Below are 112,680 nucleotides of genomic sequence, written 5' to 3' on the forward strand. Positions count from 1 at the left end.
CGGAAGGTCGTGCCGATGGGATGGATCGGGGGCAGGTAGACGACGTCGAAGCCCATCTCCGCGATCGCGGGCAGGCGTTCGGCGGCCGAACGGAACGTGCCGTGAGGCCGCTCCGGGGTGCCCTCCGAGCGCGGGAAGAACTCGTACCAGGAGCCGTACAGCGCCCGCTTGCGTTCCACGAGCAGGGGCAACGGCAGCGAGCGGGTGAGGCGTTCACGCAGCGGGTGCCCCGAGAGGGCGGTGACCACCTCCGGAGCCAGGGCGGCCGCGAGACGGGCGGCCGGTGGCCGGGACTCGTCGCGCAGGGCGTTCGCCGCGGCCAGCACCGCGTCCCGGCCGGCTGCGTCCGGTACCCCGGCAGCGGCCCGCTCGTGCAGAGCGGCGCCCTCCTCCAGGACCAACCCGAGGTCGATACCGGCCGGGACCTTGATCTCGGCGGAACGGCGCCAGGCGGCGACGGGATCGCTCCACGCCTCCACCAGGTAGGTCCAGTGGCCCACTTCGCCCGGTGTGACGTGGGCGCCCCAGCGGTCGGTGCCGGGGGCCAGTTCGCGCATCGGGGTCCACGGGCCGAGGCGGCCGCTCGGGTCGCGCAGTACGACATTGGCGCCGACGGCGTCCTGGCCCTCGCCGAAGACGGTGGCCGTGACCTGGAAGGTCTCACCGGAGACCGCCTTCGCGGGCCTTCTGCCGCACTCGACGACCGGGCGGACATCCACGATCGGGATGCGGCCGGTGTCCGGGTTTGCGTCCATGCGTTTCGCCTCCGGCGTCCTCGAGCCCCACGTGTGGTTCGCGTCCGCGAGCCCAATCTGCGTTTCAGATCCGTGCCCGAACGTCCCGCAGATAGTGCTCGGCGGCGTCTGCGGCCTCCCGCGCGCAGCGCTTCCCCATCAGGACGCACAGGGTGTACCCGGTGTTCTCGAAATTGCCCCGCACCACGATGTCGGCGGGGGCCGCGAGCAACAGGCGTTCCCAGGCCCGGTATCTCTCCAGATGTCTCGCGACCTCGGCTTTGGCAGGCAGCAGCATCACGCTGGTCACCCTCTCTCGACAGCGCACGGCTCGCCTGGATGGCGAGTGGGGGCCGTGCACGCAGGGGCACCGATCCGTTACGGAGATCAGAGCCCTCACCCATGGTGCCCGTACCGCCACCGAGCGTCTTGTTGGTTCTTCAACAACACGGAGGGGTGCTCTCGTGTTGCACGGATGGAGTAGTGCTCGCACTCTAGGACTGACTCAGAAGCGATCAGTGCTCACGCTTTGTGATCGGGGCTCGGCCCGCGAGGGCGAGGAGAGGCGGGAGCTTCGCCGTGAGGAGCCAACGACGATGAAAGCTGCAGTGCCCTGCTACTACCACCTCGACGTGGAGGTCAGCCCGGAACGGGTCGGACAGGTCAGGCGCATTCTGGCCGCGCACCTCCGGTACTGGAACCTGGAGATTCTCGTCGAGTCCGTATGTCACTGCGCCGAAGCGCTGCTCCACACCATCGAGGAGCACGCGGCGGACAAGAACACGACCATCGAGATGTGGTGGAACGGCCAGCACCTCATCGCTGCCGTCTCGGACAACAACCAGGACATCCGCCCGCACAACGCGCCCCAGGGCTGCCTGGCCCAGATCGCCGCGCTGAGTGACGGCTGGGGCTGCTGCGCCACGGGCGCCGGCGGCAAGATCATCTGGTTCTCGTGGCGCGCCCGGGCCGCCGAACGCGCGCCCCTGGTTCCGGCCGCACCCGTCCCCAGCCTGCAGGAGGCGCGCCAGGCGCCCCGCCAGGCACCGCTGCCGGAGCCGGCGTTCGCCGGCCTCCGTGACGATACGGAGGCTGTCGCAGCCGTCGGGTGATCCCCTGACGGCAACGAGGCCGTGAACGCCCTGCGGTGATCGGGTACGCGCCGCGAGCGGGTACCCCGGGCCAACGGGCGCGGCCGTCGACGGCGGAGGAACCGACTCCGCCCTGTTGACCGAAGTCGCCGAACGCGTCGATCGCATCCTGATCGACGCGTTNCCCGCGACTCTGCCACGTCCGCGCATCCCGCCGCACCACGGCGAGTTCACAGCCGGACCAGAACAGGCGCGTCGGACCCATCGGAGGGAGACTGAAACAGGGAGTCCAGACAGCGGACCCTGGTACCGGTCCCCAGACACGGGGGATGTACATGGCGATCACACCGGCACAAGCGGCACGTCAGGAACTCACGGGATTCAAGGGGCAGCTGATCGGACCGGAGGATTCCGGCTACGACGAGGCCCGTAGCGTGTACAACGCGATGATCGACAGGCGGCCGGCCCTGGTGGCGCGGTGCACCGGCCCCGAGGACGTCGCTCAAGTCATCGGCTTCGCCCGCGACCACACCCTCCCGCTGGCCGTGCGCGGCGGCGGCCATCATGGCGCGGGTCTTGGAACCTGCGACGACGGCGTGGTCCTCGACCTCTCACCCGTCAAGGACGTCACGGTCGACCCGGAGGCCCGTACGGCACGCGTCGGCGGCGGCTGCCTCCTGGGCGAGGTCGACCGCGCCACTCACGAGCACGGGCTGGCCACACCGAGCGGCATCATCTCCACGACGGGCGTCGGCGGCATCACGCTCGGCGGCGGCATCGGACACCTCACCCGCACGTACGGGCTGGCCGTCGACAACCTGCTCGCGGCCGATCTCGTCCTGGCGAACGGCGAGCAGGTGCACGCGGACGCCGACGAGAACAGCGACCTGTACTGGGCGATCCGTGGAGGCGGCGGCAACTTCGGAGTCGTCACCTCGTTCCTGTTCCGGCTGCACGAGCTGAGCACGGTTGTCGCGGGTCCCACCTTCTGGCCCGTGGAACTGGGCGCCGAAGTCCTCACCGCCTACCGGGACTTCCTCCCGCGGGCTCCCCGCGAACTGAACGGCTTCTTCCTGTTCACCTCCGTGCCGCCCGCCCCGCCGTTCCCGGAGGAGCTCCACCTGCGCAAGGTCTGCGGCATCATGTGGTGCTGGGCCGGCGACGACACGGACGCGGCCGCCGAGGAGATGGCGCCGCTGCTCGACGTCCTCCCCGCGCCTCTGCTGCACGGCCCGGCCGCGATGCCGCACCCCGCGATCCAGTCCGCGTTCGACGGGGTCTACCCGCCCGGTGACCAGTGGTACTGGCGTGCGGCCTTCATCGACGAGATCCCCGCCGAAGCGGCCGACCTGCACGCCAAGTTCGGTGCCGAGATGCCGACCTGGAAGTCGACGATGCACATGTATCCCATCGACGGCGCCGTCCATGACCATGCTGCGACGGACACCGCGTGGAGCTACCGCAGCTCCGGCTGGTCGGCCGTCTTCGCGGGGGTGGACCCGGACCCCGCGAACGCAGGCCTCGTCAGACAGTGGAGCGTCGACTACTCCGACGCTCTGAACCCGTTCTCCGCGGGCGGGGCCTACGTCAACATGACGATGGACGAGAGCCAGGAGCGGGTACGGGCCAGCTATCGCGACAACTACGCACGCCTGGCCCGTATCAAGGCCGACCGAGACCCCGGCAACCTGTTCCGCCTCAACCAGAACATCCAACCGGCGGCGCAGGCCTGAAGCGGCTGATCACGGCATGCGGGCCACGCCCCCGTGGACGTCCGTGGGCTCGGGCGACGTACCGGGCTCCGGGCGCCACAGCGGGCAGGACACGATGCCCGGGTCGATCAGTTCGAGGCCCTCGTAGTACGCGCTGATCTGAGTGGGACTGCGCAGCACGTACGGGATCGCACCAGTGTCGTCGTAGCCCTGCTGGGCCTCCTTGAGGGCGGCGTCGGTGTCGGTGCTGTCGTAGTGCACGAAGTAGCTGCCGGAGGGCAGGGCGGCCTGGAGGCGGCGGACGATCGACTTGGCCTCCTCGTAGTCCTGGACGTGGCCGAGGATGCCCATGAGCATCAGGGCGACGGGCTGGTCGAAGTCCAGGATGCGGCTCGCCGCTTCGATGATCTTCTCGGGCTCGTGCAGGTCCGCGTCGATGTAGTTGGTGACGCCCTCGGGGGTGCTGGTGAGCAGCGCCTGGGCGTGGCGGAGCACCAGGGGATCGTTGTCGACGTAGACGATGCGCGACTCCGGAGCCACGCGCTGAGCGACCTGATGGGTGTTGTCGTACGAGGGCAGGCCGGTGCCGATGTCCAGGAACTGGCGGATGCCCAGCTCGCCGGTCACGAAGGTGACGGTACGGATCAGATAGTCACGGGAGGCTCGGGCCATGGTCTCGATGTTCGGGGCGACTTCGCGGTAGGCGTCGCCCGCCACCCGGTCGACCTCGTAGTTGTCCTTCCCGCCCATCCAGTAGTTCCAGATGCGAGCGGAGTGCGGCACCGTGGTGTCGATCTTGGACAGCGCCTCTTGGTCGGGGGTGGATTGGCCGTCTGCCATGGGAAGTCTCCTGCCGTACGTCACGCGGTCGGTCTCTAACCTATCGTCAACGCCTGTATGCAGCCCCGGAGTTGGGGCAGAGGGGAGGCGGGACCTCGGATCGGATGGCCCAGGTCTGCCGCGTCGACCGTCACGACGGGGACATGCTGGGCCAGGGTGCGCACCGCCCGCTCGTACGCGCCGACCGCCTCGGTGTCGTCCGCCTCGCCCGTCATATGGATGAGGGCGCCGTTGCGTTCGGCCACCGCCTCCGCGAAGTCGAGTGCCTGGATCCAGGTCACCCGGGAGCGCCCGCGGCGCAGCGGTCCATAGACCAGTTCGTGGACGAGACTGCCGTCGATGGCCAACCGCCCCGGTGCGGCGAGGAGTTCGTGGTAGGGCTGGGTGGGGTTCACATGGTGAAGGTGCCCGCGTGAGCGGCGGATCATGAATCCGCGGCGGGCCAGTTCGGCGAGCAGAGCGCTCCTGCCGATGCCGTCGGGGCCGTCGACGACCAGCGTCCGGCACTGGGCGAGGGCCTGGTGGAGGATCATCCCCGCACCCACTCCCTCCGAGACGACCGACTCCCTCAGTGTGCGGGGGACAACCCGCACGGGGGGAGTAGGCGTGCGGGTTGTCCGGTTGTGCGGGCGTAGTGGTGCAACCTCGGGGTCCTGCGCTGAGGGTGCTCAGAGGATCAGGAAGTCGGCCTGCCCCGACTTGGCGCCCTGCAGGAACGCCATCATCTCGTCCCGGGAGTAGACCAGCGCCGGCCCCTCGGGGTCCCTGGACTGACGGAAGGCGACGCTGCCGTCGGGCAGCCGCTTGGCCTCGACACAGCTCCCGCCGTTCGTGCCGCTCCAGGGCTTCTGCCAGCCCTCGGTGCCCAGATCGACGGCGGGCATGCCGCTGTAGACGGATCCCATGGATCACAACTCCTTACGCAGTTCACCCAGGATGTCCCTGGTTCGAGCGACCGGCTCCGCCTGCACGGACATCCGGTCCAGTACTTCGAGATAGCTGACGACGTCGTCGGGCCGGTCGACGTAGACCGCGCCGACCAAGCTCTCCGTGTAGACGACGTCGGGGAGTTCGGAGAAGCCGAAGCGGAAGTGGTGGAACGGCCCGAAGGCGCCCGGGTGGGCGCCCACCCTGAAGCGCATGATCTGGATCCGGACCTTCGGCATGTCCAGGACCTCGTGCAGCCGGTCGATCTGAGCCCGCATCACCTCGGCCCCGCCCACCGGGCGGCGCAGCACCGTCTCGTCCAGAACGGCCCAGATCGCGGGCGCGTCCGGCTTGGCGAGCAGGTCCTGACGTTTGATCCGCAGGGCGACGCGGCGGGCGATGTCCTCCTTCGACTCGTTGGGGAAGCCGACGCGCATGAGCGCGGTGGCGTAGTCGGACGTCTGCAACAGGCCGGGAACGTAGTGGGGTTCGTAGAGGCGGATGACGCTGGCTTCGCTCTCCAGGCTCACGTAGGCGCTGAACCACTCCGGCAGTACGTCGCGGTACTTGTACCACCAGCCGGGCTGGTTGGCCTCCCTGGCCAGGGCCAGGAAGTCGTCGATCTCCGCCGCCGGGACCCCGTAGGCGTGCAGCAGTTCCCGCACGTACGGAATCCGGAGCCCGACCTCGGCCTTCTCGATCCGGCGGACCGTCAACGGTGTGACCTCGATGGCCCGTGCCGCTTCCTCGAACGACACCGCTGCCTGTTCCCGCAGCTGTCGCAGCCGCTTTCCGAGAACCATCCGCAGGACGGTGGGTGCGCTGCCGCCAGAGCGGTTCTCGCTCACGTCCTACCTCCCCGGAACGGCCGTCACAGCGTGCAGTGTGCCACGCGGTCGGTGACAGAGACAGGGCGATGCGAAACGTTCTGAAATTATCAGAACGCCGGTTGCATGCTGAGTGTGTCGGCCACCATAGTGATCGAGTGACGTGTCGCACACTCCGTGGCGACGACGCACAACTGTGTTCGGTCGTACGGGAATTGATGTCCCGCCAAGTACGGACGGGCGCAACCGCACGCGACCGTGAGGCGAGACCGGGATGGCCACCGTGACGGACGGACAAGCAAGGAACGCCGGCAAGGCCCCCACCGGGGTCAACAAGGTGCTGGCGGCCGCCCTCAAGGAAGCCGGCTGCTCCTACGCCTCACTCGCATTGCGGGTCAACGAGCTGGGCCGCCGTCAGGGCACGGACTCCCACTACGACAAGGCGTCGGTCACCCGCTGGCTCCAGGGCCAGCAACCGCGGGGAACCACACCGGAGTTGATCGCCGCCGTGCTGTCCGAGCGGCTCGGTCGCGCCGTGTCGTCCGCGGACCTCGGCTTCTATTCCGATCAGCAGCGCCCGGTGGCGAGCAGGGCGCTCATCTATGGCGAAGACGTGGCAGAAACCCTTCACACCCTGTCCGAACTGGGATCCACCGACATCTCCCGCCGCAGCCTCCTCGGCTCGGTCCCCTTTGTCGCGGCTGCCCTGACGATCCCTCAGCGCGAGTGGCTGCTCTGGCTGTTGGAGCACCGGGATGCCGTCGAACCGACCCTGGTCGCGAGCGGCGGGCCGGTCGAGCAGGTGCACGCGATGATCGCCATGTTCGACCAGATGGACAACCACTACGGCGGCGGCGGAGTGCGCACCAGCATCGTGCACTACCTGTCCACCGAGGTCGTCCCCCTGCTGCAGCGGCGCGGTACACCGCCCCGGCTGCGCCGCCAGTTGTACGCCGCCGCCGCGCGCCTCGCTGCGATGGCCGGGTGGAGCTCGTACGACGCGGGGGAGTACGGCCTGGCCCAGCGCTATATGACCCAGGCGCTGAGACTCTGCGCCGAGGGGCGCGACCGGGTGCTGGGTGGTCAGATCCTGGCCGGACTCTCCCATCTGGCCACCAACCTCGGCCGCCCCGACGAGGGGGTGGCCCTGGCCCGCGCCGGAATCGTCACCGCGAAGGAATCGGGCAGCCCGCTCGGTCTGATGCGCCTGCACGCCATGTCGGCGCGCGGGCACGCCGCGCGGGGCCGCGCGGACGAGGCCTCCGAGGCGCTGCGTCTGGCCGAGCGACAGCTGGACGCGAGCAAGGGAGCCGCCCAGGAGTCGGTGTGGGTGCGCTATCTCGACCACCACTATCTGCAGGCCGAGTCCGCCCTGTGCTTCCGTGACCTGGGCCTCGCCGCGCAGGCGGAGCGCACGGCGAGCGAATCGCTCAGCGCCAACGCGGACCGGCGCAGGCGCCAGGCCATCAGCCGCTCCGTCCTCGCCACCGCGCATCTCCAGCAGGACCGCCTGGACGAGGCCGTCGGCACGGCGACCGAGGCGCTGGACACCCTCAGCACCGTGCACAGCGAACGGTCGATCCAGGCCCTGCGCGACTTCCGCAGGCGGCTCGAGCCCCGCCGCCACGAGCCCGTGGTGCAGGAATTCGAGCGCAGGTCGCGCCCCGTACTGGGAGCGGTGGCATGACCGGTAAGGGCTCGCCGGATGCCTTAGTACCCGTCGGGGGAGGGGGCGTTCTGGGCGCGGTCGACCGGCAGGTGGGCGCCCGAGATCCCGCTCGACCAGTCCGACAGCAGGAACGCCACCACGCGTGCGACCTCCTGCGGCGCGACCGGCTCTCCGCCAGGAAGCTCCGCCGCCACGAATCGGGCGAACGCCTGGGGTTCCTCCCTGCGCATGCGATCCCAGCGCCTGCCGGGGATCAGCATCGACCCGGGGGAGACGGCGTTCACGCGGATGCCGTCGGCGCCGAGCTCGCGGGCCAACGACGCGGCCAGATGGATCTGCGCGGACTTCGCGACCCCGTACTGGGCGTGCGGGCCGGGCTTCCAGCCGGAGATCGACGAGATGACCACGACCGAGCCGCCGCCCGCCGCCCGCAGATGCGGGACCGCCGCCCGCACCAGCCGTGCCGCATGGCCGACGTTCACTTCCCAGGTCGCCGCCCAGTCCTCGGCGTCCGCCTGCTCGATGCCGCCTCCATGAGAACCGCCCGCGCAGGCCACCACCCCGTCCAAGCCGCCGAAACGTTTCGCCGAGGCTGTGACGAACTCTTCCAGCTCCTCGGGCGCGGTCACGTCGAGCGGCTGGGTGAACACGGCCGAGTCCATCGACATGGCCAGCGCCTCCAGGTCGAGCGCGGTGCGCGCGCAGGTCGCCACCCGCGCGCCCTCGGCGGCCAGCAGTCGCACGATCTCTTCGCCGAGCCCCCGCGTACCACCAGTGACCAGTACGCGTTTGCCGAGCACCCCCGGCCACCCGGTGCCACCGCTCCGTTGCACCGCTGCCCGGCCCCCGCTCACGTTCCTCACCCGATCGAACATACATCCAATGCCACTACGTGCCTGCAACCGGACAACCCCCATACCCCCTGGTCCACCCGCCGCTTCGGCGTGTTGGCTGCACGGGCAGCCACCGAGACCGTCCCCCACCCGTGCTGCACCCGAAGGAGGACCGATGACGGCATCCAGGGCGCATCGCCGCGGGCCGTCGCCCTCACTGGCGCAGGACGTGCACGCGCCGGTGCACAACGTGCACCCCGCCGACGACCACGCGCCCGTGGGCCGGGCCCGGCCCACTGAGGCAGCCACGATCCCCGAGTCCCCACCGACCCCTGCGAGCCCCCTGAACCCCGTGACGCATGCGATGCCCGTGAGCGAAGCCCACCTCTTGCGGACCACCGTCCCCGCCCACCCCTCGCGTGCGGCGGGCGTACGGGCCATGCTCGCCGAGCACCTCACCCATCTGCGGCTCCCGCCCGAGTGCCTCGACAACGCTGTCCTCGCCACGGATGAGCTGTTCGTCAACGCGGTCCAACACGGAAGTCCCGACCGCGGCAACATGATCACCGTCACCATCGAGTACACCGAGCGGGAGCTGCGCGTGACGGTCGCCGACAGCTCGCCCGACCTGCCGTGCCTGCGTACGCCGGACGGCGCCGAGGAGTCGGGACGCGGACTGGCCATCGTCGCCGCGCTGGCAAACGATTGGGGCACCGCACCGCCCGACCCGGGCGGCCCGGGCAAGAAGGTGTGGTTCGCGCTGGTGCTCCAGGGGATGCCGTGAAGGGGCACCCGGGGCACCTCGCGGTCGACGACACGCGCCAGGAGCGCGCGACCGCGCGGCGCATGGTCCCGGCGCTCGCGGCGGCTCTCGCCGGGGAGCTGGTGCGCCGGGCGGACGAGGAGCGGCACCTCATGCAGCAAGCACGGGTGGACCCCACCTCGCCGTGCCGAGGTGCCCTCCACAAGTGCCGCGAGGCCAATGCCGAAGCCCTCCGGACGATCGTCCGCAGGCACGGCTGGCCGACCGCCGACCTGGTCGGCGCACCTGCCTCGACGGCAGCCCTGATGATCCTGCTGCACGCCGGCGACCTGGACTTCCAGCTCAGGTGCCGCGACCTGATCGCCCAGGCCGCAGCCGACGGGCGCTGCCCCGCCCTGCACCACGCCTACATCGCCGACCACTGCGCCGTCGAGGAGGGCCGGCCGCAGTTCTACGGCACCCGCGTGGATCCCCTGACCCTCCGCCCGTATCCGATCCGCCGGCCCCAGACCCTCGACGAGCGCCGGCGCGACGTCGGACTGGGGCCGCTCGACGAGCAGATGCGGACCCTGTGCGAGGGTGGATGAGTCGCCGCTGGACGTGATGTGCAGCACGCGCGGAAATGTCGCCACGGCCGCCGGGGAAAGGTTCTGGCTGCGCACGGCTTGATCGCCGATCAAGAAAAGGGAAATCCCTGGCCACGGTATGTTCCGCGCATTTGACACTTCGTTCTGAGCACAGATAGGAAACAGCTCTCTGAGGTGAGAGGTGGACTGTGCGCGAGCCGAACGTGGTCGGGGACTGGCAGGAGTACGACGAGCATGCCGGCCTGCGTGTCCGCGTCCACGGTGTGGAAAAGGCGGAGCCGCCGCGGGGGCGCGACGACGCCGCCGACGGACTCACCTACTTCCGATTTCGGGTGACCGTTGAAAATCGCGCCACCGAGCATTTCGGTATCCATCTCGAAGACGGACAGATCGATATTCGCGTCGGCGCCGACGGCGAGAGCGCGTTCCTCGACTGGCGGAACTCACAGTTCATCGAGGGCTTCGACGTCTACCCGCTGCGCCGGGCCACGGCGGTCCTCTACTCCGCGGGTCCCGACGCCTTCCTGCACCACGTGGACATCCAGATCCAGCTGAAGGTCGACGACGAGTGGACCGAGCGCTTTCTCTGGGCCGGCGGCATCGACCTGTACGAGACCTCCGCCGACGACGCGGGCACGCGTCCCGGCACGGACAGGGACAGCCTCGCCTGTCAGGTGAGCAACTTCCTGAGGAGGGAAGCGGACTCGTGAGCGACGGGCCCTAGCCTTCCCCGGCCGGGTTCTGCTCCACCCACTGGATGAGGAGCTGGCGCACGTACGGATTGCCCTCCTGCGCGGCGTGGGCCAGTCGCTCCGCGCTTGCCCGGGCCGCTCGCCAGCCCGCCGGGGTGTCTTCGCCGTACGCCTGGTCGGCGGCGGCCAGCGCGTCGGCCGCCAGGTGGCGTAGCTCCTCGGACAGATCGTCGTCGGCCGCCGTCCGGTACGCCTCCAGACGCAGGGCCGCCAGGTCCCGCGGGGAACCGGACGGCAGTGTGAGGGGCTGGGCGTACCCGCTGACGGCGATGACCACGCAGAAGGTGGCCACGTCCCGGCGGCCCTCCCGCTGCCCCTTCGCGATGGCGGGCGCGAGCCACGAGGGGGCCCTCCAGTGCGCGACCGACGCGGCCGCGACGAGGACAGCGGACAGCAGCACGACGGGGATCCAGCCACCCAGGACCCAGCCGATCGGCCCGAGCACCAGGAAGCAGGCCGCGTTGCCCAGCCATATGCGACGGCGACCGAGTCTCAGGTGTCGAGGATCCATACGGCTCAGTGTCCCAGGGGCACGCGGGGCGCGATGAGGGGGCGGGCGATTCGCGTGGGCACCGTGTCTCCCGCCCCGCGACCGTCTGGCCGGGTCACTACGGCTGGCATCCCACCCCGCCGAAGGCGTCGACGGCGACGCCGCTCGACGGACTCGCGGGGGTCCGGATGCCAGTGCGCGACGTGGACGATGCCCGGCTCAGCCCGCTCGGTCGGCTCGAGCCCGTCGAAGAAGCCGCCGATCTCCTCGATGCCGCGCACGGAGTACGGCACTGCGCCAATGGAGTTCTAGGCTTCCGACGCCGCGATCATGCCCCTACGTACGACTTTTGGCCACACACGCCTCGCGCCGTACGCCGGGGCGGACCCGGTGTGCCCCCCCGTGAGGACACTCGCGCTCGTCGTCACGCTGCCCCTGAGATGCCCCGCCGCTAACGTGACGTACATGCGCCGTACGAGCCGCCGGAAGGCCACAGCCATCGCGGCGGCAGCCGTGCTCGGATTCACCGCCGGCTGCGGGGGTGGCGGCGGCGCCGCTGCCGCATCCGCCGCACCGACGCCCCATGCGTCGAAGACGATCACGGTGTCCAGCACGGCCTTCGCGGACGGTGCGAGCATCCCGCGCCGCTACACCTGCGACGGTGAGAACGTCTCGCCGCCGCTGGACTTCGACGGTGTGCCGGGCGACGCCGCCGAGCTGGTCGTCCTGGTCGAGGACCCGGACGCCCCGCACGGCACCTTCGTGCACTGGGTCGTATGGGGCATCGATCCCCACGAGACGGCGCTCGGCACGGGTGAACTGCCGAGCGGAGCCGAGCAGGGCCGCAACAGTTTCGGGAAACGCGGCTACGGCGGACCCTGCCCACCCAAGGGCAAGTCCCATCGCTACGTCTTCTCGGTGCTCGCCGCCGACGCGAAACCGACCCTGCCCCAGGGTGCCTCGGCCGACGACGTCAAGCGCGCGCTCACCGGACACACCGCCGCATACGGCACGCTGACCGGCCGCTACGGTCGGTGACCCGGCTCGCGCGATCCCCATCGGTGGCGTCGAACGACCGGTGTCGAATGGCCGGAGATGACTCTGGCCGCCACGGGCACGCGTACGTACGATTCCGTCACTCCCGGTCTTCACGGCTCCTTCACAACCGGGAGGAAGTGCGCATGCGCTTTTGTCATGCGCATGATTCAACGAGCCACGCTTGATCCAACGCACTGGTCTGCGACGGCTCCCCGTGCGCACGGGGAACCGCACCCCCCATTCCACGACGGCACACATCCCGTGCTGCCGCCGGAACACCAACGCAACGGATTGGAGCACCATGGCTGGTGGGCTGCTTCTGGGCGGCGCGATCGCCGCCCTGTTCGCCTCAGCGCTCCCGATACAGGACCCGTCCTCCGGGTTCGTCGACCCGCCCCCGGACAAGATCGTCATCAAGGTCGCCACGGTGAACGGCTCCGGCTGTCCCCAGGGGACCGCCGCCGTCGCGGTCTCCCCCGACAACACGGCCTTCACGGTGACCTACAGCGACTACCTCGCCCAGGTCGGGGGCAATTCCGACCCCACCGCGTTCCGCAAGAACTGCCAGCTCAACCTGATCGTGCACGTACCGCAGGGCTTCACGTACGCCATCGCCAGCGCGGACTACCGCGGCTTCGCCGCACTCCAGCAGGGCGCGAGCAGCACCGAGAAGGCCTCGTACTACTTCCAGGGCTCCCCGAACACGGCCGCCATCACCCATCCGTTCAGGGGCCCGTACAACGACAACTGGCAGGCCACGGACGCCACCGACTGGGCGCAACTGGTCTGGGCGCCCTGCGGTGTTCAGCGGAACTTCAACATCAACACGGAGCTGCGCGTCAATGCAGGCACCTCCGCACCCGCCAGCACCAGCTTCATGACCATGGACTCCACGGACGGTGACATCAGCACCATCTACCACCTGGCCTGGAAGGAGTGCCCCGCCTCCTGACCCATCGCATCTGACCCCCTGTCTCCCGCACATGGGTCCTTGACCGGCTCCGCCGCACCGGAGCCGGTCAAGCTTCAAGGCAAGCTACGGAAGCAGCTTGTCCATGGCCGCCGGCCCTTCCTCCTGCAACTTTCGCTCGGCCCAGGCGAGGTTCTTCGGAGTGATGTCGCGGCCTGCGGCGAGCACCAGGTCCTCGGCGGTCACGTGGTCGCCGGAGCCGGTGTGCAGCAGCGCGTCGGGGGTCGCCTTGTCGTCGGACGGCGCGGGCGAATCGGGTTGGCTGGTTGACATGATTTCTCCCTCTTCCACCTGACCTGTTCTCACGCTACGGGCATTCCGCACACCCCGCTCGACGCGTTTCGCGCAGCCGCAGCTCAGGGGGCGCCGCTGGGCGGGAGGGGCCCCGTTCGGGTGTACAGCGATGTCGGCCGCCGCTCACGCAGGTGATGGTGGAGGAACTCGCACCCCTGCGACTGATCGGAGCTTGAAATGCGTATTCGTCTGATGGCCGCCGCCGGGCTGGCGAGCGTGGCCCTTCTGGCCACCGCCGGGACCGCCTCCGCTGCCGACCCCGACCCGGTCGGTGTCGCCGCGAACAGTCCCGGACTCGTGTCCGGCAACGTCATCCAGATCCCGCTCGACCTTGGTCTCAACCTCTGCGGCGACTCCATCAACGTGATTGGCCTGCTGAACCCGGCGGCCGCCAGCACCTGCTCGAACGACTGACCGCCGAGTGCCGCCGGGCAGGGCTTGCCCTGCCCGGCGGACGGCCGGGATCAATGGAATCAAGGAGATCCCGGTGATCAGGTCGACTTCGGGACGACCCGGTGGCTCACTCGTCCTCCCCGGTGAGCTGCGCGTCCGAAGGCGGGACGATCCGGGCCCGGAGGTCCGGGTCGGCCATCTCCGGGTCGAACGGGAACATCGGGCGGCGGATGCGGCGGTGGCCCAGCCGGACGAGGTCCTGGTCGACGCCGCCCGGAGTGAGCGCCAGTTTCCAGCCCACCGACATGTCGAACAGTTCCGGTTCCAGATAGCCGATCTTGACGAGGACGATGTCCGCGCCGCGCGGGTCCAGGGAGAGGTCGGTGAAGTCGTGCTCGTGGTGGTACGGCTTACGGAGCCTGGTGATGATCACGTACACACTGCCCACCCGCAGCACCACCTCGGTCCCCGCGTCCCGGTCGCCGTGCCGGACCGCGTGCACGACCCCCGTCATGGTGAGCGGCCCCGCATGCCGGTCGTCGACCTCGGCACCGGCCGTGACAGTGACGGTCGCGCCGACACCCGCCCGCTCCGCCGCCTCGACGGCCTGCGGGCCGGGCACCGAGGCGTAGATCACCGTCGGGCCGGACGCGTCCTTGAACTCCGGCCGGGCGAGGACCCGTTCGAGCCCCCAGGTGACATCGCCGGCGCCGCCCGCGGTCGGATTGTCACCGGTGTCGCTGATGAAGAACGGCCGCGCGTCGGGGGACGAGGCGAGCGCCTCGTCGAGACACTCGTCCAGTGATCCGGTCGGCGCCACGAAGGCGAACGCGTGCCGTGCCTCCCAGAAGCCGCGGGCCAGCCGTTCGGCGCCCGCGGTGACAGCCGCCTCGGACGGCCCGGTGACGACGACGGCGGCACGGTTGCGCGGCTCGTCGGCCCAGGCATACCCGACCCAGATCGCGGCGTCGGTGACGCCGTCCATCGCCTCCACGTCGTCGACCGCCGCGTAGACGCTCCTGGCGGGTTCGATGCGCGTCGAGGTCTGCTCGCCCGCCAGCAGCACGGGCACCGGTATCCAGGCTTTGACCGGCCGGGGCGCGCCGGTGGTGAGCAGCCCCACGAGATGGCGGGCAGCCCGCTCCTTGGTCTCCAGGTGATCCTCGTGCGGGGCCGTCCGGTAGCAGGTGATCAGGTCACTCATATGGGCGAGTTCGCGTGAGACGTTGCCGTGCAGATCCATGGAGGTGGACACGAGCACGTCCGGACCGACGGTCTCGCGGATCCGGGCGAGCAGGACGGCCTCGGCGTCGTCGATTCCTTCCACCGTCATGGCGCCGTGGATGTCGTACCAGAGGCCGTCGAGACGCGGCATCGACGCGAGTCGCGCGATGAGTTCGTCGCAGAGCTCGGCGAACGCGGCGGCGGTCACGGTGCCGCCGGGCAACGCCTTGCCGACGAGCGCGCCGCGCCATTCGGCGGAGGCGAGCAGTGGTGTCCCGGGCGCCAGGAAGGGATAGCGCGTCAGGACCTCCGCGCCGCGCAGCGGATGGAAGGCGGGGGCCTCGGTCCGGGCCGGCGAGAACGTCGACGACTCGATGCCGAGCCCGGCGATGGCGATGACGGGGCGGGCGACGGGGGTGCGGGGTTGCGGCACGGCTCCTCCTTGCGACACGACTGCTCGGGCTCCTTACGACACGACTCCCGGGGCTCCTTGCCACCCGGATGCTCGTGCTCCTTGCGGCAGGACTGCGCGCTCTCCTTGCGGTGGCGCTGCTCCTCGACCGGTGCTCGGTGTCAGAGGCCCGTGCGCGCGGCGCCGTGCCGCGCTTCGGGGTGCGGGGCGGCGACACCGGTTCCGATGACGGCCTGGAGCGCGTGGGCCAGCGCGCGTTGGAGGGCGAACTGGCCCGCGCCGACGAGTCCCGCGTCCGCGCCGAGGCTCGCCCGCTCGATCACCAGGTGCTGGGTCACCAGCGGATGGCAGCCTTCGTACAGCTGACTGCGCACGGCGGCGACGAACGGTTCGAGCGTGGAGAGGATGCCGCCGAGGTACACGGCATCGGGGTTGAAGAAGTTGACGTTCGCGGCCAGCACCATGCCGAGATACCGGCCGGCCTGGCGCACGGCGCGGGTCGCCTCCGGGTCGGCGTCGTGCGCGAGGCGCACGACGTCCTCGATCGTGGCGACGTCCAGGCCCCGCTCGCGCAGGATGCGCACCAGCGCGGCACCCGAGGCGACGGTCTCCAGGCATCCTGTGTTGCCGCAGGAGCAGGGAATGTCGTGGCCGGCTTCGACGCGTACGTGGGTGATCTCGCCCGCCGCGCCCGTCCCGCCCCGGTACAGCCGCCCGTCCGCGATGACGCCCGCGCCGATGGCCGACCCCATCTTCACCATGATCGACTGGCGTCGCTCGGCGGGCCGGACGCTGTGCTCGCCGACGGCCATGCAGTTGGCGTCGTTCTCGATCGCCGCCGGAACACCGAACCGGTCCTCCAGCCAGGCCTGAACGGGAAATCTGTTCCAGCCGGGCATGCGCGACGGCAGTGTCACCACGCCGGAGGCGACGTCGACCGGGCCCGGGAGGGAGAGGCCGACCCCCTTCAGCAGTTCCCTGCCGTGCTGCTCGGCGAGGCCTTGCAGGGTCTCGGCGAGTCCGGGCAGCGCCGCCTCGGGCCCCTCAGCCGTCGCGAACGGGACGGTCGAGACATCGGTGAGCCCGCCGCCGGGCAGCACCACGCCGACGTGTGCGTGCCGGCCGCCGAGTTCGGCCGCGACGGCGAACCCCTCGCTGCCGCCGAGCCGCAACACCTTGCGCGGACGTCCTCCGGTGGAGGAGCGCGTGCCCTGCTCCGCGACCAGCCCGTGGGTCACCAACTGGCCGACGGTGAGCGAGATCGTCGACGGCGCCGCACCGAGCAGATCGGCCAGTTCGGTGCGGGTGGTCGCCTGCCCGGAGGCGAGGAGTTCGAGGACGCGCTCGGCAAGTGAGGAGACGCCCGTGGCGCCCCTGCGGTGCGACACGCTTTTTTCAGACATGGACGAAGTAACTTCCGACGTGGGGTCCGAGAAGGGGAGCGTACGTCCAAAAGGTCGCCTCTCGACTTTTTCCAGAACAGCAGAAACAGACTTTTTACAGGGAGCCGTCTGTTTCTTCGAACGGTCGGGTCGTTGACTGGCTCCGCCACACGCCGTCGCTCACCCCGAGGAGAGCCATGTCCCCTGCTCGCCCGACACTCGTCGCCGGTGCCGTCGTCTCGGCGGGCACCCTGCTGCTCGCGGGCTGCTCCGGCACGAGCGGTACGTCGTCCGCGTCACGCGACTCCATCAACTACGCGCTTCCCGCGAACTTCACGCCGAACTGGATCCTGCCGATCGGTACCGCGGCGCACCTCAACACCAACAACATCTCCATCGCCGCGAGCCTGTGGGAGCGGCTCGTCGCGTACGACGGTTCCACCGGCGAGGTCGCCTGGAACAAGAAGGCCTCCATCGCCACCGCGGCCGACTTCGCGTCCGACGGCAAGAGCGTCAAGATCACGCTGGGGGACCGCAGTTGGAGCGACGGCAAGCCGATCACCTCGCGCGACGTCGAGTTCTGGTTCAACCTGATCAAGGCCAACAAGGCGCAGTGGGCGGGCTACACCCCAGGCAAGTCCCCGGACAACTGGACCTCGTTCAAGACCGTCGACGACCGTCACTTCACGATCACCTTCGACAAGGCCTACAACTCCCAGTGGATGCTGGCCAACGAGCTGAGCGAGATCACCCCGCTGCCGCAGCACGCCTGGGACAGAACAGGCGCGTCGGCGACGGTCTCGGACGCCGATCGAACGGCCGCGGGCGCGAAGAAAGTCTGGGCGTACCTGAACACCGCCGCGAAGAACATCTCCGGCTACGAGAAGGACACGCTGTGGAAGACCATCAGCGGCCCGTACGCGGTGAAGTCGTTCTCGACGTCCGGCAAGGTCGTCCTCGCGGCCAACAAGAAGTACGACGGCGGTGAGAAGGCGAACATCGCGACGGTGAACCTGCTCCCCTTCACGACGGCGGACGCCGAGAAGAACGCCCTGCGCTCCGGCGGCGTCGACTACGGCTACATCGAGGCCACCGACCTCGACCAGAAGGACCGCTTCACCGCGCAGGGGTACACCGTGAAGCCGTGGTCCGGCTGGGCGATCACATACATGCCGTACAACTTCAACAACCCATCCATGGGCGCCGTGTTCAAGCAGTTGTACGCCCGCCAGGCGGTCCAGAAGTCGATCGACCAGGCCGGTCTGTCGAAGGTCATCTTCAACGGCACCGCCGTCCCCGGCTATGGTCCGATCCCACAGGGCCAGTCGTCGGACTTCCTTTCGCCGGCGCAGAAGGACAACCCGTACCCGTTCTCGACCTCAGCGGCGAAGACGCTGCTGAGCAGCCACGGTTGGACGGAGCAGGGCGGCATGATGGTGTGCACCGACTCCGGCACCGGCACCGACCAGTGCGGTGCGGGCGTCGCCAAGGGCACCAAGTTCCACATGCAGGTGCTGTCGCAGTCCGGCTCGACCGTCACGGACAACATGATGAGCGCGATCCAGTCCTCGCTGGAGAAGACCGGCATCAAGTTCTCGATCAAGACCGCGCCTGTCAACTCGGTGCTGTCCCAGACCCCGCCGTGCACCGCGAACCAGTCGATCTGCAAGTGGCAGCTGTCGTTCTTCGGCACCGCGGGCAGTTGGTACTTCAGCGCCTTCCCGACCGGTGACTCCCTCTTCCAGAGCAAGGGCGGCTCGAACTTCGGGAGTTACTCCAACTCTGAGGTCGACAAGCTCATCACCGCGTCGACGACCTCCAACTCGCCGCAGGCCGTTCGGGACTACAGCGCCGCCGTCGCCAAGGACCTGCCGGTGATCTGGCTGCCCGAGCCCGACTACCAGATCTCCGTCGTCAAGAACGGTCTCGGCGGTTTCGCACAGGACTCACTCGCCAACTTCCACCCCGCGCAGTGGAAGTGGACCAACTGACGCCGCATGGACACCTTCCTCTACCTGACCCGGCGCGTCCTCCAGTCGCTCGTGGTGATCCTCATCGTGACCGTGGTGGTCTTCTGCCTGCTGCACGCGCTGCCCGGAGGTCCCGCACGCGGGATCCTCGGCCCGCAGGCTACCGCCCAGCAGATCGCCCAGTTCAACCACGAGCAGGGCCTCGACCGCTCGCTCCCCGTGCAGTACCTCTACTACCTGCGCACGCTTCTGCACGGCGACCTCGGCACCTCGTACACCCTGAATGAGGCCGTCTCCCGGCTCATCGAGCAGCGCTTGCCGAAGACGCTCGTCCTCACCGTGCTGTCCGCACTCGTCGGACTCGCTCTCGCGGTTCCCCTCGGCATGTGGCAGGCGGTCCGGCGCAACAGGCCCGTCGACTACGTCATCACGACGCTCAGCTTCGTCGCCTACTCGACGCCCGTGTACTTCCTCGGACTCGTGTTGGTGCTCGTGTTCACCCAGCTCCTGCCCTGGTTCCCGTCGCAGGCACCCCAGGGCGACACGCTCGGGCAGGTGCTCGCGCAGCCGAACGCGCTCGTCCTGCCGGTCGTCGCGGGAGCCGCGTCCATGGTCGCCGTGTTCAGTCGGTACATGCGCGCCGCGACGCTGGAGAACCTCTCCGAGGACTATGTACGGACCGTGCGCGCCGGCGGCTCCGGGCCGCGCGCGATCCTGTGGCGGCACGTGTTCCGCAACTCGCTGACCCCCGTCGTCGCGATGCTCGGTTACTACGTGCCGGTGCTCTTCGGTGGGGCGCTCGTGGTCGAACAGCTCTTCAACTACCCCGGAATGGGGCTGCTGTTCTGGAGCGCCGCGCAGTCCTCCGACTATCCGGTGCTGCTCGGCTGCGTCCTCGTCATCTCCGTCGCCACCGTCGTCGGCACGCTGCTCGCCGACGTCGTCCAGCGGATCATCGATCCCCGAGTGAAGGCGGGCCGCGCATGAGCGCCGTATTGCCGGTGACACCACCAGTTGAGGCGGCTGCCGGGTACCGGCACTCCGTGCGCCGGTTCGCGAGGAACAGACTCGCCGTCGCCGGGCTCGTGGTCGTCATCCTGTTCCTGCTCTTCTCCTTCCTGGGCCCGTTGTTGTACTCGACCGATCAGACCCACACGAACCTCACGCAGGTGAATCTCGCCCCCGGCGGCGCGCACCTGCTCGGCACCGACGCCGTCGGACACGACGAGCTCGGACGGCTCATGTACGGCGGCAGGGTGTCGCTTCTCGTGGGCCTGGCGGCCGGCATCCTCGCCACCGTCATCGGCACGCTCTGGGGAGCGATCGCCGGCTATGCGGGCGGCTGGATCGACGCCGTCATGATGCGCGTCGTCGACGCCGGGATCGCGATCCCGGCGCTCTTCATCCTGCTGGTGGTCTCCGCCATCACCACCCCGGACACCGTCGGACTCATCCTCATCCTCGGTCTGGTGTCGTGGCTGGTGCCGTCGCGGCTCGTCCGGGCGGAGACCCTCACCCTCAAGAACCGCGACTACGTGCTGACCCTCCGCGCCGTCGGAGGCACTCACGGGCGGGCGATCACCCGGCACATCCTGCCGAATTCGGTGTCGACCATCGTGGTCGCCGCGACCTTCCAGGTCGCCGACGCGATCCTGCTCGTCGCGTACGTGTCCTATCTCGGCCTGGGCGTGCAACCGCCGTCCACCGACTGGGGCGGGATGCTGTCGGCCGGGCTCACCGCCGCCTACTCCGGACGCTGGTGGCTGATCGTTCCGCCGGGCCTCGCCATCATCCTCGTCGTGTGTGCGTTCAACGCGATCGGGGACGGGCTGCGGGACACGTTCGACGTGAGGGGGCGGGGATGAGCATCCTGGAGATCGAGAACCTGGGCGTGACGTTCTCGACAGAGACGGGTGACGTGCCCGCCGTCCGCGACGTGTCGCTACGTGTCCGACCCGGTGAAACGCTCGCCCTGGTCGGCGAGTCGGGCTCGGGGAAGTCGACGGTCGCGCTCGCCGCGATGGGGCTGCTGCCGGGCAGCGCCCGCGCCACGGGCCGCGTCCGCGTCGGTGGGACCGATGTCATCGGCGCGGCCGAAGCGGACCTCGCGGGCCTTCGCGGGCGTACCGCGTCGATGGTGTTCCAGGAACCCGCGACCGCGCTCGACCCGCTGACCCGGATCGGCGCGCAGATAGCCGAGGTCATACGCAATCACCGGCCCGTCCCGGTCAAGGACGCCGCCCGAGAAGCGGTCGAACTGCTGCGCCGTGTCGGCATCCCCGAGCCGGAGAGGCGGGCCTTTGCGTACCCCTTCCAGCTCTCGGGCGGTCAGCGGCAGCGCGTGGTCATCGCCATGGCGATCGCGAACGCGCCGAGCCTGCTCATCGCGGACGAACCGACCACCGCGCTCGATGTCACGGTGCAGGCCGAGATCCTCGACCTGCTGCGCGGGCTCGCCGCCGATTCCGGTACGGGGGTGCTGCTGGTCACGCACAACATGGGCGTCGTCGCGGACTTCGCGGACCGCGTCGCCGTGATGCTCCAGGGGGAGGTCGTGGAGACGGGCCCGGTGGAGGAGGTGCTGCTGCGGCCCACGGACGACTACACCCGACGTTTGTTGGAGGCGGTGCCGAGGCTGTCCCTCGCCGATCCGCCAAGTGGCGCTCGCGACCGGCCCGTTGAGGAGCCGGTGGTCGATCTCCGAGAGGTGTCGGTGCGTTTCGGCCGCGGTCGCCGGGCAGTACGGGCGCTCGACGGTGTCTCGCTCACGGTCCGTCCCGGCGAGACCGTCGGCCTCGTCGGTGAGTCCGGCTCCGGCAAGTCGACCGCGGCCCGTGTCGCACTCGGCCTGGTCGCGCCCTCCGCGGGCTCGGTCTCGCTCTTCGGCGCCGACCTCGGCAGAGCCGGGGGACGAGCGCGTCGCGCCCTGCTGTCCGGCGTCGGCGTGGTGCTGCAGGATCCGGTGGCCTCGCTCGACGCCCGGATGAGTGTGGGGGAGTGCGTCGCCGAACCGTTGCGCGTGCACCGCAGGGGCATGTCGTCGGCCGAACGCCGGGCCCGGGTCGCGGACGTACTCGAACTCGTGCGTCTGCCACGGGACTTGGCGCACCGGGGGCCACGTGAACTGTCCGGGGGGCAGCGTCAGCGGGTGAGTCTGGCCCGCGCGCTGGTCCTTCGGCCGCGGCTGCTGGTCGCCGACGAGCCGACGAGCGCACTCGACGTCAGTGTGCAGCGGTCGGTGCTGGAGGTGATCCGCGAACTCCAGGACGAACTCGGCTTCGCCTGTCTGTTCGTCTCCCACGACCTGGCCGTCGTGCAGCAATTCGCCCAGCACGTCGTCGTCCTGCGCGCCGGGCGCATCGAAGAGGAGGGCAGCACCGCGACCACGCTTCTGCACCCGCGCACCGACTACACGCGGCGGCTCATCGCCGCCGTGCCCGTACCGGACCCTGTCCTGCAACGCCGTCGTCGCGACGAACGCCGGGCCGCCATGGGGGTCAAGGCGTGACCGCATCCCACCCCGGCCGCCCGACTCCCGAGGTGTACGCCGGTGTCGACATCGGCGGCACGACCACCCAGGTCGTGCTGTGCACGGCCGACCTCGCCGTCGTCGACAGCGTCGAGGTGCCCACGCCGGCCGCGCGCGGCGGGCAGGCGATGATCCGCGCCGCGCTCGACGCGCTGGGTCTGCTCCAAGGCCGTGTGCCCTCTCGCCTGCTCGGGGTCGGAGTCGGCGCGGCGGGCGTGGTCGACACCCGTACCGGGCGCATCCTCGTGGCGAGCGACTCCTTCACCGGCTGGGCCGGATTCCCGGTGACGGCGACGATCGAGAAGGCGCTCGGCGTACCGGCCTTCCTCGACAACGACGTCAACGCCTTCCTCCGCGGCGAGGTGTCCAAGGGCGCCGTCGCGGGCGAACCGCACGTACTCGGGATGACACTCGGCACCGGAGTCGGCGGCGCGCTGTGGATGAACGGCACGCTGGTCGAAGGCCCGCACGGGGCCGCGGGCGAGATAGGGCACATCCCGGGTTTCGGTGAACTTCCCTGCACCTGCGGCGGCCGGGGCCATCTGGAGACACTCGCCTCCGGGCGCTCCATCGCCACGCGCTACGGCGAGCGGACGGGACGGAACCTCACCGCGTGGGGTGTCGCCGAGGCGGCGGTCGTGGGGGATGCCGACGCGATCGCCGTCTACGAGGCGGCGGGAGCGGGGATCGCCCGCGCCCTCTTGATCACGGCGGGCCTGGTGGACCTCGCGACCTTCGTGATCGGCGGCGGCGTCAGCAGGGCGTGGGAGCTCCTCGAACCGCCGATCCTGGCGACGCTCGCCGCCGAGCCGCCCGTCAGCGGGCAGCCGATCCGCGTCGTACGGGCGCGGCTCGGCAGCGGTGGCGTCGCGCTCGGGGCCGCGTCGCGTGCGCGTACGGAACTCGCGGCGGCGACACCGGATCAGGCGGCGACACCGGTCCAGAGGGCGTCCTCGCCGCCTCCTCGGCGGTGACGTGCCTCGTGGGCGGTGAGGCGTCACCTCCTGATGGGTGAGCCGTCACCTCGTGGACGGTGGATCGCCCCTGGGCCGGTGAGGCGTCGTCCCTGGACGGTGCGTCGCCTCCTGGTCGGTGAGGCGTCGCCGCCCCTGGACGGTGCGCCGCCTCCGGGGCCATGAGTCGCTTCCTGGACGGTGAGCCGACGACTGACGTCCATTCATTGGTCTGTACATGACCATCATGTCGGGCCAGACTGTGCGCCGAACACACCCCCCACCGAGGAGTCGACCTCATGCGCATGCTCGCACGGCAACGTTGTCACGCCGCCCTGGCCGGTCTCGTCACACTCGCCACGGCGGTCGTCCTGTCCGTCGCCACCACCGCGCCCGCCACGGCCGCCGACGCCTGGAACGAGGTGGGCTCGGACCGTGCCGATCCGCTGACCGAGAGCCAGGGCCTGACCTCGGTCGAGGTCCCGGCCGGAAGCGCCAACCGTTACACCGGCATAGGTACCATCCCCTCCAGCGTGAGCAGCCGCGGCTGGAACCACGTCGGCGACCCGGACGCCTCCTACAACGGCTACTACATCGAGCCGTATCAGAGCGACTCCGGCGGCTCGAAGATGTTCCGAGTGCAGGCACCGGGCGGCGGCTGGTCGGAGTACGTCCACGCGCTGAGCGCGGGAGAAGCGCTGAACAACTCGTTCGTCACCATCGCCCCGAGCGGTACATGGATGGTGTCCGGCGAGTACGGCACGATGAGCCGGCTGCTGGTGTTCCCGACCCCGGGCGTGAACCCGAGTACGTCCCCCTCGGCGAACCTGCCTCAGGCGTCCACGATCAACCTGGACCACGCGGTCCGTGACATACAGGGCTGCGACTTCGTCACCGCGACGCAGCTGTTGTGCTCGTCCGACGACCCGGCGGGCACGCTGTTCGGCATCACCAAGCCGCTGCTGCAGGTCGACCTGAGCGGCGAGCCCGGCTCGGCTGACGTGTCCGGCCATGTCACGGCGCTCCGCCAGCTCCCGCTGCGCAGCTCCTGCTCGGGCACGTTCGAGGCGGAGGGCATCGATTACGACCGGCGCACCGGCACCCTGCGCGTGATCGTCGTGTCGCCGGGCTTCTGCGTCCTGACCGACAGCAAGACCTACCGGTTCACCAGGAGCTGAGCGTCCGCGCCCTCGGCAGGCCACGAGGATCGACAGGAGCATAGGCGCCCGACGCAGGTGGGGTCTAAGGTCGGAAGGAGAACAAGAACGATTGGGGGCGGCCGACAGTGGTGCAGGACGACGCCGTGATCGGCTGCACGGGGGAACTACTCGTCGGCACGCGCGGAGCCGCTGGTCCCGGCGAGATCCTCGTGCGGGTGAGAGGCGGCTCCGAGACCTTCCTTGCCTGGTCGCAGGAGCCCCTGCCGACAGGGGCGACTGTGCTCGTGATCGAATCACGTGGATGTCGCGAGGTCGACGTCATCGAGTGGGCCGATCCGCTGGACGCGTTGGGCGGCGCTGCCGCCGACGCCGGCTAAGGAGAAGAAGACGTTATGTTCGGTTACCGCGTTCCCGCCCCCGACGAGGCGATGCTGATCTCGGGAGGCAGGCGGGGACTGGGGGGCGCGCCGTTCCGAGTGGTCACGGGGCACGGCAAGTTCGTGCTCCCGATCTTCCGCAAGACCCGCTTCCTCACCCTGTCGATGTGCGAGTCCGAAGTCACCGAGACCTGTGTCACCAGGCAGGGCATCGCGCTGCACGTTCGTGCCGTCATCGCGTTCAAGGTCGGTAACGACACCGAGAGCATCATCAACGCGGGCCAGCGGTTCCTCTCCGACCAGGAGCAGATGTCGGTGCTGACCGGCCGGATCTTCGCCGGCCATCTGCGCGCCATCATCGGCTCGATGACGGTCGAGGAGATCGTCACCGAGCGGCAGAAGCTGGCCGCGGAGGTCCTGGACACCTCCAAGACCGAGATGGCGAAGATCGGTCTGATCGTCGACTCGCTGCAGATCCAGTCGATCGACGACGGCGACACCGGCTACATCGACGCCATGTCCGCACCGCACAAGGCGGCCATCCAGCGGCAGGCCCAGATCGCGCAGGCCCAGGCCACCCAGGCCTCCGTCGAGGCGGAGCAGGTGGCGGCGCGCAACCAGGCCGAGTACGCCCGCCAGACCGCGATCGTGAAGGCGGAGTACTCGGCCGAAGTGGACCGCGCCCAGGCGCAGTCCGCCCAGGCCGGGCCGTTGGCGCAGGCCCACGCCCAGCAGGAGGTGCTCGCTGCCCAGACCGAACTGGCCCAGAAGGCAGCCCAGTTGCGCCAGCAGCAGCTGGTGGCCGAGATCGTGAAGCCCGCCGAGGCGGAGGCCGAGCGGATCAAGGTGCTCGCCATCGCCGAGGCGGAACGGATGAAGATCCAGGCCGAGGCCGCGGCCTCGCACGACCGTGTCGCCCTCGACCGGATGCTGATCGACCAGCTCCCGTTGATCGTGAAGGAAGCGGCGGGCGGTCTCGCCGGAGCGAACGTCAACGTCCTGAACGGCGCGGACGGCCTCGGCGAGATCGCGGCCGGCCTGGTCGCACAGGGCCTGACGATCCTGGACTCGGTCCGGCAGAACCTGAACGGTCAGAACTCCGACGGCCGCCCCGAGAAGGCGGGCGGCCCGCTCGAACTTCAGGGATTCGTGCGGACGCCGGAGAAGGGCACCGACGAGGACAAGCCGGAGGAGGGTCCGTCTTCGACGGCATGAGCCGCGAGATGGCGCCCGCCCCCGCCGAGTTGTGCCCGTGCGGGGGCGGCGCCCTGCGGCACACGGGTACGCTCCACATCGCCGTGCGCCCCGCTTCATGGCTCTATGGCGCCGGAGCGCTGGGCGACTTCAGCGGTGTCCCGCGTACCTGTGTCGCCGTCGATGTGTGAGCCGTGCTGCGTCGAGGTGTGAGCGGTGCCGTCCGACGTGTGAGCCGTGCTCGCTGCGGTGAGTGGGTCGTTGCTGTTGCTGTTGCCGACGCCTGAGCCGTGCCGCGTCGGCGCCTGAGCCGTGCCGCCTCGGCATGAAGTCGGCCGCCGTCCTCGCCCGGACGGCGGCCGCACTCGTCCCCCCTCATGCGGCAGCCGTGAAACAGGGTCGTTGGCGGGAATCCACGGTGGTCCCCCGCTCGTCTCAAGACCCAATCCCCTTAGACTCGGCCGGAGTTGATCGCTGCATCCCGCCTGCCCCAGGAGGAGCGCATGCCCCGGACACCCTCGCGACGCACCGCACTGCACGGCCTCGCGGCCGTCGGCGCCGCGGTGATCGGGTTCGACCCCTTCACCCGCAGTTGGGCGGTCAGCGCGTCCGACCGGCCGCTGACCGACCTTCCGCCGCTCGACGGGACCCTGCACACCGACGAGGCATCACTCACCGCGGCCGCCGACGACTTCGGACACATCGTCCACCGGCGTCCGGCCGCGGTCCTGCGACCGGGCTCCATCAGGGACGTCGTCGCGATGATCCGCTTCTGCAATGCGCATGGACTGCGGGTCGCCCCACGTGGTCAGGGTCACGCCACTCAAGGTCAGGCGCAGGTCGACGGCGGCCTGGTCATCGAGACCGCGCCGTTTGCGGCCATCGGTGCGGTCGGACGACGGAGTACCACGGTCACGGTCGGGGCGGGCGCCAAGTGGAGCGACGTGGCCAAGGCCACCCTGGCCCACGGCCTCACACCCCCCACCTTCACCGACTATCTCGAACTCTCCGTCGGCGGCACCCTGTCCGTCGGCGGGCTCGGTGGTCAGACCCATCAGCAAGGCGCCCAGGTCGACAACGTCACGGAACTGCAAGTCGTCACCGGCGCCGGAGAGTTCGTCCGCTGCTCCCCGACGCGCCACCGTGATCTCTTCCACGCCGTGCTCGCCGGACTCGGCCAGTGCGCGGTCGTCGTCGGCGCCACACTGCGTCTGGTTCCCGCGCCCGAGACCGTGCGCCACTACCTCCTCCCGTACGACGACCTGCGTACGTTCCTCGACGACCAACGACTACTGGTGCGGGAGGGCCGTTTCGCCTATGTCGAGGGCCAAGTCACCCCGGACAGCGAGGGAGCCTTCCGCGGCTACCTCCTCGAAGCCGTCGCCTACGGCCCTCCCGTCGGTCCCGCCCCCGACGACAGCGCACTGCTGCGCGGACTGCGTCACGACCCGTCCGGCGTGCAGACGTCCGACCTCGCGTACTACGACTTCCTCGACCGGCTCGCCCCCGGCGTCGCCGCCCTGAAGGAAGCGGGTCTTTGGGCGTACGCCCACCCCTGGCTCAATCTGCTGCTGCCTGGTCGCGAGGCCGTCGCTCTTGCCGGGTCCCTGCTCGACGACCTCACCTCGGCCGACCTCGGCCCGGGCGTCGTCCTCCTGTACCCACTGCTGAGCGAGCGGCTGCACGCGCCGCTGCTGCGCACCCCCGACGATCCCGTGCCGTACCTCCTGGCCGTTCTGCGTACGACGCCGCCCGACGACACCGCGACCATCGACCGTCTGCTCGCCGCCAACCGCACCGCGTACGACACCGTTCGCGCGGCAGGCGGCACGCACTATCCGGTCGGCTCCGTCCCCTTCGGCCCGTCGGACTGGCGCGACCACTTCGGCTCCGCCTGGCGCCAACTGGCCACGGCCAGACACACCTACGACCCGAACGGAATCCTGGTCCCGGGACAGGGCATCTTCTGACAGGACTCTGTCCTGACGCCCTGACGCCCTGACGTCCTGACGCGTCCTGACGTTCTGCCGCACGCCTGCCGGCCGTGGCTCACCAGCGCCGCGTCTCGCTGCCCACGATCGCCACCGACGGCTTGCCGTCGACCCCCTCCGGGACATCGCCTGTGAGCATCACGCGGTGCATGACCCGGGGGTGGTCGACATGGGCCGTGTCGCTGGGCGCCAGATGGATGGTGGCCCGGTTGTCCCAGAAGGCCACGCTGCCCGGCTCCCACCGGAACCGGACCGTGTACTCGGGCCGGGTCGCCTGCTCCAGCAGCATCTCCAGCAGCGCCCGGCTCTCCGCGCGGGACACCCCGAGGATCTGCTCGATGTAGTAGCCGTTGACGAACAGCACCCGCTCGCCCGTCTCGGGGTGCACCCGTACCAGCGGGTGGTCCGAGGCGATCTGATGGTCCAGCAGATGGCGCACATACGCGTCGTCGCCGGGCCGTGACTGGTACCCGACCCCGAGCCGGTGTTCCGCGCGCAAGCCGTCCACGAAGTGACGTACGGGCTCCGAGAGGCCCGCGTAGGCGACGGCCAGGTTGGACCAGGTCGTGTCACCGCCGTACGGCGGCACGGTCTCGGCGCGCAGGATGGTCGCGGCCGGCGGATCGACGCGGGCCCCGTGGTCGCAGTGCCACCCCCGCAGCAGGGAATGGCGGCGCCGTCGCAGCCACTCGTCGTGGTCCATCCCGTAGCGGCCGCCGAGTTCCAGCCGATCGGCCGTCGTCTCGACCTCGGGGAAGTCCCGGGGCGACGCACTGCCGCGTGACCTCAGACGGACCGGCTCGCCGAACCGCCGTGCGAACGCGACATGCGAGGCGTGATCCAGCCGCTGTGCCCGGAAGAACACCACCTTCCAGCGCAGCACCGCCGCCCGGATCCGGTCGACGACCTCGTCCGTCAACTCCCCGGCCAGGTCGACCCCGGTGATCTCGGCGCCGATATGGCCGGCGACCGGCTTCACTTCGAGACGGGTGGCCTGGTCTGTCATCTGGGCTCCGTTGATCGCGCGGGCGGCTCGTCGGGGACCAGCATGACCGCAAGGTCCGGCTCACGACAGGGCGCCTCACGGGGGAGACGCACGGGAGACGCGGCGTGCACACGGGGTGTGCCCCGTGTCGCGGACATGCCTGGTCGCACTCCCTGCCGGAGACCGGAACCGGAGTCGAAAATGAAGCGCAGTGAACGGGACCCGCCCACCATCCGCGAAGGGGTGGGCCCCGTTCACGCGGGCACTCCGCCGGTCGTGCGTCAGCTCCGGTGGTCGCGCAGCGCGGCCAGGGCCCGGTCGGCGTGCGCGCTCATCCGCAGTTCGCTGCGGACCACCTCCAGGACCGTGCGGTCCTGCGCGATGACGAAGGTGACCCGCTTGGTCGGGGCCATGGAGAAGCCGCGCTTCACCCCGAACCGCTCACGTACTGTCCCTTCGGTGTCGGACAGCAGCGGGAACCCGAGCGTGTGGCGTCCGGCGAACTCCTGCTGCCGGTCGACCGCGTCACCGCTGATCCCCACGGGGCGCGCGCTCGCGGCGGCGAACTCGGCGGCCAGATCACGGAAGTGGCAGGCCTCGGCGGTGCAGCCGGCGGTGAGGGCGGCGGGATAGAAGAACAGCACCACCGGCCCGTCGCCGAGCAGTTCGGACAGGCTCCGGCTCGCCCCGGTCTCGTCCGGCAGCGTGAAGTCCTCGACCGTGTCGCCCACGTTCACCCGAGACGTCATGACCGGACCTCCGCGCCCCGGGCGACACCGCGCGCCCACAGGACGAGCGGCACCTGCAGCGGCAGCCGCGCGAGAGCCGCCGCCTTGAGGGGGGCCGGACGACGGCGCCAGTCCACCGCCATCTGGACGTTGGCGGGGAATACGCCGACGAAGAAGGCGGCGGTCGCCAGCCCGGCGATACGCCGTGTACGGGGCAGCGCGACTCCTGCCGCCAGCGCGAGTTCGGCTGCACCGCTGGCATAGGTCCAGGTCCGCGGCGCTCCTGGCAGAGCACGCGGAATGGTCGCGTCGTACTGCCGTGGCGCGACGAAGTGGGTGACGCCCGCGGCAGCCAACAGGCCGGCGAGCAACAAGGGCGAGCGTTCCGATCGTGGCACGGTTCCTCCTCCAGGGGCCTGTCGCGGGATATTACTGGACGGTAAGTGACCGTGGGGCGAGGTGCACCCGTTGCCGGCCACCGGTGCCGGGAACGCGGAGGATTCAGGTGGCCGGGGGAGCGGCGGTGGTACCGCGCGTGACGAGGTGCGGTTCGACGACGATCTCCTGCCCCGGGCCCTCGGACGGCGCTTCGCCCTCCAGCCGTGCCACGGCCCGGCCGACCGTCAACTGTGCAAGATGTGCGATGTCCTGACGGACCGTCGTGAGGTCGACATGGGCGAGCCGGGCCAGACGGGTGTCGTCGAAGCCGATGACGGAGATCTCGTCGGGGACAGGTACGCGGGCACGCAGAAGCGTGTCGAGGACGCCGGTGGCACAGAGGTCGTTGAAGGCGAGGACGGCGGTGGGCCGACGGTCGGCGTCGAGGAGGGCGCGGGCCGCCGCGGCACCGTCCTCCTCGGTCGATCCGCCCGGCAGGACCTGCGCGTGCTCGCCCAGACCCTGGCGGTTCATGGCCGTACGGTAGCCGCGGCGCCGGTCGGCCGCGCCCGGCGCCCGGCCCCCGTCGATGTGGGCGATGTCCCGGTGGCCGAGGGCCACCAGATGATCGACGGCCTGGCGGGCGCCCTCGTCGTCGGCCGTCCGTACGACATCCACCCCGGAGGGGGGCGGCCGCAACCGCCGGGCCACGGAAACGACCGGCAGCTGTGCGGCGAGCTCCGCCAGCCGTGCGGCGGGGACCTGTGGACCGAGCAGGATCAGTGCCTCGCAGCGGTCGGCGAGCAACGCCTCCACGGCCTGCCGCTCGCTGCGGCTCGGGGCGACGGCGCCGAGGGCGATCTGGTAACCGGCGGGTTCGGCCGCGCTGTACAGGCGCTCCACCAGGTCGGTGTGGAACGGCTGCTGGAGCTCGAACTGCACCCCGAGCAGGCGCGAGCGGCTGCTGCGCAGCAGCCGCGCCCGGGAGTCGGGCCGGTAGCCGATCTCCTTCGCCGCCCGCAGCACCCGCTCCCGGGTGGCGGCCCCCGCGCCCTTGGCCCCGCGCATCACGACGGAGACCAGGGCGACGGAGACATCGGCCCGTGCCGCGACATCGGCGAGGGTCGGTCGCTTGCCGCCCGGGACCGCAGGGGTCGGTGACACGGCTGCCCTCCCTGGACGAAGTGTCGAAGCGTGCTTCCCGTCGAGGATCGTAGACCAGACGCGAACGCGCTGGTCGGCATTACTGCAACGTTCTAGCTCCGCGCCTTCGCGGAACCTTGACAAAGGCGCTCGGCGGCTGGCGTACTGCTGTTCCGGAACTAGAACGTTCTAGTCACCGGAAACCGGAATGGGGGCGACGAACGATGTACACATTGGCGGTCTGCGCCGAGATGGTCTTCCTGGACCTGTCGATCCAGGAGCGGGCGCGGCGGATCCATGACGCCGGCTTCCAGGTCGAGATCTGGGACTGGGCCCGGCACGACCTGAGCGCACTGTCGCGGACCGGGGCGGTCTTCTCCTCGATGACCGGCTACCTTCGCGGCAGCCTCACCGACGTGGACGGAGCGGCCGAACTGCTGCGTACCGCGGAGGAGTCGGTCAAGGCTGCTCAGCTGCTGGGATGCACCCGGCTGAACCTGCACGGCACCGGCCTCGACTCCCAGGGCCTTCCGGTCACCGCGGTCGCCGGTGAGGCCACCGGTCCGATGTGGATCGCCGCCCACCGCACGCTCACCCGCATCGCCGAACTGGGGGAGAGCGCCGGGGTGGTCTTCACCCTGGAGAACCTCAACACCGCGGTCGACCACCCCGGAGTGCCGTTCGCGAAGGCCGCCGACACTCTGGCTCTGGTGGCGGCCGTGGACCGGCCAGGACTGCGCATGAATCTCGACCTCTACCACGCGCAGATCGGCGAGGGGAACCTGATCGAGCTGGTCCGCCGCGCCCACGGCCGGAGCCTGATCGGCGAGATCCAGGTGGCCGATGTGCCCGGCCGCTGCGAGCCCGGAACCGGGGAGATCAACTACCCGGCCGTCGCACGCGCTCTCGTCGACCTCGGCTACGACGGCACCGTCGCCATGGAGGCCTGGGCCTCGGGCGACAGCGACCGCGCCCTGGAGCGCTTCCGCTCCGCCTTCACCCTCTGACGACGCACTCCCTGACGACGCCCTCCCCGCCCCGCACTCACTCACCCACGTACGGAGAACTCGCATGGCCTCGCAGCAACCGCTCGCCGTCGGCCTCATAGGCGCCGGACGGATGGGCTCCTTCCACGCCGAAACCCTCGCCCACCGTCTGCCCGGTGTCCGCCTCGCCGCCGTCGCCGACCCCGCCCCGGGCGCCGTCGAGCGCCTCGCCGCCCCGCTCGGCTGTGCCACGGCGTACACCGCGATCGTCGATCTGCTGGCCGACCCGCGGATCGAGGCGGTGGTGATCGCCACCCCGGCCCGCACCCACGCGGACCTGGTGGAGGCGGCGGCGCGGGCGGGCAAGGCCGTCTACTGCGAGAAGCCCATGGCGGTCACCCTCGCCGAGGCCGACCGTGCCGTCTCGGCCGCCCGAGACGCCGGGGTGGCTCTCCAGGTCGGCTTCAACCGGCGATACGACCCGGGCTTCCGGGCCGCTCACGACAAGGTCGTCGCCGGCGCCGTGGGCACCCCACAACTGCTCCGCTCCCTCACCCGTGACCCGAAGCTGGCGGACCCGGCGCCCATCCCGCCGTGGACGATCTTCCTGGAGACTCTGGTCCACGACTTCGACACGCTGCGCTACCTCAACCCCGGCGCCGACCCCGTCGAGGTCTTCGCCATGGCCGACGCCCTGGTCCGCCCCGATTTCAAGGACCGCGGACTGCTCGACACCGCCGTCGTCACGATCCGCTTCGACAACGGCGCGCTCGCCACCGCCGAGGCCAACTTCCAGGCCGTGTACGGCTATGACGTGCGCGGCGAGGTGTTCGGCTCGGAGGGCATGCTCACCCTGGGTGACATCCGCCGCACCCATCTGACCTCCTACGGCTCGGGCGGCATCACCGCCGAGTGCGTCGGGTACGACCAGGACCTCTTCCGCGACGCCTACGTGGCCGAGCTCGCCGACTTCACCGACCGCGTCCGCACCGGCCGCGCTCCCGCCGTCACGGGTGAGGACGCCCGCGCCGCGCTCTCCATCGCCCTTGCCGCCATCCAGTCGGTCACCGTCGGCGCGCCGGTCCGCATCGACGAACTCAAGGAACACTGACGACACCGCCCCCACGGGTACACCCCTGGGGTATGCCCGCAGGCTCTCCGCTTGCTCGCTCTTGACCGTCCCTTTTCCGAATTACCTCTGACACAGAGCTATTCTCGATGTGTGGAGTCCGAGAGTTTTCCCGAGGCGCTGGCCGACACCCTGGCCGGAGTGCAACGGCTGATCCGGCGGCGGCTGCGCAGAGGCATGACCGCTCCGCGGCTGCGCGGTGCGGAGGTCGAGCTGCTGCGCCTGGTCGTGGCCCGTCCCGGCATTCGTGTGTCGGAGGCCGCCAAGGAGCTCTACCTGGCGGGAAATTCGGTCTCGACTCTGGTCAACCAGCTGGTGCGGGACGGCTATGTGATCCGCGAGACGGACCCGGCCGACCGGCGGGCGGCGCTGCTGCTGCCCACCCCGGCGGCCGACGCTCGGCTGCGCGACTGGCGGCAGCGGCGCGCGGCGCTCGTACGGCGCCAGGTGGCTCGTCTCGACGAGGCCGACCGTGTGGCCCTGGAGGCGGCCCTTCCGGCCCTGCGCAAGCTGGCGGCGAACCTGCACGAGGAGGCCGAGGAGACATGACGCGGAACACGACCGGAGGCCAAGACCCCGCCCAGGACGGAAGCCGGGCCGTGGCGAACGGCGGCGCGACGGACGCGGCCGACGGCTGGGCCGTACCGACGGATGGCGGGAAGGGCGCGGCCGACGGACCTGCCGCGCCGACGGGTGGGGGAAAGGGTGCCGACGGACCGGCACAGGCAGCGGCTACCGGGACGGACGCCGTCACCTGTGCGGGGCTCGCGTACGCCTTCGGTGAGACCACCGCGGTCGACGGCCTCGAACTCTCCGTCCATGACGGTGAGGTCTTCGGACTGCTCGGACCCAACGGCGCGGGAAAGACCACGGCGATCCGCTGCATCACCACCCTCCTGCCCGTTCCCGCCGGCATGGTGCGTGTCTTCGGGCACGACGCCACCCGCGAACGCATGGCCGTACGGCGCCTGTTGGGCTACGTACCGCAGCAGCTCTCCGCCGACTCCGGGCTCACGGGGCGGGAGAACGTGGAGCTGTTCGCCCGTGTCTTCGACGTCTCCCGCCGGGAGCGCGCGGCACGCGTCGACCAGGCGCTCGCGGCGGTCGATCTCTCCGACGCGGCCGACCGGCTCGCCAAGACCTACTCCGGAGGCATGGTCCGCCGCCTGGAACTCGCCCAGGCGTTGGTGAGCGCGCCCCGGCTGCTGATCCTCGACGAGCCGACCATCGGCCTCGATCCGATCGCCCGGACGAGCGTGTGGGAGCACATCAACGCCGTGCGCGCCGCCACGGGCATGACGGTGCTCGTGACGACGCACTACATGGACGAGGCCGACCAGTACTGCGACCGGGTCGCGCTGATGCACCGCGGCCGCGTCCGTGCTCTCGGCACCCCCGACGAGCTCAGGACCGGCCTCGGTGCGCGACGTGGCGCCACGAACAACGGTGAACTGCCCACGCTGGAGGACGTCTTCCGCGATATCGCCGGCAGCGGCCTCGACGACCAGTCAGGAGACTTCAGCGATGTCCGAAACACGCGTCGCACCGCAACCCGTGTCGGCTGACCGCGTCCACCCCACCGGCCTCGACCTGCTCGTCGTACCGCCCCGGGCCCGGAGCGGCTGGAAGGTGCTGCCCGCCCGGGTCGGCGCGATGTGCGCGGTCGAGTTGCAGAAGCTCCGCCACGATCGCACCGAGTTGTACACCCGAGCGGTCCAGCCGGCGCTCTGGCTGCTGATCTTCGGCGAGACCTTCACCCGGATCAAGGCGATACCCACCGGCGGCATCCCGTACATCGACTATCTGGCGCCCGGCATCATCGCCCAGTCGGCCATGTTCATCGCCATCTTCTACGGCATCATGATCATCTGGGAGCGGGACGCCGGGATCCTCACCAAACTCCTCGTCACACCGACTCCGCGCTCGGCGCTCATCACCGGGAAGGCCTTCGCCGCGGGCGTGAAGGCGCTGATCCAGGCGGTCGTGGTGGTCGTCATCGCCGCGCTGCTCGGGGTGGCGATGACGTGGGACCCGCTGCGGCTGCTGGGTGTCGCGGTGGCCGTCGTCCTCGGCTCGGCCTTCTTCTCCTGCCTCTCGATGACGATCGCGGGCATCGTGCTGACCCGGGACCGGCTGATGGGCATCGGCCAGGCCATCACGATGCCGCTGTTCTTCGGCTCCAACGCCCTGTATCCCTTGGCCGTCATGCCCGGCTGGCTCCAGACCATCAGCAAGATCAACCCCCTCAGCTACCAAGTGGACGCGCTGCGTGGCCTGTTGCTGGGCACACCTGCCCATCTGGCCCTCGACTACGGGGTTCTCGTGCTGGCCGCCGCCCTCGGCATCCTGTCCGCCTCGTCCCTGCTGGGCCGTCTGGCCCGCTGAGCCCGGCCCCACGGCCGAGACGCACGTTCAGGGCAGCGGCTGCTCCGCCCAGATCACCTTGCCGGAGGGGTTGTAACGGGTGCCCCAGCGCTCGGCCATTTGTGCGACCAGGAACAGGCCGCGTCCGCCCTCGTCCGTGATCGCCGCCTGACGCAGGTGGGGTGAGGTGCTGCTGCCGTCGAAGACCTCGCAGATCAGGCTGCGGTCGCGCAGCACACGGATCCGGATCGGACCGCTGCCGTAACGGATCGCGTTGGTGACCAGCTCGCTGAGGATGAGCTCCGTGGTGAACGACATCTCGTCCAGTCCCCACTCCGCCAGCTGCCGGGTGACGGAGGCGCGCACCTCGGCGACGGCGGCAGGGTCGGACGGCACCTGCCACTCGGCGATCCGGTCGGCACCGAGCGCCTGGGTGCGGGCGACGATCAGGGCGATGTCGTCGCTCGGCCGGGGCGGGAGCAGGGCGTCGAGCACGGCCCGGCAGGTGTCCTCCGGCGACCGGTCGGCCCCGGCGAGGGCGGTGCGCAGCAGCTCCAGACCGCTGTCGATGTCCCGATCCCGGTCCTCGACGAGTCCGTCCGTGTACAGCACCAGACGGCTGCCCTCGGCCAGTTCGAGCTCGGCCGTCTCGAACGGGAGGCCGCCCAGCCCGAGCGGCGGACCGGCCGGCACCTCCGGGAAGTCGACGCTCCCGTCGGGACGCACCACCGCCGGCGGCGGGTGCCCGGCCCGAGCGACGGTGCAGAGCCGGGAGGTCGGGTCGTAGATGGCGTAGAGGCAGGTGGCGCCGGTGACGGCGGCCCTGCTGTCCTCCGTCTCCTCGTCCTGGTCGATGCGGCCGACCAGTTCGTCCAGGAGTCCGAGGAGCTCGTCGGGCGGCAGGTCCAGGGCGGAGAAGTTGTGGACCGCCGTACGCAGCCGTCCCATCGTCGCCGCGGCATGCAGTCCGTGCCCGACGACATCGCCCACGACGACCGCGACACGGGCGCCGGGCAACGGCAGCACGTCGAACCAGTCCCCGCCCACTCCGGCCTGCGCGGGCAGGTAGCGATACGCGATGTCCAGGGCGCTCTGCCCCGGAAAGCTGCGCGGCAGCAGACTGCGCTGCAGCGTCACCGCCATGGTGTGCTCGCGGGTGTAGCGACGCGCGTTGTCGATCGAGACCGCGGCCCGGGCGACCAGCTCCTCGGCCAGGGCCCGATCCTCGCTGTCAAAGGGTTCGGGCTTCTCCGAGCGCCAGAAGTTGACCACGCCCATCACCAGGGGGCCCACCCGCAGCGGGACTGTGATCAGTGAGTGGATGCCGTAGTCCACGACCCGCCCGGTGCGCTCCAGGTCCTGGGCCAGCCAGCCCGGAGACCCACCGAGGTCGGGCTCGATGACGGCCTGGCCGGTGCGCAGGCTGTGGGCCTGCGGGGTGGAGCGGACGAAGCCGATGTGTTCGCCCACCGGATAGAGCGGAGCGTCCGTGCGGATTCCGCCGGACGCGGTGCGGCGCAGATCGGTGCCCGCCTCCGGCTCCTGCCCGTTCAGCACGGCGTCGGCCAGATCGACGGTGACGAAGTCCGCGAAGCGTGGGACGGCCACCTCCGCCAGTTCCTCGGCGGTGCGTGTCACGTCCAGGGTCGTCCCGATGCCCACCCCGGCTTCGTACAACAGTTTGAGTCGTTCCCGTGCCACGTCGGCCCGGCCGGAGAGCGCGCGCAGTTCGGTCGAGTCACGGAGCGTCGCGACACTTCCGGCCGGGCCGCCCTTGAGGTCCGTGGGCCGTTGGTTGATGGCCAGCAGCCGTTCGCCCACCAGGTGCACCTCGTCGGTGGCGACGCGTCCCGAGGCCAGCAGGTCGGCGGTGTCCGAGTCGAGACCGAGGTCGCGTACGTTCCGCCCCTCGGCGTCGTCGGGCAGGTCGAGCAGTCGGTTCGCCTCGTCGTTGGCGAGCACCAGCTGTCCCTCGCCGCCGACGATGATCACTCCCTCCCGGACGGCGTGCAGCACCGCGTCGTGGTGCTCGTACATCCGGGTCATCTCGTACGGGCCCAAGCCGCGGGTCTGGCGCAGCAGGCGCCTGCTCACGAGCGCCGTCCCGCCGGTGGCCAGGGCCAGCGCGACCCCGGCGGACGTCAGCATGAGCGGCAGCTGCCGGTCCGCGACACCGCCCACGTTCGCGATGGTGATACCGGCCGACACCAGGCCCACCACCTTGCCGTCGGGTGCCTCGACGGGCACCGTGGCCTGCACCAGCGGTCCCAGGGTTCCCGTGATCTCTTCGACGACGGGGTGCCCGGCCAGCGCGGGCGCGATGGTTCCGACGAATTTCTTGCCGATCCGGTCGGGCTTGGGGTGGGTGTAGCGGATCCCGTCGGTGCTCATCACGACGATGAAGTCCACGTTCGCCGCCTTGCGGGCGGCTTCGGCCCGTGACTGAAGCAATGCCGTGGGATCGGGGGCGCTGAGAGCCGCGGGGGTGCCCGGTGCGCGGGCGAAGGTCTCGGCGACGGCGAGTGAACGGTTGCGGGCCTCCTGGGTGCTGTCGTGACGTACCTGGAGCACCAGCGCCACCACCCCGGACACGACCAGGAGCAGCACGATCACCACTTGCAGGAGGAAGACCTGCCCGGCGACGCTGCGCCCGCCCAGCGCCGACCGGAGCCCGGCGGACGGGCCGCGTCGGTGCCTGCCTCCGTGTGGCCCCTCCTGATCGAGAGGGGTCTTGAGGCGGCGGGTCGACTGAGCCCGGGATCGACCCAATAGTCCGACCATGTGCCTATGTCTACACTGCCCGGCGCGTGGAGGCGAGAGGCGTCACGCAATGTGAACGAAGCTCGCCGGGGCCGTGTGGCACGGGCCGACGGCGTTCGTCGTCGCGAGTGCTGCTTCCGAGTGAATCTGGCCGCATCATGGAGGGGAACCTATTTGCCCACATTTGTCACCAGCGTGGGAGGGCGTCATGAAGACCATGGACCGCTACCGGCTGACCTTCACGCAGCCCGGATCGGGTACCGGCGTCGTGACGGACGAGGTGGTCGTCGAAAGGACCGACGCCCTCGGCCCGGGCGGCAACCCGGTGTACTGCGATCCGACGGGCATCCTCCGTGCCGAGATCAGCCCGGCGGGGGAGGTACGCATGCTGGCCAGTGGCGCCTACCAGTCGCCGATCAACCCCTCCGCCGAACCGATTCCCTGACGACGTCTGCCTCTGCGGGCACCGCCCGGTCGGTGTCCCGCAGTTCCCGGACGAAGCGAAGGCCCGGGCGACCGCTCAGCCGGATTTCGCCGACGGGCTGAAATCCCGTACGGGCCAGGACGGTTCGCGAGCCGCTGTTGTCCAGAGTCGTACGGGCCCGCAGCCTGCTCAGGCCGTACTCCGTGACGGCCAGGGCGCAGACTTCGCGCACAGCTGTCGTGGCGAGTCCCCGCCCCGCGGCCCGCTCGGCGATCCGATAACCGAGTTCGGCCGAACCGTCCGTCACGTCCACCAAGTTGACGCGTCCCAGCACCGCACCGCCACTGTCCACCACGAGGTGGAAGAAGTGCAGCCCCGCCGCCTGTTCGGCGAGCAACTCGTCGTGGCGTGCGTCGAAGTGGGCGAAGTACTCGTCGCCTCGGTCGGGAATCGAAGCGGCGAAGTAGTCCCGATTCTCCCGCTCGAACCGAAGAAGAGCAGGGGCGTGGTCGAGGCGCAGGAGCTGGAGTCGAGTCATCCCGCAATGCTATGCACCCTGATGCCGCTGACGCGGTGACGCCTCCGCGTTCCACACTGCCGTTCGGACCGTGTTGCAGTGCGGCCTCCACGGCCATTCCCCTTACGGAGCAGGGGAGTTAAGCAGCGACGCGGGTGCGTGGTGTATGCGTTCACCGGCGAACCGCCAGGCTCTCCTCGACCCACTGCCGCAGCGCCGGAGCGGGTGCCGCGCCCGTCGTGCGGGAGATCACCTCGCCCTTGTCGAGCAGCAGCAGGGTCGGTACGGCCTGCACCTGGAAGTGCTGGGCGAGCCGTGGATTCTGGTCGATGTCCACCTTGACCAACTTGACCTGCCCGGCGAGTTGGTGGGCCACCTGTTCCAGTGCGGGGCTGACCATCCGGCAGGGCCCGCACCAAGTGGCCCACAGGTCGACGAGGACGTACGGCTTCGCCTGCTCGGCGATCTCCGCGAAGTCCCGGTCGCCGGCGTCGGCGATCCACGCGAGCGGGGAGTGGCAGTTCCCACAGCGCGGGGTGCCCTCGGCCGCCGCCGGTACCCGGTTCTTGCGGCCGCACTGGTCACAGTCGATCGTCCTGCTCCGGCTGGTGGCCATCGGACTCACGCGGCCTTCTGAACGTCCGGCCGGGCCGACTCGGCGTATGTGACGACCAGTTCGCCGTTCTGCGCGTCCACGCGGATCGTCGAGTCGTCCTGCACGTCGCCGCGGATCAGAGCCCGTCCGACGAGCGTCTCGACCTCGTGGGAGATGTAGCGGCGCAGCGGCCGCGCCCCGTACACGGGGTCGAAGCCCTGCTGGGCGATGAGTTCGCGGGCAGGTTCGGTGAGATCGACGGTGATCTGCCGTTCGGCCAGCCGCGTGCGCAGGTTGTTGAACTGCAGATCCACGATGCGCTCGATCTGGCTCAGGCCCAGCGGCTTGAACAGCACGATGTCGTCGACGCGGTTGAGGAACTCGGGCCGGAAGTGGCTCTGCAGCTCGCTCATCACCAGGGAGCGCGCGTCGGGCTTGATCTCGCCGTCGGCGGTCACCCCGTCGAGCAGGTGCGCCGAGCCGATGTTGGAGGTCATGATGATCACGGTGTTGCGGAAGTCGACGGTCCGGCCCTGCGAGTCGGTGATCCGGCCGTCGTCGAGGATCTGCAGCAAGGTGTTGAACACATCGGGGTGGGCCTTCTCGATCTCGTCGAACAGGACCACGGAGTACGGCTTGCGGCGCACCGCCTCGGTGAGCTGGCCGCCCTCCTCGTAACCGACGTACCCGGGTGGTGCTCCGACCAGCCTGCTGACCGTGTGCCGTTCCTGGTACTCGCTCATGTCCAGCCGGATCATGTTCTCCTCGGAGTCGAAGAGCGCCGCTGCGAGCGTCTTGGCCAGCTCGGTCTTTCCGACACCGGTGGGGCCGAGGAAGATGAACGAACCGATCGGCCGACGCGGATCGCGGATGCCGGAGCGGGCCCGGATGATGGCGTCGGTGACCAGCTTGACCGCCTCGCCCTGGCCGACCACACGCTCGCTGAGGATCTCGTCGAGACGGAGCAGCTTCTCGCGCTCGCCCTCTTGGAGGCGGGTGACCGGGATCCCGGTCCAGGCCGCGACGATCTCGGCGATCTCGTCCTCGGTCACGGCCTCCCGCAGCAGCCGGTTCTCGCCCTGCTTGGTGTCCAGCCGCTCCTCTTCGGCCGCCAGCCGGCGTTCTACTTCGGTGAGCCTGCCGTAGCGCAGCTCCGCGGCACGGTTGAGGTCGTAGGCGCGTTCCGCCTCCTCCGCCTCCTGCCGTACCTGCTCCAGCTCCTGACGCAGATCCTGCACCCGGCGGATGGCCTGGCGTTCGGCCTCCCACTGGGCGCGCATGGCGTCGGCCTCGGCACGCAGGTCGGCCAGCTCGCGGCGCAGCTCATCGAGTCGCTTGGCGCTGGCGGCGTCCGTCTCCATGGCCAGTGCCGCATCCTCGATCTCCAGGCGGGTCACCCGGCGGGTGATCTCGTCGAGTTCGGCCGGCATGGAGTCGATCTCGGTACGCAGCCGCGCGCATGCCTCGTCGACGAGGTCGATGGCCTTGTCCGGCAGGAACCGGTCGGTGATGTAGCGGTGGCTGAGGGTCGCCGCAGCCACCAGCGCGGTGTCCTGGATCTTCACTCCGTGGAAGATCTCCAGGCGTTCGCGCAGCCCGCGCAGGATGGAAACGGTGTCCTCCACGCTCGGTTCGTCCACCAGGACCTGCTGGAAGCGGCGTTCGAGGGCGGCGTCGGACTCGACGTACTTGCGGTACTCCTCCATCGTGGTGGCGCCGATCATGTGCAGCTCGCCGCGCGCCAGCATCGGCTTGAGCATGTTCCCCGCGTCCATCGCGCCCTCGGCGCCGCCCGCGCCGACAACCGTGTGCAGTTCGTCGACGAAGAGCAGGATGCGCCCCCCGCCCGCCTTGACCTCGCTCAGCACGGCCTGCAGGCGCTCCTCGAATTCCCCTCGGTACTTGGCGCCCGCCACCAGCGAACTCAAGTCGAGCGAGAAGATCGTGCGATCACGCAGCCCGTCGGGCACGTCACCCCGCACGATGCGCTGGGCGAGACCTTCCACGATGGCGGTCTTGCCGACGCCCGGGTCACCGATGAGCACCGGGTTGTTCTTGGTCTTGCGGCTGAGGATCTGGATCACGCGGCGGATCTCCGCGTCCCGGCCGATCACCGGGTCCATCTTGCCGCTGCGTGCCTCCGCGACAAGGTCACGGCCGTACTTCTCCAATGCCTCGTACGACGCTTCGGGCGTCGCCGAGGTGACGCGCTGGTTGCCGCGGATGCGGGTCAGCGCCGACAGGAACGCGTCCTTGGTGACGCCGTGCTCCTTGAGCAGGCGTCCTGCGGACGTCCGGGACCCCTCGTCTGCGAGCGCCAGCACCAGGTGCTCGACGGACACGTACTCGTCCTTGAGCCGCTTGGCCTCCTGCTCGGCGGAGTCCAGCACCTGCGCCAGCCGCTGAGTGATGTACACCTGCCCCGGGGTGGCGCCGGGGCCCGTCACCTTGGGCCTGCGGCCCAACTCGGCGGTCAGCGCCGTGCGCAGGGCCCGGGTGTCGGCGCCCGCCTGGTCGATCAGCCGCGGTATCAGACCGTCCGGCTGGTCGAGGAGCCCGAGCAGCAGATGCTCGCCGTCGACCTCGGTCTGGTTCAGTCGGCCGGCGATGGTCTGTGCTTCCTGCAGCGCTTCCTGGGACTTCTGGGTGAGCCGGTTCATATCCACGATTCATCACTCCTCGACGAGCCGGCGTTGCTGCGCCTCAGCGCGTCCTCCAACTCACTGATCCGGTCGAGCAGATCGAGCACCAGACCCATGGAGGCGTAGTTGAGGGGGAGCGCGGCCCGTAGACGTTGGATGCGGGCGAGGGTGGCGAGAGCGGACGGCTCGAACCACAGCCGCCCGCCGGCGTCCCGGGTGGCGTCGACGAGGCCGAGGGCGACGAACCGTCGAACGAGATCCGGATGGAGTCCGGAGTCCCGGGCGACGGCGTCGAGACCGAGCCGTCGGTCCGGCACGAGAGTGGTGGTCCGGGTGGTACGGACAAGGACGTTGATGGCCGGCCGGGAGGCCGGGGTGGTGGGCGGCCGACGGCTCTCGCCGCCAGGACGGGGGGCGGTGGTCATCGGGGCCTCCTCGGGTCGAAGGCGGACACGGCGGTCAGCTCCTCGAAGAGCTCACGCTCGCGGGCGGTCGGCTCGGGCGGCACCATGATGCGGACCTCCGCGTACAGGTCGCCGTCCTTGCCACGTGGGTTGGGCATGCCCTCGCCGCGCAGCCGCAGCCGACGGCCGCTGGACGAGCCCGCGGGGACCGAGACCTTGGCCGTGCCGCCGGGGGTGGGCACCGGCACGGTCGCGCCGAGCGCTGCCTCCCAGGGCGTCACCGGGAGGACGACGTGGATGTCGCGGCCCTCCAGCCGGAACCGCCCGTCGGGCTTGATCCGCACCCGCAGATACAGATCGCCCGACGGGGCGTCTCCACTGCCCCTGCCGCCCTCTCCGGCCAGCCGGATGCGCTGCCCGTCGACCACACCACGCGGGATGGTGACGTCGTAGGTGCGCTGCCCGTTCGGGCCGCCCAAGGTGATGCCGCGCTTGCCGCCCCGGTACGCCTCCTCGACACCGAGCTGGATCTCGGCCTCCTGGTCGGCGCCCGGCACCGGGCCCCAGCCGCCCCCGCCGCCGCGTCCGAAGATCCCGCCGAACAGGTCCTCGAAGTCGACGCCGGAGCCGTCGAAGTCGACGCCGTCGGCCGTACGGAAGCGCACCCTGCTGCCTCGTCCGCCAGCCCCTCCGACTCCCGCGCCCCAGCCGCCACGGGCACCCGCCGCCGCGGCCACCCGCTCGTCGTAGTCCTCCGGGATCTGCCGGAAGTTCTCACCGAAACGGTCGTAGCGCTGCCTTGTCCTGGGGTCCGACAGCACGCTGTACGCGTCGTTGATCTCCTTGAAGCTCTCCTCGGCCCCCGGATCCTTGTTGATGTCGGGGTGGTGCTTGCGCGCCAGCTTGCGGAAGGCCTGCTGGATCTCCTCGGAGTTCGCGTCGCGCGACACTCCGAGCACGTCGTAGTAGTCGCGTGCCATGAGGTGTCACTCCTGCCGCTTGCTGACCACGACGAACGCGGGGCGCAGCTGCTTCCCGTCCGCGCCGTAGCCCGGACTCACCACCTGGGCCACCGTGTTCGGCTCGGCATCGGGGTTGTCGACCACGCCGACGACCTCGTGCCGGGTCGGGTCGAAGGGCACTCCGGTCTCCTCGTAGCGGGCGTATCCGAGGCCGCGCAGCACCTCGACGGCTTGGTCGCGCACGGCTTCGACACCCTTCAGCACGGCGCTGGGGTCGGAGTCGGCGTGGGCCAGGGCCCGTTCCAGGTTGTCGAGGACGGGCAGCCAGGCGGCCGCCGTGCGGGCCCGCTCTTCACCGCGCACACGTTCCAGCTCCTTCGCATGGCGCTTGCGGAGGTTGTCCAGGTCGGCGAGCGTCCTGTGCCAGCGGTCCCGCAGTTCCTCGAGGGCCGCGGCCTGCTCGTCCGCCTCCGGTTGTGCGGTGGCCGGTGAGGTCTCGACCGGCTCCTGCTGCTCCGGGGGCGTCATCGGCTCCTGCCCAGTGGCCATGACGACACCTCAGCTCTTGTCGAATTCCGCGTCGATCACGTCGTCGTCGGAACCCGCGGTGGTGCTCGCGGTCTCCTGCGCCCCGGTAGCAGGCTGTTCGGCGGCCCCCGCACCCGCCTGATGCGCGGCGAGCGCGGCCAGCATCTGCTGCAGCTCGGAGGCGAGCGGCTTGGCCTTGTCCGGCGGCGCCTCCTGCTTGACCGCCTCCCGCGCGTCGGCCACGAGCATGTCCGCGCGGGCCCGCTCGTGCGAGGGGACGGCGTCGCCCAGCTCGCCCAGCCGGCGTTCGACCTGGTAGGCCACGGCGTCGAGCTCGTTGCGGGCGTCCACGGCCTCGCGCAGTGCCTGGTCCTCGCCACGGTGGCGTTCGGCCTCCTGGATCATCCGGTCGACCTCGCCCTGGTCGAGGTTGGAGCCCTCGCTGATGGTGATGGACTGCTCCTTGCCGGTGTCCTTGTCCCGTGCGGTGACGTTCAGGATGCCGTTGGCGTCGATGTCGAAGGTGACCTCGACCTGTGGCTCACCGCGCGGTGCCGGGCGGATGTCCTTCAGCTGGAACCTGCCCAGGACCCGGTTGTCGGCGGCCAGTTCACGCTCGCCCTGTAGGGCGACGACGTCCACGGCCTCCTGGTTGTCCTCCGCGGTGGAGAAGGTCTCCGAGCGGCGGACCGGGATCGTGGTGTTGCGTTCGATGATCTTCGTCATGACGCCACCGCGGGTCTCCACGCCCAGCGACAGCGGTGTCACGTCGAGCAGCAGGACGTCCTTGACCTCGCCCTTGAGCACACCCGCCTGGATCGCGGCGCCCAGCGCCACGACCTCGTCCGGGTTGACGCTCATGTTCGGGTCCTTGCCGCCGGTCAGCCGGCGGACCAGGTTCTGCACGGCCGGTATGCGGGTGGAGCCGCCCACGAGGATGACCTCGTCGATGTCGCTCTCACTGACCTTGGCGTCGGTCATCGCCTGCTTGACCGGCTCCATGGTCCGTTCCACCAGATCTGCGGTGATCTTGTCGAACGTGGACCGCATGATCGTCTCGGTCAAATGCTTGGGTCCGGCGGCGTCCGCGGTGATGAACGGCAGGCTGACCTGCGTCTGCGTGACCGAACTCAGCTCGGTCTTGGCCTTCTCCGCGGCCTCGAAGAGCCGCTGCAGCGCCTGCGGGTCCTTGCGCAGATCGATGCCGTTCTCCTTCTGGAAGTCGTCGGCCAGCAGATCGACGAGCCGCCGGTCGAAGTCGTCCCCGCCGAGGTGGCTGTCGCCCGCCGTGGAGCGCACTTCCACCACCCCGTCGCCCACGTCGAGGATGCTCACATCGAAGGTGCCGCCGCCGAGGTCGAAGACCAGCACCGTCTCGTGCCGCTTCTTGTCCATGCCGTACGCGAGAGCCGCCGCCGTCGGCTCGTTGATGATCCGGAGCACCTCGAGCCCCGCGATACGGCCGGCGTCCTTGGTCGCCTGGCGCTGTGCGTCGTTGAAGTACGCCGGCACGGTGATGACGGCCTCGGTGACCCGCTCGCCGAGCTGCTTGCCCGCGTCGTCGGCAAGCTTGCGCAGCACCTGAGCGCTGATCTCCTCGGGCGCGTACAGCTTGTCGCGCACCTTGAAGCGGGCGACGCCGCCCTCGCCCTCGACGACGTCGTACGCCACCGCCTTGGCCTCGTCCGATATCTCGTCGTAGTGCCGGCCGATGAACCGCTTGGCCGAGTAGATGGTGCCCTTGGGGTTGAGGATCGCCTGGCGCCTGGCCAACTGGCCCACCAGACGTTCTCCGCCTTCGGTGAAGGCGACGATGGAGGGCGTCGTACGCGAGCCTTCGGCGTTCGGGACGACGGTCGCTTCACCGCCCTCCCACACGGCGATCACGGAGTTGGTGGTGCCCAGATCGATTCCGACTGCCTTGGCCATGAGGAACTCCTTCGCCTGCCACCCAGGCATCCACCCGCACCCGGTGGTGGCGGCTGTGTTCAGGTGAGGGGGCCGTGTCGTCGGCGCGCTCCCGCAGAGCCTTCGGCGCTCTCGCCGTCGGCGCGCTGAGAGGCCCGATGCGAACTCGGATTCGTGGTTCGTCGCTCCTGTCTCCATCAGCCTGGTACAGGACCAAGGGGGACGCTTGCTCCCGACGGGGCCAAATTCCACCCGCGACTCAGCCTCGGAGCACAGCGGAGCGGGGGGCGCGACTCGGCTGGGCCGGGCCGGCGCACATCGCACAGGGGACCGGTTCGCGGAGACACCGACGGCGCGTCGCCCGACCGGAGAACGCCGGCGGCGCTCGGCCGCGGGGCCTGGCCCCGGGCACACGGGACATTCGGCCAGGAAGTGATCACCGCTCCGGCAATCGACTCGGCAAGCGGCCGAATGGTGCAAAAGTTAATATTGCCCCATGCCTGGCAAGGCGGACGACGTCACAGGTGCCGCGTACCAGAGCTACGAACCGGGTGGGCTCTACAACCAGGCGCCGACCACGGCCCCGGCCACCTGGGGGCGTCGGCAGCTGGCGAGTCTGTACAACCTCTTCGCGCTTGCCATGACCATGTTCGACGGACGTTCGGGGGAGGACATCCTCCAGCTGGCCATGGACGAGGTGCCGCTCCTCGGGGGCTGCCGGCCGGAAGCCTGTTATCTGCTCCGCGACGGACACTTCGCCCTTGCGGCCACCCCGAACACGGAGTCCATCGACAGTGGCCCGCGGCGGGACATGCCCGAACCGGCCGACCAGCTGGCTGCCCTCGCCGGCGAGGACGGCGCCGTCAAGTTCGCGGAGGGCGGCTGGGGATGGGCGGCAGGCCTGCGGTGTGCCGACCAACTCCTCGGCTACCTCGTCGTCAGCGCCCCGAAGCCACCGCCCGACGACGAACACTTCCTCCTGTACGCCCTTGCCCGGCCGACCGGTGCCGCGCTCTCCAATGCCGACGCGCGCCGCCGCGACCGCGAGTACGCCCGGCAGCTGTTCCGGGCCATCGAGGACCGGGACGCGGTCAATGAACGGCTCACCGCGCTCGTGGCGGAGCTGGAGGGACAGCGCACGGTGCATGACGTCCTCAACCGGACGTACATCGCCGACGAGGGAGAGGCGGGCATCGCCGACGCCGTGTACGAACTGACCGGCCTGCCCACCCGCATCGAGGACCGCTTCGGGAACCTGGTCGCCTCGGCCGGGCCCGGATCCGCCGAGGCCGGTGACAAGCCCGATCCGTCGCGGCGGGAGCGGCTCATACAGGACGCGCTGCGCGATGTGACCCCCGTCCGCCGTGACGGTCGGCTCGTCGGGCTGGCCCGCCATCACGGCGAAGTCCTCGGAGCCATCGCACTCATCGACCCCGCCGACAGGGCGGGCGCGGCCGACGAGTTCGCCCTCGGACACGCATGCACGGCCCTGGCCCTCGAATTGGCCCACCGCCGCAGTCTGGCGGAGGTCGAGCTGCGGTTGCGCCGGGAGCTGGTGGACGACCTCCTGACCGGCGCCGACGAGGGCGGCGCGTACGCCAGGGCGGCAGCGGTCGGCCACGATCTGCACGGACCGCAGCATGTCGTCGTCGCCCAGTGGCAGGGAACGGTCGCCGACGACCGGTTCATGGGAGCGGTGGGCCGTGCCGCGCAGGGACTGGGCCTCAGGTCACTGCTCGCCCGGCGTGCGGACATGGCGGTGCTCGTGGTGCAGGGCAAGCCGCGCGACGCGGGGCTGTACGAGGCCGTGGGTGAGGAGTTGGGCTCTCATCGGGGCGCCGTGGGCATCGGCAGCGTGTGCGAGACCATGGCCGACATTCCCCACTCCTACGACAAGGCCGTCCGCGCGCTGAACGTACGAGGCCAGTCGCACCCCCCGCACGGCACCACCGCCTACGAGGAGCTGGGCCTCTACCGCATCCTCGACCGAGGAAACGACTCCCACGACGTGCAGCTGTTCGTCCGTGAGTGGCTCGGCCCGCTCCTCGACTACGACCACGCCCACCACAGCGACCTGGTGCTCACCCTCACCCAGTACTTCGACCACGGCGGCAACTACGACGAGACGGCACACGCCCTCGCCGTCCACCGCAGCACGCTGCGCTACCGGTTGCAGCGCATCCGCGAGGTCAGCGGCCGGCGGCTCGACGACGTGGACAGCCGGTTCAACCTTCAAGTGGCCACGCGGATCTGGAAGGTGAGCGGCACCGCGGCGGATGCCGCCTCGCATACGGATGTGCGTCCGCGCGACGGATCACGGGGGTGACGGGTACCTACCCGGCGCCCCTGACCACGGCGACACCGCCGCCGCGCCTACGACTCGTCGACGATGTGCCGCAGGTAGGCGTGCGGGTCGGCGAGATAGCGGCGCCAGTGGTCCACGACGCCGAGCTCCCGCCAGGCGACCCTGCGCATTCCGTGCTCGCCGACCTCGACGATGTCCGCGCCCGGCAGGGCGGTCAGCAGGGGGGAGTGCGTGGCGCAGATGATCTGGCCGCCCTCCTTGGCCAACCGGTCGATGTGTCCGACCAGTTCGAGACACGAGGAGAACGAGAGTGCCGCCTCCGGCTCGTCCAGGACATAGAGCCCCGCGTGCTGGAACTTCCCGCGGAACGCCGCGAGAAAGCCCTCGCCATGGCTGACCGAGTCCGGCGACAACCCCTCTCGGCCCAGGGCATCCAAGGCCGTCTCGGCCCGCAGGAAGAAGCCCTTGCGGGCCGACCAGCTCGTGACCATACGACGTCCGCGCGGGGCCGCGTCGAACCTCATCCGCTCGCCGAGTACCGATTTGCCCCGAGGGGACGCGTACCGCCAGTCGTGGGAGCCGCCGTAGGAGTCGAGGCCGAACGCCTCCGCCAGCGCTTCGACCAGGGTCGACTTCCCCGAACCGTTCTCGCCGACCAGAAAGGTCACCGGCACGGTGAAGCGCAGCCCTTCGTCGAGCAGCTGCCGGACGCAGGGCACCGACCAGGGCCAGGTGTCCTGGTCGTACGAGGACCGGTGGGCGTACGCGCGTTCGACAATCACCCGACCAGTGTCACCCGGGGCCGCGGAGAACGTACAAAAACGGCCCGGTGATCACGACGTCGTGCGGGAACCTCACCCGGGTGCAGGGCCCTGTCGATTCGGCCGGTGGCCGTTCGTTCAGTGGGTGAGACGTCGGCGTCGTGCCGGCGCCGGACGAGGGCTGTGATGAGGATGAACGAGGTACGGACCCTGCTCGGCGGACGGGGACTGGTCGAGTCGCCGCGCTGGCACGGTGACCGGTTGTACTTCTCCGACTGGTCGGTCGGCGAGGTCGTCGCGGTCGATCCGGCCGGTCGCAGCGAGGTGATCGCACGCGTGGCATCGCTGCCGCTGTGCACCGCCTGGCTGCCCGACGGACGGATGGTGATTGTCTCGTCGGCGGACGGGAAACTGTTGCGCCGGGAAGGCGACGGATCGCTGGGCACCTGTGCGGACCTGGGCAGGCCGGGCTGGAACGACATCGTGATCGACGGCCGCGGGAACATCTACGTCAATCGCGGCGACTTCGACCCGATGGCGGGGGAGGCCTTCAAACCGGGCTCGGTCTCGCTGGTCACACAGGACGGCTCGGTGCGCGAAGTGGCCGACGACATCGCGTTCCCCAACGGGATGGCGGTGACGCCCGACAACTCCACGCTGATCGTGGCGGATTCGTACCGGCACAGCCTGCTGGCCTTCGACATCGGCGCGGACGGCGGGCTGTCCGGCCGGCGGGTCTGGGCCGACCTCGGCGAGGGGACCCCGGACGGCATCTGCGTCGACGCGCAGAACGCCGTCTGGTACGCCGATGTGCCGGGCCGGTGCTGTGTGCGCGTCGCGGAGGGCGGCGCGGTGCTGGACAGGGTCGACCTGGACCGAGGCGGCTTCGCCTGCGCGCTGGGCGGCCCCGACGGAACGACTCTGTTCATCGTGGCCGCCGGGTGGCAGGGGATGACGGCGTCCGAGCTGGTGACACCCGGCTCCGGACAGGTGCTCGCCACCGAGGTCGAGGTACCGGGGGCCGGCTGGCCGTGAGGCCGGCGATCACTCCTCCGATGGCCCGGCGGGCTGGCGTACTTCCAGAACGATCGCGGTGCTGGCCACCGTCCGGTCCTCATGCATGGTGATCCGGCGGCCCGGTCAAGATGCCGCCACCCGGAGGGCACGAGGGGCACGAGCCGCACCCGGCACCGTCCACCGGGCTCGAGGAAGGGCACGTCCTCGAGCCACAGCGCCGCGATGTTGACCGACCGGTCGCCGGTAGCCGTTCTGTGCCCGATGTCCCACATCGGTCGCAGAACTCCGGTCCCGTCGAGGGGAGTTGTACGGCGGCCGTCTCCGGCCGGGCGGAGCGTCAGGTCCGCGCGGATCATGCCGTTGCGGATTTCGGAGCAGCGCCAGTGGCACCAGGCCGCGCTCCGTTCCATGCACAGCTGCTCGGCGGCGTCGCCGAGGGTCTCCCAGAACGTCAAAGGGAGCGGCCCGGCGTCCCCGAACTCCTCCAACAGGCCGAGCGCGGTCTCCCACTCGTCGGCGACGAGGTACTCCCAGACGTCGCGCACCGTGATGTCGTTCTCGGTGGCGGTCTTCTGGGGGACCAGGAGGCCGGCCGCTTCGAGTATTTCGGGCACGTGCATGCGCTGATTGTGGACCACCTCTAGGGATAACCCTCGAATAATCGCAAGGGCATGTCATGCATCGGTCAACGATGCGACTCTTCCCCCACCAGTCCCGCAGGTCGCGCTCCACCTGTCCATGCAGGTCGCGCAGGGCCTGCGCACGGTCACGCTCCCGCACACCCCAGCTCAGCTCGTCCCGGACAGCACATCCCGTCTGCCCGGTCTGTCACCGGCCGTCGACGCGCGGCCGTCGCAGAAGGAGTACGAGTGAGACGCATCCCCCGTCAGGCGACCGCGGCCGGAGCCCTCGTGGCCACCGCCGCATTCCTGGCCGTTGGCATACAGGCGGTCCCGGCGGCCGCCAAACCCACCCCCCACCCCACCCCCCTGCGCACCGGCGGCCTGGAGGCCGAACTCACCCCGGCCCAGCACACGGCGCTGCTGAAGAAGGCGTCGAAGCAGACCGCGGCAACCGCCGACTCCCTCGGCCTGGGCGCCAAGGAGAAGCTGGTCGTCAAGGACGTCGTCAAGGACAACGACGGCACGGTGCACACCCGCTACGAGCGCACCTTCGCCGGACTCCCGGTGCTGGGCGGCGACCTGGTCGTGCACACCCCGCCGGCCTCCCTGGCCTCCGGCACGGTGAGCACCACCTTCAACACCAAGCACACCATCAAGGTCCCCTCCACCACTGCGACGTTCACCAAGTCGGCGGCCGCGAGCAAGGCGCTGAAGATCGCCAAGACCCTCGCCGCGGAAAAGCCCGCCACCGACAGCGCCCGCAAGGTGATCTGGGCCGGTACCGGTACCCCCAAGCTCGCCTGGGAGACCGTGATCAGCGGCCTCCAGGACGACGGCACCCCGAGCAAGCTGCACGTCATCACCGACGCCACGACCGGCAAGGAACTCCACCGCTACCAGGGCATCGAGACCGGCACCGGCAACACCCAGTACAGCGGCACGGTGACGCTCAACACGACCCTGTCCGGCTCGACGTACCAGCTGTACGACACCACGCGCGGTGGCCACAAGACGTACAGCCTCAACAACGGCACGTCGGGCACGGGCACGTTGATGACCGACTCCGACGACACCTGGGGCACCGGATCCGGGTCCAACACCCAGACCGCAGGCGCCGACGCCGCGTACGGCGCCCAGACCACCTGGGACTTCTACAAGAACACGTTCGGCCGCAGCGGCATCAAGAACGACGGCGTCGCCGCCTACTCCCGCGTCCACTACAGCACGGCGTACGTCAACGCCTTCTGGGACGACGACTGCTTCTGCATGACCTACGGCGACGGCTCGGGCGGCACCCACGCCCTCACCTCGCTCGACGTGGCCGGCCACGAGATGAGCCACGGCGTCACCTCCAACACCGCGGGCCTGGACTACAGCGGTGAGTCCGGCGGCCTCAACGAGGCGACGTCCGACATCTTCGGCACCGGCGTGGAGTTCTACGCCGGCAACAGCAGCGACGTCGGCGACTACCTCATCGGCGAGAAGATCGACATCAACGGCGACGGCACGCCGTTGCGTTACATGGACGAGCCCGACAAGGACGGCGGCTCCGCCGACAGCTGGTACTCCGGCGTCGGCAACCTGGACGTCCACTACTCCTCGGGCCCGGCGAACCACATGTTCTATCTGCTCTCCGAGGGCAGCGGCACCAAGACCATCAACGGCGTCACCTACAACTCGCCGACCTCCGACGGTGTCGCCGTCGCGGGCATCGGCCGGGCCGCGGCGCTGCAGATCTGGTACAAGGCGCTGACGACGTACATGACGTCCAGCACCAACTACGCGGGCGCCCGGACCGCAGCCCTCAACGCCGCCACTGCCCTGTACGGCGCCAATTCCACCCAGTACGCGGGGGTGGCGAACGCCTTCGCGGGCATCAACGTCGGCGCCCACGTCACTCCGCCGTCGAGCGGCGTGACCGTCACCAACCCGGGCAGCCAGTCCTCCACCGTCGGTACGGCGGTGAGCCTGCAGATATCGGCGAGCAGCACCAACAGCGGCTCACTGACGTACGCCGCGACCGGACTGCCGACCGGCCTGTCGATCAACAGCTCGACCGGTGTCATCTCGGGCACCCCGACCACCGCCGGGACCTCCAGCACGACCGTCACCGTCACCGACAGCACCGGCGCGACCGGCACCGCCTCCTTCACCTGGACGGTCAGCTCCTCGGGCGGCGGCACCTGCACCTCGACCCAACTGCTCGGCAACCCGGGCTTCGAGTCCGGCAACACCACCTGGACCGCCACCAGCGGCGTCATCACCAACTCCAGCAGCGAGGCGGCCCACGGCGGCTCGTACAAGGCCTGGCTGGACGGCTACGGCTCCACTCACACCGACACGTTGTCCCAGTCGGTGACGGTCCCGTCCGGCTGCAAGGCCACCCTCACCTTCTACCTGCACATCGACAGCGCGGAGACCACCACCAGCACCCAGTACGACAAGCTGACGGTGACCGCCGGTTCGACCACTCTGGCGACCTACTCCAACCTCAACAAGGCCACCGGGTACACCCAGAAGTCCTTCGACCTGTCCTCGTTCGCCGGTACCACTGTCACGCTGAAGTTCAGCGGCGTCGAGGACTCCTCTCTCCAGACCAGCTTCGTCGTGGACGACACGGCCCTGACGACGAGCTGATCGGCACCACCTGACACCTCTGCGCCGGCCGCGACGTGACTCATCCGTGAGGACGAGCCGCGTCGCGGCCCCGTCCCGCTCACAGGCGTGGCCGGTCGATCAGCCGGGAGAGCACGATGACGCTCTCGGTGCGCTCGACGGGGGCGGTGGCTCGTACGCGCTGGATGGCCTGTTCCAGGTGAGTGATGTCCCTGGCCAGCATGTGAAGGACCGCGTCCGCGGCGCCGGAGACCGTACAGGCCTCGACGACCTCCGGGGTACCCTCCAGCGCCTGGCGCAGTTCCCCGGGAGTGGGGTTGCCCCGGCAGTAGACCTCGACGAATGCCTCGGTGCGCCAGGCCAGCGTCTGGGGGTCGACGATCGCCGTGAAACCACGGATCGCTCCGGTCGAGACCAAACGGTCGAGGCGACGCTTGGCGGCCGGCGCGGACAGCCCGGCGGCCTTGCCGATCTCGGCGTATGTGGACCGGGCGTTGCGCAGCACACAGCGGATGATCTCCTCATCGATCGAGTCCACGAACGGCCTCCGGGCGTCAGGGGAGTCAGGAGCGCGCAATAATTCTCTAAAGCGCGCAAAATATTGCAATGGATCGCCTGTGAGGGACAGGATATGGCGATTGTTTGCGTCGTTCTCGCAGCCATAGTCTCCGATCGTCCAGACGTCGACGTGCGGGGAGCCCAATCGCCATGACAGCGAACCTGAGCGATGTGGAAGCGGCCGCGCTGGCAGCGGTGGACGAAGTGACCATCGCCCGGGTGCTGCTGGAACTGCTTGCCGTTCCGAGCGTGACGGGCAGCGCCGCGGAGTCCGAGCTCCAGCACATCCTGGCCGGGCACCTGGAACGGCTGGATCTCGACGTCGACCTGTGGTCCATGAACGTGCCCGAGCTGCGCGCGCATCCCGACTTTCCGGGCTCTGAGGCCCCGCGCGAGGAGGCGTGGGGGCTGGTGGGCAGCACGGGGAACGGCGGTGATGGCCCTACCCTCATACTCCAGGGCCACGTAGACGTCGTACCACCCGGTGACCGCGCGCAGTGGGCGGGGGATCCGTTCGTCGCCCGCTGCGCCGGAGATGTGGTCCACGCCCGCGGCGCCTGCGACATGAAGGCCGGAGTAGCGGCTGTGCTCGCCGCCCTGGCGGCGATCCGCGACGCGGGCGCCGAGCTGCGCGGCCGTGTCGCGGCACACTTCGTGGTCAGCGAGGAAGACGGCGGGCTCGGCGCGTTCGGCACACTCCAGCGCGGCCATACCGGTGACGCCTGCATCATCACCGAACCGACCAGCGCCACGCTCGTGACCGCGAACGCCGGGGCACTGACCTTCCGGATCGAGGTGCCCGGCAAGGCCACCCACGGCAGCACCCGATACGCGGGAGTCAGCGCCCTCGACGCCTATCTGCCGATTCATCGCGCACTGGGCCGCCTTGAGGCCGCCCGCAACGTCGACCCGCATCCGCTGATGGCCGAATACCCCATCCCCTACCCGCTGTCCGTGGGCACGGTCCGTTCCGGCGACTGGGCCAGCAGCGTCCCCGACCTGCTCGTGGCCGAAGGAAGACTGGGTGTCCGGCTGGGTGAGGACCCGTCACAGGCGTGTACGGAACTGGAGACGTGCGTCGCCGAAGCCTGCGCGGACGATGCGTGGCTGCGAGACCACCCCGCCACGGTGACCTGGCCCGGCGGCCAGTTCGCCAGCGGACGTCTGCCGGCCGGGCACCCGCTCGCCGTGGCGGTCGGTGGCGCGCACGCCGAGGTCACCGGAAGTCACCGACCGCACGAACACGGCGCGCCCTACGGCAGCGACCTGCGGCTGTACTGCACGGCGGGCATACCCACCGTGCAGTACGGACCCGGCGACGTGCGACTGGCGCACGGGCCGCGGGAGCAGGTACATCTTGCCGAAGTCGCGACCGTCACCCGTTCGTTGGTGCTCGCCGCACTGCGCACGGTCGGCACCAAATAGCAGGTGCCGTGGGCGATCCCGGACTACTCGAACCGTGAGGGATCGCCGGCCCCCAGACGGACGACCTCCGGCTCTGGGCCGGAGAAGTCGATGACAGTCGTCGGCTCGGTGCCGCAGTCACCGGAGTCGATCACCGCGTCCACCGCGTGATCGAGCTGCTCCTTGATCTCCCAGCCCTGGGTGAGGGGTTTGTCCTCGTGCGGCAGGAGAAGGGTGCTCGACAACATCGGTTCGCCGAGTTCGGCCAGGAGCGCCTGGGCGACGACATGGTCGGGGATCCTCACCCCGACCGTCTTCTTCTTCGGATGCAGCAGCCTGCGGGGCGCCTCCTTCGTCGCGGGGAGGATGAAGGTGTAGTTGCCGGGGGTCGCCGCCTTGACCGTACGGAACACCGCGTTGTCGACGCGTACGAAGTGGCCCAGCTGCGCGAAGTCCTGGCACATCAGGGTGAAGTGGTGGCGCTCGTCGAGCTGGCGGATCGAGCGGATGCGGTCGAGCCCCTCCCGGTTGCCCAGCGCGCACCCGAGCGCGAAGCAGGAGTCCGTCGGATAGACGATGAGCCCTCCGGAGCGAACGATGTCGACCACCTGCCCGATGATGCGCCGCTGCGGGTTTTCCGGGTGCACGTCGAAGTACTTGGCCATGCGCCGAGCTTAGATCCGCGGCGCGGCCGTCCGGGCGACCGGCGCTCGCCCCACACATCTTCACCGCTCTTGGCTATAGGAACCTTGCGGTCCTCTCGCTACCCTCCGCCGCATGATTTCCACGGTGGTCTGGGGTACCGGCAACGTCGGCCGCGCGGCCATCCGCGCCGTCGAGGCCCATCCGGCGCTGAAACTCGCGGCCGTGCTCGTGCACAACCCCGACAAGGTCGGCCGCGACGCCGGTGACCTCGGCGGGCTCGACCACGGACTGGGCGTCGCGGCGACCGACGACATCGACGCCGTGCTGGCCGCCGGACCGCAGGCCGTGGTGTACGCGGCGTCCGGCGACATCCGGCCCGACGAGGCCCTCGCCGACATCGGCAGGGCGATCCGCGCCGGTGCGGCGGTCGTCACCCCCGCGCTCTACCCCCTCTACGACCAGCGCAATGCCCCGCCCGAGTTCCGCGATCCGGTGCTCGCCGCCATCGAGGACGGCGGCGGCTCGCTGTTCGTCTCCGGTGTCGACCCCGGTTGGGGCAACGACGTACTGCCCCTGTTGATCAGCGGACTCGGCACCGAGGTGGACGCGATCCGCTGCCAGGAGATCTTCGACTACTCCACGTACGAGCAGGAAGAATCCGTTCGGTATCTGGTCGGCATGGGCCAGCCGATGGACTACGAACCGCTCATGCTCGCGCCGTCGATCCCCACCATGGTGTGGGGCGGGCAGGTACGGCTGATGGCCAGGGCGCTGGGCGCCGAACTCGACGAGATCCGCGAGACCGTGGAGCGGCGCTCGCTCGAAGCCACGGTGAGCACGCGCACGATGGGCGAGTTCGAAGCCGGAACCCAAGGTGCGGTCCGGTTCGAGGTGCAGGGGATCGTCGGGGGCGAACCCCGGATCGTCGTCGAGCACGTCACCCGCATCCACCCGTCCTGCGCACCGGACTGGCCGACACCGCCCGACGGCGACGGAGCCCATCGCGTGATCATCGAGGGGCGCCCCCGCATCCAGGTCACCGTGGAGGCCACCGACGAAGGCGAGAACCGCTCCGCGGGCGGGAACGCCACCGCGGTCGGCCGGCTGGTGGGCGCCATCGACTGGCTCGTGGACGCGGAACCGGGACTCTATGACGCGCTCGACGTCCCGCTGCGTCCCGCAGTCGGCAGACTGGGAAGGAAGTGACCCCATGACCATGCACATCGACATCCCCGAGGGCCAGGAGCCGATCGGGTACGTGTGGGGCGAGATGGTCCCCGGCATCGGCCTGGCGGCCGCGAACTTCTCGCTGTCGGTCTACGAGCACACAACTCTGGGACTGCGCGAGTTCGAGGCCGCGCGGCTGCGCATCGCGCAGATCAACGGGTGCCTGTTCTGCCTCGACTGGCGCACGGAGCGGGACGGGCAGAAGGTCGAGGAGGAGTTCGCCGACGCGGTGACCCAGTGGCGTACCACGGACGCCTTCGACGACCGCACCCGGCTGGCCGCGGAGTACGCCGAGCGGTACGCACTGGATCACCACGGTCTGGACGACGAGTTCTGGACTCGGATGACCGCGCATTACAGCCAGCGCGAGGTCGTGGAGCTGAGCATGAGCATCGGCTCCTGGCTGGCATTCGGCCGGCTCAACCATGTGCTGGGCCTGGACACGGTGTGCGTGCTGCCCACCCACTGAACGGGCCCGGGCCGGTTGAGGGGACCCGGCACGGTTTCGGGCCGTCCGGTCGTACCGGCCGGCGCTACAGGTCGGTGGCGATGATCTTCTCGATGTTCCGTTCGGCGAGCGCCGTGATGGTGACGAACGGGTTGACGCTCGTGTTGCCGGGGATCAGCGAGCCGTCGATGACGTACAGGCCTGAATAGCCCTGGAGACGGCCGTAGTTGTCGGTGGCCTTGTTGAGCACAGCGCCGCCGAGCGGGTGGTACGTGAGGTGGTCGCCCCAGATCTTGTACACGCCGAACAGGTCGGTCCGGTAGATCGTCCCCTCCTTTGCGTTGATCTTGTCGAAGATCGACTTGGCCATGTCGATGCCCGGCTGCTTCCAGGCGGTCTGCCAGTTCAGATCGACGTTGCCGGTGGCGGCGTTCCACGAGAACTGGGCGCGATTCGGGTTGTTGGTGATGGACAGATAGAACGACGCGTAGGTCTCGATCCCGGTGGGCAGCGGCGCGACCTCGGCGAACGCGCCACCGGCGGTCCAGTTGTCGATGCCGCCGCAGGGGATGCTCGACTGGAGCGCGCCGGTCGGGTCCCACAGGTGGTTGGCGCGCCCGCACATGACGTTGCCGTTGTCGCCCCAGCCCTTGCCGATCTGGTCGTTGAGGCCGGGCAGTGCCCCGGTGGCCTTCAGCTTGACCAGCAGTTTGCTGGTGCCGACGCTGCCGGCCGCGAAGAACACCCGGTCCGCGGTGACCGTCTTGGTGGCCGTGGTGTCGCCGGTGGTGTTGATCTGGTCGATGAGGACCGTGTAGCCGCCACCGGCCGCCGGGGAGACCGAAGTCACCTTGTGCAGCGGTGAGATGGTGACCTTGCCGGTTGCCTTGGCCTGGGCGAGGTAGGTCTTCTGCAGGGACTTCTTGCCGTAGTTGTTGCCGTAGAGGATCTCGCCCGCCAGCGCCGACTTGGGGACGGTTCCGGCGGCCTCCTGCTCCATGTAGCCCCAGTCGTACACGTCGGGTACGAAGACGAAGGGGAATCCGGAACGCTGGGCCTGCTTACGGCCGACCCGCGCGTACTGGTAGCAGTCGGTGCTGTCGAACCACGTCGGGTCCACGGTGGCGACCCCGAGTCCGGCACGGGCGCGCGGGTAGTAAGTGCCGTACATCTCGTCGGCGTTCACCGAGGGGAGGATGGCGCCGAAGTTCTCCCTCTTGGGGGTGACCGCCATGCCGCCGTTGACCAGTGAGCCGCCGCCGACGCCGCGACCCTGGTACACGATGATCTGGCCCATCTCCTCGGCGTCCAGGATTCCCGTGTAGCGGGGGACGTCCTTGTCGATCGGAAAGCCGAGGAAGTTGCTGATGGGCTGCTTGGTCCTGGTGCGCAGCCAGTACGACCGGTAGTCCGGGCTCGTCGTGTTGGCGAAGATCTTGCCGTCCGAGCCCGGGGTGTCCCAGGCCATGCCCATCTCGACCATCTGTACGTCGATACCGGCCTGGGCCAGTCGTAGGGCGGCCACCGAGCCGCCGTATCCGGTGCCGATCACCAGGACGGGGACATGGGCACCGGAGGGGATCGACGCGGCCGCCGTGACGAGCGGCGCCTCGGCCGCGATGGCGCGACCCGCCAGGGATACGGCACCAATAATAGAACTGGTTCCAGCCATGAATCTTCTGCGCGAGACACCTCTGGATGCCTTGTTTTGCTGGGCAGTGTCACTCATGTGACGCTCCTCACTCTCGATGAGTGGGAACACGTTCTACTGTTGCTTGCTTGTTAAGTCACTACATACCTCTAGGTAACTTGTGTCCGATCTTGGGGTGATCTGGAGCGATGGGTCGTGCGTGTCTTGACTTCACAAGACCCTCGCGCGACAGTCCCTGACGCCGCATCAGAAATACTGCAACGGGGGCCCGTTGGCTCCAGGAGTACGGCACGCCTCACATCCCTTCGCCCTGCTGGAGCGCCCTGCCATGCCCATGAGCGCGGATCCCGTCAGACGTACCGAATCCTCCTCGGCGCCCGGTCCGTCGCGGCGCCATGTGCTCGGCGCCGCGACGGGTGCCGGGCTCGCGCTCGCGGCAGGCCTCCCAGGTGTCACCGAGGCGGCCGATCTGCCCCTGCTCGGCACGTACGACGTCGTGGTGATCGGTTCCGGAGCGGCGGGCATGACCGCCGCGCTGACGGCCGCGAAGCAGGGACTGAGTTGTGTCGTCGTGGAGAAGGCGGCCACCTTCGGGGGCTCGGCGGCACGCTCCGGCGCGGGCATCTGGATCCCGAACAACCCGGTGATCCTCGCCGCCGGCGTCCTCGACACCCCGGCGAAGGCCGCCATGTACCTCTCCGCGGTGGTCGGCCCCGATGTCTCCGCCGACCGTCAACAGGCCTTCCTCGGCCACGGACCCGCCATGATCTCCTTCGTCATGGCCAACAGCCCGCTCCGCTTCCGCTGGATGGAGGGCTACAGCGACTACTACCCCGAGCTGCCCGGCGGGCTGCCGAACGGCCGCTCCATCGAGCCCGACCAGCTCGACGGGAACATCCTCGGCGCCGAACTCGCCCACCTGAACCCGTCGTACATGACGGTCCCGAGCGGCATGGTCGTCTTCAGCGCCGACTACAAATGGCTCACCCTCTCCGCCGTCAGTGCGAAGGGCGCCGCAGTCGCCACCGAATGCCTCGCCCGCGGGACCAAGGCGGCACTGCTCGGCCAGAAGCCCCTGACGATGGGCCAGTCGCTGGCGGCCGGCCTGCGCGCCGGACTGCTCGCCGCCCAGGTGCCGGTGTGGTTGAACACCCCGCTGTCCGATCTGTATATGGAGAACGGAGCCGTCACCGGCGCCGTGGTCACCCAGAACGGCACATCAGGCCTGGTCAGGGCCCGGTGCGGGGTGATCGTCGGCTCGGGCGGCTTCGAGCACAACGCGGCCATGCGCGCCCAGTACCAGCGGCAGCCCATCGGCACGGCGTGGACGGTGGGCGCCAAGGAGAACACCGGCGACGGCATCCGGGCGGGGGAGAGGGCCGGCGCCGCGCTCGACCTCATGGACGACGCCTGGTGGGGCCCGGCGATCCCGCTGCCCGACCAGCCCTACTTCTGTCTCGCCGAACGCACCCTGCCCGGCGGGCTGTTGGTCGACGCCGCCGGGGCGCGCTTCGTCAACGAGGGCGCACCCTACAGCGATGTCGTGCACACCATGTACGAGCGCAACGCCACCGCGCCCGACATCCCGGCCTGGCTGATCGTCGACCAGAACTACCGCAACCGCTACCTGTTCAAGGACGTCGTGCCGACGTTCACATTCCCCGACGCGTGGTACACGTCCGGCGCCGCATGCAAGGCCTGGACGCTGGACGCCCTGGCCGCCGCCATCGGCGTACCCGCGGCCGCCCTGCGCACGACGGTCAACCGCTTCAACGGCCTCGCCCGGAACGGCAAGGACACCGACTTCCACCGTGGCGACAGCGTCTACGACCACTACTACACGGACCCCGCGATCCTCCCCAACTCCTGTCTGGCCCCCCTGTGGCTGGCCCCGTACTACGCCTTCAAGATCGTCCCCGGTGATCTGGGCACCAAGGGCGGACTGTGCACGGACGCCCGCGCCCGCGTGCTGCGTGCGGACGGCTCCGTGATCCCCGGCCTGTACGCGGCCGGGAACGCGAGCGCGGCGGTCATGGGGCACAGCTATGCGGGCGCCGGTTCGACGATCGGTCCGGCGATGACGTTCGGGTACATAGCGGCGCTGGACATCGCGGCGACGGCCTGATCGCGCAGGGTTTGTCGTGCACGGCACGCCCGAGCGCGTCGAGCCGATCGCGAGAGGCCCCCAGCGCGTCAATGCGTACGAATGGCATGTCGGCGTCCTCCCTCCAGATGGTCGGCCGCCTTCATGATCGCGATCGTACATACTAGTAAGTACAATTTCCACGGTCCGCTCACGACCAGCACATTCACCACCAGCCGACGCAGGATCGCCGCTTGCCTGGTGGGAGATGCTGAGCTCTTCGAGCGCCGATGGGCTGACGGGGGCGCTCACCCCTGGTCGCCGTCCGACAGTGGTGTGAGCACCAGCATCGTGACGTCGTCGCGCACCGTGGCGCAGAACTCGACGAGGTCCTCCCACAGGCCCTCGATGAGTGCGGTCGGCGAGTCCTCGGCGAACTTGGCCAGGCGATCGGTCAACGGATAGAAGGCGCCGGTGTCGTCTCGGCCCTCGGTGACTCCGTCGGACGCCAGGAACAGCCGGTCACCGCGCTCCAGCGGGACGGTGCGCCCTTGCGGCGGACAGGCGCCGACGAGCCCGAGGCCCACCGGAGCCCCCGGCTCGAGATCCAGTTCGATGGCCTCCGCACCGCGCAGGAGCAGCGGATGAGGATGCCCGCACGACACCAGCCGCACCGCATCGGCGCTGGGCGAGAACTCCAGGAGCAGGGCGGTCGCGAACAGCTCGGCATGCTCTGTTCCCGCGGAGTCCACGACCAGCCTGCGATCGAGCCGGGCCGCCACCGCCCCCAGGTCGCGCTGGTCGAGCACTGCCTCCCGGAACGCCCCGAGGAGTGATGCGACCGTCCCCACGGCCGAGAGCCCATGCCCTTGCACATCACCCACGACGGCCCGGACTCCATAGGGCCCCTCACGTACATCGAAGAAGTCACCGCCGACCAGCGTCTCGCGCTGTGCCGCCCGGTACAGACCGGCGCAGAGCAGCGGGCCGACGCGCTCGGGAAGCGGCGGCAGGACGGCGCGCTGGGCGGCCTCCGCGACGGTCCGCACCGTGACCAGGTGCGCCTCCCGTCGGGCGCGTATCAGGGATACGAACACGCTCAGCACGGCGATGAAGGTGATGGTCCACAAGTCGGTATTGCCCGGGCGGTTGAGCTGCAGAGCAGGGACATTCAGGAGAAGGATGACGACGACTCCGAAGATGCCCGTCGCCACAGGGCCGTAGGAGAGCACGGCCAGCGACGGAATCGTGCCCAGCAGAAAGCCGATGTCGAGCGGATGGTCACTCCCGAGCTCGGCCGCGCAGACAGCCACCAGCAGGGTCGGCGGCAGGGCCCGCACCCAGCGCGGGGGCGGCGAGCCACGCAGCCATCCCGACTCCTCACCGTCCTGTCGCCCGGAAGCGGCCCTGCTGGCCATCACACTCCTCCTCACATCACCACGCTCCTCCGTTCGTCCTCACCGCGCATTCCGATCCACTCGCGAAGGTCGACGGCAGCGCGACGAGCACGATCGCCCAGTCCGCCGCCATCCGTGCGATGGCTCGTCGCACGCGCACGAGGGCCCTACGCAGTCACACGGCTGCGCTCCGTGGCGTACGCGGCGCTGTCGGCGGCCCCGACCTGGCGGCCGCCGCAGCCCCGCACTGCGGCCTGCGGCCGTTGACGAGGTCGGAACCCATGCCCGGCGTGCCGGGCAGGTCTGCCAGGCCCAGGGCCTCGGAATCACCGGAGGAGAAGCAGGGGCTGGTCGACGTTTGCGACGGCCGCCACCGCCCGAGGGTTCCGGCCGACGCGCGCATGGGGGCGTCGGCCGGAACCTGTTGTGCTCACTGCCGCCGTACACGTTCCGGCACTTGGACGGTGTGGGAACGGTCGGTGGCGCCGGCGGCGGGTTCGGTCAGGCGGTGTGGAGGGTGAGCCCGTAGCGGTTCAGGATCTCGTTGACCGGCTGGTACCAGGTTTCGCCGCCGCTGCTGCAGTTGCCCCAGCCGCCCGAGGTGACGCCCTGGGCCTGGTCGCCGCTGATGAAGGAGCCGCCGGAGTCCCCGGGTTCGGCGCAGACGCTCGTCTTCGTCATCTCGTGCACGGCGCCCTGGCTGTAGTTGACGGTCTCGTTCTTGGCGAGCACAGTGCCGCAGTGCCAGTGGGAGGTGGAGCCCGAACGGCAGATGGACGCACCGACAGGAGCCTCCGCCGATCCGCGGACGAGCTGGTCGGAGACGGTCCCCCAGCCCAGGACGACCGGCACGGTCCACCAGCCGCTGCCGACGTTGACCCACGCGTAGTCGTTGTCGGGGAAGGAGGAACCCTGGAAGTTGCCGATGTAGCTGTGGTCCCAGCCGCTCACGCCGGCTCCGGGCTGTCCGCAGTGTCCGGCGGTGACGAAGCCCCCGTACACGGAGAAGCCGATGGAGCAGCGGACGTTGCCCGTGTAGTAGGGGTCTCCGCCCACTGTTCCGGCGGCGAGAGTGCGTGGCGCCTGCCGTGTCTCTTGGACGATCACCGGTCCGGCCTGGCGAGCGCGCCCCAGAAACGTCCGGACATCGTTGTCATTCTGTCGTGCGCCGACCACGCTGACGACGACCGAGTTGCTCTTGGGATCGACATGCCAGCCACTGACGCTTCGCGGGGCGTCGAGGGTGTCGATCCTCGCCATGGCGGCGTCGAGCTGTCGTTCGGTGTGCTCCACAAGAGCGACCCGGGCGCCCGTGGCCTCAACGGCCCTCTTCTGCGCACTGTCGGCGATCGCGACGGTGAGTCGGCCGCTGTCCGCCTCGAACCATGAGCCACCGTACGAGCCTCCCGCGGCACGGCGGGCGGCTCGCTCGACGGCGCGCGCCGTCGACTCGGCCTTGAGCCGGGCGGTGGCCTGGCTGTTCGACAGGCCAAGATCCCGCTCCATGGCGGTGATCAGGGCCGAGGATCCCAGCGCACCAGTCGCGGAGGAGGACGTGGCGGCGGGGGCGTCGGCCGCGGACGCTTGGGTCGTCAGGGCGGCGGCCACGGTGCTCACCAGCAAGGCCGCGGACAAGCCGACCCGCAGAACAGTCTTGCGTCTCAAGGGAGTTGCCTTTCGTCGTTCCGTCATGGGGGAGTGGAGCGGAAGGGCAGTGAGAGCGCTCTCACGCGTGTGCGTCGATGAGGTTAGTCACGGATCATGAGCAGGTCCATGCCAATGCAAGCCATTGCTCGACCCGCGGCTACTGGTGAAGAGGCAGTGTTCAAACGCTGCGCTATTCGACGTGCGTGGTTGGTGCTGGGACTGATGGACTGCGCGCAAGGCTCCAGGGTTCTCACAAACTGAGGTGCGTTGGGCGGTGCCGTCCGCGCACACTCCACGCATGGGTGCTGACAGCGCCGTATCGCTTCAGGAGAAGGCTCTGCAGCATGTCGCAGGGTCGTGCGAGGGAGAGCCGCTCGCTCGTGACCTACGGGTGACGATGCACTTCCATCCCGATCGTTCCGCAGGGGACCGTCTGATCCTGGCCCAGATGGCAGAAGACGGCGTCTGTCGGTCACAGTTCGCGACAGGCGCGGGCAACGGTGGGCTGACTGCTCACCCTGGTGGTGACCGATGGCGTTGGGAGAGCCGTATTTTTGGCGGCGCGTACGATGACGCCTCAGTTGATCAGCGCCCTGTATACGGTGCGTTGAACTATCGTCGTGATCCGATCGGTGGTGCGCCGCGGTTCGGCTCCTCGTACTTCAGACTCAACACCGAGGCCCTCAGGCGCACCACATTCTGCTACCCCGACAGTTCTACTGAGCCTTCCGACTTCGGCATAGCCGACCGCTGCTCGCTCATCGAGCTTGCCGAGGCGGACAATCTGGACGCTTTGGATGATCACGTCGAGGCGCAGATCCATGGACCGCTCAGGTTCGACTGTGACGTAGAGGCGCTGGTGTTGGATCCCAGCTATCGCGGCACAGACGTCGAAAACGCAGCCGGCCGTCTTCCATGCCCAATCGAATGGCATCCCGGTTTTCGGCTCAGCGTGGCTGAACTGCGACGTCACTCGAGCTACCGCGGACAGGAATACGTTGATTTGGGTGCTGAAATCGCCGTTGATTGCTGGCTCAATCCCAAGATTATCGGGGATGCCGCCCGCACGGGCCGATACGGCCTTCAGGATCTCAAGAAGGTCTGGCGCTGCCTCGCCCGCTTCGGGGAACGCACCACCTGCTGACGAGGAAGCGTCACCTTGGGGCCGCCCCCTACCGGGTGGCTGTTGAGGCCCCACCTGATAGGGCGTCATTCTGCAGCTCTGAGGGTTGCGAGGTAGCCGGCCCAGCTGTCCTGGGCAGTGCCGCCCACGCATTCGCGGTGTTCCTGTGGACGCCGAAGGGGTCGCTGATGATGATCGGCGGTAGGTCCCCGGCCCTACCGAACAAGGCCGTGTCAGCGCCACGGTCAACCTGACGCGGGGCTGCACCCGCGAACCTCCTACCAGGCCAAACGGCGCTGTCGTCACCGTACGCAATGTTGCATTTGATGCAAGTCAGCGCGTTTTCGGCCAGAGCTTCGGCATAGTCGCATGATGTCCGGTTCGTGATCACGTGAGACCGAATAGTGCGAGTGGGCGTTTCGGGTCGCGGGAGTTGGCGCGGAAGGCAGCGGCGATGTTGTGGGTGCCGGCGATGCGTAAGGCGCCGATGGCGAAGTTGCTCCAGGCCGCCATGGTGCGGGGCGCGCTGCGAGTCCGAACCTGTGAGGCGTCCTCGGCGAACGTGGTGTCCCTCACGTGGTGCAGGGCCTCGATCTGCCAAGCGCCGCGGCGTCGATGTCTCGGAAGGGGCAGGTCGCCCAGGGCCGGAAGCGAGGGCTCGTCGGTCCGGCTCGGCCACCAGTGGTCGACGATGTGGTCCGTGAGGGAGATTTCGCCGTCGCGTGGGTCGACGAACTCGCCACGCTTGGCGTCTTCGCTCGTATCGAACGAGCGGTCCTGGACTCCAGGGGTCCCTTTGAACCGGTAGCGCGTAACCGGCCAATGTGAGGTCCTCCCGACGGTGTGCTGATCACGAGCTGGTTGTGATCAGGACCCGATCATCCTGGCATGCCCCCGCCATCAACGTCTTGCTCACGACAGCCCGCGTCGGGCGACGCCCGGTGGACCCCCTTCACACGGACGGCCCAGGGAGCGGGCCGGGCACATGCGGCCGGGCGGGAGCTGTGGAAGCGTCACGAGCAACCGATCCCATTCCCCGCTGCTCATGAAGGGCCGACGGTGGTTGCTGCGGTTGCCGAGACGGAAGCTCGACTCGCGCTGTCCTGGGGGGAATTCCGCCTCGGCCAGTACCTGGGGCTGATCCTGATCGCAGTGGGGACGCTGGTCGGCGCATGGCTGGGGCGCCGGTGGTCACACCGCTCGACGATGCTGCTCGGCGCCGCGTCCGGGGTGCTGCTGGCGGTGGCCGGCGCCGACATCGTGCCGCACGCCCTGCACGAGGCGGAGGAGCAGGACCTCACGGGCTGGATCGTGCCGGTCGTCGTCGTCGCGGCCTTCGCTCTCGCCTCGGCGGCGCACGTCCTGCGCAGACAGGGTGAGCCGGGGCGGCTTCTGGGCGCCGGAACGGCCGTCGCCCTTGTGCTGCACCGGCTGGTCGAGGGCATGACGGTGGCTCTGCTGGCCTCGGTTCCCGTGGTGGCGGCGCTGACCGTGCACTCCGTCAGCGAGGGACTCGCGTTGACGGCGGTCCTCGACGCGCGCGGCCGAAGGCCCTTGACGCCGTGGCTGGTCGCCGTCTGCGTGAGCCCGCTCGTGGGCGGCTGGATCACCCTGGTGGCACCCGTGCCGGAGTGGACGCACGTGCTGCTGCTCGCCGTCGTCGCGGGCGTGCTGTTGCGGAACGCGGGCACCGCCCTGGCCCTGGCCCGGCGCCGGCACCTGGCCGGGGCGCTGCCGGCAGCGCCCGTGCTGCTCGCGCTCGGCTCGGCTGCCGCCGTCACCACGGCGGCCGTGCTGGTCCTGCGCTGACCGCGCCGATCGTGCCGGCCGCGCGCCGTTGAGTTGCAGGTCCGTGACCCGATGCGATGCTGGAGGTGGTTACCCCACTCGGGGTATGCGCGGCACGCCCCTCATCCGCTGCCGCGCCCTCCCACCCGCGCCTCGGTCAAAGCCGAGTGGCGCGCGGTGGCAGCCACCCTCCCCACCGGAAGGGCAGAACCATGGCCCAAGCGGCTCGAGTACGTCGTGATACGACGAAAATGACAGATTCCTGGGACCCCCACCTTCTCTGGTACGCCCGAGCGGTACGGCGGATGCAGGGCAGGCCGGAATCGGAGCCGACCAGCTGGCTCTGGCAGGCCAACATCCACGGCGAGAAAGCGGAAAACCCCGGCCCCAACCCGGAATGGAACAACTGTCCGCACGGTGGCTGGTTCTTCCTGCCCTGGCACCGCGCCTACATCCTCTGCTTCGAGGAGATCGTGCGCGATGTCATCCAGAACGAGCTGGACGGACCCGACGACTGGGCACTGCCGTACTGGAACTACACCCGGGTGACGAACGGCGACCCGGACAGCCCGGAATCCCTGGAATGCCGTCGCCTGCCGAGCGCGTTCCGCAGCCCGGTCTGGCCCGACGAGGAGGGCGACAACCCGCTGTTCCTGGCCGAGCCCGATCGCAGCCCGGGTGCCGCCCTGGGAGCTCCCATCGGGTGGACCGAGGTCAACCCGTACAAGGCCATGCAGGCACCGCGCTTCACCGGCGTGACGCAGTTCGGCAGCGAGTACACCGACAGCCATCTGCTCCACAGCAACGGGCAGTCCGGTCTGCTGGAAATGCAGCCGCACAACCTCATCCACGGTTACGTGGGAGGGGTGATGTCGCAGTTCTTCTCGCCCCGGGACCCCATCTTCTGGCTGCACCACGCCAACATTGACCGTCTCTGGGCCGCTTGGATCGCGAGCAACTCCGGGCACAAGAACCCGACGGACGCGGACTGGCTCGGCTTCACCCACACCTTCCGCAACGCGCAGGGCAACCAGGTCAGGTTCAAGTCCGAAGACCTTCAGTCCGAGGAGGCGCTCGGGTACGTCTACGAGTCGCTGACGGACGGAGTCGGGCTGAAGCCGCCCGAGCGGTTGGTCGCCATGCTGGCGGCCGGAGTCGACCCCCCGCCGCAGCAGGTGGCGGCCACCTCGGGCCCGACCGACCTGGGCCCGGACGCTCTCGCCGTCCCGCTGACCCCTGAGCCCAGTGCCCGCGCCGAGGCCCTGCCCGAGGCCGCCTCACCGCAGACGCCGAACCGCGCCATCCTCACCATGGACGACGTACGCGCCGACGCGCCGCCCCAGACGAACTACCGCGTCTTCGTCGGCGCCCGCCCCGACCACGAAGAGGACCTCGACCCGGAGGGCCCGTACTTCATCGGCCACGTTCACTTCTTCGGCGCGGTCGGCGACAACACCCACCATCACGGTGGTGGAGGGCTCACCTTCAAGTTCGACATCACCGAGCACCTCACCGAGCTGCGCCAGCTGGGCGTGTGGGACGGCGAGGGCATTCCGCTGGTCGTGGTGACACCGGCCCCGCTCGGCCCGCCGCCGCCCGACGCCGGGGAGGAGGCACGCGCTCTCGCGGCCGTGCCGACGCCACCGCCCGGCTCGCGTCCCCGCATCGGCAGCATCTCCCTGAGCACCACCTGACCGAGGCACGGAGGCCGGAATGGACACAGCAGACCTGGCCGGAACCTACACCTACCGGAGCTTCCTCAACTGGCCCGAGCCGGTGGACGACTTCAACCGGCTGCGGTTCGCCCAGCTGGAGCTGAGGCTGTCGGTGGAGCCCGGCGGGGCGATCAGCGGAGCGCTGGTCTTCTCCGACGCACCCGACGACTTCCTCGCGATGGACATCACCGGGAAGACCACGAACGGGTCCCTCGTGCACTTCACCCTGACCGGCAAAGGACAGCCGGACACGCCCATCTCGGACTTCCACTACGAGTACGACGGCATCATCCTCCCGCACTGGCCGACGGGGGTGAACCAGCGGCAGACCCTGGCCGGGACCGTGTTGCGCGCGGCGGACCACGGCAGCGGTCCCGACCTGGCACCGGCCGGCCAGACAGCCAGCTTCCTCGCGGTCAAGCGGGGCGGCTGATCCCGCACGCACGGGCGCCGGCGGCGGACGAAAGGATCCGCCGCCGGCGCCCCGCCCTGTCTGGGGGAGTTGATCAGGTCGCACGGCGGGACCGACACGGGGTAGGGGCGTCAGCGCCGCGAGGGCCGTAAAGGCGGCCCGAGGCACCGTGCGCTCCGCCATGGGCGCAGTGGCACAGGGCCCCCTCAACCGCCTGTTCGTGCTCAACGTGCCGAACGGCAACGGCGGCACGGCCGAACCCCAGATGTCGGGCAGATGCGCCTCCGTGCGGCCCAGCATGAAGGTGGCACGGTCGGTGCGGTACTGACCCCGCGAAGCCACGCTCCGCATGCACAACTCCCCCCACCGGCGCAGAATAAGAAGCATGGGACTTGTCCGGCCCGCGTGAACACACGGCCCCCGCTCCGAGTCCCCGGCGCAGGGGACTCGTGACTCTCCTCAAACAGCCCTCTAAGAAGGAGGGACCCTTATGCGCCCCGCCTGCGGCATCCTCCCGCCGTACATCCTCGAAAAGCTGGCCGAGGCGGCGGACCATCCCGACGCCCGCGAGGCCGCCCGGGAAACGCTCGCCGTTGCCGCCGACTTCCGGCAGAACCGGATCGACACGCCGAGCCTGGCGGCACCCGTCCCGACCACGCAGTTCGTCCTGACGCGGACAATCTACGACACCAACAACAGCATGGCGCTACCCGGCAACGTGGTCAGGGGAGAAGGCGACGTCCCCACGCTGGACGGCACTGTCAACCGTGCCTACGAAAGCCTCGGTCTCACCTTCACGTTCTTTCAGAACGTCTACGGGCGCCACTCCATCGACGACGCCAACCTGCCGCTGGACGCGACGGTTCACTATCGTCGCCGGTTCAACAACGCCCTCTGGGACAGCAGCCAAATGATCTTCGGAGACGGTGACGGTCGCGTCTTCAACGACTTCACCCTCTCCCACGACATCATCGCCCACGAACTCTCGCACGGGGTCACGCAGTACACCGCCGGCTTCGTCTACCAGGACGAGTCGGGCGCCCTCAACGAGTCGGTCTCGGATGTCTTCGGCTCGCTCGTGAAGCAGTACGCGCGGCAGCAGACGGCCGATCAGGCCGATTGGCTGATCGGGGCGGGCCTGTTCACCCCGGCGGTGCGCGGCCAGGCCCTGCGGTCCATGAAGGACCCAGGTTCGGCGTTCGACGACCCACAGATGGGCGGCAAGGACAAACAGCCGAAGCACATGAGCGGCTATATCCGCACCACGCTCGACAACGGCGGCGTCCACGACAACTCCGGCATCCCCAACCAAGCCTTCTACCTGACCGCGACCGCCATCGGCGGCTTCGCCTGGGAGAAGGCGGGACGCATCTGGTACGAGACGATGACCTCCGGGCAGCTCTCCGAGAACTGCACCTTCCAGGAGTTCGCGGATGCCACGGCGAACACAGCGAAGCGGCTCTACAACTCGGGGAGTGAGCTGACGGCGGTGGAAGACGCTTGGCGGGCCGTCGGCGTGCTGTGAGCCCCCACGCCATGCGCATCCGGCTGGTCAGAAGCGGTGGCCTGCTCGGCATGCCCCGCCGGGCCGACGTGGACACCTTCGGACGGCCCGACGGGGCGGAGCTGGAACGGCTCGCGCACGAGGTCCTCGCCGAGCCGGACAACCGGCCCCCGGCCGGGCCGGGCGTGCCCGACGCCTACCACTACACGCTGACCGTGGACGACCAGCCCCCGCTCGAGTTCACCGACCCTGGACTGACCGAGGGTCAGCTCCAGCTGGTCGAGCGGGTGCTCGGGGAGGGCTTCTGAGTCGAGTAGCCCATCACCTTCTCCTGGGTACGGGTACTCACGAGTTGGTGCGTGAGAGCGGGTGGGCATGCGCTCGTGGTGAGGGGCATGGTCGATCGGTCGGTGTTGACGCATCCGTTGTTCACAGGCGTTTCCATGGCGCATCTGGCGGCGCTGGTTGAGGAGTTGGCCAGCCCGTGGACCGCTGTCGAAGAGGGCCGGGGCTTCCAGGCCCGGGGCGGGATGAGGAAACGGGCGCCGAGTGCGGGTGCCCGGTACCGGTTGGTGTACGTGGACCGGTTGATCGCCACACTGATCCATCTGCGTCACGACCTGCCTCACGCTGTGTTGGCGATGTTGTTCGGCGTGGATCGGTCGACCGTCACGCGTGGCATCGGCGAGGTCCGGAAGCTGCTTGCCGACAGGGGCTGTGCAGTGCCCGACCGTCCCCCTGCGGCTTCGGACGCTGGAAGACGTGTTCGCCTACGCCCAGGCCGAGGGTGTCGAGTTGCGGCTGGATGCCGCCGGCCTTCCGCGCTGGAAGGGCGGGGGTTCGCGGTGGGGAGGTCAAGTTCGTAGGTTGCGATCGTTGACCAGGAAGGTGCAGTGCAGGTCAATCGGAATCTACTCAACAGGGTCGGGACGGCGCTGCGGGTGATCGGCGATCCACGTCCATGCGGTCCACGTGCCATGTCACGGCCGGTGGTACCAGGCGTTTTCACGCCCGCCCCGGGCCACGTCATCCGCCCGCGGCGTCCTCGGCCTCCCAGCGCAGCAGGTCCCCCGGCTGGCACTTGAGCACCTCGCAGAGGGCGGCGAGCGTCGCGAAGCGCACCGCCTTGGCGCGGCCGTTCTTGAGTACCGCCAGGTTGGCGGGCGTGATCCCCACGCGGTCCGCGAGCTCGCCCACGGACATCTTCCGCCTGGCCAGCATCACGTCGATGTCGACGGCGATCGGCATCAGATCACCTCGTCCAGCTCGGCCTGCATCTGCGCCGCTTCGACGTCGCGCGCAACGGCCTGGGCGAGCAGCATCCGCAGCACGAGCACGATGAGTGCGACACCCAGGATGGCCACACCGACCCCGCCCATGATGACGGTGACGCCCGGGTCGGCCCGCTGGCCCGGTGCATTGAGGGCCGTGACCGCGAACCACACAAGGGCAGCCGCCACGATCGCGCCGATCACGCCGTCCACGTACCGGAAGGCGGCGTGGGAGAACACGGTTCCGCGTCGCACCATCGTCACCAGCCGCCATACGCAGACCAGGGCGACCTGGACCGACACCATGCCCAGGATTGTGATCACGCGCAGCGGGGTCAGTGGGAGCGACCCGTCCTCGGGGTCGGTGGCCAACGCCCACACCATCAATGCCTGTACGAACACGGTGCCGGCGAGCACCACCACGAGCACGGCGCGCAGCGCACGCACTGCCAGCTTTCCCATGACCCACCCTTCCATCGAGTTACGATGGGAATCTATCGAATATCGATAGGTTGAGCAAGGGCTGGGGCGGAGGGTGGGCGGCGGTTTCGCACCGTGGCGGGACACCGTCGCCCCCTCTCATGGCAGGGCGTTCGCGCGAACCGTCTTGATCTTGTCGAAGTCGGCATCGCTTGAGCACAAATCGGACGCCACCCGACTACGCCGAAGCCCCGCGTTTTCGGCCGCCATGACTGCCGGCCCCATGTCGGACACAGGTTCGCCGCGGGTGACGCCGGAGAGCGCCCACCGCGGCGAACCAGTGCGTGGTCAGCTGTCGATGCGGTGCTGGGTCCAGAACGAGGTCAGGTCCGTGGTCGTGGCGGCCTGGGCGGCGGCCTTGAACTCGGCCGTGGTCGAGACGCCGTACCAGTGCGAAGTGGCGTAGTCCTTCAGGAGTTTGGCCATGACGCTGTCGCCGAGGACGCGGCGCAGATCGTGCAGCGCGCACTTACCGTATCCGTAGACGACGGTGGAGTAACGGGAGGAGTGGGCGTCCCAGTAGGCCATCGAGTTGGTGATCTTCTCGGCCGACGAGGCCCACGAGACGCTGTTCCAGCAGTTGGTGCCGGTCTTGTTGAGCGCCAGATCGGTGGCGTAGTCGGTGAACGCCTCATCGAGCCACGGGTTGTTGTACTCGTCGTCGCCGACGATCCCGTACCACCACTGGTGTCCGATCTCATGGGTGAGTGCCGTGGTGCTGACCAGGTCGAGGACGAACCCCGGGTACTCCATGCCGCCGAACCAGAAGTTGTTGTCGATCACCGCGTCCAACTCGCCGTACGGGTAGGCGCCAAAGCGTGACGCGTGGGCGTCGACGGCGGTCTTGGCGGTGGTGAGCATCGACTGGGCGCTGGACGAGCTGATGCCCGAGACGGAGTAGATGTTGATCGGGGTGCCTGCGGTCGAAGTGCCGGAGAGCTTCGTGAACGGGCCGGCCGCCCAGGCGAAGTCACGGACCTTGGAGGCGGTGGCCGTGGTGACCGTGCGTCCGCTGGAGCCGGGGGTGTCGACCGAGGCGCCGGTGGCCGGCACCAGCAGGGTGCTCGGGTGGTCGAGGGCCACCTTGAAGTCTGCGGCCAAGGAGTAGAACGACTCGCCGTTGTTGGTGTACGGGTCGAGGTGCCAGCCGGATCCGTCCTTGACCGCGAGGACGGGCAGGGCGTTGCCGATGAAGCTGAAGGCCCCGTCGTGGCCGAAGCGGTCGGCCCCGCTGGGGACCGTGATGCCGAGGTCGAAGCCGATCGTGGCGGTCTGCCCCTGCGCCAGGGGTGTCGGAAGGTCGATCTTGAGGGCCGTGCAGCCGACCGACAGGGCGCCCGCGGTGCCGCCGGTCACGTTGCTGACCGTGATCGGCATGGCGGAGCAGGTGCCGTGGTAGTTGTCCCACAGCCTCAGGTACACCTCGCTGAGCGCGGTCGAAGAGGCGTTGGTGAAGACCGCGCTCTCGTGACCGGTCCAGACGGTGCCGCTGGTGTTGCTGCTCAGATTGACGGTGTACGAGGGTGCGGCCGGGGTGCGCGTGGAGTCCGCCGGCGGGGTCGTGTCGCCGGAGGTGTTGAGGGCGACGTCGTCGAGGACGAAGCTCGTCCGGAGACTGGAGTCCTCGGTGCCGGTGAAGGCGACGTCGACGGTCTGGCCCGCGAACGACGACACGTCGAACGACTTCTGCGCATAACCGGTGTTCTTGTTCAGGTTCGAGTACGTCGCCAGCGTCGTACTGCCGATCTTCGCCGTGAGCTTGTCGTACGCGGTGGACGACGTCGTCTCGGCGGTGTCGATGTGCAGCCAGAAGGTGAGCGTGGCGCTACTGCATCCGGACGGGATCGTGACGCTCTGGGAGAGCGTGTCGGTGTGCGTGCTGCCGACACCGTTCAGCCAGGCGAAGGTGGTGCCTCCGTGGGCGGTCTGGCCGGTGCGATTGGTGATCACCGTGGACGACGACGGGGTCCACGGCGAGGTGCCGCTTTCGAAGCCACCGTTCGTGACCACCTGGCTCGGGGTACAGGCCGCGGCCCGGGGTGCCGCGTGCGGCGTGGCTGCGGCAGGGGCGACGGGGAGAGAGACACCGGCCGACGCGGCGAGGACGAGCACGCTCGCGGCGAGGGCTTTGCGGGGGGTTGGTCTCACGCGAACTCCTTTACGGCGGCCGGGATTCCGGCCTGCTCGATAGCCGCCCGGACGGCTGGGGTGCGCCGGAGGCGGCTGGCTGCGGGAAGCCTGGCAGATTTGACCGAGACATGCCATCAGTCGGGACTGTCGGGAGTGGGCCGGGGTCCGCCCGGGCGCATCCCGAACAGGAAACGCGTCACTGGTGTGCGCCGCACGAGCAGGTCGTAGGCGGCCAGGGTCAGACAGAGTGAAGCCGCCACGATCAGCGCGTATTTGACCGGGATCGAGGCGTCCATACCGACCACGCCGTACGCCACCGCCACCACGATCGGCTGGTGCAGCACGTACAACGGCAGCGCCCCGACGGCCACATACCCGAACCAGCGCCGACGCCGCCCGACATCGGCCCCGCCGGCGCCCCCTCCGTCGGGTGCCGGCACAGGCCGCTTTCGCCGGTCGAGCAGCCCGACGATGGCCACGATCCAGCACCAGCCCGCCGCACCGTACAGCGTCCGCGCGAGGACAGCGGGACCGGTCCAGTCCATGAAAGGGTCACCTTCGGCCATGAGGCCGGGCGCACTGGCGGCGAAGAGGAGCGGACCGAGCACGGCCGCCACCACCGCGTCACGGCGCAGCGCCGCCCGCAGGCGGTCGTCACCGGCCAGCATGAATCCGTACCCGAAGAACAGCAGATACGTCCACCGATGCCAGGCCGCGTAGTTCTCCTCGAGGCCGAGCAGCGCGCACATCACGGCAACCGGAACCGCCCCGAGCAGCACCACGCCCCGACGCTCGCACGCACGAGCCACACCGTCGCGGATCCGCCGGGCGTATACGACGGAAACCCACCGCGCCAGCAGCGTGAGCAACAGCGAGAAGGTGAGCAGCAGCACCACGAACCACAGATGCCCTGTCTCGAAGTAATCGCCCTGGACGACGAAGGGGAACTCGGACAGGTCCAGATGTACGTCGAAGAAGTGTGGCAGGAAACGGAGATACGACTCGTCGTGACCGGGGCGCGATGCGCGCTCGCGCAGCCACTGAGGGAGGGGCAGCAGCACGACCGTCGCGAACAGCAGAGGTACGCCGAGCCGCAGCAGCCTCTCCCGGGCGAAGCCGCGCGGGCCGCGGCGGCGCAGCGAGTACCAGGAGCCGAGGCCCGCGACGAAGAACAGCATCGGCATCGCCCAGACCACACCGAAACCGCCGATGACCAGGATCGTGTCGGTGGTGTCGCGGTTCTTTACGTAGAAGTCGTCGTCCGTGGCGAAGACCAACGCCGAATGGAAGAAGACGAGTCCGATCACGACCAGGGTGCGGATCGCGTCCAGTTCCGTGCGCCGCCCCGGCGCGGCTGTCGGTTCCGTCATGCTGCCTCCCCCGTAGGCCCATGGCGCCACCAGTGTCCGGCCTGCGCGGTGCGGACCGCCAGGGCCGATCTGGGCGTTCTACGCCTCCCCCTCGCTGAACGCGGGCGTCAACCGCGCCCAGGGATTGGGGAGTTCGCCCGTCACGGGCCCGGCGACCGCCGCGCCGCGATCGCGTGCGGTGCGGACGGCGAGCGGGACGAGCGCCTCGGGCACGCCGTGGACGCGGCGGCGGAACCGCTCGGGCGGGTGCCGCCGTGGTCCACGCCGGTGTGCTGAACGTCCGGCGGTACGGGGTCGCGGCACCCGTGAGGAGAGGCTTGCGGTAGGGACGCTCCCGCGGGCCGAAGGGGCGCGCTGCACATCGCGGGGGACCGCGCGTGGTTCCGCTGGAGCGACGAGCCGTTCGGCGACGACGAGTCGTGAGTGCACCCTGGACGCCCTGCTCCAGGGGCGACGGCCCGTGAGCGCACCCGGGGGCCACTGGCTCGTGGGCGACGGCGGGTGAGCCGCAGCCCTTTGCGTCACTCCCGTGCCATGTCGGATTCCGCGGAGCTTGCCGCCGACTCGGCGTCCTTGACCAGCTTCTGCAGGTGCGTGAGATCCGTGGAGGAGGCAGGCGCAGGGCTCTGCGTGTTGTCGCCGTGGCTGCCGCATGCCGTCAAAAGCAGCAGCAGTGCGGCGCCGGTGGCCAGCCCGGCGCGGCGCGCGCGCATCACTTGTCGGCTCCGTTGTCGTGCGCCTCGCACCACTTCTCCACGTCCGCCAGATCTTTCTGGCGCGCCTCCAGGGTGGGGACGAGGGAACGCCGGAAGGTGAGCCGGCCGTTCAGATAGGTCTCGATCTCCGTGTGTCCCGCCGATTTGGCGTTGGCCACGCGTTGTTCCAGGCGGGCGATGGAGCCACGCTGTGACGCGTCCCCGTTCAGCCGGTCGAGGATCCGCTCGATCCGGCGGTCGATCTTAGGTGCCCGCTTGCAGAGTGCGGACGCGCCGTCCCCCGTGGGGGCGCCCGACGGCGTGGGCTGTGGGTCGTCGGCCGTCGCGGCGCCCGCGGCACCGAGCAGCGTGCCGACGGCGACCAGCGAGACGACGGTTGTCCTGGTCCTTGGCATGACGAACTCCTCTGCGTTCACGGGCGGTTGCCCTCACGCCCGGAAAGCTAGGAGTCCTCTTTGTGGAATTCTTGTGGCCGGCCCGCGGTCGTGATCATCCAGTTGCGCTGGAGGGGAAGTGTGGCCTCCGCGCCCGCCGAGCCGTTGATGAGCGGCAGGGTGACCTCGATCCGGGTGCCCGTCCCCGACGGCGGATTCAGTATGCGGATCCCGCCCCGGTGCAGGTCGATCTGCTGGGCGACGAGGGTGAGCCCGAGGCCGGAACCCGGGCTGTCCGGTCGGCGCTTGAAGCGTTCGAAGACCTCGGCGCGACGATCGGGCCGGATGCCCGGTCCCCGGTCGTCGACGATGAGGACCGCCAAGCCGCCGCTCGCGCGCAGCGTGATCTCGACCTGCGCGGGCCGACCGTCCTCGCCGCCGTGCACGAGCGCGTTGGTGAGGAGATTGTCCACGACCACGCGCAGCCCGGGCTCCCAGCCGTGGACGCGCAGCCCCACCGTGCAGTCGCTGGAGATCAGGGCGAGCGGATGACGTCGCCGCTGCTCCTCGGCGCTCACCTCGACGATGTCCGCCAGGTCCACCGGGCCGAAGGCGTCCGCCTCGACCAGATCGCCTCGACCGAGTTCGCGCAGCATGACCAGCAGCCCCAGCAGCCGGCCGTGCTCACGGCGCAGGTCGCCCAGCACTTCGTCGCGGTCGGGCCCCGGAAGCTCGGGATGCTCGGTGAGGATCTCCAGATTGGTCTGCATACTCATCAGCGGAGTACGCAGTTCGTGCGAGGCCGCCGAGGCGAACGAACGGGCCGTGGTGAGTGCCTCGGCGGTTCTGGCGGCCTGTTCGTCGTAGCGGGTCAGGACGGTCTGCAGGGTGTGCGCCAGGTCGTCGACCTCGGCGATCCGCGTCGGTGCGTGCTCCAGCCGGGCCGCGTTGATGCGGGGGTCCAGGCCGCTCGCACGGTCCCGCAGGCGGCGCAGCGGACGGCTCGCGCGGGTGGCGACGGCCCCGGCGAGCAGTCCGGACAGCGGTGCGGCGAGCAGCGCCACGGTCACGACGCGTCTGCGAACCAGGCGCAGTTGCGTGTCACCGGCCGTGTCCGGCGCGAACAGCCAGAGCGTGCCGCGAACGCCCGGCCGGGCGCCGGTCACCCGCGTCGACAGAACCCGCCAGCTCCGTCCGTCGGCCCGCAGCGTGACCGGAACCGGCGCCCTCTGGGGCAGTGCCACGCCTTCGCCGGGTTGCGGGCCGCCGGTGAAGGTCTCCTCGGGACCGATCAGCCGTACGCCGACGTCCAGGGCGGAGGTGAACAGCCGCCGCTCGCGGGCCCGTTCCACCGCTGCCGACCGGTCGGCAGCGCTCGCGCGCAGCAGCCCGCGCGCATCCTTGGCCACGGCCGTGGCGCGCTCTCGCAGGTGAGTGTCCTGCTCGTCGTGCAGGTCCGCCGCCACCAGCCGCAACAGCAGCCAGCCGGTGGCCAGGACCAGTACGGGCACGGTGGCCCCGACGGCCAGAGCGATCCGGGTGGACAGCCTCATCGCCCGTCCCCCGCACCGTCGTCCCGCAGCACGAAGCCCACTCCTCGTACCGTGTGGATGATCCGGGAGCGGCCCGATGCCTCCAGCTTGCGCCGCAGATAGCTCACGAACGTGTCCACCGCGTCGGTGCGCACCTCGAAGTCGTACCCCCAGACACGGTCGAGGAGTTGGTCGCGGCTGAGCACGAGGCCGGCGTTGCGCGCGAGCACGTGCAGAAGCTCGAACTCGCGCCGCGTCAGCTCCACGGGGTTCCCCTCGAGGCTCACCCGACGGGAGGCGGGATCCAGCAGCAGTCCGCCGACTCGTACGGTGTCGGCGTCCCGCGGCGGTCGGCGCCGGAGCAGTGACTGCAGGCGCAGCACCAACTCCTGCAGAGCGAAGGGCTTGATCAGATAGTCGTCGCCGCCGGCCTGCAGCCCCGCGATCCGGTCGGTGGTCTCGTCGAGCGCGGAGAGCATCAGGACGGGGACGTCGTTGTTCTGGCCGCGCAGCGTCCGGCACACGTCGATGCCGCTGAGGTCCGGCATGGAGATGTCCAGCACGATCGCGTCCGGTGGCGTCCTTCCGACCGCGGCCAGCGCCGGGCGGCCGCCGTCGGCGAGGTCCACGGTGAAGCCGCCGAGCCGCAGCCCGCGTTCCAGCGAGCGCCGTATCGCCGCGTCGTCGTCGACGACCAGGACACGGCCCCGGTCTCCGCTCATCGCCACACACCCCCAGGTCGCTGGAAACCGGCCATTGCGCCCGGCCCGCCCATGGTGCATCAGCACCGTCGGGAGCCCCTTCACCGCCCGCGGGCACGAAACGGTAACGAACGATCTGTGTGGCGTAATCGATCGACCGCGAAGCGTAACGTCCCCTGTCCTGGGGGCTCGTGGGGGAGCCACCAGGTGTGGGGGAGGGGATGTCATGTCCGTCAGGACAGGTGTACGAGGGCTGCCCGGAATCGCTCGGGAGCGCCTGACCGCAGCGGTCGGCCTGGGGCTCATATGCGCCACGCTGACCGGGTGCGGGGACGGGGGCCCGACACATGCCACAGCGTCGTCGACTCCACCCAGCACCTTCGCGTCCCCTCCGACGGCGTCCACCTCTCCGCCCGAACCGACGCCCACGGTCAGCGACGTAGCGACGACCGCGCCAGACGATCCGGTCACGGAGTCCGCGGAGGACGAACCGGTGACCGCCGGCGCGTCCGGCGCCTCGGCGCTGTGGGGCAAGGCGTACAGCGGCGCCGCCGACATCTCCGTCGACATCTATGACTACTGCAATGCCGACGGCTCCCGCCGCCTGGCCGACAGCCAGACCTACTCCCTGGCGAGCACGCTCAACCTGAGCCGGCCGCGGACCGGCGGTGACGAGACCGAGGACAACCCGTTCTCCCTGTTGTTCGCGGCGGGCGATCCGTCCCAGGCCGGTGCGGTGTCGTTCTGGTCCTCCGCGGTCGGCACGACCTCCGGCCAGGACCTGGCGGGCAACCCCCGTGATCCGCGACTGCTGTTGACGTACTGGGATGTGGGCTGGTCCGACGGCGAACTGGACGCCCGGCTGACCGACCCGCACACCCAGGAAGCCGTGGCTCTCAATCTGCTCAACTGGCCCAGCCCGGTGGTGGCCTGTCGGACCGACCTCGGCCAACTGCCCGGAGGGTATCCGCACGCACTGGCCTCCGGTGCGACCTTCGCGGGACACCTCGACGGCTCCACGGCATCCCTGACGGCGGAGGGCGGCAGCACCGACGGCCTGATCGAGTTCCGCTTCGAGTTCCAAGGGACCGCCTCGTGAGGCGGCGGACGTGGGCGACCGGACACGAGGACACCGCACACAACGTGACCGGACGCGGGGAGGCCGGATGACGACGACCGACCGACTCGACAGCTGGAGCGTACGGATCGCCGCGTGGGCCGCGCCCGGTGAGACCGCGCTGGCCGCACAGACCACTCGGGCGTACGCCGCGGGTGGCACCACTCGCCGGAACCTCTTCGCTTCGCGTGGGCACGCACCCGGCGGGATGGGCGGCGGGACGGTCTCCGTCCTGCCCGCGGTGCTGGACGCCCTCGCCTATGCCGTCGAGACCATCAAGTCGGCCTTGGCCAGCCCGGAGTTGAGCAACGCGCTCTCTGCCACAGGGCTGTTGCTCGGACTGCGGGCGCAGCGATCCGCATCGTCGGGACACGCCGTGGAAGGAAGCGACCCGGCCCTGCCACGACACGCCGACGGAGAAGACGGCGCGGATCCGGATGCGCGTGGGGATTCACAGGGCCCGGCTGGTCAGGTGCACAGTCCTGACCCGGATTCCACCACGGACGACATCGGGGCACCGGCAGCGCCCACGACGGAAGTCATGCGAGCCGCCCTGCAGATGAGCGGACGGCTCCGAGCCCGGGGGATCGAACCGTCCGAGGCCGACGAGCTGGCGGCACGGGTGACCGCCCGGTTACTCGCTCACGACGATCCGGCCGAGGTGGCAGCGTTTCTCGACGCCCTCGTCGCCGAGGAACCACCGCAGCCGGCCGTGACCGGGGCCCACCCCCGGCGTACCGGACTGCACCGGTTGACTTCCGCTGCGTCGGGCCTGCTGTCCCGCGTCGGACGGCCGGGTACGACGGGCCCCCGACCGCCGTCGTCCGGTGCTGACGGAAGGAGCCACGGATGACCCGGTCGCCGACCGGAAACTCCCACCGGCCGTGCCGACGCGGCGGACACCGCCGCACGACGCCATGAGCGGGTCCCCGCCCTCGCGGCTCGCCCGCTCTGCGAGTCCGCCTCCGTGGCTGTGGCTGATGCTGCTCCTGTTCCTGGCACAGGTTCCCTCACTCATCGGCCACGCCTTCGGGGTGAGCACGGGGCTGGAGCGATTCGACGGGGCGCACCGGGGCCCCTTCGTCACCGCGATGCTCAGTCTGGTGCAGTTACTGCCCCTCTTCTTCCTGCTCGCAGCCGTCCTCGCGGTCTTCGCACCGCGGCTGCGCTGCCGCTTCGTGGAGCGGCGCTACGGACTGCTGCCGCCCGACCATCCGCTGATGGCTCCGGCGGCACGGCCGGCGCCGGAGCCCGGCGAAGTCCCTGAGCCGCACTTCCACGACCGGATGACGGCCTTCCTCGATGAGCACGCGCCGGGCACCCAGCTGCGCCTCAGCACCCAATCCGGACTCTCCGCCCGCGTCTACCCGAGCAGCCGGCGCGGTACTCGGGTCGGCGTCTTCGCTCCGCTCGTCCACCTGTGGGAGACGGACGCGGAGGCGGCCCACGCGGTCCTCCTCCACGAGCTCGGGCATGTGCGCCGCGGCGAACAGCATGTCGCCGGGCTCGGCAGCCCCTTCACCGCCCTCGTCCGCGTCTGGCCGTACGTGCTGGGTGGCTTGGTCGCACTGCCCGTCACCCTCTTGTTCGTCACCGGCAATGCGACCGCCCGCATGACGCTCGCCGAGGTTGTCCTGGTCCTGTGCAGTGTGCCGAAGGTGCTGCTCCTCGTGGTGGCCGCGCTCTGGTCGGCGGAACTGGGGGCGGACCGGTGCGCTGCCGAGGCCGCGGGGCCCGACGCCCTCGTACGCGCGCTGCGCCGCCTGGAAGAGGGGGATCACGGCGGCCTCGCCCGGCTCTACCACCCGCCCGTAGGTGTACGGATCTGGTTCGCCTCGCACGGCGAAGCCGGCTCGGCGCAGCTCCTGCTGACGCTGCTGTGGCCGGCCGCTCTGCTCGCTCAGCTGCTGCTGGCCATGGTGGGTGCGATGCCCGCGTACGTGCTTCTGGGTGCGTCGCAGAATCGCGCGACACGGGAAGTTCTCGCGCTGGCCCACGACACGCTCACAACGGACCCCGCATGGTGGGCGACGCTTGCCCTCGTCCTTGTCTGGCCCCTGGTGACCGGCGTCCGATCCTCGACCGGTGGGCGGCCCGCGTTCTCCGTCTCGCCGAGGGTGTACGCGACAGCTGCCCTGTTCCCCGCGGTTGTCCTGCTCGTCGGACTTCTGCCCTTGGTCTCCCGCCCGGCCGGGGATGTCTTCGCCGACGGCCGGGGTGGGCACGCCACCGCGTCCACGGGGGTGCCCGGCCAGGGCGGTGGCGACACGGACGACGGCGCGTCGACGCCGTGCCCCGGCCGTTCGGCACCGGCCGATCCGGCGCGTCCGCCCGGGCTCCCTTCCTTCACGCGAGGAGGTCCGGCGGCAACAGGTGGGTCGGCGCCACACCCGGCGGACGGACCGCGCGCCTTCCGCACCCTGAGCGTCACATCGGTCGAGGCGCTGTCCGGATCCAAGGCTCAGGCCCAGGACCTGGGTGATCGTCTCCGCGGAGCCCGCTGGATATTGCACGGCGACGGCAGCCTGAGCGCAGACGTCGTCGGCCTCCCCGTTCTGCGCACGACCGGCGTCAGCGATACGACACGATGGCTCACCGGGCGGCGCACCGAACGTGCCGATGTCAGCGTGACCACGACCTGGCTGGAGGCCCGCCTCGTCGTCGGCGCGAACCAGCCGCCACGACTTGACCTCATCCGGGCGGCGGCGCAGGTCATGCGGGCTGTGGTCAACTGCCGTGAATTCACGTCCACATCGAGCACGGCACAGCGCCTGTCCCTGACGCTGGGCGAACAGCCTTAATGGCGGGTTAAGCATGCCTTAAGCAGTCTTCTTCCGCGTGGGTTGCTTCAAATAACCCCAGGTCAGGGCGATTTGACGATCGCGTCGGCCGGTTGGCCGCGGAGTTGTTCGTGCGTAGCATCGGGGCCCACCGGCGGCGCCCGCCGCTCGCGAGAGAGCGCTCTCAAGCCTGTGAGGCATCGACTGCCGCGCAAAGGGCGCTGACAACGTTGCCTTCGGCGCCGGTGGTCACCGCCCGCGCTCTCCTCCTCATCCCCCCACCGCCTCGCAGAGGCGCACGTACCAAGGAGCACACCGCATATGACACCTCGTCACCAGCGCAACCTCAGCCGCCGCAAGCTGTTCATCGCTCTGGGTGGCGCGGCCGTCGCCGCTCCGGCCGTCGGCGCCCTCGCGCCGTACGCCCTCGCCGGCACGACCGACGGCTCGACCAAGGCCGCGGCAGGCTCGCTGCCCCTGACGATCGCCAACCAGAGCGGCTCGTTCGACAACGCGTCGGTGCACGTCTACATCGTCGGCAACCAGGACGGCAAGCAGGTCCGCGTCACCCAGGACGGCACCCTGGCACCCATATCCCTCTCGGACAACGGCGCGGACGGTTTCACCGACTACGCGCTCCCGCTGGCCGGCAGCGGCGAGACACAGCTCTCCCTGCCGTACATGTCAGGCCGTATCTATGTATCGCTGGGAGAGAAGCTCAAGTTCAAGGCCGTGGCGGACGGCAACGGCAACACCGCTCTGCAGTATCCGGCCGGCTGGGTCACCTCGGACCCCAACTATGCCGTGCTGCACGACTGTGCCGAGTTCACCCACAACGCGGCCGGCATGTTCTGCAACACCACGATGGTCGACATGTTCAGCGTGCCGATGAGCATCCGGCTGAACGGGGAGAAGGAGCAGACCACGGGCACCGTGCGCGCCGGCGGGCGCGCCGCCGCCTTCGCCGCTGTACGGGAGATCGAGGACTTCGCGCCGCTGGTGGTGGACGACGTGCGCGTCATCGCCCCCGGGCACGGCCTGGACGCCGGTCTGTTCGCCAAGGACTACTTCGCCCCGTACATCGACGAGGTATGGAGCACCTACACCGGAAAGGACCTCACCGTGGCCACCAACGCCGGCACCTTCACCGGCCGGGTGCGCGCCGACAGGTTCACCTTCGACGGCCCCGCTTCGGTCTCCTTCGGCAAGCCCTCCACCCGTGACGTCTTCTTCTGCGACGGCAACCTCGCCGCGCCCAACGACGGCACGACCGGCCCGGTGGCCGCCGTCCTCGGCGCCGGCTTCAACCGCTCCACACTGCTCAGCAACTCGGCCCAACCGACCACCGACGCAGGCGACTTCTACAAGACCGAGCTGACCAACCACTACTCCAAGGCAATCCACGCGGCGACCGAGGACGGCAAGGCCTACGGCTTCGCCTTCGACGACGTCGCCGACTTCGCCTCCTACATCCAGGACACCGCGCCTTCGGCGATCCGCCTCACCCTGACGCCCTTCTAGGCCCTTCCGAGCCTGTCCGGGCCGGTCTCACATGTCGATGCGTGTGCCCCAACCGCCGGCATCGGCGACGGTGTGGGCGACATGCGCGGCGGCGACGTCCAGGTGCGGCGTGGCCGGTGGATGTGAAGAGGGTGAGTTCGGTTTCGTCCCGTCGGCCGGGGTGGTGGCCGGCGAGGACGGAGCCGACCAGGGTGACGATCTGTTGGGCAGGGAGGTCCTGCAACTCGTGTGCGCGATCTGGGCACGTGCTTGGGCGCCGGTGCCTATGACCGCGACACGAGTTCGCGCGGCTGGGCGCGGCTACGGCCTGTGCGGGTCGTCGTCGGGCAGCCAGGCGTCGGGTGCGTGGATGCCGAGGTCGCTGACGCCGCTGGTCAGGGCGTCGACGACGGCCCGGACCGCGGCGCGTTCTTCTCCGCTGCGCCAGACCAGCGACCAGGTCCAGTAGACCTTCGGCGCGATCACGGGACGCTGGACCAGGTCGGGTGGCAGCGGGGTGGTCTGGCCCTTGGGGGAGTTGACGACCGGGCGGCGGATGCGGCGGACGTGGTCGAAGAACGCGGGACCGGTGATGCCGCCGTCGTGGATGCGGATCGCGCGGGCACCGGTGCTGTGGGACAGCTGTTCCGCGAAGGCGTTCCAGGACGCCCACGACGTGATGTCGTCGTCGAGGAGAACGACGGTGTCCTCGGCCCGTACGTCGCTGGTGTCGTCGCCGACGGCAACGGCGTAGAGCCGGTCGGCGCCGAGGAGCCGGGCCTCCAGCCCCTGTCGTTCCAGCTCCGCGGTCCCTGCCCAGCACACCGCGAGGTCGAGGCTGCCGTCGGAGACCCGGGCGGCCTGGGTGTGAGAGGGGGCGACCCATGCGTCGACGTGCAGTTGGGCCACCGCGGCGGTGCGGGAGGTCAGGTCCGGGGGCAGCCAGTTGACATAGCCCAGCCGCACGGTCTCCGAGCCGGCCAGCCGGCCCGCGCGGCGCTGGAGGTCGTCGGCCCGCTCCAGCAGGTCACGGGTGTGCGGGAGCAGGGAGGCGCCGGCCGGAGTGAGGGCCACGGAGCGACGGTCTCGGTCGAACAGTCGTACGCCGAGATCGCGTTCGAGTGACTTGATCTGCTGCGAAAGTGAGGGGCCGGCGATCAATAGCCGCTCGGCGGCCCGGCCGAAGTTCAGTTCCTCGGCGACCGCGACGAAGTACCGCAGCTGGCGCAGCTCCACGCTCGTCATGCTACGTCGCTGGAAGGCTCCGCCTACCAGCAGGGAGAAACCCTGTCGTGGCGGCTGTCCTGGTGTCAGGCCCACGATGGACGCATGGAAACGCGACAGCGCGTCAGCGCGGGGACTACGGCCGACGCCCGGCGGGTGATCGCGGGGCGCTCGACCGGCACCCTCGCTCCCGCCGCCCGCTGCTTGTACGGGACGGTTCGGGCTCCGAATGCTTCGCCCATCGCGCCACGTCGATCCTGTTCACCGGCGGCGCTCACCCGCGACTGGACACCCTGAACCTGGGCGTCGGCACCGCCGTCGCCGTGTCCGCCGACGGCCGGAAGCACCCCACCGCTTGATCGGCCACCGTTCGAGAACACAGACCCCGTTCACCACACATGGCGTTCCCGCTCCCGGCGGGCGCCCGGCCCATGGGAGAAAGCTCATGCGAGAGTTCCTGGTCGAGATCACCACCACCGTTCCCGAGGGCACCAGCCAGGACGAGGTCGACCGGCGGCGCGCCGCCGAATCCGTCCGGGCCAAGGAACTGGCCGCGACCGGCAACCTGGCGCGGCTGTGGCGCCCGGTCGGCGAACTGCGCAGCCTCGGTATCTGGCGCGCCGCCGACGAGAACGAGCTGCACGAGAAGGTGCTCGGCACGCTACCGCTGCACCCGTGGATGACTTTCGACGTCACCGCGCTCGAGTCCCACCCGAACGACCCGGGCAGGGCCGACGCCGCGTCCTGACGATCCACCTCCCACTGTCCATACCTTCCGTCCCTGCCGCTGCGTCGACACCGCCGCACCGGTGTGGATGGGCCCTGCACCTCATACAGGGATCACCTTACGAGGACGTTGTCATGAGCGCGCGGATACGGCGCCCCTCTCCCGCCGGGGCGGGAACCCCCGAATCAGGAACCCCTGAAAGGGAAACTCCTGAGACGGAAACCCCCGAGACGAAAGCCACCGGAACAGGCACCGCACCCCACTCGCCGTGGTCCCACGTTGCCCGCGCCGCCGCCGCGCTGGCGGCCGGCATGGGCGTCGGACGGTTCGTCTACACCCCGATCCTTCCCCTGATGCACAGCGGTGCAGGGCTGTCCGCGGGCGCGGGCGCGAACCTTGCCACCGCCAACTACGTCGGCTACCTCGTCGGTGCGCTCGCGGGAATCCTGGTCCCCGCGCTGGTCCGCTCATCCACGGTGCTGCGCGGCTCCCTGGTCGTCCTGACCGGCACTCTGGCCGGGATGTCCGCCACACACAGCACGACCATGTGGATGGTGCTGAGGCTGCTGGCCGGGGGAGCCAGCGCCCTGATCTTCGTCATCGCGGTCAGCTCCCTCCTCAGCCACCTCCGGGACCAACCCGCCCATCTGCCCGGGTGGGCCTTCGGCGGTGTGGGCGCCGGTATCGCCCTGTCCGGACTGCTGGTCCTCATCCTGCGAACCGTCGCCGACTGGCAAGCCGCCTGGTGGGCCTCGGCCGGCCTCGCGGCAGTCCTCGCCGCCGCTTCGTGGAACCTCCGACCCGAAATCCCTGTCGCCCCCTCCGGGGAATCCGGGGCGGCACCGGTCAGCCCGCCCGCGCAGCGCACCCATCGCTGGTTCAGCGCCCTGTTCACCAGCTACACCTTGGAAGGCATCGGCTACATCGTCGCCGGCACCTTCCTGGTCGCGGCGATCGGACAGAGCTCACCGGGCTGGATCGGCAGCGGTGCCTGGGTGCTGGTCGGCCTCGCGGCCGTGCCGTCCTCGGCGCTGTGGGCCTGGCTGGGACGCCGCTGGTCCCGTCCCGACCTGCTGCTCGCCGCGCTCGTCGTCCAGGCCGTCGGCATCGTCCTGCCCGCCCTCGTCGGGGGAGTGGCAGCCGCTCTGGTCTCCGCGTTCCTTTTCGGCGCGACCTTCCTCGGTGTCAGCACCATCGCCCTGGCCGCAGGCGCCCACCTGCAGTTTCCCCGCTCCGTCGCCCTGCTGACCACCGGGTACTCCGCCGGTCAGATCCTCGGGCCCTTGACCGTCGCTCCCCTCCTCCGCCACGGCTACCACCAGGCCCTCGTTCTCGCGGCTGTCGTGGTCATGGCCGCGGCCATCGCGGCGGCCGTTCTGCGCATCGGCTTCCCGCACCGGATGGGCGTCGCAGGGAACACCGTTGCGGGACTGCGGTCCGTACCGGCAGAGGCCGCCGCGGCTTCGACCGACCGCGCCTGACGAAGCCGCGCTACAGTCGACCCTGTACGTGACCATGGACGTGAAGTGCCTTTTCCGAAACGCCCTCTGTGGCGTCCGGCGGGGCGTCGCGCCCGGCGCAACCGCCGGCGTCGCCTCCCCCTGACGTGGAGCCGTTGATGAGCACACCGCGGGACCTGTTCGTCGTGTCCATGGATGTGGAGCTCCCTCGTCCCGTGGAGCCGGGCGACCTGTCGCTCGCTCTCGCGGGAGCCGAGGTGATCGACCTCATCGAAGCCCAGTCCATCACGCTGGACGGTGACCTCATCGTGCCGGGTGACTGGGCGACACCCGCTGATCGCCTGTTGGCCGAGGCCGCGTCGTCCGTCACTCGACAGGCGCCCTACGAGTCGGTCGAGGACTGGCTGTGGCGCAGAGGGCGTGGCCTGTCCGCGGCGTATCTGGCCGACCTCGAGGCGGAGGGACAGGTGACGCGTCAACGCCGCCGGTGGTTGCCTTCCCGGACCGGCGAGACGGCCCTGGCGGATTCACTCGCTCGCCGCAGCGCGGCCGAGCGCTGGGCCTCGCAGGAGCCCGTGCTCACCGCTCTCGCGACGGTCGTCGGCATCACCGACAAGTCGCCGGAAGACTTCCCGGCCATCACCGACGAGGCGGTGCTGACCGTGCTGACCGCCGTCGACGACGCCGTGACGGAACTGGTGGCCGTACGACAACGGCGAGCCATCGAAGATGCGGCGTTCGACAACATCTGGCGAGCCCCGTGACGCGGGCGCCGACCGGGCCGTGACGGCCCTGTACGGCCGCGCGGCGGGTGCTCTGACGGGGCGTCGGCGCGGGTTTCAGTAGTGCGGCCGGGCCAGGGGCCCCTTGTGCGAGTTTTGCAGGTAGTCAGAGTCACCTGTCGAAATGGTGATGTGAACCTGAACCATGTCTTTCCGTGCGGAAATCCTGCCCTTGACTTCGCCGCGACGCTTCGCGCCCGCAGGTCGGCACGGTTCGAGATGTTCGTGTCGCCGGACCGGCTGGACGCCTGGTACATGAAGTCCGGGATCTGTCGGTGTGGCGTCGGGTTGCGGCGCGCGAAGCCGTCGGCCTCGAGCACGGCCGCGGCGAAGGCTTCGGGGGCTTCCTGGGGCACGTTGTGTCCGATGCCTTTGAGGGTCCTGTGTGCGTAAGGGCCCGAGAACTTGTTCCGATACATCGCTCCGTCCCCGGCGGGAGTGAACGGATCCAATGCGCCGTCAAGGGTGACCGTGGGAACTCCGATGCCGGGCCCCTGGGAAAGCTGCTGCTCAAGAGCGTCGTATCGCGGATCGCCCGGCGCGAGACCCAGCCGCCAGCGATAGTTGTGGATCACGATGTCGACGTAGTCGGGGTTCTTGAAAGCCGCGGCGGTGCGTTCGAACGTGGCGTCGTCGAAGTGCCACGACGGGGAGTTGAACTTCCAGACGAGCTGTGCCAGGTCGTGCCGGTACTCCTCCTTCTCGAGCCCGAGCCGTCCCCTTTCCGTGGACCCGAGCCGTCCCCTTTCCGTGGAGAAGTAGTACTGGTACCACCAAGCCCACTCGGCCTTGGGCGGCAACGGCTGCTTGTTGGCTTCCCTGTTGGTGATGAGGTACCCCGTCACGGAGACCAATGCCCTGCAGCGTTCCGGCCAGAGCGCGGCGATGATGTCGGCCGTCCGCGACCCCCAGTCGTACCCGGCGAGGACCGCCTTCTCGATCCGCAGTGCGTCCATCAAGGCGATGACATCGAGAGCGATCACCGACTGTTGGGCATTGCGGAACGTCGCGCTGGAGAGGAAACGTGTCGTCCCGTGGCCGCGCAGGTGAGGGATGATCACTCGATAACCCCGTGCTGCCAGCAGTGGGGCGACGTCGACATAGCTGTGGATGTCGTAAGGCCATCCGTGCAGAAGGATGACGGCGGGGCCGTGGACCGGCCCGGTCTCCGCGTAACCGACGTCGAGGACTCCGGCCCTGATCTGCCGCAGTGAGGCAAACGATGTGTGCTTGGTCGTCGAGGGCGTCGGTCGGCGAGCTCCCCTCGCCCGTGGCTGCTTTCGCCTGTGCCGAGGGCGCGGCCCAGCCGGCCCACGATGCCCCGACCGCACCCGCACCAGCGACCTTGCCAAAGCTTCGCTTGTTGAACATCAGGGATCTTCCCTCCGCCGTCATCGGGCAGTACCAGCCTCGCGCGATTACGGGGCTTGCGCTCGATCAGCGGCCCCGGCCTGTGTGCCACGGCCGGTGGGCATGACTTTTACTGAGAGCTTCGTCACCTGTCAAATGGGTGATGGACTCAAAACATCCTGCCCCTGTAGCCTCTGAAAAAAGCGCTCCTTCTCCCTTCGTCACCACCTTGACAGGTGATGCGTCGGGTGCGAGCATCGTCACCACTCAAGCTGAGGAGGGCGAGATGACGCGCGCGGAGAAGAAGAATTCGGATGCTGCCGAGATCCTGCGCCATGCGCGGTTCGGCAGGTTGCCGGAGCGAATCCGCCTGGAGGACACGGTTGAAGAGAAGCCGGCCACGATGCCGGATCCGGCGAAACACGCGTACGACCCCGACGTGTGGCTCGTTCGTACCTGTCTGTGAGGCGCATATGAAACTAGTCAAGATCCTCAAGAACCTGTCGGCAGTCCTGGCTGCGGTCGTGATCGCCTTCGGCTGTTTCGCGCAGCTCTTCTGACACGCTGCGGTGCCTGTCGACGGGGGCGGCCTTTACCGTCCGGATGCCCCGGCGCGGCCCGAACCCCGAGTCCGGGCCGCGCCGGGGCGACGTGACGGCCTCCGCCTCCCGGCAGCTGACGCCCCGCCGATGTCATGCGTCAGCCAGCAATACCCCCAACGCCACAGCCGTATCCGGATGGCGCCCGACCAGTTGCGCGCCTCGCGGGCGGGGAGCCGCTGACTCCCACACCCCGTCGCAGCCCAGCAGGCTCGCCACCGCGTCGCAGGTCGCGGGGTGGGCGGCGAGCAGCGTGACACCGCGGCTGCCGTCAGCGCGCCACTCCGACTGCGCGGCGACTGGCTCGGGTTGCGCCCGCCACGGCGGCACCCACTCGTCCAGCATCGCGAGCCGGCCGGGGAAGATCCGCCCGGCCTCACGGATCAGCAGCGGAGCGAGCTCGGCGCCGTCCGATCGCAGAGAGGTGATCAGGGTCGGCAGCCACGGCAGGAGCACCGGGTCCGGCAGTCGTCCGAACGCGTTCGACACCGCCTCCACGACGAAGTCGGTGAGGCCGGGGACGGGCTCCAGGGCATGGACGAAGCCGCTGAGGTAGCGCGGATAGGCGGGCACCACCAAGGGGTTGCCCAACAGATCGTCGCACCTCGCCCTCAGGTCCGCGCGGGAGAGGTGCCCGAGCTGCACTTGAGCCGCCCACAGCAGTGCCGTTCTCGACGGGTCCTCCGGATGCGACTGGGCGACCGCCAGCTCCAGTTGGGTCCGGTCGCAGCCCAGTGACAGCGCCAGGCTTTCCATGCTGAACAGGAAGCCCAGCATCGCCGCCACTTGGCGGACAGTGGCGTCGTCGTCCGTGAACGCGGTCGGCAACAGGGTGCAGTAATGCGCGTATCCGGTCTTGACGAAGGACTCGATCCACGGTGGCAGCGATGGCTCGCTGGTGCGGTAGTACGCCAGCAGCCGCCGCACCCGGCGCAGCACTTCGGGCGCGCCGTCGACGCTGCGTTCCGCCGACAGCACCTCAAGGGCGCGGGTGCCCAGCTCGTCGGCGAGGCGGCGGCTGCGCAGATACAGCGTCGCGTCCTCGACGGCCTCCAGGACGGTAGCGGCGGTGGCCTGCGGGGCGTACGCCGTGCGCCGCAGGCGCTGCTCCAGGACCTGCTCGATGCTGACGCCCTCGTAGCCGAGCTCGATGAGCGCACGCTGGTGGGTACCCAGCGCCAGATCCCACGACTCCTGGATCGGCCGCTCGCCCAGTCTCCGCTCGCCCATGATCGGCCGCGCGGCACCCTGCGGCATCAGGTAGCGCAGCATCCACAAGACGTCGGAGCAGCGCTCCAGTTCCGGCTGGGAGGCGATGTCGAGCAGTGCCCGTTGCACGCCGCGCTGTTGGAGTTTCAGGTTCAACAGCGCGAGCCGGTCGTGCACGTCGCGGGCCAGTGGTGGCAGCGCGTCGTAGCCGACCTGGCCGATCCGGTCGCCGCCCATCATGATCTCCACGAGCCGGCGCACGTCGCGCCGGCCGGGCACGGTGTCCTTCTCGATGCAGGTGACGGCCGCGTCCTGGAAGTCATAGGGCGTCGGCTTGGCCCGGTCGCGCATCCCCGCCAGCAGGATCGACGTCTCGAACACCGCGATGGCGTCGGCGGTGGAGGCGAGATAGCCGTTGCGGCGCGCGGCGCGCACGATCTCCACCGACCAACCGAGCAGTTCCGTCTCGTCCAGCCGGTCCAGGACAGGCGGTTGCCGCAGGAAGCCGGTCAGCTTGTCCGAGGGCGGGACCACCGGTACGAAAGCGGCCGCGGCCGCTGTCCTCTTGGCCTTGGACTTCTTCACGCCCGCCTGACCCGCCAGGCGGTACGGCTCCACGCGCGTGCGCTTCACGTTCTTCGCCCAGACCGTCGCGGCGATCGACACCGAGCCGGCGGCGAGGCCGAATTGCGCCTCGATCGCCGCGTGGCTGGACGGAATCAGACCGTGCTGCCACTTGGTGGCACTACGCGGGCTGATCTCAAAGGTGTCCGCGCCTTTGAGGCCGAACTCCGCGACACGGCTGGCCGCGTGGAAGGCACCGCACACGTAGAGGCAGTCCGCGGGATCGGTACCCGTCGCGGACAGGTGCTCGCGCATGCGGGTCCACATGTACCGTTCGCGGTCCTCGTCCACGCGCACCCGGTGCGGGTCGCCGGGTGCCAGGCGTCGGAAGAGGCTGCCGATCAGGAGCATGACCTGGCGGTAGGTGTCGTGGTCGCTGTCGCCGAGGGGCAGTTCGACGTACTGGTGCCACCACTCCGACCAGTGGCGCACCCTGCCGTGGCGCAGAAGGTGCTCCTCCAGTTCCGCGAAGCGAGGCCGCAGGTCGCCGATCTCCACTCCGACCGCGTCACCGTGCAGCGCGGCCTCCTCCTCGGCGGGCGGTGCGTCCGGATCGGCCGGCTCGGCTGTGTGTTCGGCGCGTGCGTCCCACTGGAAGACGTGGTCCGAGGAGCGGTCGACGAGGACCAGTTCGACGCCCGGCGTGTCCAGCGCGTAGGCGATCGCCTGATACTCGGCCGAAGCCTCCGTGATCGGTGCGACCACCGACAGCGGTGACCAGTCGGCCGGGAATCCGTCGACCTCGGTCGCGAACGCCTGGACCGCCACCGGCAGCCTGCAGTTGCGCAGTTCGGTCAACAGCGGCGCCATGTCCTCGCACAGCTCCAGGTACACGACCTTCGGCTGCTTCTCCCGCAGGCGACGTGCCATCGCGATCGCCGAGGCGGGCGAGTGGTGGCAGACGGGGAAGATCTCCAGCGGCTCGCGCACGGCCCGGTCGACGTCGTCGACGATTCCGAGGAGGATGCCCTCCAGGGCGTCGGGCCCATCGGCGAACGTCCCGGCGGCCTCCTGCAACTGCGCGCGCAGTGCCTCGAAAGTCCCTTCGTGCATCCCGGTCACGACAGGGTGGCGATCGCGTCGCGGCCGCCCTCGAGGAACTCCGGCCAGGATCCGCCCTCTTCCTTGCTGCGCGGCTCGACGACGCCGTGCAGGTACTTGTTGAGGATGGCGAGGTCCTCGGGCTCGCGCCGTGCCAGTGACCCGACGAGCGAGGAAGCCAACGTGCGGGCAGTCAGGGCGCGCTCGCCGAAGAAGTTGCTGTGCAGGATGGCGTCCTCGAGCACGCCGATCTGTTCGGCGGAGGACAGCGCGGACTCCAGCTTCTCGTCGTCGCTGCCGGCCGCGGCGGCCGAGGCGCGCAGGTCGGCGAAGCTCTGCAGCAGCACGTCGAGCAGCGTCGGCGGTACGTCCAGCTCGATCTGGTGGCGGCGCAGCAGTTCCTCGGTGCGGAAGCGGACGATCTCCGCCTCGCTCTTCTTGTTCGTGACCACAGGGATGCGGACGAAGTTGAAGCGGCGCTTGAGCGCCGAGGAGAGGTCGTTGACACCCCGGTCGCGGCTGTTGGCTGTCGCGATGATCGAGAAGCCGGGCTTGGCGAACACGATGTTGTCGCTGTCCAGCTCGGGAACGGAGATGTACTTCTCGGACAGGATCGAGATCAGCGCGTCCTGGACGTCGCTGGTGGAGCGGGTGAGTTCCTCGAAACGGCCGATCGCGCCGGTCTCCATCGCGGTCATGATCGGCGAAGGGATCATCGACTCCCGCGACTGGCCCTTGGCGATGACCATGGACACGTTCCAGGAGTACTTGATGTGGTCCTCGGTGGTGCCGGCCGTGCCCTGCACGACCAGCGTGGAATTACGGCAGATCGCGGCGGACAGCAGTTCGGCCAGCCAGCTCTTGCCGGTGCCGGGGTCGCCGATGAGCAGCAGGCCGCGATCGGAGGCCAGCGTGACGATGGACCGCTCGACGAAACTGCGGTCGCCGTACCACTTCTGCGGGATCTCCCGCTCCAGACCGTCGGCGCGCTCGGAACCCAGGATGAACAGGCGGACCATCTTCGGGGACAGCCGCCAGGAGAAGGGCTTGGGGTTGTCGTCGATGGACTCCAGCCAGTCGAGTTCCTCGGCGTACTTGATCTCGGCAGGGGCGCGCAGCAGGTCGGACATGTCAGGGCCTTTCTCAACTGGTATTAAGCAACTGGTATTAAGCGAGGAACGTCTTGAGTTCGTGGACGAGCTTGCGGATGTGGCCGGAGATCACCGGCGTACCGAGGTCCTTGAAGCGCTCCCGGAACCACGGGTTGACGCTGCCGCGACCGGAGCTGGTCACCGAGCCGACCGGGATGAACTTGGCTCCCGAGCGGTGAATGGCGGCCATGCTCTCGAACAGCTGCTCGGTCCGCCATTCGTAGAAGTCGGAGATCCACACCACGACGGTGTTGCGGGGCTCGGCGATCTTCGGCTGGGCCAGCGCCATGGCGACCGTGCCGTCGGTGCCGCCTCCGAGGTTGGTGCGCAGCAGGCTCTCGAAGGGGTCGTGCACCCAGGGCGTGAGGTCGAGCGCCTGTGTGTCGTACGCGATCAGGTGGACGTCAACCTTGGGCAGCCCGGCGAAGATCGACGCCAGGATGGTGCAGTTCACCATCGAATCGACCATCGAGCCCGACTGGTCCACGACGACGATCAGGCGCTGGGGCGTCGTCTTGCGGGCGGTGTGCCGGTAGTAGAGGCGGTCGACGTACAACCGCTCTTCCTCCGGGCTCCAGTTGGTGAGGTTCTTCCAGATCGTGCGGTCGAGGTCGAGGTTGCGGAACACCCGCTTGGGCGGGACGGAGCGGTCCAGGGCGCCTACCGTGGTCTTCTCCACCTGCGTGCGCAGCACTTCGGCGACCTCGTCGACGAACCGGCGGATCAGGGCCTTGGCGTTGGCCAGGGCCACGCCCGAGAGGTTGTTCTTGTCCCGCAGCAGCTGCTCGATCAGCGACATGCTCGGAGTCAGCTGCGCGGCGAGCTTGGGGTCGGCCAGCACTTCGCGCAGATGCATCCGCTTGACGAGGTCGGCCTCGATGGCACCGAGTTCGGGGCCGATCGCCGGAATCAGCCGGCTGAGATCGGGCGTCCTGCCCGGGCCGCCGGTGCCGGTCGGACTCACGCCTGGTCCTGCGGTGCTTGCGCCGGCCCGGCCGCCGCCGCGGCCGCCGCGCAGTTCGCCGGGCTTGCAGCCGAGCGCGAGCTCCAGCCAGCCCGCGTCGGACTGCCAGCGCGCCAACTGTCCGGCGGTGACGGTGCCGGACCCTGAGGCGAAGACATTGAGCAGTACCTTCGACACCAGGGCGGCGCGCCGTACTTCGGCTGCCCGGTCGCGCGCACCGTCGTCGACGGGCGCGGGTGCCATCAGGCCGTCGAACTCGGAGGCCAGCTCCGGGTGGCGCTGCACGATCGAGTCGACAGAGACCTGTGGATCCAGCAGCCCGGACGGCAGACCGATGTCCTCGACGACGGCGAGGCTCGCCGATTCCAGCGTCGCCTGCTCCTCGTGGTCGAAGAGCCGGGCGAGGAGCCGCCAGTACAGGACCTGACGGCGGTTGTCGTGGAGGTCCACCTCGGGGTTCTGTGGGGTCGTGTACGCGGGCGATTCTTCGGTCGAGTGCTCCGTCATTTCCGCAGCAGCCTCCCCGCACGCTCCCGCAGCACGGCCACGGCGTCCGTGGCGGCCTTCTCGGCCTTGACGCCCGCCTTGTCGGTGGTGCCCCCGGCCCATCCTCCGGCGTGGATCGCGACAGCCTTCTTCCGCACGGTCGTCTCGACGGCCAGCGGCTGGACGCGATAGGTCCCGGCGTCCCAGCGGAGCAGCCCGATGCACGCGCCGGAAGCCGCGACGGCCTCGGGGGTGAGCGGCCCGGCGCTCGGAATCCGGTCGGTGTCGACGATGAGAGGGTGTCCGGCGACGGCGAACGAGAGCGCGTCGTCGTCGGTCTGAGCGACGTAGCCCTCCAGGAACACGGGCACGGCGATGCGCGCCGGGTGCCGGTCGAGAGGTGCGGTCACCGCGTCGGTGGCGGTGGGCAGCGCGACGCGTGCGGTGGCGAAGGCGTCGGCGGGCTCGCCCGGGCGTGCTTGCTCGTCGCTCCAGACCAGGTCACCCTCGGCGGTGACCGGCATGCCGACGAGGTCCATCGAGCGGCCTTCGCCTAGGGCCGCGAGGAGCGACATGTGCGGGCGAAGCAACTGCCAGAGGCCGGCTCCCACGACCGTGTCGGGCTTGGGCACCGACACACTTGCCCGCACCACACGGGACACGGCTCCGCCGACGGGCTCGAACACCGCGTGGACCTGGGCCTGTACGGCGGTCGCGTGTTCCTGCAGGTCGACGCCGAGGGGCAGGAGTCGGCCGGTAGCCGTACCGGTCGCGGGCTCTTCGGCGGCGCCGGGCAGCGTCAGGAGCATCGCGCGCGACCAGAGGTCGCCCCAGCGCCGTACCGGGACGCGCTCCAGGGACGTGCCCGGGCAGGACGCGGCGAGTTCCGCGGCGAAGCCGTCGAGCAGCGTCGCCAGACGGCGCAGGGCCGGGTCCGGCAGCATCGCGGAGACGACCTGTGCCGACCCGGAGATCACGTCGTGGTCGATGCCCTGCCAGCCCGAACGCGCCAGATCGGACAGCCAGGAGCGGGCGGCGACGAGGAGATTCGCTGCCTGCCGCTCGGCGGCCTGCGGGGCCGTCTCCTCGCTGCGGGTGCGGCCGAACGCCTCGTCGAGGCGGCTCACGAGGGCGTCGTGCACGGAGCCGAGCAGTGCCGTGCGAGCGGCGGCGAGAGCGATGAAGTGGTCTTCGCTCGCGGCTCCGGCCGCCGTCTTCTCCGCCGCCTCGGCGACCCTGGCGGCGAGCGGCGTCCCCGCGACAGCGTGGGCGAGCTCGGTCAGTCCGGCGGCCTGGGCCGGTTGGGGACGGAGCAGGCCGGCGACGAGAGCCTGGTCAAAGCCGTCGACGGCCGCCAGGGCTTCGTCGAGCCCGGCGATGGGCTCGGACAGCAGGTCGGCGCGCATCACGCCACCCCCCTGGTCGGCGGGAACCACTGCATCTCCGGCAACGGCGCGGTGCTCGGGGCGAGTTCCAGATAGGCCAGGTGGCGCAGGAACCGGCTGAAGACGGGCGCGGCGGCCTTGGTGTCCCCCTGCGACGGACGTGTGTTGCTCATGACGTCGGCGATGGTCTGCGCGCTGGGCTCCCCGTCCACGGTCTCGACCCTCAGATAGCGGGCGACGCGCTCGGCGCCGTACTGCAGCACCGCCTCGCTGATCAGGGCCCGGATGTGATTGCAGAACGAACCCCGTGCACCGCCGCAGGGTCGGTTGTTGTTCGTACTGCAAGCGAACGCGTAGGTGCCGACCAGCACCGACGAGACGTAGACCCGCTCGATGTCCGAGCCGCTGGACACCACGCCCTGCAAGCGTCCGTCGGCCAGCTCGACGAACGGGACCTTGGCCAGCTTGCGCGGCCGTGCGGGTGCTATCACCCGTTCCGTGCTCGACCTCTCCCAATCCGACAACGCACCATCTCCTATGCACTCAGGGGGACTTCCACACCACATCGGCGGGACACGACTGAACATAGTGGCGACCACTGACAACGCCCGATCGTGAAGGCGCGGCCGCTTCGGGGCACGGTCGTTCCGATGGCCTGCGAAGCCGCTGCGCGGGTGGGCGCGGACACCTGGTGGTGAGACCTGCGGCCTCGGACAGCCGCGGACGGGCCGACTCGCAAAATGCACTGCGACGTGCGCCAGGTGTCAGTCACAGGAGCCGTGGGCCCTCGACCCTCGGTCGCTGTCGCCTTTCAGCCGAGCGTGCGGACCAGCAGGAGCGCCACATCGTCGTCGGGATCGGGGCGCAGCGTGCCGAGCAGCATGTCGCTGGTCCTCTCCAAGGAGTGCTGTCTGCCTTGAAGGATCCTCGTCATGGATTCCAGCGCGATGTCGATGGGCCGGCTGCGGTTCTCGACCAGCCCGTCGGTGTACAGGGCGAGCAAGGAGCCCGGTGGCAGTTCCTGCTCCACGGTGCCGAAGGGCACGCCGCCGACGCCGAGAGGTACGCCGCCGGGCACGTCCAGGAGTTCCGCACTGCCGTCGGGGCGGATCATGACGGGCGGGAGATGACCGGCGCTGGACATCAACGCCCGTTCGTTCAACAAACAGGACCGCATCCTCGCCTCGGAACTCGCCGCACGTGCGGCGACCTGCGTGGACAACGCCCGGCTCTACGGGCGCGAGCGCACCGCGGCGCTGGCGGTACAGACTGAGCGTGCCCAGCACTTCACCCCGGGCCACCAGCGGGACGGCCAGATAGGAGTGGACGTCCGCTGTACGCAGGATCTGGGCGGCATGGGAGTCCGTGGCGATGCGTCGCATCATCGCGGAGTCCACACGCGCCACCAGGATCGGCCTGGCTTCCCGGACGCACTGGGTGATGATCCGGGTGCAGCCGTAGGTGGCCGGCTCACCGACCGGGTCCGCGGCGTGGATGGCGTCCGTGAGGTACCCGGCCGATACGGCCAGCGCCCTGAACTCGGCCTGGGCGTCACCGGTGACCGCGGTGGTGGTGGCCAGCCCGAGGACGCGGCCCTCGGCGTCCTCGATGCGGTGGTACGACTCCGAGTACGCCCGCTCCTCGGGCTCGGCTGAAAGGGCGAGGTCCCGCTCCACGCGCCGTACGGTTGTGGCGTCCGTCGCCAGGCCCAGAAGATGGGCCTGCCCGTGGCTGTCGCGCAGCCGCATGGTGCGAAACTCCACTGGGCGTTCGGTGCCGTCCCTGTGCTGCAGGGGGAAGACACCCGCCCATCTGGCTCCGGACCGGACCTGCGCGAACAGCTCGCGCGCTCGCTGCCGGTTGCCGATACCAGGAGGTGGTCGGCGCCGTGACCCAGAGCCTCGTCCGCCCGATATCCGAGCAGTTGTTCGGCTTCGGGACTCCGCAACACGATGCGCCCGTCACTGTCCAGCACCACGGCCGCAACCTGCAACAGGTCGAGCAGCCGGCCCGGCGCGGCGGTGATCCCGTCGTCGTTCCCGGTTGCATACTCGTGCATTTCAGCCGCTCCCTCCGGCCCGGCACCGGCACTGCCAAGATCCGCCCTGCGGGTTCTCCGATGACGTCACAACGCGCTCCGGAGGGCAACACCTGCACCATGGATCCGTTCACGAACCGCAGATGGCGGGCGTGGTGGCGTGTGGTCGCCGTACCCCGCGCGCGACCGTACGGGTGACGGTGCTCCCCCCGGGGGCGCGGCCCGGCGCGACCATCGCGTACGCCATGGTCACCCTGTGGGCCAACTGAAGGAGAGCCGCTCATGAGCGCATTCCTCACGCCGCAATACGTCAGGACGACGCCGGAAGGCATCCTGTGGGAGCCGAGCGAGCGCTGGGTCCGCGGCCGCACCGGCGAGATCACCGTCGTCGACAGCAGGCATCCGGTGCTTGTCTGGGAGCCCGGTCGGCCGGTCCCGCTGTACGCCTTCCCCCGCGAGGAGATCCGGGCCGACCTGCTGCGCCCGGCCCAGAATCCACCGCTTGGCACGCACTCCGGCTCGCAGATCTTCTACGACCTCGAAATCGGCGGCGAAGTGCTGGAGAACGCTGCCTGGACCTTTCCCGCCGACGACCTGGCCGACCACATCGCGTTCGAATGGTTTCAGCGCAGCGGCAAGGGACTGGACCACTGGTACGAGGAGGAGGAAGAGATCTTCATCCACCCCCGCGACCCGCACAAGCGGGTCGACGCTCTGCCGAGCAGTCGTCACGTCAAGGTGGAGATCAACGGCACGGTCGTCGCGGACACGAACCGGCCGGTGGTGCTCTTCGAGACCGGTCTGCCCGTGCGCTACTACATCCCGCGCGAGGACGTCCGCCTCGATCTGCTCGTCCACACCGACCACACCAGCGGCTGCCCGTACAAGGGCACCGCCGAGTACTGGTCCCGGCAGGGCGATGCCGACGCCCCGCCGAACCTCGCCTGGAGCTATCCGCACCCGCTGCCCGCGGTGGCCGGCATCGAACGGCTCATCGCCTTCTACAACGAAGCAGTCGACATCACCGTGGACGGCGAAGTTCTGGAGCGCCCTGTCACTGCGTTCAGCACCACCCTCCTGGAGCGCCCGGCGACGTAGGGCCGACACCCATTCCCTCGGTCATGGCCCGTCGGATGTGCCTTGACCCGTGGGGAGGGGCCGCAGCCCTCACGGGCTCCGGCCCCTCGTGCTGATCCCGGGGCGAGTACGTTCCCCATGCCCGGCTGCCGTCGCGGGGGCGCCACCCATGCGCAGAACGACAAGCAGCCCCACGCAGCCGTAGCTACGCGGGGCTACCGGGGAGAGATCAACTGGCTTTACCGAGTTGACTCGCCGTCAAACTTCAACCGTCAGTGGCCGCCGCCGCCGCCACCACCGCCGCCGTGGCCGCCGCCACCGCCGCCGCCGTGGCCGCCGCCACCGCCGCCGTGGCCGCCACCGCCGTGGCCGCCGCCGCCGTGGCCGCCGCCGCCGTGTCCACCGCCGCCGTGGCCACCGTTACCGTGTCCGCCGCCGCCGTGTCCACCGCCGCCGTATCCACCGTTGTCATGTCCGCCGTTGCCACGTCCACCGTTGTCGTACCCACCGTGGCCGTGTCCACCGCCGCCGTATCCACCGTGGTCATTGCACGAGTCGCCCCAGTAACTGCTGTTGCAGTAGTCGTTGGACGAATCGTGGTGGTACGAGGTGGCGGCACTGGCGACGCTTGCTCCGCCAAGGGCCAGAGCCAGGGCAGCGAACAGGCTTGCGAACAGCCGGAAAGCCGTTGATGTGATTACCCGCATGGTGTTCCCCTTCCCGGGAGCGTTGACGGCTCCGAGCCCCGCTCGGTCGCGGCGACGTCAGCACCAGGGAGGCACTGAGACGTTTGCGAAGGGGTCCGGTACATCGGCCTTGAAGTGGCGGGAGTTGCCGTCGCCGACTCATGCGCGGGCGCGCAAGCATCGGGCCCCGACGGGGCTGCTCAGTGCGGCAGTCCCCTAGGCAGGGCATTCGTCCGTCGTGCGACCGACGACCGGGTGACCGGCGGTCGCCATGTTGAGATTGTTCGTCTCATCAGGCAAAAGACGGACATTTGGTTCAATGCGCTTCTAACTTACGCATATGATCGCATCGAAGTCAAGCGGGGCAGATGGGGCCCCGAGGCCTGGAAATTCGGGCCTGGAGTTGCGTGCAACTCCCGGTCGCGGCCGAACAATTGGCGCCCGCTCGGCCCGAGTGTGCCGTCCATGATCCGGGCCGCCGGACGGGGGGTGGCGTTACCGCGTCATCACTGTGTGCTACGAGGGGTGTAATGTCCGTGCGCCTGGCGCGATACGCGGCGCGATGTGTCGGTCACGAATTCGATTCGGGGCTCCTTCGGTGCCTCCGGAGCTGGTGACACCCCCACGCCCTGCATGTGGCACGCAGAGGTCTTCGTACCAACTCCGGAGGCGGCTAGGCCCATTGCGAGCTACGAAGACGGTGGTGGGCGGGTGGTCGACATCATCGTCACTTTCGGTAGCCGAGGATGGTCATCATGCCGGATTCGGAGTGATACTGGTTGTGGCAGTGGAGCATCCACAGGCCTGGGTTGTCGGCGTTGAAGTCGACGACGAGTTTGCGGTGCGGCAGCACGATGGACGTGTCTTTGCGGGCTCCGACCGCGTCGATGCCCTTGAGGGCGAAGGTGTGCCCGTGCAGGTGGAGGGGGTGCCACATGTCGGTGGAGTTGATGAGGGTCAGGCGGACCCGCTCGCCCTCTCGGACCGGGTGGCGACGTGCGAGGGAGTAGGGCTGGTGGTCGAAGCTCCAGTTGAATTCCCGCATGTTGCCGGTCAGCCTGACCCGAATCTCGCGGTCCGGCTTACGGCCGCAGAGGGCTACGGATTCGTGTGGCACGAGGCGTCGAGCCGGCACGATCTCGCCGTCGAGCTCCCGCGGATGTACGGAGGCATGCGGGCTGGCCCCGCCCCCGGTGCGCAGGAGTGCCAGGGCTTGGGCGTTCTTGCCCTCGGCGAGCGCGACCAGCGGGAACACTCCGTCCTTGGCGGTGATCAGCACGTCGTAACGTTCAGCCATGCCGAGCAGGAGGGCGTCCGTCTTCTTGTGCTCGACCCGGTAGCCGTCCGTGTGCGTCACCGTCATCTCGTGGCCGCCCAGCGCCACGCGGAAGGCCGTGTCGCCACTGGCGTTGATGATCCGCAGCCGGATGCGGTCCCCGGGGCGGGCCCGGAAAACCGAAGGAGCGTGCGGGAGGCGGCCGTTGACCAGGTACAACGGGTAGTCGACACTGCCACCCATGCTGTGCAGGATGCGGCTGTGGGAGTTCTGCAGGATGCGGGAGGGGCCGTGGGAGCTGTTGCCGTCGTGTTCACTCTCCTCGCCCGTGTCCACATCCATGTCCATGCCCATCGGCGCACCCCTGCCGTGGCGCAACTGCGCGAGTACGCCGTCCGGAGTGGAACCGGCGACGCCGTCCACCCAGTCGTCCAGGACGATGACCCACTCCTTGTCGTAGGACAGGGGCTCCCTGCGGTCCTCGACGATCAGCGGGGCGTAGAGGCCGCGGTCGAGCTGCATTCCCGAGTGTGAATGCAGCCAGTACGTGCCTGGGTGGGTCACGGCGAAGCGGTACCTGAAGTCCGCGCCGGGCTTGATGGAGTTCTGGGTCAGATTTGGTACGCCGTCCATGTCGCAGCGCATTCGGATACCGTGCGAGTGCAGCGTCGTCGTCACCGGCAGATGGTTGGCGAGCGTCAGATCGAGGATGTCGCCCGCGGTGATCCTCACCTCCTTGCCGGGCAGTGTGTCGCCGTACGCCCAGGACCTGACGGTCCGCCCGCCCAGGTCGAGGGACGTCTCGGCAGCGGTGAGCCTGAACGTGCGGACGGGGCCGGGCCCGCGTGCCTTTTCGGCGGCGATGACCTCGGGATCCGAGGGGTTCACGTATCCCTTGGGTCCCTTGGGGACGAAGCCCCTGCCGCCGTGCCCGGTCGTCACAGCCCTCGGCGGGGAACCCGCCTTTGGGTGGGATCCGGGCTCAGTGTGCGAGCCGGGCCCCGGGCGGGCTCCGGACACCGAGCGGGAGCCGGTCCCGGAGCGGGAGTCGGTCCCTGTCTGGGAGCCCGACCCGGAACAGGCGGACAGGACTCCCGAGCCGACGGCCACGATCGAGGCACCGAGCAAGGTGCGCCGCGTATGTGTGTGCATGGATGAATAACACACGTTTTGTGCCCAAGTGTCAGAGAACCGGGTCGGCGCGTCTCGTGAATCGCATGCTCCGCCCTACGGGGACGCAGGTCGCGCATGACGAGGATTCGTCGAAACCCGGTGGGGGACTCACCTGAATGGAGGAGGGGCAGGGTGTTCCAGCGGGGCCGGCTCGGTGCGAGCGCCTCTCTCGACCTGGGCCGACGCATGGTCTCGCTCGCCCGGGTGGTACATCGCGGGGCGCGGTCGTAGCGTCGAATGAGGAGCAACTGCTGGACGAGGCGCCGCTGTCAGGGGCGACTGCTCCTGGCGCGCCGACCGCCGAGCGCGGGCGGATGAGGTGTGGACCGAGGGCCGCGTGGGCTCGTACATAAGGCAGCTGGGGAGCCGGCATGCAGAAACAGAAGTTCAAGTCGGCGGTTCTGCTCTGTGCCGCCGCAGCGCTGGCAGGGGCATTCGTGCCGGCCTCCGCTTCCGCGGAGTCGCCCGCGAAAGCTCCGGTGGTGGCGGTCGACTGCTTTTCGAAGCCGCAGATAAGGCCCGGCGACTTCTTGCTGGCCTGCGGCGATGGCAACAACCGCCTGACGGCACTGCAGTGGTCCCATTGGGGACGAACGTCCGCGGTGGGCAGCGGACTGGACGCCGTGAACGACTGTCTTCCCTACTGTGCCGCCGGGAAATTCCACACCTTCCCTGTCACCGTTCGGCTCGACCGCCCGGAGACCTGGCAAAAAAATCCTGGGCTGGAGCATTTCACCCGACTCCGACTGACCTATACCGACAACAGGCCGCCGCAGCTGCAGCAGCGAGAAGTGACGTACAAACTCTGGGGCTGACGATCGACAATTCTCTCGGTCGTCATCTCCGCCGAACAAAACGGCCGAGCGGGCGATTGTGTGGGCGGCTGGAATAGAATCTGATACGGGCGGACGGTCCGGGTTTGGTTCACGGTTGTCGCGCGGTGAAGTGTGGGTGATGCGCGATGGATTCGACACCGGATGGGGCGAGTTCGTATGCGGGTCGGCCCTCGGGGCTGATTGGCGCGCAGATCGCGGGTTACCGCGTGGAGCGTGAGATCGGCCGTGGGGGTATGGCCGTTGTGTATTGTGCGAGGGATTTGCGTCTGGAGCGCACGGTTGCGTTGAAATTGCTTGCCCCGGAGATGGCTCGCAACGACACGTTCCGGCGCCGCTTCACGCATGAGTCACGTGTGGCCGCCGCGATCGACCATCCTCATATTGTGCCGATCTTTGAAGCCGGTGAGACGGATGGCGTCCTGTATATCGCCATGCGTTATGTGTCGGGCCTTGACCTGCGCGCTCTGCTCGACCGGGACGGGCCATTGACGGTGGAAACCGCGCTGCGTATTGCCACTCAGGTGGCGTCGGCGCTTGACGCAGCCCATGAGCATGATCTCGTGCACCGGGACGTCAAACCGGGCAATATTCTGGTTGCTCAAGGCACTGACAGTGATCACCCTGAGCATGTCTATCTCACGGATTTCGGTCTGACGAAGAAGTCCTTGTCGTTGACCGGGTTCACGACGGTGGGCGAGTTCGTCGGCACGCTGGACTATGTGGCACCGGAGCAGATTTCGGGCCGTCCGGTGGATGGCAGATGCGATCTCTACAGTCTCGCCTGTGTCGTCTACGAAACTCTTTCGGGCGGTCCGCCTTTCCAGCGAGATGAGGACATAGCGCTGCTCTGGGCGCATCAATACGATCAGCCGCCTGCCCTGAGTGAGATGCGGCCGGGGATCACGCGTGCGTTGGACGGTGTTCTGGCAAAGGCATTGGCGAAGGTCCCCGAGGACCGTTATGACTCCTGTCTGGAGTTCGTGGCGGCTTTGCGGGCTGCTGCGAGCGGTGCCGAAGAGGGGGCGCAAGCGCCGGTGCAGGTGGGGTCCTGGGGTGCTGCGGGCGCGCGGCAGCCGGGGCAGGCGCCGGACCCGCCGGTCTGGGCGCGGCCGGTCTTTGGCCGCCTGCCCGGTTAGGTCGGTGGTGGTGCCTCTTCGGGGAGGAGACAGGCGGTGAGGGCGGCGGTGTCGTCGTGCAGGTGGTTGTCGCTGTAGGCGAGCAGATCGTGATGGAGGCGGTCCAGGAGTTGTCGGGGAGGGAGGGGGCCCCAGGAGCGGACGCGCTGGATGAGGGGGTAGAAGGAGCCGGTCGGGTCGCGGGTTTCGGTGATGCCGTCGGTGTAGAGGAGTAGCTGGTCGCCGGGGCGGAAGGCGTGTTCGTCGACCTGGTACGGCTCCCCGACGAGCATGCCGAGGTTGAGGGGTGGCGCGGACCGGGACGTCTCCAGCTCACTCACTCCGTCCGGACGGATGAGCAGAGGCGGTGGGTGACCGCAGTTGACGATACGAAGGATGCGGTCGTCCTCGACGATCTCGGCGAAGACGGCGGTCACGAAGCGCTCGCTCATGTCGCTCCCGGGGAGCTGGGCGGCCCTGCGGCCCATGCTGGTCTCCACCCGGCCCGCCAGCTCGGCCAGGTCGCGTTCGTCGTGAGCGGCTTCGCGGAACGCGCCGAGCAGGGTGGCGGCGGTTTCCACGGCGAGCAGGCCCTTGCCGCGTACGTCTCCGATCAGCAGGCGTACCCCATGTGTGGTGGGCACGGCCTCGTAGAGGTCGCCACCGATGCGTGCCTCCGCGGCGGCGGAGAGATAGAAACTCTCCACCAGGATGTTGCCGATCCGGTGAGGGAGCGGCCTGAGCAGAACGCGTTGGGCGATGTCGGCCACGAAGCGCACGGTGGCGAGGGTGCGTTCGCGTCGTATGCGGTGGGCGGCGAGGAAGGTTCCCAGGGTGCCGACCAGAGCGGTGCAGAAGTAGGCGGCCACGTAGTGGCGGTCCCACAGATACCCGACGGAACGGCCGGCGCAGCACGGGGTGCCGGCCAGGACCGCCTCGAAGGCGATGGCGAACACCGTGATGCCGATGACGGCGACGGGTCCGTGCGCGAAGGCGGCCACCAGCGGCAGGGCGATCAGGAGGAAGCTCACGGGCCATTGCACGGGCGTCATGGGTTCGATCAGCAACACGGCCGCTACGTAGAAAGCGGGCATCCAGCGCATCCATGCCGGTGGTGCCGGCAATGCCTCGCCGCCGCCCGGCCGAGGCTCACGGTGACATGCTTCCGAAGTGCGACCCGGCCACCTCACTGCCCCCTCCAGCGCCCGGACGCCGCCGTACCGGCGAGGTGTCCCCGGACGGGGCCTGTGAGCGGACGACGCACCTGACGGCTCGATTGACGCAGCCTGCACACACGGGACTCCTGGCACAGATTTCGGCAAGAGGACCAGCCTGCTGCGCCCCGGCACGGCGTACGGGGCATTGCTCCACTCGGCGGCATGTCAGGGCCCACGTGTTGCCGCCCTGGTGTGCGGATCGCTGCTCTGTCGCGTCCGTGACCTGCTGCGACCTGATGATCTGGCCCCGCCTCAAGCGCGCCGAAGTGCATCCGCACGTGCCGCCGCGCTCGCCGTCGCGCGGGCCGCGCGGAGTCGCCGAGGTCCGTGCGCCTTGCCTGTGCCGTCCGCCCGGCGCACGCTGGTCGTATGGGTGCTCATGACGGCCCTACGCTCATCACTTCCGTGCAGCGGGCCTTCCGCCTGCTGGAAGCGGTGACCACGCACGAGAACGGCGCGCCGGCGAAGCAGCTGGCACGTGAGACGGGCCTGCCCCTGGCCACCGCCTATCACCTGCTGCGAACGCTGGTCCACGACGGCTACGTACGGAAGCTGGACGACGGCGGATTCGTCCTGGGCGACAGGCTGGAGACGCTGCACACCAGGGGCCGCGGTCAGACCATGCTCAGCCGTGTCCGCCCCACGCTCGCCGCTCTGCGGGACGAGTTCGCGACCGCCGCGTACCTCACCTTTTACGAGGAGGGCGAGATCCGGGTCGCCGAGATCGTCGACGGTCCCCGGGCACCCAGGGTGGATCTCTGGGTGGGATTCGAGGACGCGGGGCACGCCACCGCGCTGGGCAAGTGCGTGCTGCGAGAACTGGACGACGACTCCCGCAAGGACTATCTCTCCCGGCACCACCTCGCCGACCTCACGCCACGGACCATCACCAGCTCTCCGGAACTGCTCCGGCGAATCGACTCCTCACCCATGGCCCCCGCCGTCACGGATCTGGAGGAGTACGCACTCGGCACGGTCTGCGTCGCCGTGCCCGTCTACAACGGGGACACGCTCGGCTCGCTCGGCGTCTCACTGCCGGCGGACCGGCTCTCCCGACTTGAGGAGATCCGGGAGCGGCTGATCCCGACCGCGAGTCGTGTGACCAGGAGCCTGTCCATCACTATCTGAAAATCCTGTTCTTGTGACACTAGGGCAAATCGCCTTTCCTGGATGAAACGGGCATTTCAGGAGTGTGCCCGCGCTCAGGTGAGGACTGCAGACAGAACATGAGTCAGGCCCGAGACCATGGCAGCGACCACTGGCAGATACGGCCGCGCAGGGACCGAGTGGCCAGCCCCGGGGCGTCGGCCCTCAGGCGCGTCGCAGCACAGTTGGCCGCCGGTGCACCAGTGCTGCCCGTGCTGATCGTTGCCGTCATCGCGCTCGTCGACCTCCTCGGTGGAGCGGGGATGATCTGGCTCCCCCTGCTCGCGGCCGGGCCCGCGCTGGCCGCCACCACCAGCGGGACGCGCGGGGTGCTCTGTGTCGGTCTCCTCGCCGCAGTGGTGGGCGTGCTGCTCGGAGCCCGGGATGGCGCTCCGCGACACGAGCTGGCGGCCGTACTCTCCGTCGTGGTGGCCGTCACGCTGGCGAGTGGCCTGGCCGGCGCGCTGCGCGGGCGCCGTGAACGGGTGCTTGCAGCCGTCCGTTCGGTCGCGGAGGCTGCCCAGCAGGCGCTTCTCACGCCCATACCGGCGACTGTCGGGCCCTTCCGGGTGGCCGTCCGCTACAGCGCCGCGGCGGCCGAGGCCCGTATCGGCGGGGATCTCTACGCACTGGTGTCCACCCCGTACGGGGTCAGGCTGATCGTCGGCGATGTGCGCGGCAAAGGGCTGCCGGCCGTGGGGACGGCCGCACTCGTGCTCGGCGTCTTTCGCGAGGCCGCCTACGAAGAGCCCGATCTTCTCGCCGTCGTCGAAAGGATCGAGCGGAGTCTGGCGCGCAACCTCGAGTTCGACGACTTCGTCACCGCCGTAGTCGCCGGATACCCGCAGGCAGGGCATCTGGAGGTGGTCAACTGCGGACATGCGCCTCCGCTGCTGGTACGCGAATCCGGAAACGTCGTGGCGGTGGAGACCGAGCATCCGGCCCCACCCCTCGGACTGCGCGCCCTCACGGGCGAGACGCCCAGCCTCCAGGTGCTGCCCTTCGCCGACGGGGAACAACTGCTGCTCTACACCGACGGGGTCACCGAGGCGCGTAACCACAGCCGTGAGTTCTACCCGCTCGCCGAAGGGCTGGCGCGCCATGTGTCCGACGAGCCGGCGCGCACCCTCACCGCGCTCCATGACGAACTGCTGGTGCATGTGGGCGGCCGACTGCACGACGACGCGGCGCTCCTCCTGCTCCGCAAACCGTCCCTGCTCGAAACGGCCGTTCCCGAAGCGACCGTTCCCGAAGCGACCGTTCCCGAAGCGACCGTTTCCGAAGCGATCCTTCCCGAAGTGACCGTTCCCGAAGTGACCGTTCCCTGGAAGACCCACGTGCAGGCACGCTCCTCCTGATCCCCGGGTTGGCCCCCGGTGGGCCACTCGCGGACAGCGGCCGTGACAGGGAAAGATGAGACCGCAACGGACGGTCAACACATGCGGAGGAGCGGGCACATGGTGCACGAGCGAGCGGGCAGTCCGGCCGGTCCCGAGGATCTTGTCGACGTCGCCCGACTGGTCACCGCGTATTACGCACTTCACCCCGACCCGGCCGAACCGGCGCAGCGCGTCGCGTTCGGCACGTCCGGACACCGCGGGTCGTCACTGGCGACCGCGTTCAACGAGGACCACATCGCCGCGACCAGCCAGGCCATTTGTGAATACCGGGCCGGCCAGGGCACTGACGGTCCCCTCTTCCTGGGTGCCGACACCCATGCGCTGTCGGAGCCCGCGAAGGTCACCGCCCTGGAGGTGTTCGCCGCCAACGAGGTGACGGTCCTCATCGACGCCGCGGACGGCTACACGCCCACCCCGGCGGTGTCACACGCCATCCTCACCCACAACCGCGGGCGCTCCTCCGGTCTGGCGGACGGCGTAGTCGTCACGCCGTCCCACAACCCACCCGCCGACGGAGGCTTCAAGTACAACCCGCCGAACGGCGGACCGGCCGGCTCCGAGGCGACCTCCTGGATCCAGGACCGCGCCAACCAGATCATCGCGGGCGGGCTGAAGGACGTGCGCCGCCTTGCCTACGCCCAGGCCCTCGCCGCCCCCAGCACCGCGCGGTACGACTTCCTCGGGACCTACGTCTCCGACCTTCCGAACGTGCTGGACCTCGACGCGATCCGTGCCGCCGGCGTGCCTCTCGGCGCCGACCCGCTGGGCGGGGCATCGGTCTCCTACTGGAGTCGCATCGCCGAGCAGCACGGACTCGACCTGACGGTGGTCAACCCGCTCACGGACCCGACCTGGCGCTTCATGACACTGGACTGGGACGGCAAGATCCGTATGGACTGCTCGTCGCCCTACGCGATGGCGTCGCTCATCGAACAGCGCGACCGTTTCCGGATCGCCACCGGCAACGATGCGGACGCCGACCGGCACGGCATCGTCACACCGGACGCGGGGCTGATGAACCCCAACCACTACCTGGCCACCGCCATTTCCTACCTCTACTCCCACCGCGAAAGCTGGCCCGCGGACGCGGGTGTCGGCAAGACCCTGGTGTCGTCCGGAATGATCGACCGGGTCGCGGCCGACCTGGGCCGTCAGCTGGTCGAGGTTCCCGTCGGCTTCAAGTGGTTCGTGGACGGGCTGGTCGACGGTTCGCTCGGTTTCGGCGGCGAGGAGTCGGCCGGGGCTTCCTTCCTGCGCCGGGACGGCTCGGTGTGGACCACCGACAAGGACGGCATCATCCTGGCGCTGCTCGCCGGTGAGATCACGGCGGTCACCGGCAAGACACCGTCCGAGCACTACGCCACGCTCACCGACCGCTTCGGCGCACCCGCATACGAGCGCATCGACGCCCCCGCGTCACGCGAGGAGAAGACCCTCCTCGCCCGGCTCTCACCCGAACAGGTCGGCGCGGACACCCTCGCCGGAGAAGCCGTCACCTCTGTGCTGACCCACGCCCCCGGCAACGGCGCGCCCATCGGCGGCATCAAGGTGACGACCGCCGACGCCTGGTTCGCGGCACGGCCCTCGGGCACCGAGGACGTCTACAAGATCTATGCCGAGTCGTTCCTCGGGCAGGACCATCTGCGTACGGTGCAGGAGGAGGCCAAGGCCGTGGTCCAGGCGGCATTGGGCGGCTGAACCGGGGCAGCTCCGAGACTGCGGCCGGCCCGCCGTGCCGATGGTGCCAACGCTCCTGGCAGCTCTTTTGTCCGTGGCGGCCGATTCCGGCTCGGTCGACGCGCCCGTGGCCGGAAGAGCAGGCGGTTGGGTGGCAGAGGCGGTCAGCGCACCGAAGCGCGACACTGGGACCAGCGACTGATATCCGGAGGTTCGGATGACGGGCCCCGAGCTGGACTACGACTGTAGTGTGACGGTCCTCGGCAGCGGGGCTTCGCCATGACTGCCACACCCAGCGCCACCGGCACCCATCGTCGTCCTGACCTCGCCGACCAGACTGTTGTGGTGATCGGCGCCAGCGCGGGTATCGGGCTGGAAACCGCCCGCCAGGTACGCGCGGGCGGGGGTCGGGTGGTCCTGGTCGGCCGCAATCCGGAACGGCTGCAGGAAGCCGCACGCGAGCTTGACCCGGTGAGCACGGCGGCGTTCGACGCCACCGACACCGATCGCCTCCAGCAGTTCTTCCAGGATCTGCCGGGCCCGGTCGACCATGTGATGGTCACAGCCGGCAGTCCTT

General features: G+C 69.6%; 104 protein-coding genes and 6 pseudogenes (1 of these 110 only partly in view). 59 read left to right on the plus strand and 51 right to left on the minus strand.

The features are described from left to right. Positions 1 to 755: maltotransferase domain-containing protein (locus IEY95_RS30715; protein ID WP_189189430.1), on the minus strand; the 755-nt coding region annotated here is incomplete at its 3' end. An 85-nt stretch (positions 756 to 840) separates the two neighbouring features. Continuing rightward, positions 841 to 1,032: pseudogene (locus IEY95_RS30720) on the minus strand (DUF5133 domain-containing protein); the annotation flags it as partial. A 298-nt stretch (positions 1,033 to 1,330) separates the two neighbouring features. Between IEY95_RS30720 and IEY95_RS30725 the strand changes: the two are divergent. Further along, entirely contained in the window at positions 1,331 to 1,846 is a 516-nt protein-coding gene (locus IEY95_RS30725; RefSeq protein WP_189189431.1) for a pep a2, read from the plus strand. A 314-nt stretch (positions 1,847 to 2,160) separates the two neighbouring features. Beyond that, positions 2,161 to 3,558 carry an FAD-binding oxidoreductase gene (locus tag IEY95_RS30730; protein WP_189189432.1) on the plus strand — a complete coding sequence of 466 codons (1,398 nt, stop codon included), beginning with the start codon at positions 2,161 to 2,163 and terminating at the stop codon, positions 3,556 to 3,558. Positions 3,559 to 3,567: 9 nt separating this feature from the next. Here IEY95_RS30730 and IEY95_RS30735 read toward each other — a convergent pair whose 3' ends face one another. The 4 genes from IEY95_RS30735 to IEY95_RS30750 form a co-directional block, all read right to left on the minus strand. Then, entirely contained in the window at positions 3,568 to 4,377 is an 810-nt protein-coding gene (locus IEY95_RS30735; RefSeq protein ID WP_189189433.1) for an SAM-dependent methyltransferase, read from the minus strand. Between the two features lie 35 nt (positions 4,378 to 4,412). Continuing rightward, the gene (locus tag IEY95_RS30740; protein WP_189189434.1) at positions 4,413 to 4,910 is read right to left on the minus strand and encodes a hypothetical protein; all 498 of its coding nucleotides are present in this window, start codon (positions 4,908 to 4,910) and stop codon (positions 4,413 to 4,415) included. Positions 4,911 to 5,045: 135 nt separating this feature from the next. Continuing rightward, positions 5,046 to 5,282, minus strand: a complete 237-nt coding sequence (locus IEY95_RS30745; protein ID WP_189189435.1) for a DUF397 domain-containing protein — start codon at positions 5,280 to 5,282, stop codon at positions 5,046 to 5,048. Between the two features lie 3 nt (positions 5,283 to 5,285). Further along, positions 5,286 to 6,152 carry a Sco1979 family transcriptional regulator gene (locus IEY95_RS30750; RefSeq protein ID WP_229703482.1) on the minus strand — a complete coding sequence of 289 codons (867 nt, stop codon included), beginning with the start codon at positions 6,150 to 6,152 and terminating at the stop codon, positions 5,286 to 5,288. A gap of 253 nt (positions 6,153 to 6,405) precedes the next feature. On the opposite strand from IEY95_RS30750, the gene IEY95_RS30755 reads away from it, so the two are divergent. Then, positions 6,406 to 7,818, plus strand: a complete 1,413-nt coding sequence (locus tag IEY95_RS30755) for an NsdA family TPR-like regulatory protein (protein WP_189189436.1) — start codon at positions 6,406 to 6,408, stop codon at positions 7,816 to 7,818. A gap of 23 nt (positions 7,819 to 7,841) precedes the next feature. Here the strand turns inward: IEY95_RS30755 and IEY95_RS30760 are convergent, their stop codons facing one another. Beyond that, positions 7,842 to 8,654, minus strand: coding sequence for an SDR family NAD(P)-dependent oxidoreductase (locus tag IEY95_RS30760; protein WP_373294585.1), 813 nt, complete (start codon positions 8,652 to 8,654; stop codon positions 7,842 to 7,844). Positions 8,655 to 8,808: 154 nt separating this feature from the next. On the opposite strand from IEY95_RS30760, the gene IEY95_RS30765 reads away from it, so the two are divergent. The 3 genes from IEY95_RS30765 (at position 8,809) to IEY95_RS30775 (ending at position 10,693) form a co-directional block, all read left to right on the plus strand. Continuing rightward, positions 8,809 to 9,417: an ATP-binding protein gene (locus tag IEY95_RS30765; RefSeq protein ID WP_229703484.1), complete on the plus strand. Its 609-nt coding sequence runs from the start codon at positions 8,809 to 8,811 to the stop codon at positions 9,415 to 9,417. 62 nt (positions 9,418 to 9,479) lie between these two features. Next, positions 9,480 to 9,983 carry a DUF6624 domain-containing protein gene (locus tag IEY95_RS30770; protein WP_189189720.1) on the plus strand — a complete coding sequence of 168 codons (504 nt, stop codon included), beginning with the start codon at positions 9,480 to 9,482 and terminating at the stop codon, positions 9,981 to 9,983. A 188-nt stretch (positions 9,984 to 10,171) separates the two neighbouring features. Beyond that, positions 10,172 to 10,693 carry a hypothetical protein gene (locus IEY95_RS30775; protein WP_189189438.1) on the plus strand — a complete coding sequence of 174 codons (522 nt, stop codon included), beginning with the start codon at positions 10,172 to 10,174 and terminating at the stop codon, positions 10,691 to 10,693. A gap of 10 nt (positions 10,694 to 10,703) precedes the next feature. Here IEY95_RS30775 and IEY95_RS30780 read toward each other — a convergent pair whose 3' ends face one another. Together IEY95_RS30780 and IEY95_RS49360 are read right to left on the minus strand one after the other, a co-directional pair. Then, positions 10,704 to 11,246 (minus strand): hypothetical protein, encoded by a 543-nt coding sequence (locus tag IEY95_RS30780; RefSeq protein ID WP_189189439.1) that lies wholly within the window; start codon positions 11,244 to 11,246, stop codon positions 10,704 to 10,706. A gap of 5 nt (positions 11,247 to 11,251) precedes the next feature. Further along, the gene (locus IEY95_RS49360; RefSeq protein WP_308429354.1) at positions 11,252 to 11,518 is read right to left on the minus strand and encodes a hypothetical protein; all 267 of its coding nucleotides are present in this window, start codon (positions 11,516 to 11,518) and stop codon (positions 11,252 to 11,254) included. Between the two features lie 172 nt (positions 11,519 to 11,690). On the opposite strand from IEY95_RS49360, the gene IEY95_RS30785 reads away from it, so the two are divergent. Together IEY95_RS30785 and IEY95_RS30790 are read left to right on the plus strand one after the other, a co-directional pair. After that, the gene (locus IEY95_RS30785) at positions 11,691 to 12,263 is read left to right on the plus strand and encodes a YbhB/YbcL family Raf kinase inhibitor-like protein (protein ID WP_189189440.1); all 573 of its coding nucleotides are present in this window, start codon (positions 11,691 to 11,693) and stop codon (positions 12,261 to 12,263) included. A 301-nt stretch (positions 12,264 to 12,564) separates the two neighbouring features. Next, positions 12,565 to 13,215, plus strand: a complete 651-nt coding sequence (locus IEY95_RS30790) for a DUF4360 domain-containing protein (RefSeq protein WP_189189441.1) — start codon at positions 12,565 to 12,567, stop codon at positions 13,213 to 13,215. Positions 13,216 to 13,299: 84 nt separating this feature from the next. Here the strand turns inward: IEY95_RS30790 and IEY95_RS30795 are convergent, their stop codons facing one another. Further along, positions 13,300 to 13,506 carry a hypothetical protein gene (locus tag IEY95_RS30795; RefSeq protein ID WP_189189442.1) on the minus strand — a complete coding sequence of 69 codons (207 nt, stop codon included), beginning with the start codon at positions 13,504 to 13,506 and terminating at the stop codon, positions 13,300 to 13,302. Positions 13,507 to 13,704: 198 nt separating this feature from the next. On the opposite strand from IEY95_RS30795, the gene IEY95_RS30800 reads away from it, so the two are divergent. Further along, positions 13,705 to 13,941, plus strand: coding sequence for a chaplin (locus IEY95_RS30800; RefSeq protein WP_189189443.1), 237 nt, complete (start codon positions 13,705 to 13,707; stop codon positions 13,939 to 13,941). A 106-nt stretch (positions 13,942 to 14,047) separates the two neighbouring features. Here the strand turns inward: IEY95_RS30800 and IEY95_RS30805 are convergent, their stop codons facing one another. Further along, on the minus strand, positions 14,048 to 15,577 hold the full coding sequence (locus tag IEY95_RS30805) for a M81 family metallopeptidase (RefSeq protein WP_189189444.1): 1,530 nt from the start codon (positions 15,575 to 15,577) through the stop codon (positions 14,048 to 14,050). A gap of 140 nt (positions 15,578 to 15,717) precedes the next feature. Then, positions 15,718 to 16,959: an ROK family transcriptional regulator gene (locus IEY95_RS30810; protein ID WP_189189445.1), complete on the minus strand. Its 1,242-nt coding sequence runs from the start codon at positions 16,957 to 16,959 to the stop codon at positions 15,718 to 15,720. Between the two features lie 176 nt (positions 16,960 to 17,135). On the opposite strand from IEY95_RS30810, the gene IEY95_RS30815 reads away from it, so the two are divergent. From IEY95_RS30815 to IEY95_RS30860, 10 genes are all read left to right on the plus strand, one after another. Next, positions 17,136 to 18,929, plus strand: a complete 1,794-nt coding sequence (locus tag IEY95_RS30815) for a peptide ABC transporter substrate-binding protein (RefSeq protein WP_189189446.1) — start codon at positions 17,136 to 17,138, stop codon at positions 18,927 to 18,929. Between the two features lie 6 nt (positions 18,930 to 18,935). Further along, a complete protein-coding gene (locus tag IEY95_RS30820) occupies positions 18,936 to 19,895 on the plus strand; it encodes an ABC transporter permease (RefSeq protein WP_189189447.1) in 960 nt (319 codons plus the stop codon). Further along, a complete protein-coding gene (locus IEY95_RS30825; RefSeq protein ID WP_189189448.1) occupies positions 19,892 to 20,773 on the plus strand; it encodes an ABC transporter permease in 882 nt (293 codons plus the stop codon). The genes IEY95_RS30820 and IEY95_RS30825 overlap by 4 nt, the downstream gene beginning before the upstream one ends. Beyond that, the gene (locus IEY95_RS30830; protein WP_189189449.1) at positions 20,770 to 22,416 is read left to right on the plus strand and encodes a dipeptide ABC transporter ATP-binding protein; all 1,647 of its coding nucleotides are present in this window, start codon (positions 20,770 to 20,772) and stop codon (positions 22,414 to 22,416) included. The genes IEY95_RS30825 and IEY95_RS30830 overlap by 4 nt, the downstream gene beginning before the upstream one ends. 32 nt (positions 22,417 to 22,448) lie before the next feature. Beyond that, the gene (locus IEY95_RS30835; RefSeq protein WP_189189721.1) at positions 22,449 to 23,411 is read left to right on the plus strand and encodes an ROK family protein; all 963 of its coding nucleotides are present in this window, start codon (positions 22,449 to 22,451) and stop codon (positions 23,409 to 23,411) included. A 278-nt stretch (positions 23,412 to 23,689) separates the two neighbouring features. Then, entirely contained in the window at positions 23,690 to 24,568 is an 879-nt protein-coding gene (locus IEY95_RS30840) for a hypothetical protein (protein WP_189189450.1), read from the plus strand. 107 nt (positions 24,569 to 24,675) lie between these two features. Beyond that, positions 24,676 to 24,927 (plus strand): NfeD C-terminal domain-containing protein, encoded by a 252-nt coding sequence (locus tag IEY95_RS30845; RefSeq protein ID WP_189189451.1) that lies wholly within the window; start codon positions 24,676 to 24,678, stop codon positions 24,925 to 24,927. A gap of 15 nt (positions 24,928 to 24,942) precedes the next feature. Then, positions 24,943 to 26,142, plus strand: coding sequence for a flotillin family protein (locus IEY95_RS30850; RefSeq protein ID WP_189189452.1), 1,200 nt, complete (start codon positions 24,943 to 24,945; stop codon positions 26,140 to 26,142). Next, the gene (locus tag IEY95_RS30855) at positions 26,139 to 26,312 is read left to right on the plus strand and encodes a hypothetical protein (protein ID WP_189189453.1); all 174 of its coding nucleotides are present in this window, start codon (positions 26,139 to 26,141) and stop codon (positions 26,310 to 26,312) included. The genes IEY95_RS30850 and IEY95_RS30855 overlap by 4 nt, the downstream gene beginning before the upstream one ends. A 312-nt stretch (positions 26,313 to 26,624) precedes the next feature. After that, a complete protein-coding gene (locus tag IEY95_RS30860) occupies positions 26,625 to 28,091 on the plus strand; it encodes an FAD-binding protein (RefSeq protein WP_189189454.1) in 1,467 nt (488 codons plus the stop codon). A gap of 79 nt (positions 28,092 to 28,170) precedes the next feature. Here IEY95_RS30860 and IEY95_RS30865 read toward each other — a convergent pair whose 3' ends face one another. From IEY95_RS30865 to IEY95_RS30880, 4 genes are all read right to left on the minus strand, one after another. Next, the gene (locus tag IEY95_RS30865; RefSeq protein ID WP_189189455.1) at positions 28,171 to 29,118 is read right to left on the minus strand and encodes a TauD/TfdA dioxygenase family protein; all 948 of its coding nucleotides are present in this window, start codon (positions 29,116 to 29,118) and stop codon (positions 28,171 to 28,173) included. A gap of 260 nt (positions 29,119 to 29,378) precedes the next feature. Further along, entirely contained in the window at positions 29,379 to 29,846 is a 468-nt protein-coding gene (locus IEY95_RS30870) for a peroxiredoxin (RefSeq protein WP_308429355.1), read from the minus strand. Further along, a complete protein-coding gene (locus IEY95_RS30875) occupies positions 29,843 to 30,223 on the minus strand; it encodes a DoxX family protein (RefSeq protein ID WP_189189456.1) in 381 nt (126 codons plus the stop codon). The genes IEY95_RS30870 and IEY95_RS30875 overlap by 4 nt, the downstream gene beginning before the upstream one ends. Before the next feature lie 103 nt (positions 30,224 to 30,326). Then, positions 30,327 to 31,367, minus strand: coding sequence for a LacI family DNA-binding transcriptional regulator (locus IEY95_RS30880; RefSeq protein WP_189189457.1), 1,041 nt, complete (start codon positions 31,365 to 31,367; stop codon positions 30,327 to 30,329). Positions 31,368 to 31,570: 203 nt separating this feature from the next. Between IEY95_RS30880 and IEY95_RS30885 the strand changes: the two genes are divergently transcribed. The 5 genes from IEY95_RS30885 to IEY95_RS30905 all read left to right on the plus strand — a co-directional run bounded on the left by IEY95_RS30885 (position 31,571) and on the right by IEY95_RS30905 (position 35,846). Beyond that, positions 31,571 to 32,353, plus strand: a complete 783-nt coding sequence (locus IEY95_RS30885) for a TIM barrel protein (protein WP_189189458.1) — start codon at positions 31,571 to 31,573, stop codon at positions 32,351 to 32,353. 64 nt (positions 32,354 to 32,417) lie between these two features. Further along, positions 32,418 to 33,443 carry a Gfo/Idh/MocA family oxidoreductase gene (locus tag IEY95_RS30890; RefSeq protein ID WP_189189459.1) on the plus strand — a complete coding sequence of 342 codons (1,026 nt, stop codon included), beginning with the start codon at positions 32,418 to 32,420 and terminating at the stop codon, positions 33,441 to 33,443. Positions 33,444 to 33,554: 111 nt separating this feature from the next. Then, a complete protein-coding gene (locus IEY95_RS30895) occupies positions 33,555 to 34,010 on the plus strand; it encodes a MarR family winged helix-turn-helix transcriptional regulator (RefSeq protein ID WP_189189460.1) in 456 nt (151 codons plus the stop codon). Then, a complete protein-coding gene (locus IEY95_RS30900) occupies positions 34,007 to 35,026 on the plus strand; it encodes an ABC transporter ATP-binding protein (protein ID WP_229703485.1) in 1,020 nt (339 codons plus the stop codon). Before IEY95_RS30895 ends, IEY95_RS30900 begins: the two co-directional genes overlap by 4 nt. Continuing rightward, the gene (locus IEY95_RS30905; protein ID WP_189189461.1) at positions 34,986 to 35,846 is read left to right on the plus strand and encodes an ABC transporter permease; all 861 of its coding nucleotides are present in this window, start codon (positions 34,986 to 34,988) and stop codon (positions 35,844 to 35,846) included. The genes IEY95_RS30900 and IEY95_RS30905 overlap by 41 nt, the downstream gene beginning before the upstream one ends. 27 nt (positions 35,847 to 35,873) lie before the next feature. Here IEY95_RS30905 and IEY95_RS30910 read toward each other — a convergent pair whose 3' ends face one another. Further along, entirely contained in the window at positions 35,874 to 38,606 is a 2,733-nt protein-coding gene (locus IEY95_RS30910; protein ID WP_189189462.1) for a SpoIIE family protein phosphatase, read from the minus strand. Positions 38,607 to 38,793: 187 nt separating this feature from the next. Between IEY95_RS30910 and IEY95_RS30915 the strand changes: the two genes are divergently transcribed. Beyond that, positions 38,794 to 39,030, plus strand: coding sequence for a DUF6296 family protein (locus IEY95_RS30915; protein ID WP_189189463.1), 237 nt, complete (start codon positions 38,794 to 38,796; stop codon positions 39,028 to 39,030). Here the strand turns inward: IEY95_RS30915 and IEY95_RS30920 are convergent. From IEY95_RS30920 to dnaK, 7 genes are all read right to left on the minus strand, one after another. Beyond that, positions 39,002 to 39,547: a GNAT family N-acetyltransferase gene (locus tag IEY95_RS30920; protein WP_189189464.1), complete on the minus strand. Its 546-nt coding sequence runs from the start codon at positions 39,545 to 39,547 to the stop codon at positions 39,002 to 39,004. The two genes, IEY95_RS30915 and IEY95_RS30920, sit on opposite strands and share 29 nt — an antisense overlap. 151 nt (positions 39,548 to 39,698) lie before the next feature. Next, the gene (gene trxA / locus IEY95_RS30925; RefSeq protein ID WP_189189724.1) at positions 39,699 to 40,142 is read right to left on the minus strand and encodes a thioredoxin; all 444 of its coding nucleotides are present in this window, start codon (positions 40,140 to 40,142) and stop codon (positions 39,699 to 39,701) included. A 5-nt stretch (positions 40,143 to 40,147) separates the two neighbouring features. Continuing rightward, the gene (clpB, locus tag IEY95_RS30930) at positions 40,148 to 42,787 is read right to left on the minus strand and encodes an ATP-dependent chaperone ClpB (RefSeq protein ID WP_189189465.1); all 2,640 of its coding nucleotides are present in this window, start codon (positions 42,785 to 42,787) and stop codon (positions 40,148 to 40,150) included. Then, a complete protein-coding gene (locus tag IEY95_RS30935; protein ID WP_189189466.1) occupies positions 42,778 to 43,188 on the minus strand; it encodes a chaperone modulator CbpM in 411 nt (136 codons plus the stop codon). The genes clpB and IEY95_RS30935 overlap by 10 nt, the downstream gene beginning before the upstream one ends. Then, positions 43,185 to 44,147 carry a DnaJ C-terminal domain-containing protein gene (locus IEY95_RS30940; RefSeq protein ID WP_189189467.1) on the minus strand — a complete coding sequence of 321 codons (963 nt, stop codon included), beginning with the start codon at positions 44,145 to 44,147 and terminating at the stop codon, positions 43,185 to 43,187. Before IEY95_RS30940 ends, IEY95_RS30935 begins: the two co-directional genes overlap by 4 nt. Positions 44,148 to 44,153: 6 nt before the next feature. Next, positions 44,154 to 44,678, minus strand: coding sequence for a nucleotide exchange factor GrpE (locus IEY95_RS30945; protein WP_189189468.1), 525 nt, complete (start codon positions 44,676 to 44,678; stop codon positions 44,154 to 44,156). A gap of 9 nt (positions 44,679 to 44,687) precedes the next feature. Next, complete coding sequence (dnaK, locus tag IEY95_RS30950; protein WP_189189469.1) at positions 44,688 to 46,586, minus strand: molecular chaperone DnaK; 1,899 nt, start codon at positions 46,584 to 46,586, stop codon at positions 44,688 to 44,690. 475 nt (positions 46,587 to 47,061) lie between these two features. Here dnaK and IEY95_RS30955 point away from each other — a divergent pair, with 475 nt between their 5' ends. Beyond that, entirely contained in the window at positions 47,062 to 48,891 is a 1,830-nt protein-coding gene (locus tag IEY95_RS30955) for a PucR family transcriptional regulator (protein WP_189189470.1), read from the plus strand. A 47-nt stretch (positions 48,892 to 48,938) separates the two neighbouring features. On the opposite strand, the gene IEY95_RS30960 is transcribed toward IEY95_RS30955, so the two are convergent. After that, the gene (locus IEY95_RS30960; RefSeq protein WP_189189471.1) at positions 48,939 to 49,652 is read right to left on the minus strand and encodes an AAA family ATPase; all 714 of its coding nucleotides are present in this window, start codon (positions 49,650 to 49,652) and stop codon (positions 48,939 to 48,941) included. Between the two features lie 165 nt (positions 49,653 to 49,817). Here IEY95_RS30960 and IEY95_RS30965 point away from each other — a divergent pair, with 165 nt between their 5' ends. From IEY95_RS30965 to IEY95_RS30975, 4 genes are all read left to right on the plus strand, one after another. Continuing rightward, complete coding sequence (locus tag IEY95_RS30965; protein WP_229703486.1) at positions 49,818 to 50,666, plus strand: SMP-30/gluconolactonase/LRE family protein; 849 nt, start codon at positions 49,818 to 49,820, stop codon at positions 50,664 to 50,666. Between the two features lie 365 nt (positions 50,667 to 51,031). Next, positions 51,032 to 51,292 carry a hypothetical protein gene (locus IEY95_RS50425; RefSeq protein ID WP_189189472.1) on the plus strand — a complete coding sequence of 87 codons (261 nt, stop codon included), beginning with the start codon at positions 51,032 to 51,034 and terminating at the stop codon, positions 51,290 to 51,292. A gap of 94 nt (positions 51,293 to 51,386) precedes the next feature. Further along, a complete protein-coding gene (locus IEY95_RS50220) occupies positions 51,387 to 51,521 on the plus strand; it encodes a hypothetical protein (RefSeq protein WP_268240526.1) in 135 nt (44 codons plus the stop codon). Beyond that, positions 51,518 to 53,908 (plus strand): M4 family metallopeptidase, encoded by a 2,391-nt coding sequence (locus IEY95_RS30975; protein ID WP_189189473.1) that lies wholly within the window; start codon positions 51,518 to 51,520, stop codon positions 53,906 to 53,908. Before IEY95_RS50220 ends, IEY95_RS30975 begins: the two co-directional genes overlap by 4 nt. A gap of 79 nt (positions 53,909 to 53,987) precedes the next feature. On the opposite strand, the gene IEY95_RS30980 is transcribed toward IEY95_RS30975, so the two are convergent. Further along, on the minus strand, positions 53,988 to 54,425 hold the full coding sequence (locus tag IEY95_RS30980; RefSeq protein WP_189189474.1) for an Lrp/AsnC family transcriptional regulator: 438 nt from the start codon (positions 54,423 to 54,425) through the stop codon (positions 53,988 to 53,990). Between the two features lie 170 nt (positions 54,426 to 54,595). Here IEY95_RS30980 and IEY95_RS30985 point away from each other — a divergent pair, with 170 nt between their 5' ends. Beyond that, positions 54,596 to 55,870, plus strand: a complete 1,275-nt coding sequence (locus tag IEY95_RS30985) for an ArgE/DapE family deacylase (RefSeq protein ID WP_189189475.1) — start codon at positions 54,596 to 54,598, stop codon at positions 55,868 to 55,870. A gap of 23 nt (positions 55,871 to 55,893) precedes the next feature. On the opposite strand, the gene IEY95_RS30990 is transcribed toward IEY95_RS30985, so the two are convergent. Further along, positions 55,894 to 56,514, minus strand: coding sequence for an L-threonylcarbamoyladenylate synthase (locus IEY95_RS30990; RefSeq protein ID WP_189189476.1), 621 nt, complete (start codon positions 56,512 to 56,514; stop codon positions 55,894 to 55,896). Between the two features lie 112 nt (positions 56,515 to 56,626). On the opposite strand from IEY95_RS30990, the gene IEY95_RS30995 reads away from it, so the two are divergent. Both IEY95_RS30995 and IEY95_RS31000 read left to right on the plus strand, forming a co-directional pair. Continuing rightward, positions 56,627 to 57,700 (plus strand): NAD(P)H-dependent amine dehydrogenase family protein, encoded by a 1,074-nt coding sequence (locus tag IEY95_RS30995; protein ID WP_189189477.1) that lies wholly within the window; start codon positions 56,627 to 56,629, stop codon positions 57,698 to 57,700. Positions 57,701 to 57,710: 10 nt separating this feature from the next. Beyond that, positions 57,711 to 58,190, plus strand: a complete 480-nt coding sequence (locus IEY95_RS31000) for a carboxymuconolactone decarboxylase family protein (RefSeq protein WP_189189726.1) — start codon at positions 57,711 to 57,713, stop codon at positions 58,188 to 58,190. A 64-nt stretch (positions 58,191 to 58,254) separates the two neighbouring features. Here the strand turns inward: IEY95_RS31000 and IEY95_RS31005 are convergent, their stop codons facing one another. Then, positions 58,255 to 59,898, minus strand: coding sequence for a GMC oxidoreductase (locus IEY95_RS31005; RefSeq protein WP_189189478.1), 1,644 nt, complete (start codon positions 59,896 to 59,898; stop codon positions 58,255 to 58,257). A gap of 250 nt (positions 59,899 to 60,148) precedes the next feature. Between IEY95_RS31005 and kstD the strand changes: the two genes are divergently transcribed. Then, positions 60,149 to 61,945: a 3-oxosteroid 1-dehydrogenase gene (kstD, locus tag IEY95_RS31010; RefSeq protein ID WP_189189479.1), complete on the plus strand. Its 1,797-nt coding sequence runs from the start codon at positions 60,149 to 60,151 to the stop codon at positions 61,943 to 61,945. A gap of 266 nt (positions 61,946 to 62,211) precedes the next feature. Here kstD and IEY95_RS31015 read toward each other — a convergent pair whose 3' ends face one another. Both IEY95_RS31015 and IEY95_RS31020 read right to left on the minus strand, forming a co-directional pair. After that, positions 62,212 to 63,321 (minus strand): PP2C family protein-serine/threonine phosphatase, encoded by a 1,110-nt coding sequence (locus IEY95_RS31015; protein WP_189189480.1) that lies wholly within the window; start codon positions 63,319 to 63,321, stop codon positions 62,212 to 62,214. A 480-nt stretch (positions 63,322 to 63,801) separates the two neighbouring features. Then, positions 63,802 to 64,965: a S1 family peptidase gene (locus tag IEY95_RS31020; protein WP_229703487.1), complete on the minus strand. Its 1,164-nt coding sequence runs from the start codon at positions 64,963 to 64,965 to the stop codon at positions 63,802 to 63,804. 280 nt (positions 64,966 to 65,245) lie between these two features. Here IEY95_RS31020 and IEY95_RS31025 point away from each other — a divergent pair, with 280 nt between their 5' ends. Next, positions 65,246 to 66,091 (plus strand): DUF3626 domain-containing protein, encoded by an 846-nt coding sequence (locus IEY95_RS31025; protein WP_189189482.1) that lies wholly within the window; start codon positions 65,246 to 65,248, stop codon positions 66,089 to 66,091. Between the two features lie 366 nt (positions 66,092 to 66,457). Here IEY95_RS31025 and IEY95_RS31030 read toward each other — a convergent pair whose 3' ends face one another. Further along, on the minus strand, positions 66,458 to 66,646 hold the full coding sequence (locus IEY95_RS31030; RefSeq protein ID WP_189189483.1) for a hypothetical protein: 189 nt from the start codon (positions 66,644 to 66,646) through the stop codon (positions 66,458 to 66,460). Between the two features lie 483 nt (positions 66,647 to 67,129). Between IEY95_RS31030 and IEY95_RS31035 the strand changes: the two genes are divergently transcribed. The 7 genes and pseudogenes from IEY95_RS31035 to IEY95_RS31065 all read left to right on the plus strand — a co-directional run. Next, complete coding sequence (locus IEY95_RS31035) at positions 67,130 to 67,879, plus strand: ZIP family metal transporter (RefSeq protein WP_189189484.1); 750 nt, start codon at positions 67,130 to 67,132, stop codon at positions 67,877 to 67,879. 230 nt (positions 67,880 to 68,109) lie between these two features. Beyond that, positions 68,110 to 69,552: a tyrosinase family protein gene (locus tag IEY95_RS31040; protein WP_189189485.1), complete on the plus strand. Its 1,443-nt coding sequence runs from the start codon at positions 68,110 to 68,112 to the stop codon at positions 69,550 to 69,552. A 19-nt stretch (positions 69,553 to 69,571) separates the two neighbouring features. Further along, the gene (locus IEY95_RS31045) at positions 69,572 to 70,006 is read left to right on the plus strand and encodes a hypothetical protein (protein ID WP_189189486.1); all 435 of its coding nucleotides are present in this window, start codon (positions 69,572 to 69,574) and stop codon (positions 70,004 to 70,006) included. Between the two features lie 160 nt (positions 70,007 to 70,166). Then, positions 70,167 to 70,313 (plus strand): hypothetical protein, encoded by a 147-nt coding sequence (locus IEY95_RS31050; RefSeq protein ID WP_189189487.1) that lies wholly within the window; start codon positions 70,167 to 70,169, stop codon positions 70,311 to 70,313. A 162-nt stretch (positions 70,314 to 70,475) separates the two neighbouring features. Beyond that, on the plus strand, positions 70,476 to 71,510 hold the full coding sequence (locus IEY95_RS31055) for a M4 family metallopeptidase (protein WP_189189488.1): 1,035 nt from the start codon (positions 70,476 to 70,478) through the stop codon (positions 71,508 to 71,510). 11 nt (positions 71,511 to 71,521) lie between these two features. Continuing rightward, the gene (locus tag IEY95_RS31060; RefSeq protein WP_189189489.1) at positions 71,522 to 71,797 is read left to right on the plus strand and encodes a protealysin inhibitor emfourin; all 276 of its coding nucleotides are present in this window, start codon (positions 71,522 to 71,524) and stop codon (positions 71,795 to 71,797) included. 87 nt (positions 71,798 to 71,884) lie between these two features. Next, positions 71,885 to 72,326, plus strand: a pseudogene (locus IEY95_RS31065) (helix-turn-helix domain-containing protein); the annotation flags it as partial. A gap of 189 nt (positions 72,327 to 72,515) precedes the next feature. Here IEY95_RS31065 and IEY95_RS31070 read toward each other — a convergent pair. The 9 genes and pseudogenes from IEY95_RS31070 to IEY95_RS31110 form a co-directional block, all read right to left on the minus strand. Next, positions 72,516 to 72,737, minus strand: coding sequence for a helix-turn-helix domain-containing protein (locus IEY95_RS31070; protein WP_010981499.1), 222 nt, complete (start codon positions 72,735 to 72,737; stop codon positions 72,516 to 72,518). Then, complete coding sequence (locus tag IEY95_RS31075; RefSeq protein WP_189189490.1) at positions 72,737 to 73,222, minus strand: DUF2975 domain-containing protein; 486 nt, start codon at positions 73,220 to 73,222, stop codon at positions 72,737 to 72,739. Before IEY95_RS31075 ends, IEY95_RS31070 begins: the two co-directional genes overlap by 1 nt. 306 nt (positions 73,223 to 73,528) lie before the next feature. Next, positions 73,529 to 75,388, minus strand: a complete 1,860-nt coding sequence (locus tag IEY95_RS31080) for a M1 family aminopeptidase (protein WP_189189491.1) — start codon at positions 75,386 to 75,388, stop codon at positions 73,529 to 73,531. A gap of 116 nt (positions 75,389 to 75,504) precedes the next feature. Then, a complete protein-coding gene (locus tag IEY95_RS31085; RefSeq protein ID WP_189189492.1) occupies positions 75,505 to 76,740 on the minus strand; it encodes an acyltransferase family protein in 1,236 nt (411 codons plus the stop codon). Between the two features lie 78 nt (positions 76,741 to 76,818). Then, a pseudogene (locus IEY95_RS31090) lies at positions 76,819 to 77,023 on the minus strand (spherulation-specific family 4 protein); the annotation flags it as partial. A gap of 238 nt (positions 77,024 to 77,261) precedes the next feature. Continuing rightward, positions 77,262 to 77,453: a hypothetical protein gene (locus tag IEY95_RS31095; RefSeq protein ID WP_189189493.1), complete on the minus strand. Its 192-nt coding sequence runs from the start codon at positions 77,451 to 77,453 to the stop codon at positions 77,262 to 77,264. Continuing rightward, complete coding sequence (locus IEY95_RS31100) at positions 77,453 to 77,851, minus strand: hypothetical protein (RefSeq protein WP_189189494.1); 399 nt, start codon at positions 77,849 to 77,851, stop codon at positions 77,453 to 77,455. The genes IEY95_RS31095 and IEY95_RS31100 overlap by 1 nt, the downstream gene beginning before the upstream one ends. Positions 77,852 to 77,898: 47 nt before the next feature. Continuing rightward, on the minus strand, positions 77,899 to 79,383 hold the full coding sequence (locus IEY95_RS31105) for a sensor histidine kinase (RefSeq protein ID WP_189189495.1): 1,485 nt from the start codon (positions 79,381 to 79,383) through the stop codon (positions 77,899 to 77,901). Further along, positions 79,380 to 80,084, minus strand: a complete 705-nt coding sequence (locus tag IEY95_RS31110; RefSeq protein WP_189189496.1) for a response regulator transcription factor — start codon at positions 80,082 to 80,084, stop codon at positions 79,380 to 79,382. Before IEY95_RS31110 ends, IEY95_RS31105 begins: the two co-directional genes overlap by 4 nt. A 472-nt stretch (positions 80,085 to 80,556) precedes the next feature. On the opposite strand from IEY95_RS31110, the gene IEY95_RS31115 reads away from it, so the two are divergent. The 4 genes from IEY95_RS31115 (at position 80,557) to IEY95_RS31130 (ending at position 85,481) form a co-directional block, all read left to right on the plus strand. Beyond that, positions 80,557 to 81,162: a hypothetical protein gene (locus IEY95_RS31115; protein ID WP_189189497.1), complete on the plus strand. Its 606-nt coding sequence runs from the start codon at positions 80,557 to 80,559 to the stop codon at positions 81,160 to 81,162. 67 nt (positions 81,163 to 81,229) lie between these two features. After that, entirely contained in the window at positions 81,230 to 82,033 is an 804-nt protein-coding gene (locus IEY95_RS31120) for a hypothetical protein (RefSeq protein WP_189189498.1), read from the plus strand. Beyond that, positions 82,008 to 83,981: a M48 family metalloprotease gene (locus tag IEY95_RS31125; protein WP_189189499.1), complete on the plus strand. Its 1,974-nt coding sequence runs from the start codon at positions 82,008 to 82,010 to the stop codon at positions 83,979 to 83,981. The genes IEY95_RS31120 and IEY95_RS31125 overlap by 26 nt, the downstream gene beginning before the upstream one ends. 300 nt (positions 83,982 to 84,281) lie before the next feature. Then, positions 84,282 to 85,481, plus strand: coding sequence for a beta-1,3-glucanase family protein (locus IEY95_RS31130; protein WP_189189500.1), 1,200 nt, complete (start codon positions 84,282 to 84,284; stop codon positions 85,479 to 85,481). A 300-nt stretch (positions 85,482 to 85,781) separates the two neighbouring features. Here IEY95_RS31130 and IEY95_RS31135 read toward each other — a convergent pair whose 3' ends face one another. Continuing rightward, entirely contained in the window at positions 85,782 to 86,705 is a 924-nt protein-coding gene (locus tag IEY95_RS31135; RefSeq protein ID WP_189189501.1) for a LysR family transcriptional regulator, read from the minus strand. Positions 86,706 to 87,129: 424 nt separating this feature from the next. Between IEY95_RS31135 and IEY95_RS31145 the strand changes: the two genes are divergently transcribed. The 4 genes and pseudogenes from IEY95_RS31145 to IEY95_RS50800 form a co-directional block, all read left to right on the plus strand. After that, positions 87,130 to 87,432 (plus strand): muconolactone Delta-isomerase family protein, encoded by a 303-nt coding sequence (locus IEY95_RS31145; RefSeq protein WP_189189503.1) that lies wholly within the window; start codon positions 87,130 to 87,132, stop codon positions 87,430 to 87,432. A 290-nt stretch (positions 87,433 to 87,722) separates the two neighbouring features. After that, positions 87,723 to 88,892: a YbfB/YjiJ family MFS transporter gene (locus tag IEY95_RS31150; RefSeq protein WP_189189727.1), complete on the plus strand. Its 1,170-nt coding sequence runs from the start codon at positions 87,723 to 87,725 to the stop codon at positions 88,890 to 88,892. A gap of 137 nt (positions 88,893 to 89,029) precedes the next feature. Continuing rightward, a complete protein-coding gene (locus IEY95_RS31155; protein ID WP_189189504.1) occupies positions 89,030 to 89,635 on the plus strand; it encodes a GOLPH3/VPS74 family protein in 606 nt (201 codons plus the stop codon). Between the two features lie 150 nt (positions 89,636 to 89,785). Continuing rightward, positions 89,786 to 89,923 (plus strand): annotated as a pseudogene (locus IEY95_RS50800) (ABATE domain-containing protein); the annotation flags it as partial. Positions 89,924 to 89,952: 29 nt separating this feature from the next. Here the strand turns inward: IEY95_RS50800 and IEY95_RS31160 are convergent. Beyond that, positions 89,953 to 91,024: pseudogene (locus tag IEY95_RS31160) on the minus strand (alpha/beta fold hydrolase); the annotation flags it as partial. A 265-nt stretch (positions 91,025 to 91,289) separates the two neighbouring features. Here IEY95_RS31160 and IEY95_RS31165 point away from each other — a divergent pair. Next, complete coding sequence (locus IEY95_RS31165) at positions 91,290 to 91,469, plus strand: hypothetical protein (protein ID WP_189189505.1); 180 nt, start codon at positions 91,290 to 91,292, stop codon at positions 91,467 to 91,469. Between the two features lie 226 nt (positions 91,470 to 91,695). On the opposite strand, the gene IEY95_RS31170 is transcribed toward IEY95_RS31165, so the two are convergent. From IEY95_RS31170 to IEY95_RS50805, 6 genes and pseudogenes are all read right to left on the minus strand, one after another. After that, positions 91,696 to 94,488: a DUF5682 family protein gene (locus IEY95_RS31170; RefSeq protein ID WP_229703488.1), complete on the minus strand. Its 2,793-nt coding sequence runs from the start codon at positions 94,486 to 94,488 to the stop codon at positions 91,696 to 91,698. Positions 94,489 to 94,493: 5 nt separating this feature from the next. Beyond that, positions 94,494 to 95,606, minus strand: a complete 1,113-nt coding sequence (locus IEY95_RS31175; protein ID WP_189189507.1) for an ATP-binding protein — start codon at positions 95,604 to 95,606, stop codon at positions 94,494 to 94,496. Between the two features lie 37 nt (positions 95,607 to 95,643). Further along, positions 95,644 to 97,098: a vWA domain-containing protein gene (locus IEY95_RS31180; protein ID WP_189189508.1), complete on the minus strand. Its 1,455-nt coding sequence runs from the start codon at positions 97,096 to 97,098 to the stop codon at positions 95,644 to 95,646. Continuing rightward, positions 97,095 to 98,483, minus strand: coding sequence for a hypothetical protein (locus tag IEY95_RS31185; RefSeq protein ID WP_373294573.1), 1,389 nt, complete (start codon positions 98,481 to 98,483; stop codon positions 97,095 to 97,097). Before IEY95_RS31185 ends, IEY95_RS31180 begins: the two co-directional genes overlap by 4 nt. After that, the gene (locus IEY95_RS31190) at positions 98,483 to 99,028 is read right to left on the minus strand and encodes a hypothetical protein (RefSeq protein WP_189189728.1); all 546 of its coding nucleotides are present in this window, start codon (positions 99,026 to 99,028) and stop codon (positions 98,483 to 98,485) included. Before IEY95_RS31190 ends, IEY95_RS31185 begins: the two co-directional genes overlap by 1 nt. A 245-nt stretch (positions 99,029 to 99,273) precedes the next feature. After that, a pseudogene (locus IEY95_RS50805) lies at positions 99,274 to 100,521 on the minus strand (SpoIIE family protein phosphatase). Positions 100,522 to 100,643: 122 nt separating this feature from the next. Between IEY95_RS50805 and IEY95_RS50225 the strand changes: the two are divergent. Both IEY95_RS50225 and IEY95_RS31200 read left to right on the plus strand, forming a co-directional pair. Next, on the plus strand, positions 100,644 to 100,769 hold the full coding sequence (locus tag IEY95_RS50225; RefSeq protein WP_268240529.1) for a hypothetical protein: 126 nt from the start codon (positions 100,644 to 100,646) through the stop codon (positions 100,767 to 100,769). Between the two features lie 13 nt (positions 100,770 to 100,782). Next, complete coding sequence (locus IEY95_RS31200) at positions 100,783 to 101,598, plus strand: DUF427 domain-containing protein (RefSeq protein ID WP_189189510.1); 816 nt, start codon at positions 100,783 to 100,785, stop codon at positions 101,596 to 101,598. Positions 101,599 to 101,842: 244 nt separating this feature from the next. On the opposite strand, the gene IEY95_RS31205 is transcribed toward IEY95_RS31200, so the two are convergent. Beyond that, complete coding sequence (locus IEY95_RS31205) at positions 101,843 to 102,124, minus strand: hypothetical protein (RefSeq protein ID WP_189189511.1); 282 nt, start codon at positions 102,122 to 102,124, stop codon at positions 101,843 to 101,845. A gap of 866 nt (positions 102,125 to 102,990) precedes the next feature. After that, entirely contained in the window at positions 102,991 to 104,691 is a 1,701-nt protein-coding gene (locus IEY95_RS31210) for a multicopper oxidase family protein (protein ID WP_189189512.1), read from the minus strand. Positions 104,692 to 105,083: 392 nt separating this feature from the next. On the opposite strand from IEY95_RS31210, the gene IEY95_RS31215 reads away from it, so the two are divergent. Both IEY95_RS31215 and IEY95_RS31220 read left to right on the plus strand, forming a co-directional pair. Further along, a complete protein-coding gene (locus IEY95_RS31215) occupies positions 105,084 to 105,527 on the plus strand; it encodes a hypothetical protein (RefSeq protein WP_189189513.1) in 444 nt (147 codons plus the stop codon). 146 nt (positions 105,528 to 105,673) lie between these two features. Continuing rightward, positions 105,674 to 106,684, plus strand: coding sequence for a serine/threonine-protein kinase (locus tag IEY95_RS31220; protein WP_189189514.1), 1,011 nt, complete (start codon positions 105,674 to 105,676; stop codon positions 106,682 to 106,684). Here the strand turns inward: IEY95_RS31220 and IEY95_RS31225 are convergent. Next, positions 106,681 to 107,766, minus strand: coding sequence for a PP2C family protein-serine/threonine phosphatase (locus IEY95_RS31225; protein ID WP_189189515.1), 1,086 nt, complete (start codon positions 107,764 to 107,766; stop codon positions 106,681 to 106,683). The two genes, IEY95_RS31220 and IEY95_RS31225, sit on opposite strands and share 4 nt — an antisense overlap. Positions 107,767 to 108,249: 483 nt before the next feature. Here IEY95_RS31225 and IEY95_RS31230 point away from each other — a divergent pair, with 483 nt between their 5' ends. The 4 genes from IEY95_RS31230 to IEY95_RS31245 form a co-directional block, all read left to right on the plus strand. Further along, complete coding sequence (locus IEY95_RS31230) at positions 108,250 to 109,008, plus strand: IclR family transcriptional regulator (protein WP_189189516.1); 759 nt, start codon at positions 108,250 to 108,252, stop codon at positions 109,006 to 109,008. A 98-nt stretch (positions 109,009 to 109,106) separates the two neighbouring features. Next, a complete protein-coding gene (locus IEY95_RS31235; protein WP_189189517.1) occupies positions 109,107 to 110,384 on the plus strand; it encodes a PP2C family protein-serine/threonine phosphatase in 1,278 nt (425 codons plus the stop codon). A 99-nt stretch (positions 110,385 to 110,483) separates the two neighbouring features. After that, complete coding sequence (pgm, locus tag IEY95_RS31240; protein ID WP_189189518.1) at positions 110,484 to 112,124, plus strand: phosphoglucomutase (alpha-D-glucose-1,6-bisphosphate-dependent); 1,641 nt, start codon at positions 110,484 to 110,486, stop codon at positions 112,122 to 112,124. 258 nt (positions 112,125 to 112,382) lie between these two features. After that, a protein-coding gene (locus tag IEY95_RS31245) for an SDR family oxidoreductase (RefSeq protein ID WP_189189519.1) crosses the window boundary here: on the plus strand, positions 112,383 to 112,680 show its 5' portion. The gene runs 464 nt beyond the window's last position; the window shows 298 of its 762 coding nt (coding positions 1-298); its start codon is at positions 112,383 to 112,385; its stop codon lies beyond the right edge, outside the window.

This window comes from Streptomyces albiflavescens, from assembly GCF_014645835.1.
Lineage (GTDB): Bacteria > Actinomycetota > Actinomycetes > Streptomycetales > Streptomycetaceae > Streptomyces > Streptomyces albiflavescens.

Excerpts from the sequence above, each read along its gene's own strand:
- IEY95_RS30725 (WP_189189431.1), top strand. The coding sequence starts at position 1,331 with ATGAAAGCTGCAGTGCCCTGCTACTACCACCTCGACGTGGAGGTCAGC.
- IEY95_RS30730 (WP_189189432.1), top strand. The coding sequence starts at position 2,161 with ATGGCGATCACACCGGCACAAGCGGCACGTCAGGAACTCACGGGATTC.
- IEY95_RS30735 (WP_189189433.1), bottom strand. The coding sequence starts at position 4,377 with ATGGCAGACGGCCAATCCACCCCCGACCAAGAGGCGCTGTCCAAGATC.
- IEY95_RS30740 (WP_189189434.1), bottom strand. The coding sequence starts at position 4,910 with ATGATCCTCCACCAGGCCCTCGCCCAGTGCCGGACGCTGGTCGTCGAC.
- IEY95_RS30745 (WP_189189435.1), bottom strand. The coding sequence starts at position 5,282 with ATGGGATCCGTCTACAGCGGCATGCCCGCCGTCGATCTGGGCACCGAG.
- IEY95_RS30755 (WP_189189436.1), top strand. The coding sequence starts at position 6,406 with ATGGCCACCGTGACGGACGGACAAGCAAGGAACGCCGGCAAGGCCCCC.
- IEY95_RS30765 (WP_229703484.1), top strand. The coding sequence starts at position 8,809 with ATGACGGCATCCAGGGCGCATCGCCGCGGGCCGTCGCCCTCACTGGCG.
- IEY95_RS30770 (WP_189189720.1), top strand. The coding sequence starts at position 9,480 with ATGGTCCCGGCGCTCGCGGCGGCTCTCGCCGGGGAGCTGGTGCGCCGG.
- IEY95_RS30780 (WP_189189439.1), bottom strand. The coding sequence starts at position 11,246 with ATGGATCCTCGACACCTGAGACTCGGTCGCCGTCGCATATGGCTGGGC.
- IEY95_RS30785 (WP_189189440.1), top strand. The coding sequence starts at position 11,691 with ATGCGCCGTACGAGCCGCCGGAAGGCCACAGCCATCGCGGCGGCAGCC.
- IEY95_RS30790 (WP_189189441.1), top strand. The coding sequence starts at position 12,565 with ATGGCTGGTGGGCTGCTTCTGGGCGGCGCGATCGCCGCCCTGTTCGCC.
- IEY95_RS30795 (WP_189189442.1), bottom strand. The coding sequence starts at position 13,506 with ATGTCAACCAGCCAACCCGATTCGCCCGCGCCGTCCGACGACAAGGCG.
- IEY95_RS30800 (WP_189189443.1), top strand. The coding sequence starts at position 13,705 with ATGCGTATTCGTCTGATGGCCGCCGCCGGGCTGGCGAGCGTGGCCCTT.
- IEY95_RS30810 (WP_189189445.1), bottom strand. The coding sequence starts at position 16,959 with ATGTCTGAAAAAAGCGTGTCGCACCGCAGGGGCGCCACGGGCGTCTCC.
- IEY95_RS30815 (WP_189189446.1), top strand. The coding sequence starts at position 17,136 with ATGTCCCCTGCTCGCCCGACACTCGTCGCCGGTGCCGTCGTCTCGGCG.
- IEY95_RS30820 (WP_189189447.1), top strand. The coding sequence starts at position 18,936 with ATGGACACCTTCCTCTACCTGACCCGGCGCGTCCTCCAGTCGCTCGTG.
- IEY95_RS30825 (WP_189189448.1), top strand. The coding sequence starts at position 19,892 with ATGAGCGCCGTATTGCCGGTGACACCACCAGTTGAGGCGGCTGCCGGG.
- IEY95_RS30830 (WP_189189449.1), top strand. The coding sequence starts at position 20,770 with ATGAGCATCCTGGAGATCGAGAACCTGGGCGTGACGTTCTCGACAGAG.
- IEY95_RS30840 (WP_189189450.1), top strand. The coding sequence starts at position 23,690 with ATGCGCATGCTCGCACGGCAACGTTGTCACGCCGCCCTGGCCGGTCTC.
- IEY95_RS30850 (WP_189189452.1), top strand. The coding sequence starts at position 24,943 with ATGTTCGGTTACCGCGTTCCCGCCCCCGACGAGGCGATGCTGATCTCG.
- IEY95_RS30855 (WP_189189453.1), top strand. The coding sequence starts at position 26,139 with ATGAGCCGCGAGATGGCGCCCGCCCCCGCCGAGTTGTGCCCGTGCGGG.
- IEY95_RS30860 (WP_189189454.1), top strand. The coding sequence starts at position 26,625 with ATGCCCCGGACACCCTCGCGACGCACCGCACTGCACGGCCTCGCGGCC.
- IEY95_RS30865 (WP_189189455.1), bottom strand. The coding sequence starts at position 29,118 with ATGACAGACCAGGCCACCCGTCTCGAAGTGAAGCCGGTCGCCGGCCAT.
- IEY95_RS30870 (WP_308429355.1), bottom strand. The coding sequence starts at position 29,846 with ATGACGTCTCGGGTGAACGTGGGCGACACGGTCGAGGACTTCACGCTG.
- IEY95_RS30885 (WP_189189458.1), top strand. The coding sequence starts at position 31,571 with ATGTACACATTGGCGGTCTGCGCCGAGATGGTCTTCCTGGACCTGTCG.
- IEY95_RS30890 (WP_189189459.1), top strand. The coding sequence starts at position 32,418 with ATGGCCTCGCAGCAACCGCTCGCCGTCGGCCTCATAGGCGCCGGACGG.
- IEY95_RS30900 (WP_229703485.1), top strand. The coding sequence starts at position 34,007 with ATGACGCGGAACACGACCGGAGGCCAAGACCCCGCCCAGGACGGAAGC.
- IEY95_RS30905 (WP_189189461.1), top strand. The coding sequence starts at position 34,986 with ATGTCCGAAACACGCGTCGCACCGCAACCCGTGTCGGCTGACCGCGTC.
- IEY95_RS30910 (WP_189189462.1), bottom strand. The coding sequence starts at position 38,606 with ATGGTCGGACTATTGGGTCGATCCCGGGCTCAGTCGACCCGCCGCCTC.
- IEY95_RS30915 (WP_189189463.1), top strand. The coding sequence starts at position 38,794 with ATGAAGACCATGGACCGCTACCGGCTGACCTTCACGCAGCCCGGATCG.
- IEY95_RS30920 (WP_189189464.1), bottom strand. The coding sequence starts at position 39,547 with ATGACTCGACTCCAGCTCCTGCGCCTCGACCACGCCCCTGCTCTTCTT.
- trxA (WP_189189724.1), bottom strand. The coding sequence starts at position 40,142 with ATGGCCACCAGCCGGAGCAGGACGATCGACTGTGACCAGTGCGGCCGC.
- IEY95_RS30935 (WP_189189466.1), bottom strand. The coding sequence starts at position 43,188 with ATGACCACCGCCCCCCGTCCTGGCGGCGAGAGCCGTCGGCCGCCCACC.
- IEY95_RS30940 (WP_189189467.1), bottom strand. The coding sequence starts at position 44,147 with ATGGCACGCGACTACTACGACGTGCTCGGAGTGTCGCGCGACGCGAAC.
- IEY95_RS30945 (WP_189189468.1), bottom strand. The coding sequence starts at position 44,678 with ATGGCCACTGGGCAGGAGCCGATGACGCCCCCGGAGCAGCAGGAGCCG.
- dnaK (WP_189189469.1), bottom strand. The coding sequence starts at position 46,586 with ATGGCCAAGGCAGTCGGAATCGATCTGGGCACCACCAACTCCGTGATC.
- IEY95_RS30955 (WP_189189470.1), top strand. The coding sequence starts at position 47,062 with ATGCCTGGCAAGGCGGACGACGTCACAGGTGCCGCGTACCAGAGCTAC.
- IEY95_RS30965 (WP_229703486.1), top strand. The coding sequence starts at position 49,818 with ATGAGGATGAACGAGGTACGGACCCTGCTCGGCGGACGGGGACTGGTC.
- IEY95_RS50220 (WP_268240526.1), top strand. The coding sequence starts at position 51,387 with ATGCAGGTCGCGCAGGGCCTGCGCACGGTCACGCTCCCGCACACCCCA.
- IEY95_RS30985 (WP_189189475.1), top strand. The coding sequence starts at position 54,596 with ATGACAGCGAACCTGAGCGATGTGGAAGCGGCCGCGCTGGCAGCGGTG.
- IEY95_RS30990 (WP_189189476.1), bottom strand. The coding sequence starts at position 56,514 with ATGGCCAAGTACTTCGACGTGCACCCGGAAAACCCGCAGCGGCGCATC.
- IEY95_RS30995 (WP_189189477.1), top strand. The coding sequence starts at position 56,627 with ATGATTTCCACGGTGGTCTGGGGTACCGGCAACGTCGGCCGCGCGGCC.
- IEY95_RS31000 (WP_189189726.1), top strand. The coding sequence starts at position 57,711 with ATGCACATCGACATCCCCGAGGGCCAGGAGCCGATCGGGTACGTGTGG.
- IEY95_RS31005 (WP_189189478.1), bottom strand. The coding sequence starts at position 59,898 with ATGAGTGACACTGCCCAGCAAAACAAGGCATCCAGAGGTGTCTCGCGC.
- kstD (WP_189189479.1), top strand. The coding sequence starts at position 60,149 with ATGCCCATGAGCGCGGATCCCGTCAGACGTACCGAATCCTCCTCGGCG.
- IEY95_RS31015 (WP_189189480.1), bottom strand. The coding sequence starts at position 63,321 with ATGGCCAGCAGGGCCGCTTCCGGGCGACAGGACGGTGAGGAGTCGGGA.
- IEY95_RS31025 (WP_189189482.1), top strand. The coding sequence starts at position 65,246 with ATGGGTGCTGACAGCGCCGTATCGCTTCAGGAGAAGGCTCTGCAGCAT.
- IEY95_RS31040 (WP_189189485.1), top strand. The coding sequence starts at position 68,110 with ATGACAGATTCCTGGGACCCCCACCTTCTCTGGTACGCCCGAGCGGTA.
- IEY95_RS31045 (WP_189189486.1), top strand. The coding sequence starts at position 69,572 with ATGGACACAGCAGACCTGGCCGGAACCTACACCTACCGGAGCTTCCTC.
- IEY95_RS31050 (WP_189189487.1), top strand. The coding sequence starts at position 70,167 with ATGGGCGCAGTGGCACAGGGCCCCCTCAACCGCCTGTTCGTGCTCAAC.
- IEY95_RS31055 (WP_189189488.1), top strand. The coding sequence starts at position 70,476 with ATGCGCCCCGCCTGCGGCATCCTCCCGCCGTACATCCTCGAAAAGCTG.
- IEY95_RS31060 (WP_189189489.1), top strand. The coding sequence starts at position 71,522 with ATGCGCATCCGGCTGGTCAGAAGCGGTGGCCTGCTCGGCATGCCCCGC.
- IEY95_RS31070 (WP_010981499.1), bottom strand. The coding sequence starts at position 72,737 with ATGCCGATCGCCGTCGACATCGACGTGATGCTGGCCAGGCGGAAGATG.
- IEY95_RS31075 (WP_189189490.1), bottom strand. The coding sequence starts at position 73,222 with ATGGGAAAGCTGGCAGTGCGTGCGCTGCGCGCCGTGCTCGTGGTGGTG.
- IEY95_RS31085 (WP_189189492.1), bottom strand. The coding sequence starts at position 76,740 with ATGACGGAACCGACAGCCGCGCCGGGGCGGCGCACGGAACTGGACGCG.
- IEY95_RS31095 (WP_189189493.1), bottom strand. The coding sequence starts at position 77,453 with ATGCGCGCGCGCCGCGCCGGGCTGGCCACCGGCGCCGCACTGCTGCTG.
- IEY95_RS31100 (WP_189189494.1), bottom strand. The coding sequence starts at position 77,851 with ATGCCAAGGACCAGGACAACCGTCGTCTCGCTGGTCGCCGTCGGCACG.
- IEY95_RS31105 (WP_189189495.1), bottom strand. The coding sequence starts at position 79,383 with ATGAGGCTGTCCACCCGGATCGCTCTGGCCGTCGGGGCCACCGTGCCC.
- IEY95_RS31110 (WP_189189496.1), bottom strand. The coding sequence starts at position 80,084 with ATGAGCGGAGACCGGGGCCGTGTCCTGGTCGTCGACGACGACGCGGCG.
- IEY95_RS31120 (WP_189189498.1), top strand. The coding sequence starts at position 81,230 with ATGACGACGACCGACCGACTCGACAGCTGGAGCGTACGGATCGCCGCG.
- IEY95_RS31130 (WP_189189500.1), top strand. The coding sequence starts at position 84,282 with ATGACACCTCGTCACCAGCGCAACCTCAGCCGCCGCAAGCTGTTCATC.
- IEY95_RS31135 (WP_189189501.1), bottom strand. The coding sequence starts at position 86,705 with ATGACGAGCGTGGAGCTGCGCCAGCTGCGGTACTTCGTCGCGGTCGCC.
- IEY95_RS31145 (WP_189189503.1), top strand. The coding sequence starts at position 87,130 with ATGCGAGAGTTCCTGGTCGAGATCACCACCACCGTTCCCGAGGGCACC.
- IEY95_RS31150 (WP_189189727.1), top strand. The coding sequence starts at position 87,723 with ATGGGCGTCGGACGGTTCGTCTACACCCCGATCCTTCCCCTGATGCAC.
- IEY95_RS31155 (WP_189189504.1), top strand. The coding sequence starts at position 89,030 with ATGAGCACACCGCGGGACCTGTTCGTCGTGTCCATGGATGTGGAGCTC.
- IEY95_RS31165 (WP_189189505.1), top strand. The coding sequence starts at position 91,290 with ATGACGCGCGCGGAGAAGAAGAATTCGGATGCTGCCGAGATCCTGCGC.
- IEY95_RS31170 (WP_229703488.1), bottom strand. The coding sequence starts at position 94,488 with ATGCACGAAGGGACTTTCGAGGCACTGCGCGCGCAGTTGCAGGAGGCC.
- IEY95_RS31175 (WP_189189507.1), bottom strand. The coding sequence starts at position 95,606 with ATGTCCGACCTGCTGCGCGCCCCTGCCGAGATCAAGTACGCCGAGGAA.
- IEY95_RS31180 (WP_189189508.1), bottom strand. The coding sequence starts at position 97,098 with ATGACGGAGCACTCGACCGAAGAATCGCCCGCGTACACGACCCCACAG.
- IEY95_RS31185 (WP_373294573.1), bottom strand. The coding sequence starts at position 98,483 with ATGCGCGCCGACCTGCTGTCCGAGCCCATCGCCGGGCTCGACGAAGCC.
- IEY95_RS31190 (WP_189189728.1), bottom strand. The coding sequence starts at position 99,028 with ATGTGGTGTGGAAGTCCCCCTGAGTGCATAGGAGATGGTGCGTTGTCG.
- IEY95_RS50225 (WP_268240529.1), top strand. The coding sequence starts at position 100,644 with ATGGCGGGCGTGGTGGCGTGTGGTCGCCGTACCCCGCGCGCGACCGTA.
- IEY95_RS31200 (WP_189189510.1), top strand. The coding sequence starts at position 100,783 with ATGAGCGCATTCCTCACGCCGCAATACGTCAGGACGACGCCGGAAGGC.
- IEY95_RS31205 (WP_189189511.1), bottom strand. The coding sequence starts at position 102,124 with ATGACCACGGTGGATACGGCGGCGGTGGACACGGCCACGGTGGGTACG.
- IEY95_RS31210 (WP_189189512.1), bottom strand. The coding sequence starts at position 104,691 with ATGCACACACATACGCGGCGCACCTTGCTCGGTGCCTCGATCGTGGCC.
- IEY95_RS31215 (WP_189189513.1), top strand. The coding sequence starts at position 105,084 with ATGCAGAAACAGAAGTTCAAGTCGGCGGTTCTGCTCTGTGCCGCCGCA.
- IEY95_RS31220 (WP_189189514.1), top strand. The coding sequence starts at position 105,674 with ATGGATTCGACACCGGATGGGGCGAGTTCGTATGCGGGTCGGCCCTCG.
- IEY95_RS31225 (WP_189189515.1), bottom strand. The coding sequence starts at position 107,766 with ATGCGCTGGATGCCCGCTTTCTACGTAGCGGCCGTGTTGCTGATCGAA.
- IEY95_RS31230 (WP_189189516.1), top strand. The coding sequence starts at position 108,250 with ATGGGTGCTCATGACGGCCCTACGCTCATCACTTCCGTGCAGCGGGCC.
- IEY95_RS31235 (WP_189189517.1), top strand. The coding sequence starts at position 109,107 with ATGAGTCAGGCCCGAGACCATGGCAGCGACCACTGGCAGATACGGCCG.
- pgm (WP_189189518.1), top strand. The coding sequence starts at position 110,484 with ATGGTGCACGAGCGAGCGGGCAGTCCGGCCGGTCCCGAGGATCTTGTC.